Origin of the sequence: Gimesia benthica (genome assembly GCF_009720525.1) — a bacterium.
Taxonomy (GTDB): Bacteria; Planctomycetota; Planctomycetia; order Planctomycetales; family Planctomycetaceae; genus Gimesia; species Gimesia benthica.
The window spans coordinates 2,454,901-2,570,243 of sequence record NZ_CP043930.1; the positions used below are offsets into that span (position 1 = coordinate 2,454,901).

Annotated in this window: 86 protein-coding genes and 1 tRNA gene (2 of these 87 only partly in view); 42 read left to right on the forward strand and 45 right to left on the reverse strand. The window is 54.9% G+C overall.

Annotation, left to right across the window (positions count from 1 at the left end; translation table 11 throughout):
- Positions 1-886 carry the 5' portion of a Gfo/Idh/MocA family oxidoreductase gene (locus F1728_RS09235; protein ID WP_155363861.1) on the reverse strand. The gene continues 428 nt to the left of window position 1, outside the view, so only the first 886 of its 1,314 coding nucleotides appear in the window; its start codon is at positions 884-886; its stop codon lies beyond the left edge, outside the window.
- Between the two features lie 304 nt (positions 887-1,190).
- Between F1728_RS09235 and F1728_RS09240 the strand changes: the two genes are divergently transcribed.
- A complete protein-coding gene (locus tag F1728_RS09240; RefSeq protein WP_155363862.1) occupies positions 1,191-1,826 on the forward strand; it encodes a zinc ribbon domain-containing protein in 636 nt (211 codons plus the stop codon).
- Between the two features lie 11 nt (positions 1,827-1,837).
- On the opposite strand, the gene arsC is transcribed toward F1728_RS09240, so the two are convergent.
- The 5 genes from arsC to F1728_RS09265 form a co-directional block, all read right to left on the reverse strand.
- Positions 1,838-2,179, reverse strand: a complete 342-nt coding sequence (arsC, locus tag F1728_RS09245) for an arsenate reductase (glutaredoxin) (RefSeq protein WP_155363863.1) — start codon at positions 2,177-2,179, stop codon at positions 1,838-1,840.
- A complete protein-coding gene (locus F1728_RS09250) occupies positions 2,176-3,558 on the reverse strand; it encodes a sulfatase-like hydrolase/transferase (protein WP_194242748.1) in 1,383 nt (460 codons plus the stop codon). The genes arsC and F1728_RS09250 overlap by 4 nt, the downstream gene beginning before the upstream one ends.
- 17 nt (positions 3,559-3,575) lie before the next feature.
- On the reverse strand, positions 3,576-4,409 hold the full coding sequence (locus F1728_RS09255) for a sugar phosphate isomerase/epimerase family protein (protein ID WP_155363865.1): 834 nt from the start codon (positions 4,407-4,409) through the stop codon (positions 3,576-3,578).
- Positions 4,410-4,437: 28 nt separating this feature from the next.
- On the reverse strand, positions 4,438-5,976 hold the full coding sequence (locus F1728_RS09260) for a DUF1570 domain-containing protein (RefSeq protein ID WP_155363866.1): 1,539 nt from the start codon (positions 5,974-5,976) through the stop codon (positions 4,438-4,440).
- Between the two features lie 81 nt (positions 5,977-6,057).
- Positions 6,058-8,169 (reverse strand): FAD-dependent oxidoreductase, encoded by a 2,112-nt coding sequence (locus tag F1728_RS09265; RefSeq protein ID WP_155363867.1) that lies wholly within the window; start codon positions 8,167-8,169, stop codon positions 6,058-6,060.
- A 268-nt stretch (positions 8,170-8,437) separates the two neighbouring features.
- Between F1728_RS09265 and F1728_RS09270 the strand changes: the two genes are divergently transcribed.
- The 6 genes from F1728_RS09270 (at position 8,438) to F1728_RS09295 (ending at position 20,761) form a co-directional block, all read left to right on the forward strand.
- Positions 8,438-10,696, forward strand: a complete 2,259-nt coding sequence (locus tag F1728_RS09270; RefSeq protein WP_155363868.1) for a BatA domain-containing protein — start codon at positions 8,438-8,440, stop codon at positions 10,694-10,696.
- A 39-nt stretch (positions 10,697-10,735) separates the two neighbouring features.
- Positions 10,736-13,285, forward strand: a complete 2,550-nt coding sequence (locus F1728_RS09275) for a vWA domain-containing protein (RefSeq protein ID WP_155363869.1) — start codon at positions 10,736-10,738, stop codon at positions 13,283-13,285.
- A 174-nt stretch (positions 13,286-13,459) separates the two neighbouring features.
- On the forward strand, positions 13,460-17,509 hold the full coding sequence (locus tag F1728_RS09280) for a DUF4175 family protein (RefSeq protein ID WP_155363870.1): 4,050 nt from the start codon (positions 13,460-13,462) through the stop codon (positions 17,507-17,509).
- 34 nt (positions 17,510-17,543) lie between these two features.
- The gene (locus F1728_RS09285) at positions 17,544-18,584 is read left to right on the forward strand and encodes a prenyltransferase/squalene oxidase repeat-containing protein (RefSeq protein ID WP_145037231.1); all 1,041 of its coding nucleotides are present in this window, start codon (positions 17,544-17,546) and stop codon (positions 18,582-18,584) included.
- A gap of 228 nt (positions 18,585-18,812) precedes the next feature.
- Positions 18,813-20,129, forward strand: a complete 1,317-nt coding sequence (larC, locus tag F1728_RS09290) for a nickel pincer cofactor biosynthesis protein LarC (protein WP_155363871.1) — start codon at positions 18,813-18,815, stop codon at positions 20,127-20,129.
- Between the two features lie 95 nt (positions 20,130-20,224).
- Entirely contained in the window at positions 20,225-20,761 is a 537-nt protein-coding gene (locus F1728_RS09295; protein WP_155363872.1) for a hypothetical protein, read from the forward strand.
- Between the two features lie 42 nt (positions 20,762-20,803).
- On the opposite strand, the gene F1728_RS09300 is transcribed toward F1728_RS09295, so the two are convergent.
- The 8 genes from F1728_RS09300 to fae form a co-directional block, all read right to left on the reverse strand.
- Positions 20,804-21,931: a DUF1501 domain-containing protein gene (locus tag F1728_RS09300; RefSeq protein WP_228030581.1), complete on the reverse strand. Its 1,128-nt coding sequence runs from the start codon at positions 21,929-21,931 to the stop codon at positions 20,804-20,806.
- A 189-nt stretch (positions 21,932-22,120) separates the two neighbouring features.
- Positions 22,121-23,104 (reverse strand): beta-ribofuranosylaminobenzene 5'-phosphate synthase family protein, encoded by a 984-nt coding sequence (locus F1728_RS09305; protein ID WP_155363874.1) that lies wholly within the window; start codon positions 23,102-23,104, stop codon positions 22,121-22,123.
- 44 nt (positions 23,105-23,148) lie between these two features.
- The gene (locus tag F1728_RS09310; protein WP_228030583.1) at positions 23,149-23,763 is read right to left on the reverse strand and encodes a DUF447 domain-containing protein; all 615 of its coding nucleotides are present in this window, start codon (positions 23,761-23,763) and stop codon (positions 23,149-23,151) included.
- A 107-nt stretch (positions 23,764-23,870) separates the two neighbouring features.
- A complete protein-coding gene (locus F1728_RS09315; RefSeq protein WP_228030586.1) occupies positions 23,871-26,549 on the reverse strand; it encodes a BamA/OMP85 family outer membrane protein in 2,679 nt (892 codons plus the stop codon).
- Positions 26,550-26,951: 402 nt separating this feature from the next.
- A complete protein-coding gene (locus F1728_RS09320; protein WP_155363875.1) occupies positions 26,952-27,572 on the reverse strand; it encodes a hypothetical protein in 621 nt (206 codons plus the stop codon).
- Entirely contained in the window at positions 27,569-28,162 is a 594-nt protein-coding gene (locus tag F1728_RS09325) for an RNA polymerase sigma factor (RefSeq protein WP_155363876.1), read from the reverse strand. The genes F1728_RS09320 and F1728_RS09325 overlap by 4 nt, the downstream gene beginning before the upstream one ends.
- A gap of 145 nt (positions 28,163-28,307) precedes the next feature.
- On the reverse strand, positions 28,308-29,171 hold the full coding sequence (locus F1728_RS09330; RefSeq protein WP_155363877.1) for an NADP-dependent methylenetetrahydromethanopterin/methylenetetrahydrofolate dehydrogenase: 864 nt from the start codon (positions 29,169-29,171) through the stop codon (positions 28,308-28,310).
- A gap of 102 nt (positions 29,172-29,273) precedes the next feature.
- The gene (gene fae / locus F1728_RS09335; protein WP_155363878.1) at positions 29,274-29,771 is read right to left on the reverse strand and encodes a formaldehyde-activating enzyme; all 498 of its coding nucleotides are present in this window, start codon (positions 29,769-29,771) and stop codon (positions 29,274-29,276) included.
- Positions 29,772-29,987: 216 nt separating this feature from the next.
- Between fae and F1728_RS09340 the strand changes: the two genes are divergently transcribed.
- On the forward strand, positions 29,988-31,358 hold the full coding sequence (locus F1728_RS09340; protein ID WP_155363879.1) for an ATP-grasp domain-containing protein: 1,371 nt from the start codon (positions 29,988-29,990) through the stop codon (positions 31,356-31,358).
- A 198-nt stretch (positions 31,359-31,556) separates the two neighbouring features.
- Positions 31,557-32,909: an enolase C-terminal domain-like protein gene (locus F1728_RS09345; protein ID WP_155363880.1), complete on the forward strand. Its 1,353-nt coding sequence runs from the start codon at positions 31,557-31,559 to the stop codon at positions 32,907-32,909.
- Between the two features lie 24 nt (positions 32,910-32,933).
- Here F1728_RS09345 and F1728_RS09350 read toward each other — a convergent pair whose 3' ends face one another.
- Entirely contained in the window at positions 32,934-33,629 is a 696-nt protein-coding gene (locus F1728_RS09350; RefSeq protein ID WP_145181154.1) for a M50 family metallopeptidase, read from the reverse strand.
- Between the two features lie 768 nt (positions 33,630-34,397).
- On the opposite strand from F1728_RS09350, the gene F1728_RS09355 reads away from it, so the two are divergent.
- Positions 34,398-35,450 (forward strand): reverse transcriptase family protein, encoded by a 1,053-nt coding sequence (locus F1728_RS09355; RefSeq protein ID WP_155363881.1) that lies wholly within the window; start codon positions 34,398-34,400, stop codon positions 35,448-35,450.
- Between the two features lie 145 nt (positions 35,451-35,595).
- A complete protein-coding gene (locus F1728_RS09360; RefSeq protein WP_187782028.1) occupies positions 35,596-36,393 on the forward strand; it encodes a DNA topoisomerase I in 798 nt (265 codons plus the stop codon).
- A gap of 4 nt (positions 36,394-36,397) precedes the next feature.
- On the opposite strand, the gene topA is transcribed toward F1728_RS09360, so the two are convergent.
- Positions 36,398-39,124, reverse strand: coding sequence for a type I DNA topoisomerase (gene topA, locus F1728_RS09365; protein WP_228030588.1), 2,727 nt, complete (start codon positions 39,122-39,124; stop codon positions 36,398-36,400).
- A gap of 500 nt (positions 39,125-39,624) precedes the next feature.
- Here topA and F1728_RS09370 point away from each other — a divergent pair, with 500 nt between their 5' ends.
- The 9 genes from F1728_RS09370 (at position 39,625) to F1728_RS09410 (ending at position 53,607) form a co-directional block, all read left to right on the forward strand.
- Positions 39,625-42,129, forward strand: a complete 2,505-nt coding sequence (locus F1728_RS09370) for a SurA N-terminal domain-containing protein (RefSeq protein WP_155363882.1) — start codon at positions 39,625-39,627, stop codon at positions 42,127-42,129.
- A 398-nt stretch (positions 42,130-42,527) separates the two neighbouring features.
- Entirely contained in the window at positions 42,528-43,295 is a 768-nt protein-coding gene (locus tag F1728_RS09375) for an ABC transporter ATP-binding protein (RefSeq protein WP_145037201.1), read from the forward strand.
- A 59-nt stretch (positions 43,296-43,354) separates the two neighbouring features.
- On the forward strand, positions 43,355-45,997 hold the full coding sequence (locus tag F1728_RS09380; protein WP_155363883.1) for a Gldg family protein: 2,643 nt from the start codon (positions 43,355-43,357) through the stop codon (positions 45,995-45,997).
- 63 nt (positions 45,998-46,060) lie between these two features.
- On the forward strand, positions 46,061-47,947 hold the full coding sequence (locus F1728_RS09385; RefSeq protein WP_155363884.1) for a DUF4340 domain-containing protein: 1,887 nt from the start codon (positions 46,061-46,063) through the stop codon (positions 47,945-47,947).
- Positions 47,948-48,260: 313 nt separating this feature from the next.
- Positions 48,261-48,758 (forward strand): thioredoxin family protein, encoded by a 498-nt coding sequence (locus F1728_RS09390; protein ID WP_145181148.1) that lies wholly within the window; start codon positions 48,261-48,263, stop codon positions 48,756-48,758.
- A gap of 80 nt (positions 48,759-48,838) precedes the next feature.
- On the forward strand, positions 48,839-50,302 hold the full coding sequence (locus tag F1728_RS09395) for a hypothetical protein (protein WP_155363885.1): 1,464 nt from the start codon (positions 48,839-48,841) through the stop codon (positions 50,300-50,302).
- Positions 50,303-50,348: 46 nt separating this feature from the next.
- A complete protein-coding gene (panC, locus tag F1728_RS09400; RefSeq protein WP_155363886.1) occupies positions 50,349-51,206 on the forward strand; it encodes a pantoate--beta-alanine ligase in 858 nt (285 codons plus the stop codon).
- Between the two features lie 182 nt (positions 51,207-51,388).
- Positions 51,389-51,976: a sigma-70 family RNA polymerase sigma factor gene (locus F1728_RS09405; RefSeq protein WP_228030590.1), complete on the forward strand. Its 588-nt coding sequence runs from the start codon at positions 51,389-51,391 to the stop codon at positions 51,974-51,976.
- Complete coding sequence (locus F1728_RS09410) at positions 51,973-53,607, forward strand: anti-sigma factor (RefSeq protein ID WP_155363887.1); 1,635 nt, start codon at positions 51,973-51,975, stop codon at positions 53,605-53,607. The genes F1728_RS09405 and F1728_RS09410 overlap by 4 nt, the downstream gene beginning before the upstream one ends.
- Positions 53,608-53,664: 57 nt before the next feature.
- Here the strand turns inward: F1728_RS09410 and F1728_RS09415 are convergent, their stop codons facing one another.
- Positions 53,665-54,711 carry an SMP-30/gluconolactonase/LRE family protein gene (locus tag F1728_RS09415; RefSeq protein ID WP_155363888.1) on the reverse strand — a complete coding sequence of 349 codons (1,047 nt, stop codon included), beginning with the start codon at positions 54,709-54,711 and terminating at the stop codon, positions 53,665-53,667.
- Between the two features lie 245 nt (positions 54,712-54,956).
- Between F1728_RS09415 and F1728_RS09420 the strand changes: the two genes are divergently transcribed.
- A tRNA-His gene (locus tag F1728_RS09420) sits at positions 54,957-55,030 on the forward strand.
- A 120-nt stretch (positions 55,031-55,150) separates the two neighbouring features.
- Here the strand turns inward: F1728_RS09420 and F1728_RS09425 are convergent.
- Positions 55,151-56,290 carry an MraY family glycosyltransferase gene (locus F1728_RS09425; RefSeq protein WP_155363889.1) on the reverse strand — a complete coding sequence of 380 codons (1,140 nt, stop codon included), beginning with the start codon at positions 56,288-56,290 and terminating at the stop codon, positions 55,151-55,153.
- Between the two features lie 426 nt (positions 56,291-56,716).
- Here F1728_RS09425 and F1728_RS31215 point away from each other — a divergent pair, with 426 nt between their 5' ends.
- Together F1728_RS31215 and F1728_RS09435 are read left to right on the forward strand one after the other, a co-directional pair.
- Positions 56,717-57,391, forward strand: a complete 675-nt coding sequence (locus F1728_RS31215; protein WP_194242749.1) for a hypothetical protein — start codon at positions 56,717-56,719, stop codon at positions 57,389-57,391.
- Between the two features lie 192 nt (positions 57,392-57,583).
- Positions 57,584-58,477, forward strand: coding sequence for a DUF1559 domain-containing protein (locus F1728_RS09435; protein WP_155363890.1), 894 nt, complete (start codon positions 57,584-57,586; stop codon positions 58,475-58,477).
- A gap of 313 nt (positions 58,478-58,790) precedes the next feature.
- Here the strand turns inward: F1728_RS09435 and F1728_RS09440 are convergent, their stop codons facing one another.
- The 4 genes from F1728_RS09440 to F1728_RS09455 all read right to left on the reverse strand — a co-directional run bounded on the left by F1728_RS09440 (position 58,791) and on the right by F1728_RS09455 (position 61,971).
- A complete protein-coding gene (locus tag F1728_RS09440; protein ID WP_155363891.1) occupies positions 58,791-59,594 on the reverse strand; it encodes a class I SAM-dependent methyltransferase in 804 nt (267 codons plus the stop codon).
- Between the two features lie 30 nt (positions 59,595-59,624).
- Positions 59,625-59,864 carry a Trm112 family protein gene (locus tag F1728_RS09445; protein ID WP_155363892.1) on the reverse strand — a complete coding sequence of 80 codons (240 nt, stop codon included), beginning with the start codon at positions 59,862-59,864 and terminating at the stop codon, positions 59,625-59,627.
- A 107-nt stretch (positions 59,865-59,971) separates the two neighbouring features.
- The gene (locus F1728_RS09450; RefSeq protein ID WP_149341566.1) at positions 59,972-60,991 is read right to left on the reverse strand and encodes a sugar phosphate isomerase/epimerase family protein; all 1,020 of its coding nucleotides are present in this window, start codon (positions 60,989-60,991) and stop codon (positions 59,972-59,974) included.
- Positions 60,992-61,254: 263 nt separating this feature from the next.
- Complete coding sequence (locus F1728_RS09455; RefSeq protein WP_155363893.1) at positions 61,255-61,971, reverse strand: GntR family transcriptional regulator; 717 nt, start codon at positions 61,969-61,971, stop codon at positions 61,255-61,257.
- 261 nt (positions 61,972-62,232) lie between these two features.
- Between F1728_RS09455 and F1728_RS09460 the strand changes: the two genes are divergently transcribed.
- Together F1728_RS09460 and F1728_RS09465 are read left to right on the forward strand one after the other, a co-directional pair.
- On the forward strand, positions 62,233-63,513 hold the full coding sequence (locus F1728_RS09460) for a Gfo/Idh/MocA family protein (RefSeq protein WP_228030592.1): 1,281 nt from the start codon (positions 62,233-62,235) through the stop codon (positions 63,511-63,513).
- Between the two features lie 82 nt (positions 63,514-63,595).
- On the forward strand, positions 63,596-65,002 hold the full coding sequence (locus tag F1728_RS09465; protein WP_155363894.1) for an aspartate aminotransferase family protein: 1,407 nt from the start codon (positions 63,596-63,598) through the stop codon (positions 65,000-65,002).
- A gap of 254 nt (positions 65,003-65,256) precedes the next feature.
- On the opposite strand, the gene F1728_RS09470 is transcribed toward F1728_RS09465, so the two are convergent.
- The 3 genes from F1728_RS09470 to F1728_RS09480 all read right to left on the reverse strand — a co-directional run bounded on the left by F1728_RS09470 (position 65,257) and on the right by F1728_RS09480 (position 68,738).
- Positions 65,257-66,216 carry a tetratricopeptide repeat protein gene (locus F1728_RS09470; protein ID WP_155363895.1) on the reverse strand — a complete coding sequence of 320 codons (960 nt, stop codon included), beginning with the start codon at positions 66,214-66,216 and terminating at the stop codon, positions 65,257-65,259.
- Positions 66,217-66,425: 209 nt separating this feature from the next.
- Entirely contained in the window at positions 66,426-67,970 is a 1,545-nt protein-coding gene (locus tag F1728_RS09475; protein ID WP_155363896.1) for an ATPase, read from the reverse strand.
- Positions 67,971-68,042: 72 nt separating this feature from the next.
- Positions 68,043-68,738, reverse strand: a complete 696-nt coding sequence (locus tag F1728_RS09480; RefSeq protein ID WP_155363897.1) for a hypothetical protein — start codon at positions 68,736-68,738, stop codon at positions 68,043-68,045.
- A 552-nt stretch (positions 68,739-69,290) separates the two neighbouring features.
- Between F1728_RS09480 and F1728_RS09485 the strand changes: the two genes are divergently transcribed.
- A complete protein-coding gene (locus tag F1728_RS09485) occupies positions 69,291-71,753 on the forward strand; it encodes a Tex family protein (RefSeq protein WP_155363898.1) in 2,463 nt (820 codons plus the stop codon).
- A gap of 39 nt (positions 71,754-71,792) precedes the next feature.
- Positions 71,793-72,413: an RNA 2',3'-cyclic phosphodiesterase gene (thpR, locus tag F1728_RS09490; RefSeq protein WP_145181131.1), complete on the forward strand. Its 621-nt coding sequence runs from the start codon at positions 71,793-71,795 to the stop codon at positions 72,411-72,413.
- A 66-nt stretch (positions 72,414-72,479) separates the two neighbouring features.
- Here thpR and F1728_RS09495 read toward each other — a convergent pair whose 3' ends face one another.
- The 6 genes from F1728_RS09495 to aroE all read right to left on the reverse strand — a co-directional run bounded on the left by F1728_RS09495 (position 72,480) and on the right by aroE (position 78,325).
- Positions 72,480-73,373: a DMT family transporter gene (locus F1728_RS09495; RefSeq protein WP_194242750.1), complete on the reverse strand. Its 894-nt coding sequence runs from the start codon at positions 73,371-73,373 to the stop codon at positions 72,480-72,482.
- A 57-nt stretch (positions 73,374-73,430) separates the two neighbouring features.
- Positions 73,431-74,171, reverse strand: coding sequence for a 1-(5-phosphoribosyl)-5-[(5-phosphoribosylamino)methylideneamino]imidazole-4-carboxamide isomerase (hisA, locus tag F1728_RS09500; protein ID WP_145439248.1), 741 nt, complete (start codon positions 74,169-74,171; stop codon positions 73,431-73,433).
- A 50-nt stretch (positions 74,172-74,221) separates the two neighbouring features.
- The gene (gene hisH, locus F1728_RS09505) at positions 74,222-74,827 is read right to left on the reverse strand and encodes an imidazole glycerol phosphate synthase subunit HisH (protein WP_155363900.1); all 606 of its coding nucleotides are present in this window, start codon (positions 74,825-74,827) and stop codon (positions 74,222-74,224) included.
- Positions 74,828-74,986: 159 nt separating this feature from the next.
- Entirely contained in the window at positions 74,987-76,264 is a 1,278-nt protein-coding gene (locus F1728_RS09510; protein WP_155363901.1) for a prepilin peptidase, read from the reverse strand.
- Positions 76,265-76,288: 24 nt separating this feature from the next.
- Positions 76,289-76,816, reverse strand: coding sequence for a shikimate kinase (locus F1728_RS09515; RefSeq protein ID WP_155363902.1), 528 nt, complete (start codon positions 76,814-76,816; stop codon positions 76,289-76,291).
- A 12-nt stretch (positions 76,817-76,828) separates the two neighbouring features.
- On the reverse strand, positions 76,829-78,325 hold the full coding sequence (aroE, locus tag F1728_RS09520) for a shikimate dehydrogenase (protein ID WP_155367353.1): 1,497 nt from the start codon (positions 78,323-78,325) through the stop codon (positions 76,829-76,831).
- Positions 78,326-78,674: 349 nt separating this feature from the next.
- On the opposite strand from aroE, the gene F1728_RS09525 reads away from it, so the two are divergent.
- From F1728_RS09525 to F1728_RS09535, 3 genes are all read left to right on the forward strand, one after another.
- Entirely contained in the window at positions 78,675-79,187 is a 513-nt protein-coding gene (locus F1728_RS09525; protein WP_155363903.1) for a cupin domain-containing protein, read from the forward strand.
- A complete protein-coding gene (locus F1728_RS09530; RefSeq protein WP_194242751.1) occupies positions 79,147-79,719 on the forward strand; it encodes a TetR/AcrR family transcriptional regulator in 573 nt (190 codons plus the stop codon). The genes F1728_RS09525 and F1728_RS09530 overlap by 41 nt, the downstream gene beginning before the upstream one ends.
- 336 nt (positions 79,720-80,055) lie before the next feature.
- Positions 80,056-82,476, forward strand: a complete 2,421-nt coding sequence (locus F1728_RS09535) for a PAS domain-containing hybrid sensor histidine kinase/response regulator (RefSeq protein WP_155363905.1) — start codon at positions 80,056-80,058, stop codon at positions 82,474-82,476.
- Positions 82,477-82,850: 374 nt separating this feature from the next.
- On the opposite strand, the gene F1728_RS09540 is transcribed toward F1728_RS09535, so the two are convergent.
- The 6 genes from F1728_RS09540 to F1728_RS09565 all read right to left on the reverse strand — a co-directional run bounded on the left by F1728_RS09540 (position 82,851) and on the right by F1728_RS09565 (position 91,468).
- Positions 82,851-83,492, reverse strand: a complete 642-nt coding sequence (locus tag F1728_RS09540; RefSeq protein WP_155363906.1) for a hypothetical protein — start codon at positions 83,490-83,492, stop codon at positions 82,851-82,853.
- Positions 83,493-83,939: 447 nt separating this feature from the next.
- The gene (locus F1728_RS09545; protein ID WP_155363907.1) at positions 83,940-85,283 is read right to left on the reverse strand and encodes a DUF1501 domain-containing protein; all 1,344 of its coding nucleotides are present in this window, start codon (positions 85,281-85,283) and stop codon (positions 83,940-83,942) included.
- Between the two features lie 1,150 nt (positions 85,284-86,433).
- Positions 86,434-88,392, reverse strand: a complete 1,959-nt coding sequence (mutL, locus tag F1728_RS09550) for a DNA mismatch repair endonuclease MutL (RefSeq protein WP_155363908.1) — start codon at positions 88,390-88,392, stop codon at positions 86,434-86,436.
- 135 nt (positions 88,393-88,527) lie between these two features.
- A complete protein-coding gene (locus F1728_RS09555) occupies positions 88,528-89,214 on the reverse strand; it encodes a UbiX family flavin prenyltransferase (RefSeq protein WP_145439237.1) in 687 nt (228 codons plus the stop codon).
- Between the two features lie 30 nt (positions 89,215-89,244).
- On the reverse strand, positions 89,245-89,961 hold the full coding sequence (gene ubiE / locus F1728_RS09560; protein ID WP_145181116.1) for a bifunctional demethylmenaquinone methyltransferase/2-methoxy-6-polyprenyl-1,4-benzoquinol methylase UbiE: 717 nt from the start codon (positions 89,959-89,961) through the stop codon (positions 89,245-89,247).
- A gap of 25 nt (positions 89,962-89,986) precedes the next feature.
- A complete protein-coding gene (locus F1728_RS09565; RefSeq protein WP_155363909.1) occupies positions 89,987-91,468 on the reverse strand; it encodes a UbiD family decarboxylase in 1,482 nt (493 codons plus the stop codon).
- A gap of 130 nt (positions 91,469-91,598) precedes the next feature.
- On the opposite strand from F1728_RS09565, the gene F1728_RS09570 reads away from it, so the two are divergent.
- Entirely contained in the window at positions 91,599-92,567 is a 969-nt protein-coding gene (locus F1728_RS09570) for a bile acid:sodium symporter family protein (RefSeq protein ID WP_155363910.1), read from the forward strand.
- 10 nt (positions 92,568-92,577) lie between these two features.
- Here the strand turns inward: F1728_RS09570 and F1728_RS09575 are convergent, their stop codons facing one another.
- Positions 92,578-92,856, reverse strand: coding sequence for a transcriptional regulator (locus F1728_RS09575; protein WP_145037118.1), 279 nt, complete (start codon positions 92,854-92,856; stop codon positions 92,578-92,580).
- 504 nt (positions 92,857-93,360) lie between these two features.
- Here F1728_RS09575 and F1728_RS09580 point away from each other — a divergent pair.
- Positions 93,361-96,237 carry a hypothetical protein gene (locus tag F1728_RS09580; RefSeq protein ID WP_155363911.1) on the forward strand — a complete coding sequence of 959 codons (2,877 nt, stop codon included), beginning with the start codon at positions 93,361-93,363 and terminating at the stop codon, positions 96,235-96,237.
- 416 nt (positions 96,238-96,653) lie between these two features.
- A complete protein-coding gene (gene fbaA, locus F1728_RS09585) occupies positions 96,654-97,685 on the forward strand; it encodes a class II fructose-bisphosphate aldolase (RefSeq protein ID WP_145037114.1) in 1,032 nt (343 codons plus the stop codon).
- Positions 97,686-97,768: 83 nt separating this feature from the next.
- Here the strand turns inward: fbaA and F1728_RS09590 are convergent, their stop codons facing one another.
- Positions 97,769-98,653, reverse strand: a complete 885-nt coding sequence (locus F1728_RS09590) for a hypothetical protein (RefSeq protein WP_145037113.1) — start codon at positions 98,651-98,653, stop codon at positions 97,769-97,771.
- 330 nt (positions 98,654-98,983) lie between these two features.
- Here F1728_RS09590 and ispF point away from each other — a divergent pair, with 330 nt between their 5' ends.
- The 5 genes from ispF to F1728_RS09615 all read left to right on the forward strand — a co-directional run bounded on the left by ispF (position 98,984) and on the right by F1728_RS09615 (position 103,923).
- Positions 98,984-99,490, forward strand: a complete 507-nt coding sequence (gene ispF, locus F1728_RS09595) for a 2-C-methyl-D-erythritol 2,4-cyclodiphosphate synthase (protein WP_155363912.1) — start codon at positions 98,984-98,986, stop codon at positions 99,488-99,490.
- A 44-nt stretch (positions 99,491-99,534) separates the two neighbouring features.
- Positions 99,535-101,091, forward strand: coding sequence for a cysteine--tRNA ligase (cysS, locus tag F1728_RS09600; RefSeq protein WP_155363913.1), 1,557 nt, complete (start codon positions 99,535-99,537; stop codon positions 101,089-101,091).
- 42 nt (positions 101,092-101,133) lie between these two features.
- Entirely contained in the window at positions 101,134-101,664 is a 531-nt protein-coding gene (gene ruvC, locus F1728_RS09605) for a crossover junction endodeoxyribonuclease RuvC (RefSeq protein WP_228030596.1), read from the forward strand.
- Between the two features lie 35 nt (positions 101,665-101,699).
- Positions 101,700-102,320: a Holliday junction branch migration protein RuvA gene (ruvA, locus tag F1728_RS09610; protein ID WP_149341606.1), complete on the forward strand. Its 621-nt coding sequence runs from the start codon at positions 101,700-101,702 to the stop codon at positions 102,318-102,320.
- Positions 102,321-102,540: 220 nt separating this feature from the next.
- Positions 102,541-103,923: an HD-GYP domain-containing protein gene (locus F1728_RS09615; protein WP_155363914.1), complete on the forward strand. Its 1,383-nt coding sequence runs from the start codon at positions 102,541-102,543 to the stop codon at positions 103,921-103,923.
- A 5-nt stretch (positions 103,924-103,928) separates the two neighbouring features.
- On the opposite strand, the gene F1728_RS09620 is transcribed toward F1728_RS09615, so the two are convergent.
- The 6 genes from F1728_RS09620 to F1728_RS09645 all read right to left on the reverse strand — a co-directional run bounded on the left by F1728_RS09620 (position 103,929) and on the right by F1728_RS09645 (position 108,530).
- A complete protein-coding gene (locus F1728_RS09620; RefSeq protein WP_228030598.1) occupies positions 103,929-105,287 on the reverse strand; it encodes a glycerate kinase type-2 family protein in 1,359 nt (452 codons plus the stop codon).
- 44 nt (positions 105,288-105,331) lie between these two features.
- Positions 105,332-105,889, reverse strand: a complete 558-nt coding sequence (locus F1728_RS09625; protein ID WP_155363915.1) for a DUF4878 domain-containing protein — start codon at positions 105,887-105,889, stop codon at positions 105,332-105,334.
- Positions 105,889-106,107, reverse strand: a complete 219-nt coding sequence (locus tag F1728_RS09630; RefSeq protein WP_145037101.1) for a hypothetical protein — start codon at positions 106,105-106,107, stop codon at positions 105,889-105,891. The genes F1728_RS09625 and F1728_RS09630 overlap by 1 nt, the downstream gene beginning before the upstream one ends.
- A 342-nt stretch (positions 106,108-106,449) precedes the next feature.
- The gene (locus tag F1728_RS09635; protein WP_145037099.1) at positions 106,450-107,109 is read right to left on the reverse strand and encodes an HAD family hydrolase; all 660 of its coding nucleotides are present in this window, start codon (positions 107,107-107,109) and stop codon (positions 106,450-106,452) included.
- A 27-nt stretch (positions 107,110-107,136) separates the two neighbouring features.
- The gene (locus F1728_RS09640; protein WP_145037096.1) at positions 107,137-107,457 is read right to left on the reverse strand and encodes a Rieske (2Fe-2S) protein; all 321 of its coding nucleotides are present in this window, start codon (positions 107,455-107,457) and stop codon (positions 107,137-107,139) included.
- A 92-nt stretch (positions 107,458-107,549) separates the two neighbouring features.
- The gene (locus F1728_RS09645) at positions 107,550-108,530 is read right to left on the reverse strand and encodes a lysophospholipid acyltransferase family protein (RefSeq protein WP_155363916.1); all 981 of its coding nucleotides are present in this window, start codon (positions 108,528-108,530) and stop codon (positions 107,550-107,552) included.
- A 286-nt stretch (positions 108,531-108,816) separates the two neighbouring features.
- Here F1728_RS09645 and F1728_RS09650 point away from each other — a divergent pair, with 286 nt between their 5' ends.
- From F1728_RS09650 to F1728_RS09665, 4 genes are all read left to right on the forward strand, one after another.
- Positions 108,817-109,227 (forward strand): hypothetical protein, encoded by a 411-nt coding sequence (locus F1728_RS09650; RefSeq protein ID WP_155363917.1) that lies wholly within the window; start codon positions 108,817-108,819, stop codon positions 109,225-109,227.
- Positions 109,228-109,384: 157 nt separating this feature from the next.
- A complete protein-coding gene (locus tag F1728_RS09655; RefSeq protein WP_155363918.1) occupies positions 109,385-112,225 on the forward strand; it encodes a tetratricopeptide repeat protein in 2,841 nt (946 codons plus the stop codon).
- Between the two features lie 38 nt (positions 112,226-112,263).
- Complete coding sequence (locus F1728_RS09660; protein ID WP_155363919.1) at positions 112,264-114,183, forward strand: CRTAC1 family protein; 1,920 nt, start codon at positions 112,264-112,266, stop codon at positions 114,181-114,183.
- Positions 114,184-114,608: 425 nt separating this feature from the next.
- A protein-coding gene (locus F1728_RS09665; RefSeq protein ID WP_155363920.1) for a DUF1501 domain-containing protein crosses the window boundary here: on the forward strand, positions 114,609-115,343 show its 5' portion. It continues 564 nt past the right edge of the window; the window shows 735 of its 1,299 coding nt (coding positions 1-735); its start codon is at positions 114,609-114,611; its stop codon lies beyond the right edge, outside the window.

The window sequence follows — 115,343 nt, forward strand, 5'->3', positions numbered from 1 at the left end:
CTGGTGTTTCCTGATCGTCGTTGAAGAAGTACTTGCCGCCGGAAGATGAGATCCGTTCGGGTAAATCGACGCCGAGTCCCCAGCGGGCGATGTCCAGCATGTGGACACCCCAGTTACCCATTTCGCCAGTTCCGTAATCCCAGAACCAGTGCCAGTTATAATGGAAGCGGTTCGGATTGAACGGACGGCTGGCAGCGGGTCCCAGCCAGAGATCATAATTGACGCCCTGAGGTACCGCGATGTCTTTCTTCCGACCGATCGATTTGCGGCGATGAATAATCCAGGCTTTGGCCAGTCTGACGTCGCCCAGTTTTCCGCTCTGTACGAATTCGACCGCGGATTGAAAATGAGATCCGCTGCGCTGATGGATGCCGGACTGGACCACGCGTTGATGCTTGCGTGCCGCCTCGATAATTTTGAGGCCTTCGTTCAGATTGTGTGAGACCGGTTTTTCCACATAGACGTCTTTACCAGCCTGACAGGCCATGATCGCCATCATCGCGTGCCAGTGATCGGGAGTGGCAATCACGACGCCATCAATTTCGGGATCGTCGAGCACCTGACGAAAATCGCTGACAACTTCCGGGGGAGTCCCTTGCTCTTTTTCGATCGATTTCAGGGCAGCCGGAATGACGGCTTCATCCACATCACAAATCGTCTTGATGTGAACATCCGGAAAGGCAGCCATACTGGAGGTCAGAAATTTGCCCTGCCCCCGCATCCCGATCCCGGCGAGTAGGACGCGTTCATTGGGGGCGGAATCTGCCAGAGCCATATTGCTGGCCAGTCCCACGACGCCTGCAGCCATTCCGGCTGCATTACGCGCACTGCGATCCAGAAACTGTCGTCGGTTAACATCCCTTTTCAGAAATTCTTCTACATCCACTTCAAGGCCTCTTGTGTTAACTCTCCAAGAATTCAGAACTTCGCAATTTGTTCCAGATCATGGATTTATTCTGTACTCCGCTCTGTCTATGATTATAACAGAAGAATCAGCATTTAATATCCTCTACTGGGGAAGAGATACTGATTTTCCGCCATAAACTCCTGTTATATCGAACTTTACAGGCAGGGACACGCAGTCTGTAAAAGGGGATTGCAGAACTAAAGGGGCGACAGATCAGAGGCTGAAACTGCAATCTGACGATCGTTACCTGTTCTACGATATTGATACTGAAAAACATTTGAAGATGCCGATCAAATTTCGCTGCCAGCACTGTGATCAACTGATGGGGATTTCCCGCTCCAAAGCGGGTGATGTTGTAGACTGTCCGACCTGCGGAATGTCGGTACGCGTCCCCGGCCTGGATGGAGAAGTGGTCCCTTTACCCCAGCCCAAGCTGGATCTGCAGGATGCTGAACTGGCCAATGCCCTGGATGAGTTAGCCGCCCTGGGCAGTAATGTGACCTTGGAGAAAAAGCAGCACGAACTTCAGAGCCAGGCTAAAACATCCACTTCAAAGGAGCCAGTCTCCGTTCCTGAAGAGGCGTTTAAGGCGATCCCCGTTAAATCGGTGCAAACCTCCTCTACCCCCGAACCGGTTGAAGCACCTGCCTCGCACCCGACACCTGAGACTCCGATCACTCCGGTCAGCCAGCAGAATGTGGCTGTGACTGATGTGACGGACGTGAACCATGAAGCAGAGCTGTCTCATCTGGCCAGCCTCGCACAACAGCGGGCATCGAATGTACTGGCAGAAAAAAAGAAGGGAAAACTGAAACGGAGTGCCCGGTTTGAATTACCTACCGGCACCTGGTTCATTCTGCTGCTGACGTTTGGTGCATTGACCTTCGCGATTGGTCTACTCGTCGGCCGCAATCTGTAGAAAAAAATTTCCTACAGCAGTTCTTTCACATTTTCAGGGGGGCGTCCCAGGACCGCTTTGCGTCCCTGAACGACAATCGGTCGTTCGATCAACTTGGGATGCTCCAGCATGACAGCGATTGCTTCATCTCGGCTCAGTTCCCGCTCTGCCAGCTTGAGTTCTTTATAGATCGCTTCACCCTTCCGCATCAACTCTTGTGGTTCCAATTTGAGCTTCTTCAGGATGGCATCGAGTTCTTCAGCCGTGGGAGGAGTCTTGAGATACTCAATGACCTCAGGTTCAATACCCGCCTCTTCAATCAAGGCGAGTGTCTGGCGGCTCTTGCCACAGCGGGGATTATGATAGATCTTCATGATGTGCTTCCGGTCTGTTTTGAATTCAGCAGTTCTGCAAACGCAGCCACCGTCTCCGGGTGCTGTGAATGCTGCTCGTAGACGTCCCAGCGATCTGAAGGTTTCTGATAGAGCTGAACAGGTGCTGTCTCCGGGAGGGGATGCGTTTCGTGCTCTGCGTCAGATGGCTGTTGGTTTCGGCGCTGGAGATAATAAAATTCCGGGGTACGAATTGCAACCGCCTCATCGCTGGCAGCGTGAATGACCGGTTCCGCCATGTCATCCTGACCTGCAATCAGCGCCAGGAGGTCCGTTCCCCCTACCGTATTTTCTGCAGGTTCGAGGCTCCACCAGGCTGATAATGTGGTGGGAATATCTGCCGATTGTGAGAGGAACTGGCGTCGGTTCCCCTGCTGCTGATTCCCGGAGTCAAAAATCAACAGGGGGACGTGCGTGGTTTCTTCGAACAGTCCCCAGTCTTCCACGTCTCTTACGGGACCGAGCAGCGAACTACCACCGCGTGCCGCCGTGACGATCAATAAAATGGAGTGTTGTTCTGCGTACTCGAGCAGGGAATCCAGGAAGCGTCCCAGCCACTGATCGAGTAGTGTGACGTAGCCTGCGTAGACGGCCCGCGCCATCCGGCGTTCGTCATCATCCAGATCGCCCCATTCCTCCGGGCTCTGAAACAGGGCGACGACAGCACTAATCAGCTCTTCCCAGTCATCGTCCTCTTCAAGATCAAGGTCATCATCCAGCTCTTCCTCAGAAACATCCTCTTCTGCAGGCTCTAGCGGAAGTTCATCCGCGACGAATTCACTCTCTTCCTCTGTATCGTCTCCCTGATCGAGGACTTCATCCAGGTAGAGCGTGGCATAGAATTCCGGTGCCAGTGGCAGTAGAGGCACTCCTTCTGAACGAAGCCAGACCAGTTGATCATCGGGCGATGCCATCCAGTCGGGCAGGCGTTCGAGGGCAGTCTGAATCAGCTGCGCGAATGGGGAATCTGCTTCGCTGAGCTCATAACCGTTCTTTCCGGTTACCGTTGTTACATCATCGAATTGATTAAAGAACGGTTCCTGTTCACGCATCGATGAGGTGCGACCGACGTCAGTTTCCGTCTCGAGCAGCAACCTGGAAAGCACGCCTTGTGCTTTCAAGCGTGAGACGAAACAGGCGGTCTCACTTGCTGAAGAATTGTTTTGAGCGGGAACAGTCTGTCCCGTCCACCAGGGAAACGTGTTGCTCTGCGAGGTGAGATCGTTCGCAAAATGCTGATCGAACACTACGGACTGGGACGCCAGGCGATCGAAGTTGGGTGTTTCAATCCACTGATGCCCGTAACAGCCCAGCAAAAATGCGGGCAACTGTTCGAAACTGACGACAAAAGCTTTCTTCATTCCCATCTTTGAATCTGTCAGGAGTTGAGCGATTCCACCCACTCTTTACAGCGAGCCGCATAATTGCGGGCATCGTCGGCGGTGACAATACCTTCCGCCTGATGGATGGTGAAGCAGCCATCATAGTCCACCGCATTTAATCCTGCCAGCACTTCGCGAAAATTGATTCCACGGCCGCTCTCATCCCAGTAGGGAAGTAACTGAAAGGGACGGTCTCCCAGGCACCAGGTCTCCAGGTGATCGGGCCCGTCCTCGGTAATGACCAGATTCTGCACATACACGTTTTTCAGCCAGGGTAGAATCTGCCGCATGACGGATTCGCCATATGGCTGTCCACACATCAACAGGCTGGCTGGTTCATAGATCACGCCAAAATTGGGACGATCAATCTGCTTTAAGACTTCGATCGAGCGTTCCAGTTCCTCGAACAGACAGGCAGGATGAAACTGATGTACCAGCTGCACACCCCGTTCTGCCGCCAGATCACAGGCCCTCTGAGCGTGTGGGATATCGGACTCCTGTTTGAGGCAGACTCGCACCAGTGGGCTTCCCAGCATTTCAGCGACGTGCAGCGTCGGTTCGAAATCCTGCAATGCCTGGGGGGACTGATCATTATTCTGAGGAATATTCATGTCGGCGGTGATCATGGAGATCCCCAGACCGGCGGCATCGACGATCGATTTCACCTGTTGAAGTTCCGCATCGGAACTCTGTACCCCCACGACGCTGGCTCGCATACAGAGAGCCGCATACCCCAGATCTGCGGCCATCTGCGCCAGTTCCGCAAAGGGGATATTCAACCTGGTTTTGCAGGCCGCTTCCGCGATCCGCACCGAGAGGGAGAGTTTCATCGTTCGTCCTTTAACTTTACGAATGGGTTCAGTTACCAGATTGTATCTCAACGCGGCGCGACACAACAGGTACCGGCAGTCTTCCCGCAGCCCAGGCCTGCGCGGTCTCACTACCGGGATAGGCAGACTCGACTTCGACATGGTAAGTCTTCCACTGACCTCCCTGCCCGCCCCGCATCAACTGTCTGGCAATCTGCGGATTCAGCTTGACCTTGCGGCGGATTCCGACTTCGGGCAAGTACCATTCGGCGTAAGTGCCGGCATCCGTCTGCACCGTGACGTGAAACGTCATTGGTCGAAAGGGAGAGATGTTCTGCAGCCAGCCTTCAATCCGGGGTGGTGCGAGCCGGGAATAAGCGGTCGCCGTCACTTTAACGATGGCCATTTCCTGTTTGTGTTTTTCCAGATGGACTGTCCGGTCTTCGAGCGGCGGTAGTTTGATTTTCTGATTGAGGATTGCCTGAATCAGTTCCACTTTAAACCGCAGCTGTAGCGATTCGGGACGGACTTTCAGAATCTTGACAAAGTCGTCGTAGCGCTGCTTCGGCGAGGTCTCCTCGAAAGGTTCCTTAGTCGAAAGGTGCTGAACGTACTTGACATATTCATCGGGGTATTGCGTCACCAGCATCCAATGCAGTCCCCAGGCATGCACGTAAGCATCCCCGGAAAGGATACTTCCCTGAAAGACGCCATTGAGGGCCACGACTTCTCCCCAGTTGAGGAGCTTCGCGATACCAGACAAGAGAGCGTAATGCGTATTGATCCGTTCCGGGCTGACGTTGATTCGGTCGCCATCCCCTTCAAAGCCGGTTGCGATTCCTTCCATAAACCAGGTGGGAATCGGAGCCAGGCGTTTGACCACACCGCGATTGGTCGTCTGCAGGTGAATCGCTTCGTGTAGCGGTGTATCAAACGAACTGCACTCACTCATGCGGAGAATCAGGTTATTGGAGATCCCCGAATAGTAAGCAAGCACATTCGACGCGCCGTCACCCAGGCCAGTGGTTTCTTTCGCGAAGCTTTCGAAGTCGTCGTCCGACTCGAAAATCAGCATGGCCATCGGGAATTCATAATCCTGCAGTTCGATCCCCATCTTCCGCGAATAGGTTTCGAAGATGACGTCCACATTGTGCATGAAGCGTCCCGCTTTTTTCATGAACGACTGCACGCGGACTTCGGTTCGATCCGAACCATCCAGCGGTGCCGCCAGCACGATGCCGATGACGAATGGCTTTTCGATGTAATAGCGAAACGTTTTCGCGCCGAACTTCTTCTCCAGGTTTTTGGCCATTTGTTCGACGGTCAGGGGCTTGGGAGGTGCCTTCAGTTCGCGTTTCTGAATCTTGCCTTGTGGAACAAGAGTCAGTGATCCATCCGGCTTGAGCAGCGCGTGCAGCATTTCGCCCGCTTCTTTTCCGGAGCCGTATAATGTCGCTTCCTCCGTTACTACGGCTCCTTCTTCATTGATGTAGGTAAACAGATCCGCGTGAAGCTGCTGCGCGGTCAATAATGTCGTGAATATAATCAGGCAGGAAGAGAGAGAGAACCTGAAATAAAGCTGTCGCATGAGAAACCTTCCCGTTCGCAGTAATGCTGAATGAAAAACGCTGTGCCTGCTTTTTCATCGAGTGCCTGCTGTCGCTTCCTCCTATTTCGACTCGAGGGGAACCAGTTGCAGGGCATCTACAATGACATGCCCATCGGTCCCCTGGTTCGAAACGTTGAGAATTTCCTGTTTTCCTGATTTGAACAGGAATGTCCCGAGCACCTGATATTTACCCTGCTCGGGCTTTTTACGCTGGTTGACACGAACGGTCACTGGTCCCTCAGCAGTCCGCAGTTCATAAGGAACGTTAGTGGCGCGGTTGGATGAGGGAACGTAGTACACACGCACTTCGTAAATGCCATCCTGTGGAATCTCTGCTGTGAAGACAATTTTCCGATTTCCCTTGTCAGTGTCGCCATCATGCTGATAGCCCTGTCCGACATAGGGGGTGATGGATGAACTTTTTTTCCAGCCGAGTGAACTTCGGGCGTCTCGATCATCCACCACGATACCTGCCAGCGATTTAACGCGAATCGGTGGTTCCTTGCGGGGACCGGTCCAGATCAGAACCTGTTTGTCAGCCAGCAGTTGTTTGCGGAGTTGCGGGTAATCGATGTCCTGTACCGCGGAATCAGCATCAATGGCCTGACTGGCTGCAGTCGCTGCAGACTGTCCCAGGACCATAAATACAGGCTCCATACGAATGGACCCGTAGGCGATATGTGAAGCAGCCATCGCAACCGGCACCAGCAGGTTCTGACATTCGGACTTGCGGGGCCGGATGGAACGATAGGAAATCGGATAGGGGTTCGGAACGCCGACCTGCACATCTCCTTCATTGAGAGTCTTACCATCAATGGCATATCGCTGCTGATTGTGTGAGTCCATTGTGTATGCGGCCAGACCGATACTGTCTTCGGCGATTAGTTCCGACGTGCAATGTTTCTCGTTCATGACATATTCCGAAATCATGCGGCGGGCTTCACGCACGTAAAGCTGAAAGGGCCAGCCTGCAGTCTCCTGAAATTCGTCTTTCGTCGGTTTCCATTTTTGGAACTGTTTCTGCACCTCAGCAGGTACGCGGGGGCTGTTGGCCAGGGTCCACATCAATCCCTGCTGGTAAGTCAGATGCTCCTGGAAGATCTCATCGCGTTTCTCGTAATCCGCATCGGGGTATTCGTAGTTCATCCCGATGTTATCGGTCGAGATCGCAAAATTATTATTCGTGTCGGTCTTACGGTTCGGCATCAGAACCGGGTTCCAGGGAACACGGTGATCGCCGGCTTCAAAGTTGCGTAACAGCAGTTCGTATCGCTGGGGGTCGTAATTCTCCGGTTTCACCCATTCCCGCTGGTTCTCGGGGACATCCGTGGTACACATGCGGAAGCAGTAAGCCTGCACGCGGTGGTCGCCGTCTCCGTCTTTGCCGCCGGGTCCTTCCTGCTGCACCCCGGGGAGCAGGCCACTACTCTTGTCTCCGGGAACGACGTAGGGGTCGACGGGTTTGATGAACTGATGAAAGACGGCATTGCGGGTCTGAATCCCGTTTAAGGTTTCGCCGTAAGTGGCGTTTGACTCGCGACCGACATGATAGGAGACGCCGGCGACCGCCAGCAGATCACCTTCATAAGTCGCGTCGATAAAGACCTTGCCTTTGACAACCAGACCGCTTTCCATTTTGATCGCGGAGATGCGTCCCTCTGCTTTCTGAACGCCCTGTTTCAGATCGAGTCGCTGCTGTTTGAGCCAGGGAACCTGATCGGCGGTCAGCATCTGCTCAAAGGTCGCTTCCGCGACGTGAGGTTCGAAAGTCCACATTTCGGTTTCAGATGTATTTTTGCGGCGGCTCTTGTAGTCACTCTGTTTCTGATAAACCCAGGAATCATCCTGACTGTAATACGTACCCAGTCTTCCGTAGAATTCCCGGGCGATGCCGCCAATCGCAGCTTTGTTGCCGATGTCAGTCGCCCCCAGTCCGCCGGAAGAGAGACCGCCCAGATGTTTTCCCGGCTCGATCAGCAGTGCGGTTTTCCCCATGCGGTGTGCCTGAAGCGCGGCTGCAATGCCTCCGGATGTTCCCCCATAGACTACAACGTCATAAGCCGACTTCAGTTGATCGGGCTTAATTTCCTGTGCGGAAATCGCAGGGACGCTGCAAAACAGAGAAATCGTGACTAACAGAACGGGGAGAAGTTTCGTAGAACAGGACAGCATACTATCAGCCTCGTTGGTCTCTCAGGAGGGTCGAATCAGAATTAAATGGGGGCGGACATGTTTACAGAGGGCCGTTGAGTCCATCATAATCGTTGGACAGGGAATTCCCAACCGGTTCCATGCAAATCTGTACTTAAGTCTCCCTGAAAAAGGAAATCAGACAGGCGATACCATTTACAACGATTTCACCATATAATGCGGCTTGTCTCCCTTTTGAAACCATCCTCGTGCTCAATTCCAGTCCCATACCCGTTCTCAGCAGGCAGTCATGACATTTGATTTCCTAAATCCGATGATGCTTCTCGGCCTGCTGGGATTATCGCTGCCGATACTGGTGCATTTACTGAGCCGCAAGAAATATGACATTGTGCAGTGGGGAGCGATGCAGTTTCTGGAACTGGGCCGCCGCACGCGACGACGGATCCGCCTGGAAGGCTGGCTTCTGCTGGCAATCCGCATGCTGCTGGTCGCATTGATCACCTTCGCGCTGGCCCGCCCGTGGATTTCCGGTGGTTTTCTCTCCCAGTTCATTTCAACCCAGTCTCGAGACGTCGTCTTTGTCATCGACGGTTCCTACAGTATGGGCTGGGAAGGGGAAACAACCACGCCTCACTCCGCAGCCATTCAATGGGTGCATCGCTTTCTGGAAGAACTGAATCCCGGTGACACGATTTCAGTCATTGATGCCCGGCATCAACCGCGACTGGTAACCGAATCTCCCACCCATAATTTTGCGATGGTCCGCGAGAAGCTGAACGAGTTGCCGCCACCTGCAGGCGAATCGAATCTCGCGAATTCTGTCAGCAAAGCGATTCAGATCCTGGGGAAGACATCTAACCTCGAACGCGAGATCATCGTGCTGACCGACGACCAGGCGTTCGGCTGGACACCCCAGGACACACTGCTCTGGGATCAGGTTAATGATCTGATGCAGCAGTCTGCAGTTCCGATCGACCTCTGGGCGACCAATGTTGCCGGCGAAAAAAATGAAGGGTTGCAATCCAACCTGCGCGTGGACCAGCTCACCCTTTCGCGGGAAGTCTGCGTCAAAAATCTGCCTGTCCGCATTTCGACCACCATCCGCTATGACGGTCCGGAGCCGACGCTGATCTGCCCGGTCTATTTCGAAATCGACGGTCAGCGGATCAAAGAAAAAACGCAGTCGATCAAAATTGAAAATCACGGCGAAGCTGCTGTCGAGTTTCAGCATCGCTTCGACCAGGAAGGGACGCACGTCATTAGCGTCGTCCTTGATCCAGACAACCTGCCTGGCGATGACCGTTCGGATGCAGCATTGCAGGTCACCAGCGCACTGCCTGTGCTCCTGGTAGATGGCACGCCCAGTTTCGACCCGACCCGCAGTGAAGTCTTTTTCGCCAACCTGGCACTCACGGCACCCACGAACCGGACTCCCTGGATTCAGACCACGGTTATAGAAAAAGACCAGCTTACTGCAGACCTGTTGAAAAACCAGGCGGTGGTCATCCTGGCAAACGTCGATGCGCTGACTGACGTGCAGGCGGGAGCTCTGATCGATTTTGTCAATCAACAGGGGGGTGGCGTCATGCTGGCTCTGGGGGACCAGGTCGATCCGGAACAGTACCAGCGACAGTTATTCAAAGCTGAGGGATTGATCCCCGTTGAGCTGAAATCAAAGGAAGCCGCCCAGGGTCTTGAATTCGGTAACGTAATACAGATCGACTCCGACAGCCTGCAGACCCCCTGGCTGAAACGTTTTCGCGGTGAATATGCCAACGGCTTGACCGCGGCGCGGTTCAATCACTGGTGGGATCTTACACTACTGGATATCGAGGCTCTCCCTGCTGAGGAGCAAGGGGATGCGACCGACTCCAGTCCTTCGACAGCCCCCCAGTCCATCGCCAGGCTGTCCAATCAGAAACCATTACTGGTGATGATGAACCACGCACGAGGACGTGTGCTACTGATGACATCCTCGCTCGATGCGGACTGGAACAATCTACCCAGCAAGCCGGATTATGTTCCGTTCCTTCACGAGGCGGTGTTTGAGCTTTCCTCTGGACGCGTATTCCGCAACCTGCAACTCGATGAGCCGATTGTGGTTCCGGTGCCGGGCGGGACGACCATTGAACAGTTCACCTTTCTGGATCCCAACGGGAAACCGGCGGTTGGCACCATCGATCAGGCTGTCAATGGTGCGACCTTTCAGTGCACGAACACCGCTCTGCCCGGCGTCTATCAATTGAATCCGAAATCAGACCAGAACCAGGAACTGAGGTCTGATCGATTCGTCGTCAATTTTGATCGCAGCGAATCGAACCTGACGCCACTCTCGGAAGTCGAGCAGAAATCGCTGACAGACTCGTATCACTTTACTTTTTTCAAAACGCTGGACGAACTGAAACAGTTGATGTTCTCCGATGTGTCGGAGACCGAGTTCTGGCGTTTTCTATTATTGATCTTTTTACTACTGATGGTTGGGGAAATGTTCCTGACCCGGCGACTGGTGCAGGGAGGGCATGTGTCGCTCCCGGAAGAGAAACAATAATTCCCAGAGAAACCTGAATTAAAGAACGTTGTCCTACTGATGGAAAAGCATTTCCAGTTTAACAGCCTCGAATGGAGCGGGTGGACCATCGTCAGCGTCTGCGCGGTGCTGGTGGTGCTGGTCAGCATCATCCTGCTGTTCCGTTACGAGCGGCGACTGGTCTCGCACGGCATCGGCAACGCACTGATGGCGCTCCGCATCTCCGCTTTGATTCTAATTCTCCTCACCTTCCTCGAGCCAGTGCTTACCTGGTCATTCAATACCGAAAAAACAGGCCGTCTGATTGTTGCATTGGATGTTTCGGACAGTATGAATACGCAGGACCGCCACGCGAGCAAGCTGGAAAAGCTGCAACTGGCGCGGGCCCTGAAAATGATTGGCAACGATCAGATCGACGCACGACTCGATCGGTGGGAGGCAGCTTATGCAGCGGGTGAAGAGCCTGCGTGGGTCGAAGAGAGTGAGACAGCGAACCCGGATAAACGGACCCAACTGGCGGAGAGCCGCCGCGAGAATCTGGAAACGATTTTTGACGAAATCGACCAGATGTCCCGCAAAGAGATCGCCCAGAAGCTGCTGACCAATCCCGCGCATCCGATTCTGGACCAGTTGAAACAGCGCGGCGACATTGACCTGGTCCTGTTTGCCGGTGATGCGGTCCCCACCGAACAGACAACCCTGGAGAATTCACTGGCGGAAGTTCCCGACCAGGTACATATGGAACTTTCGAATCTGTCACAGGCGCTGAAAGCAGCGGGCAGCGGTTCGGAGTCCGGCAACTCACCGATTTCCGGTTACATCCTGCTGACCGACGGACGCGATAACAGCCAGTTAGATCCGGTCTCGACTGCAGAACAACTGGGGCAGATGAAGGTCCCCGTCTATCCAGTGCTGCTCGGATCGGCGAATCAGCCAAAAGACATCTCCGTATCTGCCCTCGATTACCCGCAGACTGCATTCAAAGACGACAAGCCTTTGCTCAAAGCCCGCATCGGCACGAGTGGTTTTGAGGGACAGGACGTCCGCGTGGCACTGATGCAGGGAGACCAGGAACTGGCGGTGAAACGCTTCAAGTCTTCCGGTGTGAGTCAGTTACTCGAATTTGAACTGGGATCCGATCAGCCGGGACGACAGGAGTACCGGCTGGAAACGGACATTCTTCCCGGAGAAACACGTGAAGATAATAACGAGAAAACCTTCGCGATCAATTTCGTCGATGACAAATCGCATGTGCTACTGGTGGAGGAGACCGCGCGATGGGAATTCCGTTTCCTGCACAACGCCCTGGAACGGGACAAACGCATCGATCTGCAGCAGGTGCTGTTCGAACAGCCTTACATGGGCCTGTTGCCGCAGCCCTTCTTTCCGAATCAGCTGTTGATCAACGCCCCGCAGCCAAACCAGGTGGCTGAAAATAATGCAGAACAGCCAAAGCCGTTTGCCGACAAAGATCTGATCATTATCGGCGATGTCTCGCCCGAACATGTCCAGGAAGAACACTGGAAACAGATTCAAGCGTTTGTCGGCGATCAGGGAGGGACCCTGGTACTGCTGGCAGGCAAAAAATATCTACCGCTGCAACACCGTTCGCAAACATTGAGCGAACTGCTGCCCGTGAAAGATCTGAGTATCGTCGACTGGAACCAGGCAAATTTCAAAGTCCCCCCCAATGAACGAGGCATGCATCTGGCCCTGACCCCCGAGGGAGAGCTGGAGCCCCTGTTCCAGTTTGATGCCACTCCGGATGTGAATCGGGATATCTGGAAAAATCTTCCGGGCCACCTCTGGTTTCTGCAGGGGACACTCAAACCGGGGGCAACGGTCCTCGCCTATGGTCTGTCTCCCTTTAACGCGCCGTTGAACGAAGAGCGGGATGGCGTGATTGTGGTCAGGCAATATGGCGCGGGACAGGTCATCTGGATTGGGATCGACAGTACCTGGCGCTGGCGGTTCCGCATGGGAGATCGCTACCATCATCGTTTCTGGGGCCAGATGGCCCGTTGGGCCGCACGTAACAAAGCCTCGGCAGGGAATGAGTTCGTCAAATTCAGTCTGAATAAAACCGATGTCGACGCCGGCGAAATCGCGACCGCGACCGCGCGATGGACTCAGGAGTATCTGAAAGAACACCCGAATATAAAATCAACCGTCGAAATCGTCCGGGCAGCGGAGCCGGATCAGATCGTTGCTTCATTCGAACTGCAGACCCAGAAAAACAATCCCCAGTTGCAGGAGGCGAACCTCCCCGAGCTGGATCCGGGAGAATACGAACTGAGGCTGAAACCGTCGACTCAGCAGCCGGGCGACAAGGAAATTGTCACGCCCCTGTTTGTGCATGAAGTCAAGACAATCGAGCTAGGCAATCTTGCCTCCAACCCGCAACTGCTCACCGAAATGGCTGAGTCGAGTGGAGGGAAACTGCTGACCCCGGGAACGATTGACGAGTTGCTGGAGCTGATCCCCAATCTGAACCAGGAAATCTCCAACCAGGACGAAGTTTCGCTCTGGGATCACTGGCTGATTCTGGTACTGATCATGGGAATCCTGACTGTCGAATGGGCTCTGCGTAAGCTGAACGGCCTGCCTTAAAAGTTTTTAGGGTTCCCACCCTTTTTTCATCCCTATTTCACGGAATTTCCTGTTACAATATCAGGAGTTCCGTTCCGGCTCCCGATCCGGCCTGCAACCCGGATGTTCGATTCCCGGACGGTTCTGATCGCTCGCAAACCCTGACCAGATCACTACTTCTCTCAGAGAACGACTATGGATGGACAGTTAGATCAATTCGTCAATGAACTCAAACGGCAATTAGGCCAGTTGGATCGACGCATCCGCTCACTGGCTCTGCTGCGGGGACTGGGGTTTGTGATCCTGGTTCTGATCTGCCTGGTGACGGTGCAGATCAGTCTCGATTTTGTGTTCTCACTGAATAACACGGCCCGGATTGCACTGACCTCATTTTCACTAACAGTCCTGGTAGCCTGTCTCTGGTTTGGAATGTTCCGGCGGGTCCTTCATAAACGGACCCCCATCGAACTGGCGGCGATTGTCGAGGAATCGCAGTCGTCTCTCAACGAACGACTGACGTCTGTCCTGGAACTCTCCGTCGCCCACGACGACACGAGTTCCTCCGTGATGCGCGAACGCCTGGCGCGGGAGACCATCGCTTCGCTGACAAACTTCAATATTACCGACTCGGTCCCCTCCGATCGCGCGATGCGTTTCGTGATGAGTGCCGGGATTGCCATTATCATCTTCCTGACGCCGCTGCTGTTCTGGCCCGACGCTTATCAGTTGCTGATTTCGCGCAGTATTGTTCCCTGGGGGAATTTCGCGACGGTCAGTTCGCTCTATTTCGAAGTTGAACCGGGAGATGGAACAGTGGCCCGCGGCGAGGACCTGCAGATCATCGCCACTCCTCACTGGCACACCAAGCAGCCGGGAACCATTGATGAAGTCTGGATTGCCTGGGAAGACGCGGAAGGACAACCTTTCTCACGCCGGATGGATCTCGATCAGGCAGCCGGTCATTACACAACTCAGTTTTCGCGACTGTTGAGCGGATTTACCTATTCAATCTCCAGCGGATCGAGCCGCACGAAGCAGTATACCATCCAGGTGGCTGAGCCCCCCTCGATCACCGATACGCGAGTGGTCATCACGCCGCCCCGTTATACCGGACAGGCAGCGGAAGAGTTGACGGTGCTTCCCAGCGAAATCCGCGTGATGGAACAGAGCCAGATCGCCCTGCAGCTGACGTTCGATCGACCGATCAGTCAGGCCACACTCTTTTATCAGTACTACGCATCTGGTGCAGAGAACAACGAACGTCCGCCGGTCGAAGAGCAACCTTTGAACATCGGTCAGGATCAGCTGACTGCACAACTGGATCTGCCCGTTGGCAACCAGAGCTTCATCTTTCATATCGAGTTTCACAGTAAAGAGGGCGGATTGAAAAACCAGACTTCTGAGCATCTGGTCAAGATCACTCAGGACCGCGCACCGGAAATCGAACTGTCGCTCTACAATCAGCCGGAGTTCTATAAACCTGGTGAAACATTCTCGGTTCCTGTCAAAGTTCTGGACGACTATGCCGTGAATGAACTGGAACTGGAGATTCAGAAACTGGACGAGAAAGCGACCGTGGTCAAAGTTCCCGCCGACAAGCTGGGAACTTCCACGGTGGACCATGAATTCAAAATCGATCTCAAAGAACTCAAGGCTGATCAGGCGGATATTTTTACCTATCGCATCAAGGCTGCAGACAATCGCGAAGTTCCGGGGCCGAATGTGGTCTGGTCGACGCCGCGTGTCTTCGGCATTGATAAGAATGCAGAGCAACAGCTTTCGGCAGGTGTCGTAGCCCGGCAGCAGAAACTGCGGGATGAGTTAAAGAAGATTCAGCAGGAATTCAAGACACATCAAGAACAGGTCAAGCAAGAGATTGCCGACCTGAAAGATCAGAAAAAGCAGGAATCGCTCTCCCCCGAGGATGAACAGTCTTTGCAAGAGCTGACCAAACAGGAACGTAAGCTGGCTCAGCAGCTGGAAACCGTGGCGAATGAATTTCTGGAACTGCCCCTCTATCAGAAATTAGCAGAGCAGACACAGAACCTCGCCCGGAACGACTTCGTCAAAAACCACGATACACTGAAATCCGCGTCAGCAGCTGACAATCGACAACAGGCGCAGCAGGAACTCAAACCGGTACCTGCCGCCATGCAACAGACAGAAAAGAAGATCGATGACCTGGTACGCCAGTATGAAAAACTGGTCGAACTGGAAAACGATCTACACAATCTGGATCGTCTGGCGGAAGAGACCGATCACCTGGCGAACGACATGCTGGCGTTCAACGACAAGGTAGAGTCGGTCAAACAGCAGATGCAAAAACCAGAGGAGGAGCAGCAGGCGGATAACAAGACGCCTGAGAAACAGAATGATCCGCATCAGCAGTTAAAACTGACACCGGAAATGAAGCAGGAGCTGTCGAACGAACAGGCCGAACTCAAACACCGTCAGTCCCGTCTGACGAAAGACCTGGATGACCTGCTGGAGCGTCGACCGGAACTGGTAGATGCTGCCCGCAACTTTCAATTAAAACAGCTTGATTCGCTGGTCACCCAGGCATCGCAACTGGTCGAGCCACAACAGCAACTCGCTGATGCGATGCAGCAGCAGGCCCCGGTATCTGCTGGACGCCCCCTGCCCCGCGATGCGAAAGCGCCTGAACCGGCGGCCCCACAGGGTGCTGCACCTCAAGGCAACGATACAGCGACACCTCCGGTTCAACCCGCGGCCCCGGCAAATGGCGATGCTCCGCAAAACGCCGCTACTACGGCTGCTAACAACGAGCCGTCTACGAACAGTCAGCCTGCCGAAACCAACATGAGCAACGAGCCCGCCCGGGCTCAAGCACAATCTACGACTCAGGAAAAGATGCGTGCCCTGCAACAGGAGCAACGAAATCTGGCGGATGCCGCAGCGAACTTCCTGCTGGAGACAGCCCAGAAGTTTGGCGCCGAATCGGAGTCGACACAAAAGGCGGCTCAGATGGCGCGCGAAGCGATCCAGGCAGAACAGCAGGCCAATGTGGGGCAGTTCCACGAAGCAAGCCAGGCTGCCAATCGGGCTGCTCAGATTGCGGACGAAATCAAGGAAGCCCAACAGGCACGCAAAGAACAGCAGCAGAATACCGAACGGGATGCGTTCCTCGAAGAAGCAGAACGCATGGCACAACTGCAGGGTGAAGTCGCCAACAAGCTGGCAGAAGCCTCCAATTCGGAAGAGGCACGGAAGGCAGCGATCCAGAATTCTCAACAGACGCTGGCTCAGCAGACCCAGGAATTAACGCGACAGTTCTCTGAGGCTTCGCAGAAGCTGGAAAACGATCCGATTAAACTGAATAAAGAGAGCCGCCAGGCAGATCAGAGTCGCAAGCAGACTGAACAGGCTGGTCAGTCAATGCAACAGGCGGTCGATAATCTGCAACAGGAAGACCTGGCACAGGCTGCGAAACAGGCTCAGCAGGCGGCCCAGGCATTACAGGCTGCCGCCCAACAGGCACAGCAGTCTCGCAAGCAGCAAGCCAATGATTCGCCGGTTCCCGAAAAGGTCGGCAACCAGGTCACCGATGCTGCTCAGCAGCTCCGCCAGGCACAGCAACAGATGGAGCAGAACCCCGAATTCAAAAGTGCCCTGGATCAACTGATGGCTCAAAACGAACAGCAGCAGTCCGTTCCCCGCGATGCCGAGTCACAGCCGGACTCGTCGAATCCAGCCGACCAGAAACAGGAAGCAACCGAATCGGGCGAGCAGCAGCAGGCTCAGGGTGATTCCCAATCGGGTCAGAATGGGAAATCCTCCGAAAGTCAACAAGGCCAGCAGGGGAAAAACCAGAGTCAACAGTCGGCAGAATCGGGTCAGGCTGGAAAACAGTCTGCCCAGCAGCAGGCAGCGGAATCGCTCAAACAGGCAGCGGAATCCCTTTCGCAGGCAGCGACGGAATTGAAGTCGAAAGCCCAGCAGGGTTCCGATCCCGGTAAGGGTCAGCAGTCCCAGACCGCTTCCCGCAATATGGCCCCCGGTAAAGGTCAGGGAGAAAGCGAAGGGGGCGGTGCCCGCACGAATGTAGACTTCAGCAAACTGGAAATGAAGCTGAAAGCCATGTCCAATCGCAACTGGGGCGAGCTGCCCGGCGAACTGGATACCGAGATTCTGCAAGGTTCGCAAAGCAGAACCGATCCCGAATACGCCCGCTTGATCAAACATTATTTTGAAGCCATCGCCAAATCGAAATCCGACAGCAAATAAGCGACCGGTTCGATTTCAATCACAGGATAATTCAATGTTACTCAGGCTGATCGCTTACCCGCTGGGACTGCTGATGCTGCTCTCCCCTGCCCTCTGCCGGGCACAGGAGCTGGACGCACAGAAAAAGAAAACTGACGAGAGTATCCAGCGGGCAATTCAGTTTCTATCAAAAACTCAACAGCCTTCCGGAGCCTGGTCGTTTAATTCTTACGGTGAATCGACGGCCGCGACCTCCCTGGCGATCATGGCATTCATGGCTGCCGGGTATGTGCCCGAAGAGGGACCTTATGGTGACCAGATCAACAGAGGCATCGACTGGGTCCTCGCACACCAGGCAGATAACGGGCTGGTGGTGCACCACAAGAGTCACGGGCCGATGTACAGCCATGGGATCAGTACGCTGATGCTGGCCGAAGTGGCCGGGATGCTGACAGGTGAACGGGAGAAAAAGTGTCGTCAGGTGCTGGAGCGGGCGGTGAAACTGATTGTCGCAGCCCAGAATGTTCCCAAAGACAAACGGAACGCCGGAGGCTGGCGGTATAACCAGACGAGTAAAGACAGCGATCTGAGTGTGACCGGCTGGCAGCTGCTGGCCCTTCGTGCCGCAAAGAACATCGGCTGTGATATCTCTGCAGATCAGATCGATAAAGCGGTCGCGTATGTCCGCCACTGTCGGGGACGGAACAACATGGGCTTTGCCTATCAACCCGGCGGTGCTCCCAGTGCAACGCGAACGGGAACCGGAATCCTGGCGCTGGAAATCTGCGGACAGCATCACACCAAGGATGCCCTTGAAGCCGGCGACTATCTCGTACAGCGTCCCCTGCACCCGGATGAATTCTATTATTTCTACGGGGCTTATTACTGCAGTGTCGGGATGTTCCAGATGGGGGGCGAGTACTGGAAAAAAACCCGGGATACGATCATGCCCCAACTGCTGGAGATGCAGAAGCATGACGGCAGCTGGCTGGCAACCAAGGGGAGCGAAAAAGAAGCCGGCAAGGTCTATGCGACCTCACTGGCAGTCCTCGCTCTGGCGGTCGAATACCAATACCTGCCCATCTATCAGCGTTGAAGGCCCGTCCTGTCACGGCGCATTTTTCTTCCTCACAGCACGAAACCCGCGATATTCCTGCGTTTTCCCCACTTGGTTGGAGATGCCGCTGCTTGATATCCTGCTGTGAGATATAAACTTACCCCGTTTCTCCAGCGGTGCCTGACAGCGAATTGATCTTGGAGATCCTGCCCGTTATCTTTAGAATTCGCTTCCTGTTTTTAACCCTTTTTCCCTGGATACCTGACTGTGCGGATTGCTTACTTAGACTGTTCTACTGGAATCAGCGGCGACATGACCCTCGGCGCCCTCGTGGATGCGGGTGTGGACCCGGATCAGATTTGTGCCGGCATCGATTCCCTGGGACTGCCCGGCGTGAAACTGACGTTCTCCTCAACAATCAAGGGGGGCTTTCACGCGACCTATGTCACCATCGAACATCCCGAGCAGCATGCACACCGGCATTTGGGTGATATCGTCACGATATTGAAGCAGTCGGATAAGCTTACGCCCCGCCAGTACGAACTGGCCCTCTCGCTGTTTTCGGCGATTGCAGGCGCGGAGGCCAAGGTGCACGGTTCATCAATCGACAAGGTCCACTTTCATGAAGTGGGAGCCATCGATTCGATCGTGGACATCGTCGGCGTCGCGATCGGCTTTGATCTGCTGGGAGTTGACCAGGTTCTCTGCAGCCCGGTTCCTACCGGCTTTGGACAGATCAAGATCGATCATGGAATCTGCACGGTTCCTGCACCGGGAACCGCTGAGCTGCTGAAAGGGATTCCGCTGGCGGACATTCCAATTCAGGCTGAGTTGACCACGCCGACCGGCGCTGCGATTGTTTCCACGCTCGTCGATCGTTTCTGCATGCTTCCGCCGATGACGATCGAAGAGATCGGCTATGGCGCGGGAACCAAAAACTTCCCGGAGCGAGCTAACCTGTTAAGGCTGTTTGTCGGCGAAGTCGCGACACCCGCTCATACAGATTATGTCACCCTGCTGGAAACCAATCTGGATGACATCTCCGGAGAGATCATCGGTCATACCAAACAGAAGCTGCTGGCAGCGGGAGCCCTCGATGTTTACAGTACGTCAATCCAGATGAAGAAGGATCGCCCTGCGGTGATGCTGAGTGTGATCTGCAAACCGGAGTCGGCCGAGAAGCTGGAAGGAATTCTGTTTGAAGAAACCGAGACCCTCGGCATCCGCAGACATCAGTTACAGCGTGCGATCCGCGCCCGTAAACCACATCAGGTCAAAACCGCCTGGGGAGAAGTCGCCGGGAAACTTTCTCTGGGGCCGAACTACCAGTCGATTTTTACTCCCGAATATGAAGCGTGTGCCGAGTTAGCCGCCACCCACCAGATTTCGTTGCGAACCGTGTATCGGGCGGCTGAAGCGGCGTTTCTGCTGGAAGGCGTTGCAGAAACCGCATTTGATTCGGGTGCACATGCGCCCCACGACCACGACCACGACCACGACCACGACCACGACCACGACCACGACCACGACCACGACCACGACCACGACCACGATCAAGATCACGATCACGATCACGATCATTAATCGACGCGGCCCCCTGATCAGGAAGATCACGGTCCACGAATACAGAATGCGTTCCTCACTGGTATTGTCTGGAAGTAAAGGATGACTTTCCAAACATGTTTGATCTGAATAATACCAATACAATTCTGACGGGCGTGCTGATCCTGGTAATTGCCTGGTCGCTTCGCAGAAACTTTCGCGCACAGCACAAATCGAAAAACCGGGATCCACTGGAAGAGGCCCGCAGCGAACTCACCAGTATGGAACAGAACCAGATGAACCGGCTGAATCAGCTGGAGGTCAAACTATACGATTACGGTCGCGAGGTGGAGGCCCGTAGTGAAGATCGACTGCGGGTGCTGGACGAACTGCTGCAGGAAGCGGATCAGGAAATCAATCGTCTACGGACGCAACTGGCGCTGGCACAACAGGGGCTGTCGGCTGATCAATCTGCTGCAGGCCCAGATATTCTGATGTATGAGCAGGAGCGGAGGCGGCTCTCCGCGAGTGCAGAGCAACGGCTGATGATGATCTATTTAAGCCAGGCAGGCTTTTCCGCGCAGGAAATCAGCAACTGTTTTCAGTGCAGTCCACAGGAAGTCGAAAAGGTACTTGCGGAAGACCTGCCACGTCCCGATTCCGAGACCGCCTGAATGCGGATCAACTACAGGACCTCAAACTGAGAGAGTCGCAGCTTACCCCTGGAACAGTTCACCAATCGGTGCTGCATCTACCAGGCTGATCTGCTGATCGTCCTGACGTGCCAGACAGCTCTGAGGATTGAGGCCCAGATGCTGATAAATGCTCGCCGTCAGTTCGGATGCATGGACGGGCCGCTCAACGGGACTGCTGGCCCGCGAATCGCTGGCGCCAATTACCCGACCACCGGGAGTCGCACCGCCGGCTACGAGGGCCGACCAGACATGCGGCCAGTGATCGCGTCCGCCGGAAGCGTTGATCTGTGGTGTGCGACCAAACTCACCCGTGGCTACGACGAGCGTATCCTGGAGCAAACCACGTGAGGCCAGATCGTCGAGCAGCGTGGAGAGGGCTTTGTCAAAAGCAGGGCCCAGTGAATCGCGGTATTCGTAAACTTTTCCTGCGGTCCCGGCGCCGGTGCCGTGACAGTCCCAGGTCAGTTGCTCATGCAGATCATCAAACAGATTAACGACGACACACCGCGTACCCCGCTCAACGAGTTGCCGTGCCTGGAGCAGCAGCTTGCCGAAACGATGCTTGCCGTACTGCTGCTGGATGGCTGGAGACTCGCCGGCGACTTCGATTTCATATTCGGTAGAAGCTGACTTCATTCCAATCGTGGTGGCGGGAGCGAACTCTTCCCCCAGGAAGGTTGCCTGCTGGCCTCGGTAGGTGTTGACTCCCAGGGAGTGTACCAGACGAGGCAGTACAACGAACGGTGGCGCATCGCCCCGCGGTCCCCACTGGCGGGCGACAACCGAACCAAAGCAGGGATAGTTCAGCGAACCGCGTGAGACGCGACCGGTCTGGATTAACTGGTGACCGGTTTCATGAATCGGGGCGGCATCGTGATAGAGAGAACGAATCAGTGAGAACTGCCCGGTACGTTGTGCGAGTTGCGGAAAGGCTTCACTCACCTGCAGACCAGGCACTGTCGTGGAGATCGCTTTCAAAGGCCCCCGGATCTCGGCAGGTGCATCGGGTTTGGGATCAAAGGTTTCCAGCTGGCTGGCGCCGCCGGTCATCATGATCAGGATGCAGTTTTTCTCCGAGCGATCACTGCGTGTCGCTGCGAGGGCGGCCCGCTCGGCCATGGAGAGGCCGACAAAGCTTAAACTGCCCACCCGGAGAAAATCCCGCCGCGATACTTCCGATTGTTTTTGCCTGGAGTTCATACGTCTTTTACTCGATTGAATACAGTCTCAAAGGTATACGCTGTGGGTGAAATATTATACCAGCCCTCGACTATAGTCGAAGAAATCCTCACAGAGAATTCAACCTGTTTCTGAAACTTCACAATCAAAATCCAAAGTTCAGACCGATTTCCGGTGTTCGAGTGTGGCGCCCTGATTCAACGGTTTGACGATACGAGTCAGAGATTCTTCGCCGTAACCTGCTGACTTAATTAGACTTGAGAGACTCTCTGCTTCTGCCTCAGCAGGACAGATTACAGATAATGTCGGCCCCCAGGAGGTCTGGGCGATGCCCTCAACTCCTTGTGAGAGCAGTAGTTGCTCCAGTTCCCGCATCCGGGGATGAGCCAGAACGCCCCCCTGGACCGGTGCAAAGAATTCACCGACTAAATGTCCGAATTCTGTCAGGCTACTGGCGAACTCTGAAATATTCTGTTCCAGGACCGCTGGTGCCAGCTGCATCAGCGCCAGACGACAGAGCTTTTCCGTCAACGTGTCTGGCATCGGCCCCAGCTGCTGAATGGCATCGGCTTCGACGGCTCCCGAGATGCCAGCCTGGTCCTGCGGGGTGATTAAGAGGATCCGCCACTGTTCCGGAAAGCGAGCCTGAAACACGAGGGGACTGATATCAGCGGAGTCCCGTTTTCCCGCTTCGATGAGAAATCCCCCCTTGTCGAAACCATAAACCCCCAGGGCAGACCGTGCACCACGATCGACAAGTTGAGCCAGTTCGACCGATGAAAGTTCGTCTTGGTCCATGAGTGCTGCCAGTCCACGGGCCACTGCGAGACTGAGCTGTGTCCCGGAGCCGAAACCGGAGTGCTGGGGGATTTCAGACTGGAGCGTGATCTCAAAACAGTGATCGCCGAACCAGTCTGGAGAACTGGTTCGGAGCACCTGCAGCGCGGTCTGAATTTTCGCAGCGTTGCCAGTACTACCCGAAATCTGATCTTTCTGCGAGGAAGCAGATCTCACGGAGAGCACCAGCCTGGGTTCTTCCACCATCAGACCCAGCCCACCAAATTCGCGCCCGGTGCGGGGGGCGAGCGAAAGCAGTCCCCAGTGCAGACGGCTTCCGGTGGTAACGATCACTTCAGGTGACATGGCGAATCTGATTTCCGAGCTGGCGTGAGTGTGGATAAGACGATTTAAGACTGCAACTCAGCATACGCTCTGGTGACATATTCTTCCAGTAAACGGAAGGCTTCTGTTTCTGTAGGACCGGCGGTTTTACACACGATTTCGGCGAGTGACTCATACTGCTGTAATAACTCGGCCTGTGGGATCAGATGCGTACGCGTGGCCAGGATGGCGGCCTCGAGGACGGCGTGCTTTGCCCGATTGAGACCGAAGAAGTCACGAATGCGGCCCTGGTGCACAACCCGGGCCTGCATGACGGTCCGCAGGTCAGAATCATCAATCGATTCGATCTCGAATTCATACCAGCGACAGGCGGATTGGAGTACGGCTCCTTCGATCCGTTCTGCGGGAAATGTTTCCGGCATTGACTCCAATCGACCGATGGCGGCTTTTGTGAGGAGCAGCACATCATCGACAACGTGAAAGACACCACAACGGGTCTCTTTCAGATTCTGGTATGTCCGTGAAGTCTGGAAGGGACGCAAGACGAGTTGGGTCATTTCCTGATCAACCAGCGGCCCCATCGGCGCGAGATTATACTCGCCCTCCTGATTGCGACTGGTGACCATGCCTTCCAGAATCATTTTCAATGTGCCTTCTGCCGGGATCCGATGTTTTTTCACAGACCCTATCATAGTTCAGAAAGCGACGGAGGGGAAACCAGTGGCTGCACCAATTGCGTGAGATCGACGGGAACAGCGCTGTCAGACCTGCGTGGGAAACATTCGACTTAGCGAGTGAATCCGACGTAGAAGCTGAAGACCTGTGTCTGGTCGAATGTTTCTTTGGCAAGAGGCACAGAGAAGTCCAGTGCGACTGGAACCGGGCCCATGGCGGGCACCGTGAGTCGCAGACCGGCACCGACAGAGACACGGAACTGATCCAGTGAAACATCTTCTTCCACTGTACCGAAGTCACTGAAGAAGACCATCTGAATCATTTCGTCTGCGGTAATCGGCATCATGTACTGTGCACTACCCAGGAAGCTCCAGCGACCACCGATGGCGATGCCGTTTTCGCGGGGAGTCACACCACGGAATTCGAAGCCGCGGAAGGTCTGGAAACCACCGGCATAGTAACGTTCGAAGACCGGGGTATCAGTATCGGTCCAGCCGAGCTGTGCACTCAGCGAGAGGATGTGACGTCCGCCGCCATCCGGTCGCTTATACAACGTGAAGTACTGGCTGCCGTTGGCTTCGAGGCGACTGTAAGTGTAATCGCCCACTGCCTGTTCAGCCGCCCATTCCAGCAGGTGACCTTCGGCTGGCAGGAACGCGGCGTCACGCGTGTCGTGGTTCAGCGAGATGCGGAAAGTATTCAGCAGGTTGTCCCCCACAGACGCCTGCACGATGGCGGGGGTGGGAGTACGTGGGTTATACAGTTTGACGTCTTCCAGACGGTACTGGGTGTTGATCGACCATTCCTGAGTCAACTGACGGCCCAGAGAGAAACGACCGCCAACACGTTGTTCGTCCCAGTCGGTATAGTAACGGGTGAAGTAGAAACCGCTGACACCCAGACTGAAGTTGGTATCCAGAAAGTAGGGATCGGTCCAGTTAACGAGGTAACGGCTGACCTGGTCACCGGGAACCGCTTCAGCACGGAACCGCTGTCCGCCACCACGCCAGGCAGTACCATCGAGAATATCTTCCATACTGCGCGGAGGACGGAGAATATCAAAGTTTTCTTCCTGCAGGACGATCGAACCGACCACACCGGCGTTACTGTTCACACCCACGCCGAACATCAGACGTCCGGTACGGCTTTCAGAAGCATAGACATCCAGGTCGACCCAGCCAGGTTGCTGCTGAGGAAACTCGGTACCCATCGGATCGCCGAGGGGGCTTTCCCCAAACAGCGGGTTCAGTGGTTCCGGAATACCGTTATCATAGTTCTGCCCGCGGAAGATCTGTCCTGTCCGCTGAGGCGACTGATAAGAAACGGGCTCGGTTTTGATACCTTCAAACAGATCCTGATTCTGCTGAGGAGCAGGTTGCTTGTAAGTCTGGCTGCGATACTTGAGATTAGGATAACGTAATTTCTGGACCTGCTGCTCATCTGCATTCTGTCCCCGCAGAACATCGTTTTCGCGGCTGGCCAGCATTTCCCGCTCTGGATTGACGCGTGTCACATTGATGCGTGGTCCATCCTGAGGTCCTTTCTGGAAGACCTGGTTACCTTCAATGCGGCGCTTACTCTTGGCAATCAGACGCTGATTGGCCAGATCGCCGGGTGCTACCATCATCGGGTTCAAGAGAACTGAACTTTTTGTACGGGGGTTATCGCCGGAAATATGGGCGGTAATTTTACGGATGCGATAAGGTTTGTCTTCATTGATGCTGTAAACCAGATCGACTTCACCGGGGGCTTCGAGGAAACGGGGCTGCGGTGTCACCTTGGCAAACAGGTGTCCCAGTTCGCCGTAGCGTTCCGAAAGTTTTTCCACGTCGGTGGCCAGGGTGCGGCTGTTGAAGTATTCGCCTGCAGCGAGTTTGATATCTTCGCGGATCTCTTCTTCCGAGAAGATGCGATTGCCTTCAATCATGATATCGCGAATTTTGTAACGTTTGCCTTCGTTGATCGTGTATTCGACCTGCACGCGGGATTTATCTTTGTTGTAACCGACTTTCTCATCGATTTTGACATCAAAGAATCCCAGGCCATTGTAGTACTGTTTGAGAGAAATCAGGTCGTCCTGAATCGTGGCAGGATCATACTTACCGCCGAAGAAGCTCATTCCCAGCGGTGCTTTTTTCGTCTGCAGCTTGGTCTTCAGCACGCCGTCGCTGACGAACTTATTGCCGCGGAACTTAATACCGGAAACGACGACCTTGGGGCCTTCTTTGATTTCAAAGATGACTTCGCGGTCATTGGGGTCTCCCCCTTTGAGCAGTTTTACTTCAGCGAACCGGTAACCCCGTTCGACGTAGAGCTGCTTGATACGGTTAACGGATTCCTGGTTGGCAGCGATATCGAAAGGCGAACCCACCTTCAAACCGGTGGTTGCCTGCAGGCGTTTGATTTTGATTTTTTTATAGCCGCGGAATTCTACCTTTTCCACGATGGGACGTTCTTTGACTTTATATACGAGCACCAGTCCCTGTTCGGTCTGACGATACACGGGAACCACACTGGCGAACCAGCGCGTGGCAAACAGCAGGCGGACGTCTTCAAGAACCATGTCGCGTGTGGCGGGACGGCCACGTTGAATTTTCGTTTTCTGGAGAATGGCGAGTGCAGGAATTGATTCGTTGCCTTCGACGCGGACATCAAAGATTGACTGATTCAGATCGATAGAACGCTTCTGTGGTTCCTGCGCGCTAACAGAATCAATCAGCGGAATGATTCCGTTGATGCAGTCTCCGAAGATTATTATCTGTACCAGGATCAGGCTTAGAGCCAATCGCAATGCGTTGCCGCATCTGGTGTCAGACGAGACACCTCTTATCATGTCAGATCCAATTGTAAATATTGCGAGAAAAGATATGAGGTTCACATTCTTGTGACAGGTTGGAAATCACTTTTTCATTGTCCCGGTGACTCAGAGAGGATTTGAGAAACGGGACTGAAAGACAGGAAAGTTACCCTCTAATTCGAAGTGGGTTGCGTACAAATAACGGAAAACGAAAACAGCCGCAAGACGAGTTTCCCGGCGTCATTCAGATTTGACGGGTTCGTAGAGAAAAAATTACGCAGGCAGAGTTTGAAGCGTGTAAGAGTTACAAAACCACGCGGAATATCCGCAGCGCAGAAGGGTTTTCGACCACTATTTCAGGAATCTGGAGAAGCTGGTCAAAGCGAAGAGTTCGAGCTAGTCGGCAGAAGACTGCAGGTGGCAGGCAACACAGGAGAGGACGACGCTGTGGGCCGATGCTTTCGTGCTGCGGGTCGACTTCTGCTGCTCACTGTTGATGTTCTGATCCCGCTGGGCGATCCAGAGGCAGGGCTCCTGAGCAGGCAGGCTGGCTGCTGCTCCCACGGGCATCTTCTCGGAAGGAACATCCATGGAAATTCCCCAGCCCAGAACGAAACCGACGAACAGCACCAGGGCGGCCTGCAGCATTCGTTTGCGCTGGATGATTGCCGGTGAGACTTCGGTACTCGGCTGGCTGAGTCCAACTTCAGCGCTCAACCGGGTTGCCGCCTGTTCAGCAATCCGTACGGCCTCCGGCGAGAGGAACGGTTTTCCACCAGACGTAAAGCCGGTGTCATTTTGAGAATCACTCTGGTGTGTAAAATGGGCGTCGAACAAGGCCAGCTCTTCTTCAGAGAGATCATTCCTGTCTGAGAGTTTCTGGAACGACGTCAGCGCGGGCGCGAGCGTTTCCTGCATCTGCCGACAACGGGGACACATCTGCAGGTGCCACTGCAGTTCGTCACAGTTATAGTCCGCAGGATGAGTCATTAATTCAAAAGCTTCGTCACAATTCATGAGACTTCTCCTTCTGAAGGGGTCTCTTCAGAAAAACGCTGAGCGAGTTGAAGCAATCCATTTTTCACACGTATTTTTGCAGCCGAAAGACTGCATTCCATCGTCAGAGCGATTTCAGAGAATTTCAGCCCTCCAAAAAACCGCAGACGGAGTGCATCCGCCTGGACTTCCGGCAGATCAGCCAGGTAAGCCACCAGCAGTTCAAACTGCTCGGTTCTGAGAGCGGTCTGCAGGGGTGTTTCGGTCGAACTGGGCTCGGGAATCCTGATTTCTTCACTGGTTCCCAATGCAGACCGCACGACTTCGCGGGGTTGCTTCATTTCCCGCTTGTAATGCCGACGACAGAGGTTCAGGAAAATCGTCCAGAGCCAGGTTGAAAAGGCAAAGGCAGGATTGTAAGTTTCCCTGGCCGCATAGGCAGCCAGGAATGCTTCCTGCACGAGGTCCTCCGCAGCACATTGGTTCCCGTATTTGCTCCAGGCGAAGCGTAACAGACGCTGACTATAGCGCAACACGAGTTCGTCGAACAGGAGATATTCTCCTGCACAGACGCGCTTCATGATGGCAGCATCGTCCAGTTTCTGATTCATGGCTTACCAGGTTACCGAAGTAAAACGGCCGAAAAGGGAGGAATGACCTGTGCGGAAATCCACACAGCTCCGTTCCTGATTTTAGCGGCAAGAGTCACTACGATGCAACCGGAACTCTCGAATCTGGAGTGAAAATGAACTGGAGTCAAGACTGCAGTTCGACGCCGATCTGATAGATCTCTTCGGTATCGAGAATGAGATCATTGGCTTCGAAGAGTTTACGGATGGCGGCCTTGTGAATTTTCATCTTAGTCCCGCCGACCCCGATAGCACCGTAACAGATTTTCCCGTCCCGCTCAGTGGCCTTGTCCATGACGTCGACGTCTTCGATGCCGGCAGGTGGAACTGCGTTTAAGTCGATGACAACCTTGAGATTCTTCAGTGGTTTCCAGCAGGCTGCGGGGAGCAGTTTTACGCCGGCTGCTCCGGCAGCGATGATCAGGCTGGTCCCCTGGTTGACGGCTTCCAGTTGTTTGTGGTCTTTAAGAGACAGTGGTTGCACCCGGGCGTCTTCGACGAGTCCGGCAATCGCATCACAGGCAGCCTGGGCTCGTTCTTCCGAGCGGGAGGCGAGGACCACTTCAGCGCCACGACGGGCCAGCAGTTGTGCCGCGCGGAGACCGACGGGGCCAGTGCCGCCGAGCACCAGCGCTTTGGTTTCGGAGAAATCGAGATGCTTGCCTGCTGCGAGCACGGCTGCAGCCGCGGTGGTATTGCAGCCATTGGAATCCATCATGACCGAAACCCGCACGGGTCCAAAAAATGTTTCCTGAACTTTTCGCAGCAGGTTTTCACCCGAATGGGTATCACTGCCGCCGATGAAGAGTGCGGTATTTTTGAGATCTTCCGGTCCGCGGGTAAACATGGCACCATGCACGAGTGCTTCGACGTTGACGGGAGTCACTTCGTGATAGCTCATCAATTCATCCACGCCGGCATCAATGGCGACGACGCGATCAAACGTGCTGGCATGCTGACTGGAATCCAGTTGAATCAGTATTTTTTTCATGAGAGTTCTGCAACCTGATCAATGCGAAACTGACAAATGGAAAAACCCCTGTTCGATGCGAACAGGGGTCTGAATTCGATCTATCCACTTTGAGCGGAATGATCAGCCGGCGTAGAAGGGGTGAGATGCTTCACTCTTCTTGGCGATCATTTCATCAACAGAAGGCTCATTCTTCATGGCCCGTGCGATGGCTTCTTTGGTGGCTTCGTAGTTGTAATCGAAGATCTTCTTGTCGTCGTCAGCTTCCCAGTGGATGAAGACGCCACAGACGATGACCAGGTCTTCGCATTGATCTTTGGGGATCACGCCAGCTTCAACGCTGTCTGCAACAGCTTTGGCAACAGCGTACTGAGCAGGACCAAACATCTGAACGGCCTGCTTGGCACCTTTGATGGTTACTTTGGTAACCATGACGGTGGCGGGCTTAACGGCCAGGTTGGGTGTCAGAACAGCCAGCAGGTTGCTGTGACCCATTTTCTGGCTGGACAGGGCGTTTGCAAAGGCAGCCCCGACAGGGCCGTTTTTGTCACCAATCAACAGATCGATATGAGCAACTTCATTACCTTCACCGACAAGTGACTCACCGACAAACATAGACATTCTTCGTTCTCCATTTCATATGAGGTTTGCTTCGATATGCTTTCAGCACAATTTGAAAACGGATCACGAATACCGCAGTCCTGAACGGACGGCGAAACAAACTGAGAAAGTCAGGTTCGCCTTGGATCATTCGTAGCCTGTATCAAGTAATAACAATTTAAGAACGGGATTGCCAGTAAACGGCTGACATTCAGTTTAAATCCTCATAAAATTATCATGTCCCCAGGCCCCGATCCCACACTCATGAATATCCAATTTACACATTCCGAAACCGACGCAGCAAAACTGCTGATTGTAGGTGCCAGTACGCGCGCAGCTGCGGCCTCTGCGCTTCGTGCGGGCATGCGTCCCGTGTGTGTCGATCAGTTCGGAGACCAGGATTTGCATACCCTGGCCCGTGTGATTCCCCGGACATCTGCACCAAATGACTGGCTGCACGAACTGGCTGCCCTGGAACCAATGGAATGGATCTTTACGGGTGCTGTGGAGAACCAAAGCGAACTGATCGCGCAGATCAGCGCGCAGCACACTCTAAGAGGTTGCGATCCTGACTGTCTGAGTCGGGTACGAGATCCGTTTTTTTTACAGACGTTGCTGTCCGATAATTCGATCCGCATGTCCTCCTGTCTGCCTGTGGAAGCGAAACCTGCCGATGTGGAAAACTGGCTCCTGAAGCCACTCGAGAGTGCTGCCGGCCAGGGGATTCATTTCATGGATGAAGTACTTGTAGAAAGCGAACCTGCTGGCGACTGTTATCTGCAGCGGTATCAAGCGGGGGCCCCCTTGTCGGCGCTGTTTATCGCCTTTCCGGAAGCAGTCGTTCTGGTCGGAGTGTCGCTACAGTTGTGTGGAAACCCGTCACTGGGGGCTGCTGCATTTCAGTTCTGTGGCGGCGTGACTATCTCGCCGGTCCCCGATGGTGTGCGTTCCGATCTCGAAGAACTGGGCACCACCGTCGCCCGGGGTTGTGGGATTCAGGGGCTGTTTGGTTGTGACCTGATCGGGAACCCGGAGGACGGGGAACCGCTCTGGCTGACCGAGGTCAACCCGAGGTATACCGGGCTGACGGAACTGTTTGAGCTGCAGTACCGGATTCCGCTATTAGGCTGGCATATAAAAGCCTGTCGCTCGTTTGCAGATCCTGCAGCAGAGCCGGATGCCGCTGGTGAGTTAGAGACAGAACTCGAACGGGCCTTCCGAGAGCCATTTCAGCAAATCGCAAAAGGAATTCTGTATGCCCAGCGGGACCGGACGGCTCCTGAGATTCGTTTCTCGGGCCTTCCGGACGATTGTTATGCGATCCCCGAAAGCGCCGATCTTCCCTATCCCGGTACTTTCATCCCTCAAGGAACGCCGTTCTGTTCGGTGTATGGGACGGGCAAGAATCCCCGGGAAAGCCTGCAGGTCCTGGCGAGGCGGGTCAACAAATATCAGCAGTTACTGGCATCAGGGGAATTGCCGGAAGAGGCAGGTGACAATCCGCATACCAGCCCGGGAACAGTAAAGGAACCGGAAAATCTGTTTTTTTCACGTTTTTTCTCAAGCGTCCCGGGAGGACTTTCGTTTCTTGAAGAATCTCCCGATTGACTATAAAATCAATTTCAATCGCGTTCCGCGTTTCGGATTGAGTTTGCAAGGTCTTCCGGGCCGGGTATAGTCGATACTTGCGTGTCTGGTTTTCTCTGAAACGACTCCAGTCTCAGCGTTCAAACAGACGACATAATATTTCACAGATGATCGACCGTTCCGGTTCATCAAGCAGCATGAAGGAAAAAGTCAGGACCGATGGCCAAGTCAACAGACATCAAAATTGTTGAGGCAAAATTTTCAACGGAACAAGTTCCCTTTCGCACGCCCCTGAAATTTGGTGGTCGGGTGATGGACAGCAGCGTGCTGCTGAACGTGGAAGTGATCGTTGAAACACGCTCAGGAAAACAGGGCATCGGAATCGGCAGTATGCCGGCCGGGAATATCTGGGCCTGGCCTTCCAGCGTGGTCAGTCCTGAAGATGCACTGAAAGCGATGATCGAGTTTCTGGAAGAAGCGGTGGAAATCGCCAACATCTGCCCGGAAATCGCTCATCCCATCGACCTGATGTATCACATTTCCGCTGAATATCACTTCATGGCCAAGAAAATTGCCAAGAAGCTGGGACTGGCGGAAGAGATTCCGGAACTGGCGCAACTGGTCGCATCCAGCCCCCTGGACGCCGCCATTCACGATGGTTTCGGTCGGGCAAATCATATTAACAGCTACAACGGTCTGTCTGCTGAGTACATGGCGCATGACCTGACCGAATACCTGGACGATCAGTTTGCCGGCGAATACCTGGACCAGTACACGCTCCGCGATCCTAAACCGACACTGCCTCTTTACCACCTGGTAGGAGCCCTCGATCCAATTACCGAAGCTGACGTCTCCGAGCGGATCGACGATGGCCTGCCGGAAACCCTGGGCGAATGGATCAAGGCCGACGGTTTGACGCACCTCAAGATCAAGCTGTCGGGGGACAATCTGGACTGGGACATCAGTCGTGTGATCGCGGTCGAAAATGAAGCCGCCAAGGCCCAGGCCGAACGGGGTCAGGATACCTGGTGCTACTCGCTCGACTTCAACGAAAAGTGTGAGAACGTCGATTACGTACTGGACTTTCTGAACAAAGTTCGGGAGCAGTCCCCGGCTGCCTTTGATCGGGTGCAATACATCGAACAGCCGACCAATCGGGATCTCAAAGCCAATCCTGAGAATAAAATGCACGAAGCCGCCAAGATCAAACCGGTGGTGATCGATGAATCGCTGGTCGACTACGAATCGCTGCTCTTGAGCCGCGATCTGGGTTATTCCGGCGTGGCACTCAAAGCCTGCAAGGGGCAGACTGAATCGCTGTTCCTCGGGGCTGCTGCTCAGAAGTTCGATATGTTCCTCTGCGTGCAGGACCTGACCTGCTGCGGTTATTCGTTCCTGCACTCCGCAAGCCTGGCCGCCCGTATTCCCACGGTTGCAGCGATTGAAGGCAACGGACGGCAGTACTGTCCGGGACCGAACAAGAAATGGACCCGCTCCTATCCCGGGATGTTCAAACTCACCGATGGTACAGTAAAGACCGGTGAGCTGAACGGAGACGGACTGGGCTTCTAAGCTACTCTCAGCGTAACTCTCGTCTTACCAGGACCGGTTGCGCTGCTGGTACATCTGGAAGTTGAATACGCCGAACAGTGCAAACATGATTCCCGCGTAACGCATATGCTGTGAAAAAAAATAAACGGCAAGACCGCCGGCAACGACCATCGAGATCTGCAGCGCCAGGATATCGCCCCGGTAACGTTTGACCGACTTGCAGATATCCTCGCAGATGTGTCCGCCATCCAGAGGGAGTACCGGTGCCAGATTGATCAACCCCCAGTAGAGGTTGATAAAGATCAGATCATAAAAGGCGAGGCCTATATACCCTCGCGCCTGTGGGCTGAATCCGTCCCAGAGGCCGAAGCGGATCGAGTAATAGCGGAAGACCCACACGATGCCGAACAGGATGAACCCGGCCATCGGGCCAGCGGCGGAAATGATGATCGAGCGTTGTGTGGTGAGCCCCGAATATGGCTGATAGACGGCCAGCCCGCCAAAATGGTAGAGGATAATCTGTGGCGGCCAGCCGAATATTTTCGCCATGATGGCGTGTCCCAGTTCGTGAACCAGGATGGAGACGAATACGCAGGCGATCCAGATCCAGGTAAATTTCAGATCATCCGGATTCCAGCCCATGAAGGCGGCCACAACCCAGAACAGTGGATGCACGCGGATCGGAATGCCAAATATGGAAAAACGTAAATCAAATTCTGTGGGAGCAACATTTCCCAGCATCAGCTTCACTTTCTATTGTTGTATTGATTCCGGAATGGAAGTTTCAATCCGGTTTAGAGGACAGCATATCGACTGGTCAACAGAAATGCACTCCTGCATGGTCCGGACCGGCGGCGGCACTGTAGTCAGGTCCTGAAAACAGGGCAATTGCAGTTTGGAAGTCCAAAATCGGACAAATTGACTGTATTTGACCCGGTCGACATAGTTTAGGGTACAGATTTCCTGCACGAAAAATCAGGGTGAGACCTGAATTCAACGGACTTAACATTGACGCATCTCACGAAAAGGATACGATTTGCAGTCAGATGGGCAGTGGGTCGCACAAGCTCTGACTCTGAATGAATCCTGACCGATTTCTCAGAGCACTGCGGGGATACCCCGCGGGAGAAGAATTGACCAGACTACGACAGGTGAAGTGTCGCAACGAAAGACCGTTTTCGTTGCAACACTTCGTCACAGGATGGGTTGTGCGGCCCGCTGGCCATTGTTTTGCGCTGACCCGCTTTTGATCCGCATAGCATTGAACTGACTCCAGGTTATTCGAATGGGCTTATTTGATTTTATTCGCCAGCTCTTCGGGTCCCCTCCCGACCGCTCCGGTCAGGCAGCGGCTCCCGATCCTGTCCCTGAGCCGGCCCCCACGAACCACCTCAGAAGCGACGCCCCGTCCGTCTGCATCCGCTCCGCTATCCCAAGAGACGACCACGGACTGAGTATAATATTGAAGAGGTCCCTGCGCCCCCCTACGAGCTGGCCCGCTACGGTGCCATGACCGGTCATTATTTTGACATGACCCAGGACACGGATGCAGCGCAGCTGAGTCGCCATGAACTGCCTCAGTTCGCGACGCCATTGGAACTGGCACAGTGGCTGGAAATTCCACTGGGGAAACTCGCCTGGCTGACACATCGTTACAATCACAGCGACGGTCCGGAAGATGTAAAGGAGTCGCATTACACTTATCACTGGTTGCCCAAACGGAACGGGTTTCGGCTGATTGAAGCGCCGCGACCGTTCATCAAAATGGCGCAGCAGCAGATCCAGCAGGAAATCTTAAGCCGGATCCCCATGCACCATAGTGCCCACGGTTTTGTCTCGGGGCATTCGCCCGTGACCAATGCCCGACCGCATGCAGGCAAACGGGTCGTGTTGAAATTCGATCTGGAAAACTTCTATGCGAACGTGAAGTTCTCGCGCGTGGTTTCGATTTTTCGCAGTCTGGGTTACTGCCGGGAAGCCGCCCTCTGGCTGGCACGTCTGACGACTTCAGCGATCCCGGCGAACCTGCCCTTTCCCGATGGGACACTGCGACCGCTGCTCCCCTATCTGCCACGTCACCTGCCACAGGGCGCACCAACGTCCCCTGCTCTGGCGAATCTGTCAGCCTACTCTCTGGACGTACGACTGTCGGGACTGGCACGATCCTTTGGAGCGGATTACACACGCTATGCAGACGATTTGACCTTCTCAGGGTCGGAAGCATTTTTGCGTTCGCTGAAGGTGTTTATCCCGCTGGTCCAGCAGGTGATCCGTTCGGAACGCTTTCAGGTTAATTTATCGAAACGGCGGGTGATCAGAAATAATCAGCGGCAGACCGTCACGGGCGTTGTTGTGAACGAACACACGAATGTCTCCCGCAAGGAATTTGACCGTCTGAAAGCGATTCTCACAAATTGCATCCGCCAGGGTCCGGAAACACAAAACCGGGAACAACATCCTGATTTTGCTAATCATCTGCGGGGCAAAATCGCTCACGTGCAGCAGCTCAACCCGAATCGTGGTCAGCGGTTACTGCATCTCTACGAACAGATTCGCTGGTAAGCGCAACACGCGAATCTGCCTTGTCTCAGTGACGCTTTTTGCGACATAATAGAGGCCCGGTCTCAGTTGCCAATCCGGTTTTTCGAGGCCTTTTTTTGATCCCTGCTGAGGATTCGTTCGTTCTGATCAGCAGGGAGACGAATTCATGCTGACGCCTTTCGACCAGATTGGATTTGCTGTGGGTGGATTGATAAGAATCCTGTTCAAAAGCATCAGCCCCTATATGAAAGACCTGCTGAAGCCGGTTACCCGCTTCCTTGTAGGGCTGATTGCTATTCCTATCTTCCACCTATTCATGCATAAAGTGGCTCGGGTTCAGGAAATTGATGAAGAACTCGAGAAAGACCTGGAACAGTGGTTCCGTGGCTCCCTGCTCCTCTTAGCGGCCACAGCAAACATGGAAGCAGCGCTGTTCGGCTGGGTTCCAATGAGTCTACAGGGAACTGAGGGCTGGGTATTGATGGGATTCCGCATCATGCTGGCCATTGGTGTGATCGAAGCGATGCCTGATCAGGAGCTGTTCTCGATTATTCACCCCGGACCACCGAAGCTGAAACTCTCGAAAGAATACGGAATCCTGCGTGAACTCAAAGAGAAATGGGCAGCGATCCTCAAAGGGATCCTCTGCCAGCATATCAACCGTTCTTCGCCTGTGTTCGCAATTCTCGCGGCGATCGCCCCGGGGAACGTAGGCTGGGTCTGCTACGGGATGGCAATCACGCAATACCTGATTATCGGCCTGGTGACCTCAAGGGATCGTGCGTTGGATGTGCTCTCGGAATTTGACCGTCAGGTCAACCAGCGGCGACGCGAACTGATAGAAGAATTCGACCTGGATGAATCCGAGGTTGAAGCAGCCGACCGTAAAAACTGCGCTGAGAAACTCGACAGCGAGACCACGCCTGCCGAGGCGGACACCGATCAGTCGAAGGCGTCCGCCTGAGCGACTATTCGTCGTCCTCTTTTTTCTCAGCAGCTTTCTTCTTAGTCGCCTTTTTAGCGGCTTTTTTCTTGGTCGTCTTTTTCTTGGTCGTCTTTTTCTTGGCAGCTGCTTTTTTCGTAGTCTTCTTTGCGGCTGATTTTTTGGTCGCCGTTTTCTTCTTGGTGGCTTTCGTCGTATTTTTCTTGACGCCCTTCTTAGCCGCTTTGGCTTCCAGCCATTCGACAGCCTGCTCCAGCGTTACGTTTTCGACCTCGTATTCCTTGGGAATCGTGGCATTGATCTTTCCGTGTTTTACGTAAGGTCCGTAACGACCATCGAAGATGGCGACCTGTTCTTCGTCCTCGGGATGTTTGCCCAGTTCGCGAATCGGAGTCGGGGCACTGCGCCGGCGGGCCTGCTTGAGCAGTTCTACCGCACGATCCAGTTCGATGGTCAGCACGTCGTCATCTTTGGTAAGTGATTTATAAACCTTGTCGTGCAGGACGTAGGGACCGAAGCGTCCGATGCCTGCGTTGACTTTCTTGCCGGTCTCGGGATGCTCTCCCAGGAAACGAGGCAGGCTCAGGTATTTCAGAGCCAGATCGAGGTCGACGTCATCCGGGTCCATGGTTTTCGGAATACTGACCCGTTTCGGCTTGGGACCGTCTTCGGTCACATCGCCCAGCTGCAGGTACGGTCCAAAGGGGCCGTGCAACTTGTAAATGGGTGAATTTTCTTCGGGGTGCATCCCCAGTGCCTTGGGACCTTCGCTCTTCTGGCGAATCAGTTTCTGAGCCAGTTCGTTGGTCAGGTCAGCCGGGGCGATGTTTTCGGGAATTGAAGCTGAAACGGGTTCTTCCACGTTTTCATCGGTAACGTATGGTCCGTAACGGCCGACACGCACTGCAGACTCGATGCCATCCAGGTCCAGCGTACAGATTTCGCGAGCATCGATGGTCTCTTCCTTGGTTTTGACCTGCTCGTCGAGCCCTTCCTTACCTCGATAGAAGTGATTCAGATAAGGCAGACGATCCCCTTCGCCGACAGCGATATCGTCCAGTTCCTGTTCCATGGCAGCGGTAAACTGCAGGTCGACCAGGTTCGGGAAAAACTTTTCCAGCAGTCGCGTGACCGCCAGTGCTGTGAAGGTTGGAACGAGCTGACTGCCTGATTTATTGACGTAGCCCCGGTCCTGAATGGTGCCGATGATGGAGGCGTAGGTACTCGGACGGCCGACCCCTTCACTTTCCAGCTTGCGGACAATCGTGGCTTCTGTGTACCGCGCGGGGGGTTTGGTTTCGTGCTTGAGTGGTTCGACCTGGCTGGGATCCAGCTTCTGATTTTCTTCGAGTGGCGGCAGCATGGATTCACTGTCGTCCAGTGCAGCTTCAGGATCGTCGACCCCTTCCACGTAGGCACGGAAGAAACCGGGGAACTCGACATGGCGGCCGGTAGCCCGGAACTCAGCGTCGTCTGCTGTAATCGTAACGGTCTGGAAGCGGAGACGGGCTTCTTCCATCTGGGTGGCCATCGTCCGTTTCCAGATCATGGCGTACAGTTTGGCCTGTTGTCCTTTGAGATTCAGTTCCTCAGCGGTTTTCATCAGTTTACCGGCAGGACGGATCGCTTCGTGTGCTTCCTGTGCCCCTTTGGAACTGGTCTCGAAGCGGCGGATGTCCTGACTGAGGTAATCCTGGCCGTAGAGATCTTCAATCCGCTGACGGGCACTCGTGATCGCTTCGTTGGAGAGGTTCACACTGTCAGTACGCATGTAAGTAATGTGACCGTCTTCGTAGAGCCGCTGGGCGACCTGCATGGTTTCCCGGGCCGACATGTTCAGCTTACGGTTACCCTCCTGTTGCAGGGTACTGGTGGTGAACGGTGCGGGAGGTTTGCGTGACTGCATCCGCTGTTCGACAGAGGTGACGGTCCAGTCCGATTTTTGAACGCGTTCCAGGAGTTCTTCGGTCTGTTGTTCGTTGAGCAGCAGGACATCGGCGCCCTCTTTGAGTTTCCCGGTGGATTCGTCGAAGTCTTTACCACTGGCGACTTTCTTTCCGCCGACGGTCATCAGCATCGATTCGAATTCAGCCCCTTCGTCGGTTTTGAGCAGGGCTTTCAGGTCCCAGTAGGTACCGCTGCGAAACGCGAGTCGTTCCAGTTCCCGCTGAACCAGGATACGAACCGCGACAGACTGCACGCGACCGGCGGAAAGTCCGCGGGAAACTTTTTTCCACAGCAGGGGACTCAGTGTAAACCCATACAGACGGTCCAGGACCCGGCGGGTTTCTTGAGCCGAAACCAGGTTCAGGTCGAGTTCACGTGGGTTTTCGATGGCTTCCTTGATGGCTTCTTCGGTGATTTCCGAGAAAACCATACGTTTTACAGGCACTTTCGGTTTAAGCAGCTCGGTGAGATGCCAGCCGATGCTTTCTCCTTCGCGGTCTTCGTCGGTCGCGAGAATCAGCTCTTCAGCGTCCTTTAAAGCATCTTTGAGTTCTTTGACCGTCTTCTTTTTTTCCTTGGGAACCAGGTAATACGGTTCGAATTCCGATTCAACATTGACCCCGAGGGTGGCCCATTTGTGTTTCTTCTTGAATTCGGAAGGAACATCGGAGGCTTTGGCAGGCAGGTCGCGCACGTGGCCCATACTGGCCAGTACCTTATAATCACTGCCTAAATAGCTGCCGATTTTCTTCGCCTTGGCAGGTGATTCCACGATCACCAAAGCTTTCAGCTTTTTCTTTGCCACCAGATCTATCCTTCCTGGAAAACCGACGTCAACCTTGTCACCAGAGCTCTCCCGGCTACAATACGCGGCTCAATGTACTTCTGACAGAGACTATTCTGAATCGTTGCTGCGGATTCATTTGATCAATTTCATCCGGCAATCCATAACCGCGATAAAAGTCCCTGTCAAGCCTGTAATTATTTTTTCACAGCGGATCGTGATCCCCAAACGGGCTATTTTCGGCGTAAGATCAGGTGGGAAACCGCAGGATTCTTTCAGAGAAGACTTTCACGAATTGCCGGAATAAATTACAACACATGGATTAAACGGAAAACTCTTTTCCGAACGGGAGATACGAATCCCGCCGGAGGGCACCGGGGTAACCCTGTTCTTCCGGAAACTGACGACAGGAAATCGATTTCGTTCGACTTGCAGACTCAAGAAGGAAACAGCATGGCCTCGCCACTGGAATTGTTTCGTAAAAATCAAAAAGTATTAATGGTCCCCTGACCATTCTGGCCATGTTCGCATTTATCGTGCTGGGCCAGATGAATGCAGACCAGGTACCGCCGATCCTGGGCATGCTCTTTGTGGGACCGTTATTCTGGTTCCTGGGAAAAGACCGTGGTAAAGGCAAAGAATTTGCCGCCGTCGGAGTCGTGGTCGGCTTTCTGCTGGGCTACATGTACATGCCCCGGATGGGAACCGCGAATGTCGTCACCTCCACCGCAGGAGAAATCGACCAGCAGCAGTACCAGATCATGCTGCAGAACCGGCAGATCGCCAATCAGTTCGTCGCCCAGTCGTATTTCGCTTCACTTACTGAAGAGGAAATGCAGAGCGCACGGGTGCCCCAGGGTGCCTTATTTGGTTTTCCCTTTGTGCAGAGCACCGAAGACGACATGATCCTGGAATTCCTGCTCCGTAAAGAAGCAGACCAGATGCAACTGGTGGTCTCTGACGATGCAGTTTCCAATTACATCTCACGCTACACCAACAACAAACTGAGCCAGGACGCCTTCAAACGGGTCTGCCAGCAACTGGGTGTCACCCAGGGACGGATTTATGAAATCCTGCGAGACCAGCTCAAGGCCCGTCTCGCTTTCCAGCTGAAGAGCCCCGAAGTCTCACTGACCCCGGATCAGTACTGGAACTTCTATCAGAAATTCAACGTCCGCGAAGAACTGGAAGTGGCAGCCTTGCCGGTCGAAGATTTCAAGAAAGAGATCGCCGATCCGACCGAAGCTGAGATGAAGGCATTCTACGAAAATTACAAAGCAGTCATGCCCAACGAAAAAGGTCCGGGAGCACCGGGTCTGCTGCAGCCTCCTAAAGTGAAAGTCGAATACCTGCTGGCCGATTACGAAGAGACCGAAAAGCAGGTAAAGGCTGTTACAGAGGAAGAGATCAAAGCGTTCTACGAAGAGAACAAGGAAACGCTTTACAAAAATAATCCCATTCCCAACGATCCGAACATGAACTTCCCGGGAGCTCCTGTCGCTCCGCAGGGAGATCAACCGGTCGAAGCTCCTAAGCCTGCCGCTCCGAAACCAGCTGCTGAAGAGAAAGCACCTGCGAAGCCAGAGGCTCCCAAGGCTGATTCAGCAGAGAAGCCCAAAACACCGGCTCCCAAAGCTGAGGAAAAACCCAGGCCCGAAGCGAAACCGGAAGCAGAGAAAGCCAAAACAGAATCGAAAGACAAAACGAGTGCCCTCGATTCCAATCAGACGACTTTCGTAGCACTGCTGGATGAAAAGCAGCCCGCTAAACCAGAGCCTGCCAAGAAAGAGTCTGCAGCCAAGGAACCTGCGAAAAAAGAAACAGCTCCCGCTGCAGATACGAAGCCGGCTGACAAGCCTGCCAAACCAGCTGCGAAGCCCGAAAGCAAACCAGCACAGCCAGCTGAGAAACCGGCAGACACTCAACCGGAAAGTGCAACGACGGCTGCACCACCGCTGGAACCATACCGTCCGCTCAACGATGAGTTGAAAAGTGAAATTCGCGATCAGCTGCTGCGGGAACGCACTCTGGAACTGATGCAGCAGAAGATCAACGCAGCCGCGACCTTCATGAATGACTTGAGCTACAAGATCAACAGTCCTGCTACTGGTGAGAATCCTCCGACACCGAAGGAGATCACCGAGCAGCTCAAGAGCTATGCAGCCAAGAACAAGCTCGTGTATAACATCACCCCCATGATGACCGCCCGGGAACTCATGGAGTCTGAGAAATACCCGCTGGGAACCGCACGTGAGCCCACCCTGAATGAATTCACGGCGCAGCCGCGAACCGTGCTCGAACAGCTGTTCGGAACACCTATGGATCAGCTTTACACGACTTTCGAAGCGGAAGATTCCTTCTCCAGTGCTTTGATTTCTTACTGGAAAGTCGCTCATACCGATACGATGGTGCCTAAGTTCGACGATCCCGAAATCAAGCAGGAGATCATCGCCCAGATCAAAACTGAAAAAGCCCGTCCGCTGGCTCAGAAACGGGCAGAAGAACTCAAGGCTTTGATCACCAAAGCGAAAGACGAAGACATGCAGACTGCTCTGAAGGGACAGACCATCACTGGCAATAAAGAGGGAACGGAACTGTTAACGCAGACCACCGAATCCTTCAGCTGGATGCGGACCTCGACAGCCGGTGCAAGCAACCCGTTCGCTTTCCCCCGGCCTGAACTCTCGACGATCTCTGCCATCGATGGAGCCGGCAACGACTTCATGGAACAGGTCTTCGACAACATGCAGGAAGGGGATGTGGGCGTTGCCATGAATGCCGACAAGTCAATCTGCTATGTGGTGAAAGTCATCAACCGAATTCCGTCCACACCGGGCGGACAGACCGCCATGTACCAGGAATTCCTGAAAACGGACCTGTTCTTCTTCTTCTCACCTTACCTGCCAATGGCTCAGCAGGAGCAGGTGCAGACAATCCAGAACTGGGGCAAAGATCTGCTGGCGAAGTACAACGTCCAGAAGCACTTTGAAGCCATGGACCAGGAAGTCGAAGTCGTTCAGGAGTAATCCTCGAACAGGATCACAGACACAAATCGGTTGTATCGGCAGACGGTACAACCGATTTTTTTATTCCCTCACAGCAGACCATTTTTTCGTAAAACCGGCTGGACAAGCGAAAAAAAGGCGTTTATTTCTATAGAGGTGCCATCGGATCTGACTCCGTTTTTCCGTTTCCACAGAAGGACACCGGTGAGAACGAGCCAGCCACGAAGATCCAGGTAACTCAAAAGGTACTCACCACCTACGTTGTATTTTCAACACTTACCAGTTAAAAATGGACAAATCTTCCAGCTGTCTGCCGGCTGGGACCGTATCAATAAACGAGGCGGTCCGGCGGACGGACCGAACTGGAACATCCATACTGTTGAATCAACCACGAGATAATCATCGGGAGAATTATTCTAATGTCGGAACAGGTTCAGCAAGCTCCTGCCGGGTCAGCGACGGGCACGGCTTCCGAAAACATGATCGAGGCGATCGGGCTGAGTAAGTTCTATGGCCAGTTCGCTGCAACCCGCGATGTGACATTTTCCGTACCCCGCGGCCAGGTCGCAGCATTCCTGGGACCCAACGGTGCAGGCAAATCGACTACGATGAAACTGCTGACCGGCTTTCTATCCCCCAGCGAAGGGCAGGCCCGCGTCGGTGGGTTTGATGTCAGCACACACCGGATTGAAGCCAGTCAGAAACTGGGTTATCTGCCAGAAAACGGGCCGCTCTACGAAGAAATGACGCCGCTGGGCTTTCTGAAATACGTGGGTGGCGTGCGGGGCATGTCGAGTGCCGAACTCAGCAACCGGCTCGAGTTCGTGATGGATAAGTGCGACTTGAGCACCGTCTGGAAAAAACCGATTCGCAAACTCTCCCGCGGTTTTCGGCAACGTGTGGGCATGGCCCAGGCCCTGCTGCACGATCCGGACATCCTGATTCTGGATGAACCGACCAGCGGTCTCGACCCTAATCAGAACCAGTCCGTGCGTGACCTGATTCGCAGCCTGGGGAAAACCAAGACCATTCTGCTTTCGACTCACATTCTGCAGGAAGTCAAAGCCGTCTGCAGCCGCGTGATCCTGATTAACCAGGGTTCGGTTGTATTCGATGGCCCTGTCGATGAGCTGGGTAACAGTCAGGAAGACATGGAAGAACGCTTCCACAAACTGACCCACGCATAAGTTCAATTTCACCGACCAATTTCGTTACCTCATAAAGCTGACGTAAGGACCCTTCTGTTATGTTGCGGAACAACGTTGTATTGGCCGTCTTCAAGCGAAACGTACAGAGCTACTTCTCGGGAGTGCTCGGCTATCTGTTTATTGTCGTGTTCGTGGTCGCCGGTGCCTTCGCTGCCTTCAACCAGCAGTTCTTTGCCAACAACCAGGCGAACCTGGATCAGTTGAGCCTGTGGTATCCCCTGCTGCTGCTGTTCATCATCCCGGCGATTACGATGGGCGTCTGGGCCGATGAGAAAAAACTGGGGACCGACGAACTGCTGTTTACCCTGCCCGCTTCGGACCTGGAAGTCCTGCTGGGCAAATTCCTGGCGGTACTGGCGGTCTATACGATCGCCCTGCTGTTCTCGGTCACGCATATATTTGTACTCAACAGCATCGGCAATCCGGATATGGGGCTGATGTTTACGACTTACTTTGGATACTGGCTCGCGGGTGCGTCCCTGCTTTCTGCGGGTATGTTCGCTTCCGCGTTGACGAGCAGCACCACGGTCGCGTTTGTGCTGGGAACCGTGATCTGCGCGATCCCGGTCTTCATCGGACAGGTGGCTCCTTCCAGTAATCTGGTTCAGAGCCTGAGCCTGGTCGAACAGTTCCAGGATTTCAATACCGGAGTTCTGCCGCTGGCCTCGGTGCTGTACTTCATTTCGCTGGCGATCATGATGCTGTACCTGAACCGCGTGCTCATCACCCGCCGACACTGGAGTTCCCATGAACAGAATTCAATGGGACTGCAGTACCTGGTGCGAACCATTTCGCTGGCAGTGATCCTGATCAGCGTGAATGCGATCGTCTCCTACGGCAGCAGCCGCATCGATATGACCAGCGAAAGAGTTTACAGCCTGTCACAGACGACAAAAGACCTGATCTCCAAAATCGACGATAAAAACCCCGTCACCATTGAAGCTTTCATCAGCCCGGAAGTCTCGCGGGAATACGTGCCGATTCGCAAACGGCTGATCGGCCTGCTGCGGGAATATGACCAGCTGGGCGGCAAACGCCTGCAGGTGCGGTTCGTCGACGTTGAGCCGTTCAGCAAGGAAGAAGAGGAAGCCCGGCTGCTGGACATCTCTCCCCAACGGGTACAGACCGAACGGGGTGGACGGGCTTACGTGGAAACCATCTTCATGGGTGCCGTCGTGAAGAGTGCGACCGATGAAGTGGTGATTCCGTTCTTCAATGTCGGAACTCCCATCGAATACGAGCTGACCCGCTCCATCCGTACGGTCTCCAAAGATGATCGTCTGACTGTCGGCATTCTGAATACCGATGCCAGCATTTTTGGTGGTCTGGACATGAGCATGGGCGGCAACCAGCCTCCGTGGCTGATTGTGAGTGAACTCAAGAAACAGTACCGGGTCGAGCAGGTCTCACCCGATTCGCCGATCAGCGATACCGATTACGATGTTCTGCTGGCGGTACTCCCCTCATCATTGACCGAACCCCAACTCAAGAATCTGGTGGACTACGTCAAGAAAGGGAAACCGACGCTGGTCTGTGATGACCCGCTGCCCGTCTTCGGTGGAGGACGCGGCATTCAGATGGCACCCCGCATGCCCAAACCGAGTCCGGGAGGCATGATGGGAATGCGTCAACCGCCGCCAACTCCCAAAGCTTACGAAGGCCGATTGACGCCGCTGATGAACCTGCTGGAGATTGCCTGGGATAACGGGGAAGTGGTATTCGACTACTTCAATCCACATCCGGAGTTTGCCGAAGTTGTGCGTCCTGAGCTGATCTTCATCAGCCCCAAGAGCGGAACGAAAAGCGCCTTCAGCCTCGACAGCAATATCACCAGTGGTCTGCAGGAAATGCTGACCTTCTTCCCGGGCAGTATCCGTCCGCGGAAAGATCGAGATCTGAATTTCGAACCGCTGCTGCGTACCGGTCCCAACTCCGGTCTGCTGGCGTGGGGTGAGATCACCAGCCCGTTCTTCAATTCGGTCCGCATCGTGCAGGATCCGATCCGCGTGATCGACGAACACGCCCACGTCCTAGCGGCTCATATCACTTCAACGCCGAAATCAAAAGTGAAAGATCTGAATGTGATTTTCGTCGCCGATGCCGACCTGATCTCGGATGAGCTGTTCAACATCCGTGAGCGTCAGGCCTTTGGTCTGAAGATCGACAACGTGACCTTCCTGTTGAACTGTGTCGACCAGCTGGCCGGTGACGATTCCTATATCTCACTCCGCAAACGGCGTCAGAAGCATCGCACGCTGACACTGGTCGAACGCGAAACTTCGGTCTTCATCAAAGAGCGGAATGCGGAGCGGGAAAAGGCCAACGAGGTCGCTGAAGCCAAGCTGGAGGAAGCCCGTGACCGTCTCAAAGAACAACGGGAAAAGATCGAAAAAGATCCTTCCATGGACAGCCGGGAAAAACAGATCCGTTTACGAATGGCTGAAGAAAACGAAAGTCGTCGGCTGGAAGTCGATGAAGCCAAGATCGAACGGGAAAAACAGCAACAGGTCGAAAAGATCAAAGCTCAGACCGAGCGACAGATTCGGGAAATCGAAAACCGGATTCGCTGGTATGCGATTCTGGTACCCCCCTTCCCGGCGATCCTGTTGGGAATCTGTTTCCTGTTCTTCCGTTTAAAGCACGAGAACCAGAATATTGCTCCGGACCGGAGACTGAAATAAACGCAGCCCCCGCGGCCAGTTTCAATCCATCTTAAACCACTTGTTTTAAGTAAAACGTTTGCCATGAATGAAACGACGAGAACATTGACCTTTGTGGGAATCGCCGTGGTTGCCTTAATTGCGGCGTTCGTAACCGATCGCGCCTCGCAACCGGTCGAGCTGACGGGTTATGAAAAGGTAGGCGAAGAATTCTATCCGGACTTCACGGATCCGACCCAGGCGCGAGCGCTGCGGGTGGTGAGCTACGATGAAGATTCCGCCACGCTGAAAGTCTTCAACGTGGACTATAAAAACGGTGCCTGGCGGATTCCGTCGCACCATGACTACCCGGCTGACGCCGAAGACGAACTGGCGGAAACCGCCACTTCCCTGGTAGGAGTAGTTCGCGGTGCCCTGGAAAGCCGGCGGAAAAGCGACCATGAACGTTTTGGCGTCATCGATCCACTGGACGAATCGAACACCAACCTGCAGGGCCGCGGTCAGCGTCTGACACTGTCCAAAGAGGGTGGTGCGCCGCTGGTCGACTTTATTATCGGTAAGCAGGTACCGGAACAACCCAATGAATATTATGTGCGGAAAGTCGACGAAGATTCGGTCTACCGGACTAAGCTCAACGTGGATCTCTCCTCTGATTTCTCGGACTGGATCGAACCGGATCTGCTGAAGGTCGACCGGGATCGACTGGTGGAAATCATCGTGAATAAATACTCGATCGATGAAACCAATCGGCGCCTGGTGGACGAGGAACTTTCGACGCTGAAACGCAAAAACTCCAGCTCTCCCTGGGAACTGGAAGGCCTGAATACCGAAACCGAGAAACTGAATACCGCCGATGTCAACCAGATGATCAACACGCTGGTCGACCTCAAGATTCAGGGAATCCGTCCCAAGCCGGCCGCCATCGCTGCGGAGCTCAAGAAATCGGGACAGCTGCAGCTGAAAAATGCACTCGACTTTGTCGATCTGCAAAGCAAAGGTTTCATCGTGGCCCAGACAGCTTCGGGCGGTCAGCAGCTGGTATCCAACGAAGGGGAAGTGATCGTAGTCACCAACCAGGGTGTGGTCTACTCGCTCTACTTTGGTGAAATCTTTACCGGCAGCACGCTGGATATCGAAGTCGGTAACGGCAGTAAAGAGAAGAGTGAGAAAGCCCCGGCGAAAGATGCTGAAAAAGCGGATTCCAAAGAGAAGAAACCTGCCGACAAAACTGAAGAGTCGGTAGAGAAGCCGGGCAAAACCGATGACAATGATGCCATGAAGACCAGCCGTTACCTGTTCGTGACGGTGACCTTCGATCCGTCCTTTATCGGCGATCCACCACAGAAGCCGACCAAACCGGAAAAGCCGGCAGAGACGAAAGAAAAAGCGGACAGCGATAAACCAGCCGATGCGAAAGCAGCTGACAAGAAGGATGAGAAAACCGACGAGAAGAAGCCGGATCCGGAAGCAGAATATGCAGCCGCGATGAAGAAGTATGAGTCGGCTCTCAAAACCTACGAGAAACAGCTGAAGGAGTACGACGAGAAGGTCATCAAGGGCCAGGAACGCGTGCAGGAGCTGAATCAGCGGTTCGCGGACTGGTACTACGTGATTTCCGCCAACAGCTTCGAGAAGCTGCGGATGTCGCGGAAAGCCCTGGTCGAGCCGGCTGACAAACCCGAAGAGGGTGCCGCTAAACCGGGAGCGGGTAATCCCGCTCTGGGAATTCCGGGCCTGAACCTTCCCGGCATGAAGGCTCCCGCTCAGCCAGGTGGGGAGCCTGCAGCGCCGAAACCGGCTCCGTCCGCGAAACCTGCTCCAGCGAAATCCGACAGCGAGAGTAAACCGGCGCCCGCCAAAACAGAGGCAAAACCTAAGCCTGCTGCGGAAAAAGCCTCCCCCAAGCAGCCGGAAGCTGAGAAAAAGTCTACGGATTCCAAGCCTCCCGAGAAGGCAGCTGGTTCTGAGTAATCGGCGGAACAACAGTCCATTCAGCCAAGCCTGAGGCGGTCGGTAATCGTGCCGAACCCGCTTCAGGATTGGCTTTTTTTCGTGGCAGAGCCCAATTCTGTTCCGGTTAGGTAGACTTTACGGGCCATGTGCCCAACAAACCGGTAATTCCGATCGAATCATTCATAGAAGTTCCTCATCTGATACCGATAAAGCACAGTGAACGATTTATAACGATTTTGTAAGTTGCTCACATAAAACGGGTCTATCAGTTATCAGTCACATAAGTATAGATACCGAATCAGGTTACCTTACTTATGAAGGAGTCTACGAAATGAAACGACTTCCCCAGAAGCTCCAGTGGGCCGTTGTTGGCTTTTCACTTGTCGTCGTGGTTGGCATCTGTATCGAGCTCTTGAAATCCGATTCAAAAGCCTCAAACGCGGAATCAGTCGCGGAGGAGATCAAGTGGCACCAGGACCTGGAAACGGCTCACCAGGCCGCGATGAAAAGTAACAAACCGGTATTCATCGTATTTGATGCCAGCTGGTGTACTTACTGCCGGAAACTGGAGAAAGATACCCTCTCCGATCCACGAATGGCCCGCTACCTGAATCAGGCATTCGAGCCTGTACACCTCGATTTCGACAAAGATCGGGAAATTGCCGACACCCTGAAGGTGAAATCGATTCCATGTACAGTCGTTCTGAGTGCAGAAGCAGACCTGCTGGCGCGTCAGGTGGGATATTCCAAAGTTCCCCGCTATCACGCGATGTTGGAAAAAGCCCGCAAATTGCAGGCTGTGATTCGCCACATCGAGTACTCAAAATAAGTCTGAATTCTGCTGATATCACTGATTCGCACATGGCGCAAATCTTGTAAAAGCAATAAAGAACGTGTATTTTGCGCTGTATGAATAAAAGCAAAGAGCCTTTTGGCAAGAATCCGTCGGGCGAAGGAGACTCCTGGGAGTCCCTCGCAGGTGACCTGTTTGGAATTGATTTTGACCAGCAGGTCAAACCCGAGCCCGTCGATTTTGATGAAGATGATCTGCCCGAAGACGACGAGGCAGACGTTGAGGCTACCTCTGAGGAACCGGAAACCCCGGCCCCTGCAGAGCCGTCGGCTGCTGCCGTCTCCCGTGTTCAGGATGAGACGGATGAAGATGACGACGATGATAGTGGATTCGGTTCCGCCATCTTCGAAGATGACGACGACGATGAGCCTGAAGTACTCGTCTCTGATGAAGATGACGAGGAAGAAGCCGACGATGAAGAAGAGGACGACGACGAAGATGAAGTGATCGCGTCCTTCGATGATGACGAAGAGGACGAGGAAGACGAAATCGAAGAAGATTTCGAACCCGCCGCTCAAGTCGCAGCCGAGTCTTCCGTTGACGATGACGACGAAGAAGACACCTACTGGGATGCTCTGGACGGCTGGGACTGGGACGAAGACGATTCCAAGTCAGCGAAGAGCCCCGCCGCCTCTGATGATGATGAGGAGGATGACGAAGACGACGAGGACGAGGACGATGTCTTCGCTGAAGCCGATGAAGAAGAAGACGAAGAGGATGAGGAAGCGGTTGCTGAAGCTGAGGAAGTAGTCCAGGAGAAACCGGCCCGCTCCCGTCGTTCGCGTAGTCGCAAAAAGAAAACCGCAGAAAATCCCCCTGCCACCGCTCGAACAGACGAACGTCTGGACGACGACGATTCCTTCGGCTTCGGTCTGATTTCGGAAGAAGTTTCCTTCGAAGTTGAGGAAGAAGACGAAGAGGATCTGGAGGACGAAGCCGTCGCCGAAGAAGAAGAGACGGTTGTAGCAGAAGAAGACTCCGAGGAAGAAGAAGCGGAAGAACCGAAGAAGCCCCGTCGTCGTCGACGCCGGAGACGTTCACGTTCGCGTAAGAAAGAAGAAACTTCTGAAACCGCTGAGGATGAGGAAGAGACGGAAGACGAAGCTGAGGAACTGGAAGTCGACGATGAAGCCTCTGATGAAGAGGACGAAGAGGAGTCCGAACAGAAGCCAAAACGCTCGCGCCGCTCTCGTCGTCGCAAAAAGCCTGCTGCTGCAGAGTCTGAGTCTGACTCTGACGATGAAACAGACAGCTCCGAAGCACCGCGTCCCCGCAAGAAAGAGATCGAAAACAAATATCCCAACGTACCAAGTTGGGAAGAAGCCATCTCTTATCTGCTGAACCCCAAGCTGGTGAGCGGCAAGTCCTCCACCCAGGACAAAGCCAAAGAGGGAGACAGCAAGAAATCGGATCCGGAAGCAGCTGACGATCAGAGCCGCCGACGTCCGAAACGCTCTTCGCGTCGTTCATCCGGAAAACGGGGTGGTGGAAACCGGAAGCCATCTCCGAAAAAATCCTAGTCGCCTGACAGGACGAGATCTTAACCATAGATCGGAGTAAGCGCGCATGGATACGGTTGCTGAAATCCCGGAACTGCGACAGCGAGTACGTGCTGCCCGCCAGGGAGGTGCCGTCATCGGTTTTGTGCCGACCATGGGTGCCCTGCATCAGGGACATGCCAGCCTCGTGGAAGCCGCACGAAAAGAGTGCGATTTCGTCGTGGTTTCGATCTTCGTGAATCCGACACAGTTCGGTCCCAATGAAGATTTCGACAAGTACCCGCGAACGCTGGCTGCAGACCTGGAGAAATGCCAGGCTGCGGGGGCGGACCTGGTCTGGACGCCAACCAAAGACATGATGTATCCGGCCCACTTCTCAACGCATGTGGATGTGGAAACACTGACGGAGACACTGGAGGGCGCGACCCGTCCGCATCACTTCCGCGGCGTCACGACCGTAGTCACCAAACTCCTGCTCAGCTGTCTGCCCGACAAAGCATATTTCGGGGCGAAAGATTATCAGCAGCAGGCCATCGTGCGGCGGATGTGTCTCGATCTGAATCTTCCGGTGGAAATTGTCACGTGCCCTATTATCCGGGACGCCGATGGTCTGGCACTGAGCAGCCGCAATGCTTATCTCTCAGCGGAAGAAAGGGCATCGGGCTTGTCCCTTTCTCGAGCGCTGGCACTGGCCGAGGAGCGAATCGCCTCGGGTGAGACGGATCTTGAGCGCATCAAAACAGAAATGCGGGAGCTGCTGTCGAAAACGCCGCTGATCAAACTCGATTACGCGACGATTGCTGATCCAGATACCCTGGAAGAGCTCTCAACCGCGCAAAGCCGGATGGTCGCGTTGATCGCCGCCTGGTCCGGTTCCACACGATTGATCGATAATCGTGAGCTGACGACTGATTCGCAGGTTTGAATTACGTCGATCTCACGAATTGATATTGACGTAAGCTGCTGAAAAGTAAGAAGATACCATCTCAGCGTTGATCGAATTTGTGCAAAACTGCGGTTTTCTGTGAACCGTGGGAACTTCTTTGAGCCTGGTTTCGTCTCTCTATTACTGTGACCAACAATGATCAATACCTGATTCAAGAGTGTTTGGCAGGTCGTACTGAGGCGTTTGATCAGCTGGTTCTAAAATATCAGGACCGTCTGTATCGAACACTGGTGCGGATTCTGGGCTCCAGCGACGATGCGCGCGACGCAGCCCAGGAAGGCTTTACCCAGGCATTTTTCAAGTTGAACACATTCCGGGGAACAGCCGCCTTTTACTCCTGGCTGTTCCGCATCGCTTTTAATGCAGCGATTACCCAGAAACGAAAACAGAAACGATCCGCCACCCCCATTGATCCGCAGGAAAACCAGTCAGGTCAATGGCTGGAAGATCCTCACCCCGACCAACACCCTCCCGACGTGGCAGAACGCACCGAGCGCAAACAGATCGTCCACCAGGCGTTGAATGAATTACAGGAAGAATACCGGACCCCGCTGATTCTGCGGGAGCTGGAAGGTTTGTCATACGGAGAAATCGCAGAGCTCACGGATGTTCCACTGGGAACGGTCCGCAGCCGCATTTTTAGAGGAAGGAATGAACTGAAACAGAAACTGAACGCGTTGTTCCAGGAGGCACCCCTGGCCCGTGTTTCCGAGTCTGACCACGAGTCATCTATAAGTGAATCAAAATGAGTAGTCCATCATCTAACGAAAACCTGTCCGCCTACTTCGACCGGGAGTCCTCTGACGAGGAAAGCCGGGAGTTGGAGTCGCTGCTGGAAGAGTCAGCGGCAGCGCGACAGGAACTGCACGAGTTCGGTGAGATCTCCCGGCTGATCCAGGAGACAGCGACGGAATCTGCGCCCCCCGAACTGGCGCCCTCGATCCGTAAACGGATCGAACAGGAAACCCTGTTGAATTCCACTCCAGCAACACCCGCGACGGCTCCGGCCCCGTCGGGTCCTTCGATGCTGCGTTACCGGATTGCGGTCGCTATCAGTACCTGTTCTTCTCTGGCAGCCTTGGTCTTATTTATTTTACTGCTGAATATTCCAGAGCCGAACGCAGGTACCAACTGGCAGATGACCTCTTCCGATCAACAGCCAACACTAATGAGTCATGCCGAACCCGCTCCCGAATCAGAGGGCGCGCTGCGGGAAGGTGAGCAGATGGACGCGTATCATGACAGTTTCAGTTACCAGGGTAAACCGGTCGCAGACCTGAAAATGAAAGCGGCGGCAGCTCCCCCTGAGAATGCGCCTTCTGTCTCCCTGCGGATGTCAGCCCCTGCCGCTGCGAAAAGCGAGCTGGTGAAAGGACAACCAGGGGTGGGCAGGGCTGGTCTGGCCCGTAAAGAGACGGCAGACTTTGCGATTAAAAACACGTTTGCAGAGCAGAAAGCCATGCAACGCATGGCGGAAGTCCAAGCCCGGAATCGTCTCACGTTTCCGGTAATTCCTCCGATGACAGGTCTGCCCTCACATATCCCCATGGATGCGATTCGTATTGGCGACGTCTTGCCTTACTTCCAGGATATCAATGGCAAGGTTGCAGTGATTGAAGTGCGAGTGGTCGATGTGAAACAGGCACTGGGCACCATGGAACTGCTGTTGAGCAAGAATAACATTCCGGTCAATCAGAAAAAACAGTCCGAAGTGGAACGTCAGCTGAACCGCCTGAATTCCCAGAACGGTAACGGCGCCGGTGAAAAGAAGACGGAATCGGCTCAAGAGGATGAACTGTTCGCGGTCTTCGTGGAAGCCTCCGATACCCAGGTGGCCTCGGCGCTGAATGATCTGCAGAAAGATCTGAATCAGAGTCAGTTGCTGGGCCTGTCCCTGCAGCCGGCCATCGATGAATCTTCACTGACGGAAAGCGTCAAAGACCTGCCACGTCTGCTGGCAGAGAACACCGAAGTCAAAGCTGACACCCCCTTCGAAGTGGGCGGCAATCAAAAGCAGGATATCAAAGCCAGCGACGATGCTTCTGCTAACGATGGTCTGGCGCGTTCGAACGATAACACAGGTTACCAGACCCGCTATCGGATGCAGGTGCCTGCCGAACAGCTCACGCGACGCGCAAGAGAGTACAAACGAGCGACGCCACTCCCGACATTGAGCCAGGCCAGGTCTGCTTCACCCGAGGCGCCCCTGGTTGCCTCCAAGCCGAACCAGGGGCTGCTGCCATACGCTGCTGATCAGAAACTGACAACGAGCCAGCGATCCGCAGGCGGGGATAAACCCCCGGTCAGAGTGCTGTTTGTGTTTAAGAACAGTCAGAGCCAGACACCAGTTGTACCTCCCGCTCCCCCGGCGTCCCGCTGAGGGGAACACCGGGAGGGAGGTGATTTAGATCTAAGACCGTCTGATGGGACGACCGTCTTATTTGGCCTTCTGTGGTCCGACGTGTCCCCTGGTCCTGGTCTGAATGCGAACCAGGTAAGTATCTGCGGTGAGGTAGAGGACTGAACCGTCATTCCCCCAGGCACAGTTGGCGGTCCGTTCGCCGGTGCTGATGCGTCCCAGCAAATCTCCTTCGGGACTGAAGATATAACAGCCCCCTGGTCCGGTGGCGAAGACGTTCCCTTTGAGGTCGGTCTTCAGACCATCGGGAAGTCCGGGGAGCTTGCCGACATTTTCGGTGACATCACAGAAGACCTTGCTCTGCCCCAGTGTCCCATCCTTATTGACGGGGAATGCTTTCCAGAGTGCGGCTTCAGGATCGGACTGAGCGACGTACAGTGTTTTTTCATCCGGTGAGAAGGCGATGCCGTTGGGGCGGGTCATTTCTTTCGTAAGCAGAGTCAGGGTTCCGTCAGTCGCCAGACGGTAGACGCCACAGAAGTCGAGTTCGCGACGGGGATCGTTATAACGATCGGGCAGACCGTACGGGGGATCGGTGAAGTAGAAATCCCCGTTGGATTTGAATGTACCATCGTTGGGGCTGTTGAGACGTTTGCCCATGTAGTTGTCGACCATCGTCCGCTTGCCCCCATCTTTGGTGAGGACGGAAATCCGCCGGTCGCCATGCTCACAGGAGACCAGCCGTCCCTGAGGATCCAGGATCAGACCATTGCAGCCAGGCTCGCCTCCGTAGGGAGCGACTCCGGTGTATCCCGAGGGTTTCATGAACAGAGACGCACCAGTTCCCTCTTTCCATTTCATGACCGAGTTGCGGGGAATATCGGAAAAGAGCAGATAACCGTCTTTCGCATCTCCAACCCAGACAGGACCTTCGGACCAATCGAAGCCGGAGGAGAGAACCTCGATCTTCGCATCCTTGTCTATCAGTTGATCGAGACGTGGATCAATGCGAATGACTTCGCCCAGTGTGGGGTAATTGGTCGAGTCCTGCGCGTGCCCTTGGGAGGGGGCGAGACAGAGGAGACTTGTGACCAGCAGCAGACAGGAGAGTGGAATGGTTTTCATGCGCTTTTTCCCTGTTTTGTAAGTCTATGAGATCAAGTGAATTCATCGGGGAATATTGAAGTATCAATTCTACAGATTGTGTGCAGGAGATGCACGTATCGAGGAAATATTCTTGAATCAGGGGCTTGGAATACTTGCATCCCGAAAGGTGCTTCGATAACGTAGGCTCTGAACCGATTCGGGTCCCTGAAGACTTTTCAGCAGCCTGAAAACCGATTAAAATCAGTCTGAACAAGACACATATGGTGGGTATAGCTCAGTTGGTTAGAGCGCCGGATTGTGATTCCGGAGGTCGCGGGTTCGAACCCCGTTACTCACCCTTTTTTCTCTTTTGAGGCCCCTTCAGCGACGTGATCAGACAGTCGCGGCTCCGCCTCTTCTGTTCCTTGCAGATGGAACAGCTCTCCCGTGATGTTGCGATCACAGCCAGCACCTCGATTCAGATCTTGAGAGGCAGCTCTTTCCGCAGCGTTGAGGGGGAGACATTCCCTTCGGCAGGCAACGGAATATTTCCAGGCTTACCTGCACCATAGCATGCGGCGAGTGCCACCAGCGGCGTCCAGGCGATCATCACCAGAGGCAGGCCCCAGGCAGGCCAGAACAGGGCCATTGTCGCCAGCGGTAAGAGCCAGCAGACATTCAGAGCCAGAGCGACGAGAGTAACTCTGCGATGTGCGGCTTTGCGGGTCAGGTTTTTCCCTTCCGGTTCAACCAGGTAGCGGGAAACGCGTTGATAGGTATGGCTCTGATGTGCCTGGTACCAGCGATCTCCCCGCAGCATGCGCCGCAGTAATGTAAACGTGGCATCCACCCAGAAGACGCCAGGCAGAATGAGCCAGACCCAGAGGTTCAACGCACCGGAATACACGGTGGTTGCCGCCAGCATTCCCAGCGTATACCCCAGAAAGGTACTGCCGACATCGCCCATAAAGATTTTCGCGGGAGCCCAGTTGACCAGGATGAAGCCCGCCAGGCTGGCAGTCAGGATCAGCATGGGAAGCAGAACCAGCGACGATGCAGCTCCCTGTTGATAATACATCAGGCCGCCGGCGGTGGTCAGAATGCAAGTGGCTTCCATCCCCGCCAGTCCGTCGATGCCGTCCATGAAATTAAACAGGTTCAGCCACCAGACCAGAGCCAGGGCCGTGATCCCCCAGCAGATGACATCAGACTGCAGCCGGATTCCCCAGAGTTCAATCACGGGAGCCGGCAGGAGTGTATAAACGGAAGCCGCGATAATCAGAATCTGCGCTCCGAGGCGTTTTTTAATCGAAAGCTGATACAGGTCGTCACAGAACCCGATCGCCGCAATCAGCGCACCGCCGCAGAGCAGTACGGTCAACAGCGATCCGGAGCTGACTTCATTCCAGAGGCAGACCGTGGTCGCCAGCAGGCTGATCACAACAAAGGAGAGACCGCCGCCGCGGGGCGTCGGTTGAATGTGGGAACAGCGATTGGTGGGCTTCTGCACCAATCCGAGAGTGGGGGCCAGCCGGATGATCAGCAGCGCACCGACCAGAGTCGCTACGGAGACGCCGATAAGCATCACAGTTGATGTGATTACACTGTCAAACACCATTACTTCACGCTAGCCCTTATCTGGCCCTGAATGAATTGCGCTTCCAATTCAGGTCAGACTGTTGATCACTTTTTTGTGGAAGTCCGGTTTCCCTAAACAGGATCCGATCTTCCCCGCTTCCAGGTTGCCTCCCCCCTGAAATTCACACAGCAAACCGCTGAATTCCTGAAGAGAGGGGAGCAAGTCGGGGCGAAGTATACTATTAAGCGAAAAATGGGTCAATCCGTTATGAAACCCCTGTTTTCAGCTGGAAAATCTGCTTTTTGACGGTCATTGATATGAGAAAAGTCCCTCGCTCAACAAACCCTACCTGAACATATAAAACCTCACCTGAAGAGACCGTCTACTGCCATTTTGTGAAGAACTCTCATCAGAATTGGAGCGGTGATTGATTTTGGGGGAGCTGAGAATTATCGTCAAACTGTAATGAAACAAGGTCTGCGTTACTTTTCCTGGATCATCGGTGTCCTGGGAGTGCTGGGAGTTCTGCTCCAGTCACTCCAGGTACAGATTGAGCATACCCACTCCGGCGGAGAGAGTGCGCACCAGCACTCCCACTCTGCGGGACACAGTCATTCGCATGGGCATGGCCATTCCCACAGCCACGGGCATCCCCACAGCCACGGGCATGGTCACTCTCACAGCCATTCGCATGCAGGTCACAGCCATGGGCACGACCATGCACACGGGCATGGACACTCTCATATCGATCAGGAAGAGCCTGCCACCAAGGTGGTCCAGTCCCCTCACAAGCATATGCATATCAGGTTGCTCTGGTGGGAATTCACAGTCCAACTGCCTGCATCCTCCTCAGAGCCAGCAGCCACTGAGGTCGCTGTCGCCCCTGCAACTTCGGAGACCAGTGTCCAGGAAACAGGCAGTCTCCCCGATGGTCTGCGATTCTCGGCGATTCCCTGGGAGCGGCTGATTTCGGAACTGGTTTCATCCTGGATGTGCGTCGCGCCTCCCGAGCGTGGCCGCGTACCTTTGCGCGCAGACTGTTTTGCGAATCTCAACTCAGCGGAAGCCTGCTATCAACGCCTCCGCGACACGCCCCCCGTCCCCCCGCCACAACGTTTGCTTTCTGCTTCATTCTCGTAATTCCCCTGACGCGATCATTGTCGATCTGCCTCAGGGAACGTGCGAGTGCTGCGCCTATCGTGAGGGAAAACCACTTTCCCACGCTTTGACAGGTTCGGTTTGCGCACCTTGTTCCAGAATGTCTTTCTTGCACTGCCGGTCCGCGCAGAAACTGTCGGTACCGCTGCGCACATTCTTTCAGAAAGTAAAACGATGAAAGTCCAAACGCATCGCCCCAGAGGGTTCACACTGATTGAACTCCTGGTGGTCATTGCCATTATTGCGATTCTGATCGCCCTGCTCCTGCCTGCCGTTCAGCAGGCGCGGGAAGCAGCGCGCAGAACGTCCTGTAAAAATAACCTGAAGCAGCTGGGCCTGGGGCTGCATAACTACCATGATACGCATGGCTGTTATCCTCCCGGCTACATTTACCGGCCCGGCGCTTCGGGAAATCAACTGGGATTCGGCTGGGTTGCGATGATCCTGCCGATGCTCGATCAGGCCAACTTATATAATGAGTTTAACTTCAACCTGCCGATCTTCGACGCCGCCAACCTGACGGCGCGGGAAAAACAGATCCCGGGCCTGCTCTGTCCCTCAGATCCCGTTTCCGAGAATAATTTCGTGGAGATGGGAAGCTCCGCGGAACGTTACGCGATGGGCTGCTATGTCGCCAGTTTCGGTCCGCCGGACCTGGATGCGACCCAGGAGAAACGAGCGGGGATGTTCAGCCGCAACAGTTCCACCCGCGCTCGTGACATCATTGATGGCATGTCGAATACGCTCTGCGTGGGAGAACGCCAGAACGGTGCCTTCCGTAATGGGGCGTCGCACGGGAACCATTTCGAGTACGAAACGACCTGGGCTGGTGCCGTGCGTGATATCTCTGATCCGACGGACGACCATGGTCACATGGTACTCTTCCAGTCGGGGCATGTGCCCAATTCACCGCAGAGTGATGACCGGGATGTCTCGGCACCGCACATCGGTTTTGCCCAGTTCCTGCTGGGTGACGGTTCCGTGCGGCTCATTGGTTCCAGCATCGACTTTGGTGTTTATACAGGGCTGAGTACGATCTCAGGAGGCGAAGTGATCGGCGAGTATTAAATTACGCTGATGGCTTGAATGAATGTTGCCTGCTCACAGCTTGTGTTGTGAGCAGGTTTTTTTGTTGATTTGAAATGAGAATGAACTCAATACTGCGGGCAACCACGCAGGGTTGCCCCTACCTGAAAATTGGTTGGTAAGTCTAATGAAGCTCGCTCGATTTCCTGCGACCTCCTGCTCGCTGCGCTCGGCCCGAATTACATTCGGGCCCATCCGGTTCAGGGGGTGTTATTCTGGATCCAGTGGAAGAGTGATTCTGAATCGTACATCGCCAGGCGGGCGGACACATGTATCCACCCCTACAACTCGACATTTATTCGTCAGCCGTCTTTTCAAAGACGAGGATATGCTGGCGGGGGAGGATGCCGATGGTCTCTTTCCACTTGAGATTCAGTTCGGGGCGGGAGACCTCTTTTTTCGCCTGGGCTTCGGACATCTTGTGAACCAGCTTGATGGGGACGGTCGGATCTTCCTTACGGTATTCGACCAGTACGACGCGGCCCTTGGGTTTAAGTGCCTTGGAGATCTCCCGCATCATCTCATAGGGAAACTCGAACTCGTGGTAGACGTCAACCATGATCGCCAGGTCGATGGACTCCGGTTTGAGACCGGGTGATTTCTGTGTTCCCAGGACAGGCACCACGTTATCGACGCCCATTTTGTCCAGTTTTTTCTTGAGCAGGTCGAGCATCTCCTGCTGCACATCGACGGCGTAGATTTTTCCTCCCGGAGTGACGTGTTCGGCGAGGATCACCGAGATTACGCCGCTGCCTGCGCCGATGTCGGCAATGTCCATACCGGGTTGCAGTTTGAGTGCTTTGGGGAGCAACGACAGGCGTTCTTCCCGTTCGCGGGTGGTGCGTTCCAGCCAGGGGGCGCCCTGGTAACCCATCACGCGGGCGATTTCACGTCCCAGGTAGAATTTGCCAATGCCGTTGGGATCGTGTTCGTCGAGACGATAAGAATAGCGGTCGTCCTGCGTGTCGGGCTTCTGTTTTGTGGCAGCAGGCTCGGCGGCAGATGCGGAGTTGGCCAGACCGACGAGGACCAGGAGAGCCAGTGTGTAGCACCGGAAGCAGAACGTATCGGATCGGAAAAGCTTCGACGTGGGTTTCATCAGATCTCCTTAAACCGTGTTAACGGAAAATCAGAAGACCGCTTCTCCTGTTTCCGGATTTCGTTCATGTCGCTGCATGATGGCCGCCCATTCTTCCGGGGACACTTCCTCTGCCTCGTCCACGAGCATCACCGGGATTCCGTCGCGAATGGGATACTTGAGTCGCGTCGCCGGATCGACGGAGACCAGAAAGTCACCGTCGCAGACCAGCCTGGCTTTGGTTTTGGGGCAGGCAATGATGTCCTGTAAACGTTGTGGATCAAAGGCCATTGATAATTACTCTTGAACGACTGTCTCTGAATTGTAACAGAAGGGGGCGGAGATCAACAGTTTTCTCTGAAATCCGCCCCACTTCAATCTTTTAAGTGCGACTCTGATTAGAAGCCACGCAGTTCCTGAATGTCTTTGAAACCGCGGAGTTCATAATCGATGCCGACATAATCGAGAACGGAGCAAAGCGCCCGCACTGCGACGCCGATTCCATCGGGACCACTGAATCCGCCGAACTGTCCGCCCCCTTTGAGGTGCGGCTCGACTTCCAGGAAGACGCCGGGCACGCCCAGTTTTTTCATCTTCTTGTCCATCTTGGGGAGCATGTCGCGGAGTTCCCGCAGGATGAACTCATGACCGGCATCACCCACGTTGGCGGGAACGAAGTTTTTCAGACGTTCTTCGTCAACCACACCCGTCCATTCCAGATCGGGATCGACGGCGTAATCTTTGATGTGCAGCCAACCCATGGATTTGCTCATGTCGTGGAACTCGCTCAGACACTGCATCGCGTCTTTGTTCTGAGCGGCGATGTTTCCGCCATCATAAATGGTGACCATGTTGGGGCGTTTGACTTTGCGGGCCAGTTCGGCCAGCAGCGGTCCGGTTTCCCCGATCAGGTTAGGCTCGATTTCGAGGCCGTACACGAGACCTTCCTTGGCACACAGATCGACGATTTCCCCGATCTGATCAACGGCCTGGTTCATGTAAGGCTTGGGATCTTCACCCTTAGGCGGGTAGAAGGAGAAACCACGGATCAGCTTGGTACCGAGGGTGGTCGCTGCGTTGATTGTGTTGGCAACTTCTTTCTTAAGGTATTCCTTGAAGGGCACGAAGACGTTGTGTGAACCATCTTCTTTGTCGACCAGTTTGATCTTACCAACGCGGGCACCGATGCTGGTGACATTCATGCCGTACTCATCGTGCAGCTTGAGCAACTGCTTGTATTCGGCTTTGTTCAGATCGACGACATGCTTGACGTTCCCATCCCCGTTCACATCGATAAAGCGGGGGCTGTAGTATTTCAATCCCAGCGCGGAGAGTGCCACCATCTGTTCAACAGCGGTTTTATGATTGGCGGCTTCATCAGCAAAGGCACTTAAAATGACACTTGGATTATCTGACATGACGGAGATTAACCTTTTTTGTTTCTAAATCTAAAGCGGATAAACGTGGAGCAATCAGCACTACTATCGGGGCGGAGACTATTCCACTTTGAAAGTAACCGGCCAGCGCTGCAGAAATTTCGCGTGATTTCCCAGTAAAACAGGACCGCGAAAACAGACCAGTTCCCGGTCATTTTGACAGGTTGGAGCCAAGTTTCAAGAGCTACGCGAAGTTCCCCCCTGCTTTTTCAGAGGCTCGTTAAGAATTCCCTCGCGAACCGTAATCAGACAATCAAACGATCAGGTCGCATGCGGGAGGCATTACGTAAATGCATGGTCATCGCGGCAGATGCGGTCTCGGCATCCTGCTGTTTCAGTGAATCGAGGAGCACCAGGTGATCGTAGAGCCCCCGCGTCATGATTTCGGGTGTTTCCCCGGCGGCAGAGTAGGATACCCGTTTATAGCTCCAGCATTTGTGAATGGCTTCACAGATCGGAAGATTACCACAATGGTCGGCGATGCTCAGATGCAGTGCGTAGTCAAAGTTACGGGAAGCGGCGCCCCATTTCTGAACCTGTTCCACAGACTGATCGCCGTCTTCGTACTCCTGCTGACAGGCTTTGACTCCGGCAGCCAGTTCCTGCAGACGCTGAATTTCTGCAGCGCTGATCCGTCCGGCGGCCATCCCGGCGGCAGATGGTTCGAGCAACAGGCGGAGTTCGTGAATTTCCACAAGCCAGTTCTCGGCCCCTTCCCGGACGACGGCCCGGTGATTTTTCTGCTGAATCACGATCCCGTCGGCCTGCAGGCGTGCCAGGGCCTGAACGACCGGGGTCCGGCTGACGCCGATCTCACGGGCGAGTTGTGTGCTCTTCAGTTCTGTTCCGCCGGGCAGTTCACAGCGAATGATCCGCAGCAGCAGTTTCTGGTACACCTCATCTACCAGGGAGAGATTCTCGTCTTCCTGAAGTGAGTGCAATTCCGTGGATTCGGTCAGCAAACTTGTCTCTTTATTCACAGGGATCTCAGTTTCTCAAGAAATACCGGGGCTGGACTCTGCTACCGGGGCGGGAAAAGCTCGAAATCTTTTCCTCTGCCGCGCATCTGCGGGCTTGACAAAACGGTCAACCCGCCATAAAGTGAATTCACTTTCAGGCTGTTCGAGGGGGTTCACCAAGCACTACACCCCTGATTATAGCAGGGAACCGCGAATTTACACCTTCGAAAACCACATATTTTGAATTCACTTAGGGATTAACTAATGAGTCCAGCAGGAACACTCCCCAAACTGAAAGCCGGCATGGTTGGCTTCGGTATGATCGTCGATGAAACCTATCGTCCCTTCTTCGAAACGGTTTACAAACAGGACCTCTACCAGCGGTCTACCGGCCCGGTGGAAGTTTCGCTGGATGCAGTGGTCACCCGCACCGGATCCCGGGCCGAGAAGTACCTGGCAGAGCGCGGCGACAAAGTCGGCGGCTTCCAGAGCTTCGTCGGTGATAACGCCATCGAAGAGATGATCGAAGCGGGTGTGAACTTCGCCTGTGTCGCGTCTCCCGATGACCGTCACTTCGATGCCTGCAAGAAGCTGCTGGGTGCAGGCGTGCATGTAATCGTGGAAAAGCCCTCTGTTCTGTCTCTGCAGGAGCTGGACGAACTGGTGGCTCTGGCTGAGAAAAATAATGTGACTGCCAAAGTGGTCTATCACAAGCTGTTCGATCCGGATCACAAGCGGATGCGTTCGCTGGTTTATGATGGCGTACTGCAGCATGTGAATAACGGCTACTGCTCGCTGCTGGAACCCAAGGCAATTTCAGGTCAGCAGTTTGCACAGTGGATTACCGGTCGTAACCCTGGAACCTATGTCGCCGTGCATTACATCAAACTGATCGACTTCTCGTTCGGTGGAAAATTGAAGACCATCACCGCCGCCGGCCAGCGCGGTCTGGTAGGCGACAAAGATGGCCCGACCTGGGACAGCTGCCAGATGAAGATGGTTTACGAATACGAATCGGGCCGCGAAGCCGCCTTCGATATTCAGACTTCGTGGGTCACCCCGGATAACTTCCCCGGCTATGTCGAACAGGAAGTTCAGTTCCGCTTCGACAATGGTCTGTGGAACGGTCACTCCCGTAAACGTGGTGTGGAATGCACCGTGGAAGACAAAACGCCGAACGAGATCAAGAACTCTTTGAACAACCACTTCAACGCTCCATTTGTAGAACCCTGGAACGAACGTTCGCAGCGGGGTTATGGAATTGAAGTGATCGAACAGTTTGCGAAAGAAGTTGCCCAGGTGGAATTCGGCGGTCCCGAATCGGAACGGGCAGAACGCCTGGCGCAGATTCGATCGCTGGACTACAACGACCTGTCGGCGGATCGTCAGACCGTGGCCGCCGTCCAGGCACTCGAAGCCATTCTGGAAAAACGGGCTGCAGGCGAACCGGATTGCGTCGTGCGTGTAAACGACGAGAACGGTGGCCTGGTGCTCTATCGTCCTGGTTCGAGCGAATTCGAAGTGCTCTACGAAGGCACCGTTTAACCCTGCTTGCAGATTCGTGCCCCGGTGCCGGATCAACATTCATTAACCATTGTCATTTACCTGTTATGTAAAAGAGATCATCATGACAACTGCCATTCACTTTGATAACGAAAATCAGTCTAACGCGGTGCGGGACGAACTGTTCCAGACCGAACCTCTGGCCCTGCGAACCTTCACCCCCAGCCAGGCGGTACTGGCCAAATCCGCCGGCTGCTACCACTGGACTCCGGAAGGTCGTCGTCTGTACGACTTCACCTCGGGCGTGCTGGTGGCGAACCTGGGTCACAATCCCCGCAGCTGGATGAAGCGGTTCAGCGAATACATGGGCTGGAAGCCGGAACATGTGACCGGCGAAGGGGAAGGCGAATACTTCGAAGCGGTCACCCTGACTGCTTACAATGCCGTCACCCCGATTGAAACTGAAGCCAGCAAGCGACTGATTGCCAACATTCAGTCTTTTACAGGGGGCAACCGCTGCGACAAAGTCATGTGGGCGGCTTCCGGTTCAGAAGCAGTTCAGAAGGCACTCTGGGCCTGTCTGCACCGCGATCCCGCACGGGACATCATCCTCGCAACCCGCTATGGATTTCATGGTAAAAAGGGTCTGGCGGGTGCCGTCACCGGTTCGGAAACCGATGCTGATCGCGATCCGCGCGTGAAGTTCATCAGCTTCCCGCGTACCGAATGCGACGACATGAGCAAGAAGGACGATGTACTGGATACCGCTGCCTACCAGAAAGAACTGGAAGACATGTGGACCGAGTACGGCTCACGGATTAACTGTCTGATCACCGAGCCTTACCTGGGCGGTGGGGGCAGTTACCATCCGCAGGTGGCTTACCACAAAGTGCTGCAGGACTTCTGCCGGGCACACGACATCATGCTGATCTTAGATGAAGTGCAGGCCAACTTCGGCCGCACCGGTTGCATGTACGCTTTCGAAAAATACCAGGTTGAGCCCGATTTCGTTGTACTGGGTAAAGGCCTCGGAAACGGCGTGCCTGTGGCTGCAGCCGTGGGTCGCAGCGATGTCATTGCCAGCCTGAAATACGGCGAAGCCTCTGACACCTGGAGTGCCAACCCGCTCTCTTCCGCATCCGTACTGGCGACACTGGACGAGTTCGAATCGACGGACGTGATGGAGAACACACAGAAGCTGTCTGCTCTCTACACTGAAGGTCTGCTGAGCCTGAAAGAGACTGGCGTCATCGCCAAGGTCCGCGGCGAAGGCATGGTCTTCGGAATCGAATGTGCCGAACTGGGTGGCAAGACCAGTCAGGAAGTCGCGATTGATCTGGTCAAGACCTGCTACCTCGGTGAAGAGGGTGGCGACGGCATTCACCTGCTGGGTGCCCTGGCCGGTAACGTGCTTCGCGTCAGTCCACCAATGACAATGACCGAAGCGGAAGCGAAAGAATCGATCGCCCTGTTGAAGCGGCTCTGCGAACAGTTGGCTGCTCAACTGCAGGAAGCTCCTGCCTCCGCTTAAGTGGAGAAGCGATGCATTGAAAATGAAACAGGCCCCGTGTGATGCGGGGCCTGTTTTTTTGTGTGTCAATTGGTATCGATATCGTGTTTCGCTTTGACAATCGAACACAATCAGAGCAGACAGATGAGCAAAGCACTGACTCTCATTCAGGAACGCAACACAGTCAGTTTCCTGCTCGCTGCGCTCGGCCCGAATTCCATTCGGGCCCACCCTTCATTTTTTCTCTTTTAATTGATGCGAAGATCAGATTCAGATCAGAGCTGACGCTGGTTGCGCCACTGTTCCATCTGTTCTGCGTTCATGCCGGGCGGTGGCTGTTGGGTGTTGTCTGTCGGAGCGGAGATGCATCGAGGTGACTGAGGAATTCCGGCGGGTGTCATTCCCTGGGAAACGGCATTCTGTACGGTTTTCGCCGGCGGCTTCGCTTTGGTGTAAGCGGCCTGTTTGGCAGTTCCCTTCGCACCGGCACTGGAAGAGACGCCAGCCAGCATGAGCCGGTTCTCTTTTTCGCGGCGGATTTCATCCAGCCAGTATTGGGCTTCGTTGAACTCGGGCTTCAACAGGACGGCCTGTAGAAACTGCTGCTCGCTGGCCTGCAGTTCGCCACGATCTTTCAGGATGTAACCGATGTTGTAATGTGCTTCCGCTTCGCCGACGGCGCGGATCAGGTGTGGCATTGCACCCTGGTAATCTCCTGAAGAGGCCATCGCGATTCCCAGCTGATAGCGGATGTTCTTGTCCGCGGGAGCGGCTTTGATTGCTTCGCTCAACAGGGGAATGGCTTTATCCCATTTCTGTTCGGCGGCATAGAATTGACCAATGCTGGCGCGAACCTGGGGATTCTCGGGTTCCATCTCGAGTGCTTTCTGGAACCCCTTCTCTGCCTCGATTTTGCGACCGGCAACCTGGTCCAGGCGTGAGAGTCCGAGTACGGCATCGATCGATTTGGGATTTTCTCCCAGGGCCACCTGATAGGAGGTGCGGGCAGAATCAAGATCGCCCATCTTTTCCTGCAGCTGGCCGTGTGTCACGTAAAACTTGTCGGGGTGCTTCAGCCTCTTTTTCGCGACGGAAATCTTTTCTTCCAGCGTGTCCGGCGGCTGATCATTTTTCTTGACGATCTGATCTTTCATGGAAGAACAACCGCTGCAAATCAATAACGCACAGGCGATTCCAGCGAGCCAGGTCTGTTTTGTAAAACGTGTTACGGGCATGTGATCCCCTCCATGAGATACAGCAGCGAAACTTTTTTGATTTTCTCAGTCGGTACTCCGAAAATCAGACCTTCTGACGGGTACGGCGTTACTGCTGAGGCTTGGCAGAACGTTTCAGTAACCGATACAGAACAGAATGATCATGAGTCAATCGAGGTGTCTGACAGATCTTCGTAACTTCCGATCTGACAGGATGTTTGGGATAGGATTTATAACTGACAGAAGAAGCGTTGTGCTGCCTCTGCGATAACTTGAGTGGAAAGAATGGGTTCCTGTCCTTTAAATCGACAAATTGACTGAAGAATCTCCAGTAAATCTCTCGGGTCGCTCGAGCGCGGGGACTGACCCTGGTTGTAATAAGTGTCATACAGGTAATCTACAAAGACTGGGTCGTACTGCAGATTTCGCTGGTGGCAGCAGAGCTGCGCGATTTCGGTAAACAGTTCCCGTGTGGGGGGACCGATGTGAATCTTGTGACGAATCCGGCGGAGGAAGGCTTCATCGACCAGGTCTTTGGGATCCAGGTTGGTGGAAAAGACGATCAACTGTTCAAAGGGAACCGCGAACTTCTTACCGGTTGCCAGCGTGAGATAATCGGTCCGGTCTTCCAGCGGCATAATCCACCGGTTGAGCAGGTCCTTGGGGCTGACCAGTTGCCGGCCGAAGTCGTCAATCAGAAACACGCCGCCATTGGCTTTGATGTGTAGTGGGGCGGTGTAGAAGTTGCTGGTTTTATTGTAGCGTAAATCCAGCATCTCCAGATTCAGTTCCCCGCCCGTGATGACGACCGGACGCCTGATCCGTCGCCAGCGCAAATCAGTTTCCGGTTTACTCCAGTCTTCCATGTCAGGTAGAGAGGTTGCCGTGTGTCGCTGGATGGATGACGCATCCAGGAATTCATGGTCGTCTGTCGTCTCATGAATGGTCGGATCGAAGAGGGTGATGATGCTGTTTTCCATCTGCAAAGCATAGGGCACATGGATCTCGCCGCCCTGCCGATTCAGGAAGCGTCCCAGTCCTTTGGCGATCAGTGTCTTGCCATTACCCGGTGGGCCGTAGATGAAAATAGACCGTCCACTGCAGACGGCGGGACCGAGTTCTTCCAGCAGGCCTTCACGAATGATGAAATCGGAAAAGGAATCTTCGAGCCGTTCCGGAGTACAGTCGATGCCGACCACGGTCTGTAATTGACACTGGCGGACATAGGCATCCAGCGGGACCGGCGCCGGCCCGACATAGCGGCACTGTTCGAACGCTTCCCGGGCGCGGACCCGCCCGAGTTCTGTTAAATGGAATCGATAGGAAGACCGCCCGATGACATTGCCGGACGTGACTTCGATGCACTTCTCTTCTTTCAGAAAGATCAGAGCCGTATCGATAATGCTGAACGGCAGATGCGCACTGCGGGAAATTTCGAGCCCGAGGGCACTTCCCTGCAGATACAGCTGTTTGAGTACCAGCCCCGACAACTGCACCAGCGACAGGCCGGTCTCTTCGAGAGTTTTGGGGGCCGGGATCGCTGCGCCGGGAGAACGCTTGCGCATGCCCGCTGTGCCTGTGATCCGCTGTGCGGAACGGGGCGCGGTCTCTGCAGGTTTCGGCTGGTCATTTTGCGGAAACAGATCGCTGTACAGATCAGCCACATCCTGTTTGGGGCCAGCGGTGCGGGGCTCATCTGTTGGGGCATCAGGTTGCGCGCGAAATGCTGCCTCGGCAGCATCCCGCGTTTCATCATCACCAGGTCGATCAATCATGCAACAGCGATACGTTCAAATTAAACGGAGCAGGAAAAAAGATTTAGAATCAGACGACAGGCGGCACTCGGTTCAGTTGCCGCCGTTCGATGCTGTTCCCCCGCCGGGCGTATACAGAATCCGAGGTGGCAAAATCGAACCGATGTAAGCCCGGTATTTCATGTCCTCTTCGCGTGCGGGGCGTCCGTAAGTCGGTGCGAGACGCAGCATCGTGGGAGGCAGGTTGTCATCGCCGGCCATCTGAGAAGCAGCGTACTGCACATTGGCCAGACGTTCCTGGCTTTCAATGGATTCATTGGCCGACTGAACAAAGACGGTACGACGGCTTTCGGGTGCGTGTGTGAGAATCCATCGGAGATGCATTAAACCGGCTTCGGTTAACTTGTTACTGTCTTTCTCGAAGTGGTACGCATACAACGTGGTCTGGTCGGCCCAGCCATTGTGCATCTGTCTGTCCATGACATCACGTACGTAAGCCCGGTCTTCACACTGATAAGGGTAAGGCCAGTAGTGGGCGTGATGGTAGCGGTTCCAGAAGTGCTGCTTGGGTCCGGTCGGCCGGGGATAGGGAGGCCAGAGTTCTCCGAACTTGTATTTCTGTCGCGAGCCAACGGGTCGTGCTGCGCGCTCGGCCCATTTTGCTTCTTTTTCAGCCTCTTTGCAGGTATCGCAGGACCAGGGCCAACCGGCCTGGGCTTCGTGCCCCTGTGTCAGGCTAAATGCAAAAATCGCAAGTAGATACGTACTCCATCTGACGGCAGTCGTCATGCCATCTCCCCCCTGTGTTAGTCAGATTTGGTGTGTCTCCCTCAATCCGCAATCATCATTCGCGTCAGCCCGACCGCGCATGAATGGAGACAGTCAGTACTGGAGTTATCGGCAGCGAAGAGGTCCGGTCCTGACGGGAAAAACGATTCTGCCGACAGAATGAGTGAGATAATTTCCCGCTGATGCTGTGCGAAAAGCCTGCTGCGCGACACGCCAAACTGGTTCCCCTGGTGACTCTCTTTTTTTGACAGAGGCAGTTCCCCCGCGCAGCTTTGTTTAGAAACCACCTCTTCAAAATTTCTTCATAGAACAGGCACTGATGAGGAGCGGATTTCTGTTCTGTGAGCCTGTTAAACTCGTGGTACGCTCACTACACTTTCGTGTATCGCAAAACTGTTCGGCGCCCGACAGACGGCGGTCACCTGGAATGACCATTTCTATTTTCTCTGAAAACAGTTATTCTACACACAAGAGACAGAGAAGATCCTGTAATTGATCAGAGCTCTGATCGCAAGTTTTCGTAACCATAGGTCGAAACGAATCGAGATCGAGATGGATGCGGTTGAGATACCAGAGAATCAATCCGGCTCACAGTTCTCAGAACGTGACGCAGCGCAAATCGCTGAGGAATTGAAACTCACATCACAACAGATTCAGAATGTGATCGCGTTGCTTGATGAAGGCAACACGGTTCCTTTCATTACGCGTTACCGTAAAGAACGTACCGGCAACCTGGACGAAGTTCAGATCCGCGATATTCAGAAACGGGTACAGCTGAAGCGTCAATTGCGCGAGCGGGCCACTACCATTCTGCGTCTGATCGAAGCTCAACAGCAGCTCACTCCGGAACTCAAAGCGGAAATCGAAAAGGCCGATACGCTCAAACGCCTGGAAGACCTTTACCGCCCTTACCGTCCCAAGCGAACGTCCCGCGCTGCGGCCGCCCGTAAGCATGGCTTCGAACCACTGGCGAATGCGATCTGGGCCGGCGATGCAGCGCTGACAGATTTAAACGTCGCCGCGGAACAATACATCAAAGACGAAGAAGGCGCACAGACGACCGAAGATGTTCTCAAAGGGGTCGCTGACATCCTGGTGGAAAAGATCGGCGAAGATCCCGATGTGCGCGACATCTCCCGTCGGATTGCCTGGCGTTCCGGAAAACTGACCGTCAACGCGACCAAAAAAGCAGAAGAGCTGGGCCAGGAATATCGCGATTATTTCAACTACTCCGAACGGGCTGTGAAGGTTCCCCATCATCGGACCATGGCACTCAACCGCGGAGAAAAATCGGGAGCGCTGCGGGTTCGATTTGAGTGGGAAGAAGATTCGGCGCGACATTCCATTGCGAGTCACCTCAAGCTGGAAGGTCATCGTTTCAGTGAGTTTCTGACCGAAGTGGTTACCGATGCCCTGCAGCGTCTGATCCTGCCGAGCCTGGAACGGGAAATCCGTCGCGAACTGACCGAGAAAGCCGAAAAGCATGCGGTCTCTGTCTTCGCCCAGAACCTGAAAAACCTGCTGCTGCAGCCTCCCCTGCAGGGCGAACGGATCCTGGCAATCGATCCGGGATTGCGCACGGGCTGTAAACTGGCGGTACTCGATGAACTCGGTTACTGCGTGGCGACTGACCTGGTGTATGTAACCGGTTCTGCTGAGAAGAAAGATTTCGCGCGGAACAAACTGGCCGACATGATGACCGAGCACAACTGTAAGCTGGTCGCGATTGGTAACGGCACCGCGTGCAGGGAAACGGAAGAGATCATCACCGAGATGATCGAACAGAATCTCCCCGAAGCACGCTACCTGATTGTGAACGAAGCGGGAGCGAGTATTTACTCTGCCAGCCCGGTCGCCCGTGAAGAATTTCCAGACTTGGACGCAACGATTCGTGGCACCATTTCGATTGGCCGCCGCTTACAGGATCCATTGAGTGAGCTGGTAAAGATCGATCCCCAGCACCTCGGCGTGGGCATGTATCAGCACGATGTGAACTCCAAGCGACTGAAAGAATCGCTGGATGAAGTGATCGAATCGTGCGTGAACTACGTGGGCGTGAACCTGAATACGGCGAGTGCTTCTTTACTGCGGCACGTCTCGGGGCTCAACCAGTTGATCGCGCGACGGATTACCGAATGGCGCGACCAGCACGGTTCGTTCCTCAGTCGGAAACAACTGCTCGATGTGGCGGGGATCGGCGAAGCGACCTTCACCCAGGCCGCCGGCTTTTTGAAAATTGATCGGGGCGAAGAGCCGCTGGACTCCACCTGGATACATCCGGAAAGTTACGAGTCGGCGCATAAGGTGCTGGAACAGCTGGAGCTGCCTCCCGACAGTCTGAAAACATCGGCCCAGGAACGGGCTTCGATTCTGGAGAAGGTTTCCCAGATCGACAAGCAGGCGCTGAGTGGAAGTCTCAAAATCGGTCTGCCGACACTGGAAGACATCCTGGAAGCAATTGCCCGACCGCCACGCGATCCGCGTTCCGATCTGCCGGGGCCCATCTTCAAACAGGGTGTGCTCAAGCTGGAACAGCTGACCGAGGGCATGGAACTGCAGGGCACCGTTTTGAACGTGGTGGACTTCGGTGCGTTCGTGGATGTGGGCCTGAAAGACAGCGCCCTGATTCACGTCAGCGAGATGGCGAATCATTTCATTGAAAGTCCTTATCAGTTCGTCTCGGTCGGTGATGTGATTACCGCCTGGGTGCTGGGAGTCGACCTGGAACGCCGCCGCGTCTCTCTGACATTGATCAAACCGGGAACAGTACGACCGCCGCGAAAATCTCAACGCGGACCGTCGAAACCCGACGAGCAGAAAAAGCCGGATAAGGCAAAACAGGACCAGGGCGATTCCGCTGCGAACCGCAAGCGGAAACCCGGCAAAAAGAAACGGAACAAGCCTGGTAAAAAAGAGGCCCCCCTGCCCAAACTGACCAAGGAAATGAAAACCGGAGATCAGCCACTCCAGGGTTTCGATCAACTCAAGGCGCTCTGGAATCAGAAAAAGAAATAACACGACCTGCGAGTCTCGCAGAATTGCTGAAGAAATACGATGCAGAAGAATCAACGCGCACGCACATTTATCGCCGTCCCCGTTCAACCAACACGAGGACTCCGTAAAGTTCTGGAAAAGCTGAATCAGATGGGGTCGGCGGTGAAACCGATCCCCGAAGATCAGATGCATATCACGCTCAAATTCCTGGGGCCGACAGAGCTCGAAGACATCATGCCCGTCAGTCGCGCTTTGAAAGAGATGCGGAATCGCTTCAAATGCGTCCGGCTGGCTTTCAAAGGTCTGGGTGCGTTTCCCCGCGAAGATCGACCGAATGTGGTCTGGGCGGGAATCAAAGACGAATCCCTGCTCGCAGAGATGGCAGAGTACCTCGAAGCCGAGACCGAAAAACTGGGCTACCCACGGGAACGCAAAGGCTTCCATGCTCATCTGACACTGGCCCGTATCAAAGCCAAGCCGCCGGAAGAACTGTTCCAGCTGTTGGCTGATCGGCGGGATGCGGAGTGGGGTGAAGCGACGCTGGACACGCTCAAGTTCTTTCGCAGCGAACTGAAACCGCAGCGGGCCCAGTATCATGAGATGCAGACAGTACGGCTGCCCCCGGCACCTAAAAAGAAAAACCAGGCAAAGTCCCTGGATTCAAACGAATCTCAATCGTGATGCCCAACCGGGCCTCACGCCCTTGACTCTCAGGGCGTACAGACGGGGAAGTTTTCTCTGATACTCTTATTGTGACTCTTGCGGGAGCACCTGTCGCGGGCGAAAGAGGATGAAGCGAACCAGCAGTCCAGCGACGATCAGTGCACAGCCGACAAACGTCGAGACCGTTACCGTTTCTCCCCAGAAGAGCCAGACCCAGATCGGGTTCAGGATCGGTTCGGTGAGCACCAGCAGGGCTGCTTCCTGCGAGTTGACTGTTTTGACTGCGTGTGAGAACACAACGTAAGGCGTCCCCAGTTGGATGACTCCCAGCAGTGCCAGCAGGAAGAACTGCTGTCCGGTCAGCGTGATATCGAGACTCCAGACCCAGGGCGCGACGATGGCCGCGGAGGTCAACAGGCAGAGCGCGACCAACCAGGCTGGATGTTCGTCGCGGAGGACTCGGAAGAAAATCACCACCAGTGCGTAACAGACGCCGCTGGTGAGGGCGATCAGATTACCGTCATAGTTTTCCCCGGCCCAGTCGCCGGCCACGATGCAGAGGATGCCGGCCAGGACAATCAGAATGGACAGGACCGAGCCGCGTTCGATGCGTTCCTGCAGGAGAAAATAACCGAAGAGCATCGCCCAGACAACGCTGGTGTTCTGCAGGAAGATGGCAGCGGCAGCGGACGTGCGGGTCATGGCGGTGACGAACAACAGGTTCATCGTGGCGAAGGCGACCAGCAGTGGAATCAGAGCGGGACGCCACCGCATGTGCCGAAAGCGGACCAGAGGGAGCAGGAACAGGCCGGCAAACAGGGCCCGATAGCAGGCCAGGATCAAGCCGCGATCCTCAGCCGGGATCGACTGGAACGGCGGCGACTTGATGAACAGACCGCTCAGGCTCCAGAGCACCGAGGCGAGGAGCACCAGTAGCCGTGCCCGGTACAGTTTTCCACGATCGACGTCGTCGGTCATTTGCAGTGATTCCTGTCCGCCGGGCCCCGGCATTCCCACTCAAGCGGTCGCGGCATATTAAGGAGTCGCGGCAGCGATGGCATCGGGAACCGCGATCGTCCCTTCGTAAAGGGCACGGCCGATGATTGCACCGACCAGCCTGGGTTGTGTGCGGCTGACTTCGGCCAGGCGGGTGACATCGTCGAGGGTTGTCACACCGCCGGAAGCGATCACTGGGAGACCAAGTTCGGCCAGCGCGATCATGTCCTGGATGGTCCCTTCATCGACGCCCTGCATCATGCCGTCGTTGGCGATGTTGGTGTAGATCACTGCGGCCAGTTCCACGCCCACGTATTCTTTGGCCAGGTCGATGGCCGAGGTTTCGGAGACATCGAGCCAGCCTTCGGTGGCGACTTTGGAGTCGCGGGCGTCGAGACCGAGTGCCAGCCGCCCCGGATAGCGGGTTGCCATTTCTTTGAACCACTGAGGATCTTTGAGAGCCTGGGTGCCGACGATGACGCGGTCGATGCCGACGTCGTCCAGCATCAGCTTAATTGAGGCTTCGTCGCGAATGCCGCCCCCCATCTGGCAGGGAACGGAAACGGCGTCGACAATCTTACGGACAACTTCGTGATTCACAGGCTGACCGGCTTTAGCGCCGTCGAGGTCGACCAGGTGCAGACGCTGTGCGCCTCCGTCAGCCCAGCGGCGGGCCATTTCGGTGGGATCGTCGCCGAAGACGGTTTCCTGTCCGTAATCGCCTTGTCGCAGACGCACACATTTGCCTCCCCGGATATCGATGGCGGGCAGAATTTCCATAGCTGAGCTGACTTTCTATTTTTCTGATACTTATTTCGGATGGTGTCGAATTAAAATGCAGCAAAGTTCTGCAGCAGTTTCAGGCCGGCGTTCTGGCTCTTCTCGGGGTGAAACTGGCAGGCGACCAGATTGTCGCGGGCGACCATCGAGGCGAAGCGACAGCCGTATTCCGTCCAGGCGGCGACGTCGTCGTCATTATCGGGGGCCACATAGTAGCTGTGAACGAAGTAAAAGTGTTCGTGTTCGGGAATGCCGGCCAGCAGGGGATGCGGTCGGGTGGCGTCGATCTGGTTCCAGCCCATGTGGGGGATCTTCAGACCGGGTTGATCCTGAAAGCGGACCACCTTGCCGGGAATGATGCCCAGCCCCTCGTATTCGCCGTCTTCGTAACTCACATCGAACAGGAGCTGCAGCCCGAGGCAGATGCCGAGAAAGGGTTTGCCCGAGTTGGCGTGTTCCAGAATCGGTTCCACCAGGTTCTGATCCTTGAGGGCCTGGATTGCATCGCGAAAAGCGCCTACGCCGGGCAGAATCAGTTTGGAGGCTTTCGCGATTTCCTCGGGGTTTGTGCAGATCTGTGCTTCCGCGCCCACCTTTTCAAAGGCCTTCTGGACGCTCCGCAGATTTCCCATTCCGTAGTCGACAATTGTAATCATAGGTATTTCTAATTTCAGATCTCAAATTTCATGTCAGCAGTTGGCGAGCCACTAAGATTGGACACGCACGGCGGTGACAAGTTCAGCTTCTTCAGCCGATTCTAGTCTCTCGAGTTGATTTTGTGAATGATATGGGTCCCGGACTGGAAAAAGCCCTGATTACCGGCCGTTTTTCCACTGGTGGTAGTGTTGCGTTCCCCGTCCGGCCCGGGTGTGGTTGTTTGTGTTGAGATCCCAGCGGCCCTGGGTTTCGTTGACATTCTCACCCGACTGGTAGGTCAACTGGTCGGCAGACGTCCATTCCTCGACCCATTCGTCCTGCCAGTAGAGGGGGATGCCCAGGCTCCATTTGATGAACTGGGTAAATAACAGGCAAACCGTCAGCAGGACCATCATCAATAGCGCCAGAATGGGTAACAGCGGTCCCAGATGGCAGATACGTTCGGCGAGGGGCCAGATTTTCGGCCAGCCGAGCAGGACGAGCAACGCTCCCAGGCTGAGGTAAGGTCCAAAGGGAATCTCGCGCGAGAGCTTGAAGAAGATGGAGACGGCCACCACCAGGAGGGCACACAGGGGAGAAATCACAAACACGGTGACCGTTGCCTGCCAACCCAGGAAGCTGCCGATGACGGCCATCAGAATGACGTCGCCGAAGCCCATCGCTTCCTGGCGTAACGTCCACTGACCGATGACGCGGACGGCCCAGACGACACCGCCGCCCACCACGAGCCCTACCAGACTGACGGCCAGACCATGCAGGTGCGGATAGGTGACGACCCACTGCGGAATCTTTTCGACAATGAAGTGGTGCCGGTAATCTTCCGGGAAATAAACTCCGAACAGGCGGACCACCGAAGGCTCCTGAAACCAGACAGGCACCAGGTAGAGTACCCCGAAGACAAACGCGCCGACCACCCCGACAAACAGGGCGGGCATGGTACAACCATCGGGGATGATTTTGTGATCGAAGTCGATAAAGGTAGCGATCATCAGGGATTCGATCAGCACCAGGTGATAGAAGTAACGCAGGTTGAGCAGTCCCGCGGGGGAGAGCCAGGAATCGACGGTCACCAGGTCGGGTGCGTAAGCGGAGAAGAGGCCACTGTCCTGCAGCAGTGCACCGGCTCCCAGGGGAACTTCAGCGCAGTAGAGCAGTACGAAAATTACGCCGTTCAACAGTTCCACGAGTGCTTCGCGGTGCGAGCGGCGGTAGGAATAAGTCGAGTTTTTCGACCGCGTGAGATAAACCCCGATGAGGGGCAGATGATAGCGGGAGCCGAGGTGCCGCATGCGACGAAAGACCCGTTTCCAGGCCGCCCCCACTTTTTCCTCGCGGGGAATTTCCTCGATACAGAGGTTAATGATCCGCCCCAGTGCGGTTCCCAGCAGGAACAGCATGGTCAGCATCAGGTAAGGATTGATACCAAAGGGGGTCATGATCGGAAATGCTTTCGTTGTGGATTAAGAATCGGCATCCAGGGCGGCGATAATTTCAGCGACGATTTCTGTGACCGTTTTGCCGCCGGTCTCGATGGTGAGGGTGGCGGCATCGCGATAGAGGGGATCGCGCTGTGCGAGCAGGGTCTCGACTTCTTCGAGCTGAGAGTTGCTGGCGGTGAGCGCCGGACGCCGACTGCCGGTTGTGCTGTCGCCGTCGATTCGCTGGATGAGGTCGGCAGCGTCTGCCTTGAGCCAGATCACCGGGCCGGCCTGTTTCATTTCCGCTCGGGTCTGGTCATTCAGAATCGCACCGCCTCCCGCAGCGATCACGCGTTGATCTCCAGAGAGCAGTTGCTGCATGACTGACCGTTCGATCTGGCGAAAGTGGGGTTCGCCTCCCTCGGCAAAGATCTCGGCGATGGTTTTGCCGGCGACGCGTTCGATTTCATCGTCGGCGTCGATCCAGTCATAACCGCGTTGTTCGGCCAGGGGGGCGGCGACGCTGCTCTTGCCGCTGCCTCGGTAGCCAATCAGGGTGATCAGGGACATGCCAGCCGTTCCTTAGAGTTTCGCGACCGCGGAAATCCCCTTGCGAAGCGTGTTCCGCATCACATCCAGGGGGGCTTCCTTACCGGTAAACAGTTTGTATTGCGCTGCGGCCTGGCGTACGAACATTTCGATTCCGGAAACGGTTTTGCAGCCCCGCTCGCGTGCCTGTTTGAGCAGCAGCGTGTTTTCGGGATTGTAAACCGTGTCGAATACCAGCATGTCATCGAGCAGGAAGTTCTGAGCGAACGGCGTTTCATTGACATTCGGATGCATGCCGACCGAAGTGCCGTTGACCAGGATGTCAAAGTGGCCGCTGCCCCGGTTTTCCCAGGTAGTGTGGGCACAACCGAGATCCTGGGCCAGCTTTTCGCCGCGGACCCGACTGCGGTTGGTGACCGTTAACGCACCGCCGGCATTGATGATCCCGGCGCCAATCGCACGCGAGACACCGCCTGCACCGAGGAGCAGCACCTGTTTGCCGTCGATGGGATCTTCGGAGGCGGAGCCTTCCGGATCGAGTCCGAGCCGGATACTGTCGAGGGCGGCATCGTAATCGGTATTGCGGGCCTGCCAGACGTTCTGATCGTCTTTAAAGAGGGTGTTGGCGACTCCCATTGTTTTGGAAGCTTCATCCGCGTCACCGGCGAGCTTGAGGGCGCCTTCTTTGTGCGGAATGGTCACGCTGTACCCCTGGACGTTGAGGAACTCGAATTCCTTGAGCGTCTCTTCCAGGCGGTCTTTCGGAACGCGGAACGGCAGATAGACGGCGTCCAGTTTATCGTGCCGGAAGGCGATGTTGTGAATCAGCGGGCTCAGGCTGTGGGCGATGGGATCGCCGATCACACCGTAGACGGGGGTTTCGGGACCGATCTGATCGTAGCGGTAGATCTGAGTCATTTCAGAAAAGGCGAGCTGCCCCGGTGCCATTTCCCGTTCCCGACTGAAGGTCGCATACGTAAAAGGAGAGCCGTACTTGCCGCAGAGAATTCGACTGATTACGCCGTACTCACCCATGCAGAATCCAACGGTGGGAACCTTGGCACTGGCCACCAGCTTGAGCATGCGAATCGAATCGCCGGGGGAATTGGCCATCGTGACCAGCTTGACGATATCCGGGTCTTTCTTGCAGAGCGACTCGTGAATCTCTTCGAGGTTATCGGGGGTCTCATCGAAGTTGTGATGACTGATGATGCGTTTGGTTTTGCCGTAGCGGGGAATCTTGTCGGCGATGTCATCTTCAATGTCGACGTACTCGACTTCGGAGACGATGGCGGTTCGCAGCAGGGCCTGCCGCTGTTCCTCGGAGCCCTTCCAGCGACCTTTATCTTCAGGGCGTCGACAGGTGATGACGACCGGGGTGGGCCGGTCTTTGATCAGTTTTGTGACGTCCGGCGTGCGGGCAATCCAGTCCAGCCTTAATTCAACGAGTTCGGCCCCCTTCTCTGAGAGGGAGCGATGTTCCATCATCATCATTTTGTGCCGGGTTCGACCGATGCTGACACAAATCATGGGACTGTTTCGACTTTCTGTATGGGATCTGAACGATTCCATGCACGGTTCCGGACGTACCTTCCCCTAAACCTGGAATCAGTAAGCGACATTAAAGTGTTCCCCAGTGTAACCAATCTCCTGAAGCGACTCAAACAAGAGTCTGACCGGAAGTCAGGTTTATTACCCGGTTTCAGGCTTCGTGATGGAACTCTGCGGAGGGCCAACAGACATTTCCCCTTACTCCGGCGACGACTGGTGGGGTTAGAGGGATTATACCATTGCTCGAAACCGGGTTGACCAAATATAACGAACGTTATATAACGATCGTTATATTTACAACTTCAATTACTTTCACCAGGAGAAAATCATGATTCAGGCGACAGATCAGAGCGTGCATGGAGACGGCTACGACTGCTTTGAAGCGGGCCCGCTGGAGAGCTGGACGCGGTTCAAGCTCACACCGCCGGACGCGCCCATGCCGGTTCGCGGGAAATATTTTCTACGGAAGCTGCTGAACTCAGACGGGCTGGAGATGTCGGTCAATGTGCTGCCTGCGGGCCGCGAGATGCCTTTTGTCCATCGCCACCAGGCGAACGACGAGATTTACTTCGTGATCCAGGGCCGGGGACAGTTTCAGGCGGGGGAGGAGCTGTTTGAGGTTTCGGACGGATTCTTTATTCGACTTTCGCCCGAAGTGCCGCGCGTCTGGCGAAACCACAGCGAAGAGCCGTTATACTATCTGGTGATCCAGTACCGCGCGGACAGCAGTGTCACCGGCGGCACTCTGGATGGCGAACGCCTGGAACAACACCCGATTGTCTGGAAAGAGAGTCCTGCAGATGAACCAGCCCACGGATCGGAAACAACGCTCCCGGAATAAGATTCTGGACGCCGCCCTGCGTACGTTCAAACAACAGGGGTACGTCGGCAGTGGCGTGGATGGAATCATGGAAGCCGCCGGCATGACTTCCGGCGCGTTTTATGGTCATTTCAGTTCGAAGTCTGATGTGCTGGGCGAGGCCTTTGTGCATTCTTTCATCGAGGACCAGGCGGCGATGAACGGCGCCCTCAGTGAATGTGAGACGCCGGAGCAACTGATCGAGATCATGCAGAAGTACCTGTCGAGTAAGCATTGCGAGCAGGTAGAGGAGGGATGTTCGATCCCTCCTCTGCTGTCCGACCTGTGTCGCGCGGATGCAGAGACGAAGGCCCGGTTCGAAGAGGTCATCCAGTGGATGGTCGCGCAGTTTCAGGAGCGCTCGGACAACGAATTCAGCCGCCAGGAAATTCTCGCGACGCTGGCCCTCTGTTTTGGCGGCCTGTCGCTGGCGCGCGCAGTCAACTCCCCTGCCCTGTCCCGACAGATTCTCTCTGCCTGTCGAAAGCAGTTGCCGATTCAGAAGTGCGACTAAATGTCGCATCTCGATTCGTTATCATCGTGCATTTCGGCGAAATCTGTTGCGCCAGAGTTTCCGGTGCTCTGTAATCTAAACCCGGACTGTTTCCGGCCTTTCATATTTTCCACACCGGGTTAGAATAGACTTCAATATCCAGATCTATTCAGGTTCCTGTGTTGTTATGCTGACGCCTCCCCTGGTACAGGCGTAACTGATTCCCAGGAGCAACCTGCCCGTATTGATACAACCAAGACGACATCCTGTAGTGGTCCACCGATCTCTTACGCTCACAGGAGTCAGCCTGGAAACAACGCCAGAAGTCCCCCTGGTTCAACAGAAAAGGCTGCAGAGATGGGTGAGTTTTTCACCAAACTATTTGACACATCAGATTATCCCCCCCGCTGGGATTGCGGAAACTGGAGTGACGGTGAAGGCTGGCTGCATATCCTTTCGGACATCGGCACCTGGTCGGCTTATACCGCGATTCCGATTGTGCTGCTGTACTTTGCCGCCAAGCGAAAAGATTTTCCGTTCACGAAACTGTTTGGTCTGTTCGCAGCATTCATTCTGCTGTGCGGCACCGTGCACCTGGTGGAAGCAATTATCTTCTGGTATCCGATTTATCGGATCTCGGGACTGCTCAAGCTGGCGACCGCCATCGTTTCCTGGATCGCAGTGATCATATTAATCCGCTATGCACCGCGGATCCTGCATCTACCATCCATGATGGCGACCAACAAACAGCTGGTCGATGAGATTGAACAACGCAAGCAGGTGGAACGCGATCTCCGCTGGCTGCAGGCCCGGTATGAAGCTTTTTTAAGCGGCACCAGTAGTATTATCTGGACGACGGATGCGCAGGGGAATTTTATCGTGCCCCAGACCTCCTGGCAGCGATTCACGGGGCAACCCTGGACTGAGCACAAAGACAACGGCTGGTTGAATGCCGTGCTGCCGGAAGACCGTTCTGAAATCACGGCGCTCTGGAGTTCGTCAACGAAAGACCGGTCCAGCCGCCAGATCCAGGGGCACATCTGGCATGCGGAGAGCCAGAGCTATCGCCCGGTGATTACCGAAGCGGTTCCCGTGATCGATCAGTCTGGTCAGGTCCGGGAATGGGTGGGCACGGTGAGTGACATTCATGAACAGCGACGGGCGGAAGAGAGCCTGAGTGCCGCCGAGGCGCGGGCCAGCCAGCGACTGAAGGAGCTGGAACTGATCTACGAAACCGCCCCGGTTGGAATGAGTTTAATCGATCAGCAGTATCGCTGTCTGCGCATCAACGAGCGGCACGCACAGATGAACGGGATCTCCCGTCATCAGCAACTGGGCCGGCAGGTGGAAGAACTGATGCCCGGCCTTGCCGATCAGATTCAGCCCCTGTATCAGACCGTGTTTGAAAGTGGCAAGGCGGTTGAAAACTATGAAGTTTACGCCCAGACTCCCGGCGATGACGAGCGTCACTGCTGGCTGATGAATTTTCATCCCCTCGTGGATGAAACGGAAGAAGTCTGGGCCGTCAGCTGTATCATCCAGGACATCACGGAACGTAAGCAGCTGGAAGAGACGTTGCGCAAAAGTGAGCAGGCGGCCCTGCAGGCGAATCTGGCGAAAAGTGAATTCCTGGCCAACATGAGCCATGAAATCCGGACGCCGATGGCTGCGATCGCGGGCTACGCCGACATGCTGCTGGAACGTCTGCAGGAGCCTGACGACCGGCAGTGTGTGATCGTCATGAAGCGGAACGGCGAATACCTGCTCGAACTGATTAACGATATTCTCGACCTGTCGCGGATCGAAGCCGGGAAACTGGAGGTCGAACTCGAACCGGTATCTCTGCCGGTGCTGATCGGCGAGATCCAGTCGCTGATGCATGTGCGGGCACAAGAGAAAGAGCTGGATCTGACCGTCAAGTTCGTGGGCAAGGTGCCCGAGACGATCCAGACGGATTCGATACGACTCAGGCAAGTGCTGATCAACCTGCTGGGCAATGCCATCAAATTCACCGACGAGGGAGAAGTCCGACTGGGCGTGCGGCTCATTTCTGATTCCGAGCCGCCCGAGATTGAATTTGCGGTGCAGGACACGGGCATCGGCATCCCTGAAGAGCAGCAGAAAAAACTTTTCAAGCCGTTCTCGCAGGGGGACACTTCGGTGACCCGCGCTTATGGCGGCAGTGGGTTGGGGCTGGCGATCAGCAAACGACTGGTAAGCATGCTGAAAGGCTCGATCTGGGTGACCAGCGAGGTCGGAGAGGGTTCGGTGTTCCACGTGCGGCTGCCTCTGGATTCACTGGAAGGAGTGCCGCTGATCGAACCGGACCTGACAACGCTGTCAGCAGAAGAGACCACTGCGCAGTCAGACGTGCTGCCCGTGCTCAACTGCCGGGTGCTGGTGGTGGACGACCGCCGCGAGATCCGCCACATCTGTCAGCACTTCCTGGAAAAAGCGGGTGCGACGGTTCAGCTGGCGCAAGACGGCCAGGCCGGCGTCGATACCATTCTGGCGGCCCGGGAGAGCGACGCGGCGTATGATGTCATCCTGATGGATATGCAGATGCCTCGTCTGGGTGGGCTGGAGGCCACCACAGTTTTACGTGCCCAGGGGGTCGAGACGCCGATCATCGCGTTGACCGCGGATGCGATGAAAGGGGACCGGGAACAGTGTCTGCAGGCCGGGTGCAACGACTACCTCTCCAAGCCGATCGATCATGCTCAGCTGGTGGAGATCGTGTGGAAGTATTCCCGCGGGGATCAGCGAGAGGCTGAGTAGGGCTGATCTGTTATTTGTGAATTGACGTGGCACCCGGCAAGAGGACACCCAGATCCTCCCCTACAATTTTGGATTTGAATTCTGTGGCTGGATTGAACGCCTGATCTGACAATTTCCTGCTCGCTGCGCTCGGCCCGAATTGCATTCGGGCCCACCCGTCGTTTTTCTAAATTCGAACGTTCCTTATCAAAGTCGTTTCAACCGGGTCTAACGCCCTGCGGCTAATGGCGAACTCTGAAAAATTCGCTGGTAACGTTCAGATGGCCCCCGATGATGTGAGCGGAATGGAGCCCGTCGCCGGTCCTGGTGGTCAACGACAACCGTGATTACCGGCGGCTAGCGCCTTGCCGCTCACTGGGAGGAATGTGTGACGGTTAATCGTCGAGGTTCCAGACGGCCATGTCGTCGAGCAGGAGTGTGTCGCCTTTGAGGACGAAGCGGTAGCCTGTCTTCTGGCTGTCGAGCGAGGCGTGCTGGCCGGCGACTTTCAAACCGTTATCCAGTTGGGCGACGACCTGATCGCCCTGCATTTCGAGCTGCAGCGTGTACCACTGGTTGGGATCGAGTTTGCCCTGGGCTTTTGCCAGCGTGATCGGTTTTGATTTCGGGTCTTTCTTGTCTTTGTCGGTGCGGAGAATCATGCCATTCTTGTCGATCATCACGCGGAACAGATGCCCTTTGGGATGATTTAGACTCAGGTGAAAGAACTTTGCATCCTTGAGCTGAAACGAACAGCGGAGCATGGAGTTGCGGTGCGGCAGTTTCCAGGTCAGCACGGCTGCATGTTTGTCGGCGGGCAGTTCTTTACCGACGAGCAGGTCTTCCGAGACAGTCCATTCCCCTTTGTTGACGGCCCATTGCTTGCCGAGTTTTTTCTGGTCGAATGATTCACTCTGAGTGGGCTGGCCGGTTTTGACCAGAGCCGGTTTGAGTGTGGCGTTCTTTTCCGCCTGTAAGGATGCGGGAGCCAGAACCATCACAGCCAGACAGAAGCAGAAGGTTGATTTGAGCATCACGGTCACTTTCCTGAAATGGGAATCAAAGGACGAGAAATGGCGGATGGCCTATTGTAAACATGTGCGTTTCGTGAGGGCTATCAAAAATTGTGATTTATTGTGGGGAGGGACCACGAAAGGAAATGTGTGGTTTGGGAAGGTGATTGCTGTGAGATTGTTAAGATGCATCTGGTTTGAAACCGATGGCTGGCGCCATTCCGCTCAGGGTGGGAGGATCTCCCTGGTTCCCTTATGATTTGGATGTAGATTGAACATCGCGAGGCGGGAGGACACGTGGGTCCTCCCCTACTTTTCGGGAGATGCATCCGGATACCGATTCGAAAGTTTTCTCTGTCAGTTTCCTGCTCGCTGCGCTCGGCCCGAATTGCATTCGGGCCCACCCTTTTCTTTCGTGCTTTTCGTGTTTTTCGTGGTAGAAAATATTTCAAGCAATTCGTGGTCGCACCATCAGATCAGTTCGGCGATGGGTTCGCGGAGATCGAGCGTGTATTGTGGTCGGCCGGCGTGGTCGGGGATCGTCGTGGTGGCGGGGTCGATTCCCAGCTGGCGGTACAGGGTGGCGAAGACGTTCTGGTAGTGCAGCGGTCGATCGAGGGGAACTTCGCCCAGGCGGTTGGTGGAGCCGATGACCTGGCCCGTTCGCATGCCGCCCCCGGCGAGGAGCGCACAGGAGGCCTGCGGCCAGTGGTCGCGGCCGGCGTTTTCGTTGATGCGGGGCGTGCGTCCGAATTCGCCCCAGGCGATGACGCTGACGTCATCCTGCAGGCCGCGGTTGTGGATGTCTTCCACGAGGGCGGTAATGCCCTGATCGAGTTTCGCGAGTTGCAGTGGCAGACGGGCAAAGTTCGAATGGTGGCGGTCCCAGCTGCCGAAGGAGAGCGTGACACAACGGACGCCTGCTTCGACCAGGCGGCGGGCCATCAGGAACTGATCCATCCAGTGCGGGCCGGCGTCTTCGCCGAACGCGGGTGAATCGTCGCCCCGTCCGTAACGGTCGCGGAGCGCGGGTTCTTCTTTCTCAAGGTCCATGGCTTCGACCAGTTTGCTGGAGGTAAGCACATCGAAGGCCCGCTGGGAATAGGCGTCGAGACCGTCGTAGGCCTGATCTGCAGAATGGCGGAAGGCATCGAAGCCGGCGAGTAAGGCCTGACGGTCCCGGAGGCGATCGAGGGTGATACTCTGCAGACGCATGTTGTCCATGCCTTCGCCGGTCGGCTGCAGCGGGGCATGCGCTTTGCCCAGGAAACCGGGAAAGCCGGGATTGCCGTACGGTTCGTGGCGGCTCTTGATGCTCAGTCCGACGAAGGGGGGCACTGCTTTGTCGACCGGCCCCTGGACTTTAGAAAGGACCGCGCCGAGTGAGGGGTGTCCCGACTGCCGCTCTCCGCCGCCGATGGGCCAGCCGCTCATGCAGAGATCGGAGGCATGCTGATCGGGGCAGCCGTGCAGGGAGCGAATGATGGCGAACTTGTCCATCATCGCGGCCAGGCGGGGCATGTGTTCGCAGATCTGGATGCCGGGGACATTGGTGTCGATGGGGCGGAATTCACCGCGAATTTCCGAGGGGGCGTCCATCTTCAGATCGTACATGTCCTGGTGGGAGGGACCGCCGGAGAGGAAGATCATGATGATGGCTTTGTGCCCCAGCTTGCCGGCGGGAGTGCCGGCCTGGTCTTGTGCCGCGAGAATCTGCGGAAGCGAGAGTCCACCCAGTGCCAGTCCGCCGATCTTGAGGAACTGCCGGCGCGAGCCGTTACACTGTCGCTGTGATGAGCCGGGGATCGAGAGCATCGCGGGGGTTCTCCAAACGGGCGGGACTCGGTAGTGAGCTGGCGGGTGGTTGCCGGTTCGGTTCTGACCAGCCAGGGTGAGCAGGGAATATTGTACCGGTCGGAAAACGGGTCGGGAAGAGAAGTTGGCGGTGGTTCTGGATTACTAAAGGATGTTTAGTTTGTGGGGTTTGACTACCACGAAAGGTGCGAAGGGCTTACGACCACGAAAAGCACGAAAGACACGCAAAGATCTATCAGTTGTGATGGAGAGAAGATGGATGAAACCGGTCCTGGATTGTTTGAGTGAGCTGTGACCTCCTGCTCGCGATGCTCGCCCCGGATTGCATCCGGGGTTACCCGAGATGTATTTCCTGGTGCCATTGGAATTGGAAGCAAATTGTCTGTCGTTAGGCGGGCGACCACACAGGGTCGCCCCTACGCGCGGATTTTGGTTTGTGAAGCACTCCGGGGGAGGTCCCAAATTTTTGACTTGCCGCGGAGAGGCGATGGCTATTTCAAAGTGCTGCTTCCTATTCAGTAGTGGTCGGTGTGCCGTGGATGGTCTTCGTCTTTTCTTGCTGGTGCCGATTTGTAGGATTGGTTGTTTCTGTTTTTTGAGCGTGTGGGTAGAGGAGGTTGGCTGCCGGGGAGGGAGGGTTGACGCTCCCTGTTTTACCGGTGGCTAGTGCCATGCCGCTCAGGGGGAATTGTTTATGGATGTCCATTGGAAGTTGTTTCGAGTGGAAGGTCGCCAGGCGGGCAGGCACACAGGCGCTGCCCCTACATCCTGTTTTGATCACGGGTCTGATTCTGTCGAAAGGCACCGGGAGGTCAAGACAAAATTTTGTCCCGATGTGGCCGGATTTTGTCCTGGTGTGGCCTGGATTTTGTCCCTGTCTGGCCGGAGTGTGTCCTGGTCTGCCCTGAACATGGGAGGGAGCACAATGCGAATGTATGCGACAGATTCCGGTGATCCGAGAGTGAACAGCGACGTTGATTCAGGTGTGAATGTGACACCGGTTCCGGCTGTTCCGGTGCACGCGAACCCGCCTCGCGCGCGAGCCAGAGGGGGAATAACATACGGATCGGGAGGGGCGGATCAAGTTCAATTTGTGCAGCGAGAACGGGAACCGACACTGTGCACCATCGACGAAATTAGCGTGCGGTGTTTAACCCATGCGTCCGAACTGACGGTCGAGCTCGGCGTGGCTGAGCACCAGTGCGGAAGGCCGACCGTGGGGACAGTGGTGGGCATCGTCGATGAGGTGCCTCTGTTCGAGCAGGCTGTAGATTTCATCCTGAGTCAGGCGCTGTCCCGCTTTGATGGCAGCTTTACAGGACATCATCGTGATCAGTTCATCCAGCAGATCGCGGCGGGAGGGTTGTTTGGCGTTGTCCAGGTTGTCGGCGATGTCACGGACGAGCTGTTCGAGGTTCGCCTTTTTCAACATCACGGGATAGCTGGTGACCAGCAGTGTGTTGCCGCCAAACTCTTCGATACCGAGTCCAAAGCTGGCGAGCATCTCGGCGTGGTCGAGGATGAGGGCCGTCTCCTTGGCACTCATTTCGATGGTCAGCGGGACGAGCAGTTTCTGGGCTTCGACGGTCTGGGCGAGCACGCGTTTGCGGAAGTACTCGTACATGATCCGTTCGTGCAGGGCGTGTTGATCGATGATGGTCAGCGCGCCTTTGACTTCGACGACGATGTAGCAGTTGAGGACCTGGATCGGTCTGAGATCGGCGGTAGCGGCTTCCGCGAACTGATCTGCGGGGCGATCGATGTCGGGAATGAAGGGCGCCGCAGGTTCTGCTGGTTGGGGGGATACGCTCTCCCCTGCTCCAGCCGGTTCCTGTTCGCGCTTTTGCTGGAAGTGCGAGAGCGGAATCGCGTCGGCGGCGGTAAAGGGAGCCGCCAGATCGGAGGGGGGCGAAATCATGCGGGCTTCGCCGCTGATTTTCTGACCGGGGAGATCGTCGGCGACCTGTTTGAGCTGTTCCCTGGCCCAGGTCGTCAGTTCGAGCTGGGTCTGTTTCTGTTCGGGTGTCGGAACCGCGGGTTGCGACGGCTCGGGGAGGTCACCCTTTTTCGAGAGCGACATCTGCGACTGGAGATCCATGCCGAGGAACTGGCTGCGGAGCGTGGAGAGCAGCTGTCGGTACAGCGACTGGCTGTCGCGGAAGCGGACTTCCGATTTCGTGGGATGCACGTTGACGTCGACCATGGACGGGGGCATGTCGAGGTAGAGGAACGAGATCGGCTGGCGGCCGACCATGAGCAGTCCGCGATAGGCTTCGGTCAACGCGTGCTGCAGGGTGCGATCCTGAATCCAGCGTCCGTTGAGGAAGAGGTACTGTCCTTTGCGGGTCGATTTGTTTTCGCTGGGATGCGAGACATAGCCCCAGATGCGGACGTCTTCCAATTGCGATTCGACCCAGATCAGGTGGTCGGACAGTTTCTTGCCGTAGAACAGGCGGAGCCGATCGATGAGGTTATCGGACGGCGGGAGATCGAAGATGACTTTGTTATTGTGTCTGAGAACCATGTAGAGCCGGGGATGCGCGAGAGCGGCCCGGGTGAACTGTTCGCTGATGTGTCCGAATTCGGTCTTGGTCGTTTTGAGGAACTTGCGGCGAACCGGCGTGTTGGCGAACAGCTGTCGAACTTCGATCGAGGTGCCCAAAGGACAGCCGCAGGGCTGCGGTTTTCCGGGAGTGCCTGTGTTGACTTCGAACTCGAGTCCCTGTGTCTGGTCGGCGGTGCGGGTACGGATGCGGAAGCGGCTGACTTCGGAAATGGACGCGAGGGCCTCGCCCCGGAACCCCATGGTCTGGACACTGAAGAGGTCGTCCGCGTTGGAAATTTTACTGGTGGCGTGACTGGAGACGGCGAGCAGCAGGTCGTCGGGGTGGATGCCTTCGCCGTTATCGACGACGCGAATCAGATCGGCGCCGCCATTCATGATGTCGACTTCGATACGGGTCGCGAGAGCATCGATGCTGTTATCGAGCAGTTCTTTCACCGCACTGGCCGGCCGCTCGATCACCTCGCCGGCGGCGATTTTATTAATCACGCTGGTATCGAGTTGGTGAATGCGGGAGAGCGATTGCACGGCGGCGGTCCGTTCCATGAGTTTGATCAGTCCGATTGAGAAGAAATTGTGCCAGTTCCAGTTCTGTTTTTAACCGGAACGAGGCGGAATCGCAATGAAGGAGTTCAGCGATGATGAACAGAGTTAAACCAGTTTCACCCGGGAAGCGGGGCGTTATTTTCCCCAGCGCTGGTGAATCTCATGCCTGATTTCGAGATGATCGCAGATGCGGCCCGAGATGAAATCGACCAGGTCGTGAATGGTGACCGGGTTGTGATAAAAGCCGGGTGCTGCGGGCAGGATGGTGGCGCCTGCCTGGGTGAGGCGGACCATGTTTTCCAGCGGGATCAACCCGAGCGGTGTTTCGCGGGCGACGATTATCAGTTTGCGACGTTCCTTGAGGTGCACGTCGGCGGCTCGATGAATCAGGTTACTGCCGGAACCGGCGGCGATGGTGCCGAGGGTGCCCATGGAACAGGGGCAGATCACCATGCCTTCGGTCAGGAACGATCCACTGGCGATGCCTGCGGAGAAATCCTGGTAGTGGTGGTAGATCAGGTCTCCCTGTTTGAATTCGGCCTCGCCCAGTACGGAGCTGAGCGCGAAGCTTTCGCTGCTCGTGGGTTTCATTTTGCTGAGCACGCTGTCGCTGGGCTGATTATCGGGATCGGGGAGCAACTGTTTGGGATCGAAGTTTTCCAGGTCGATTTTCAGACCGAGTTCGTGGCGCAAGACATGTGCGGCGGCGGCACTGATGGTGAGATGCACGGTGCGGCCGGCGGCCATCAGAACTTCGACCAGGCGGACGGCATAGATGGCACCACTGGCGCCGGTGACTGCGACTACAACATTGTTGGACATGAGCGAGTACCTCGCGGTTGGATCATAAACTTAAGAAGCGGGGGCAGCGGGTTTCACGCCGGTATAGAGGGTGGCGATCCCAAACGTGAGCGGATACCAGCGGGTTCCTTCCAGACCGCACTCATCCATGATGTCGGCGAGTGCTTTACCGTAGGGGAACTCCGAGACCGATTCGGGCAGATAGTTATAGGCGGACTGCTGGTTGCGGGCCAGCAGCTGTCCCATGCGGGGCAGAATATGTTTGAAATAAAACTGGTAGCAGGCGCGGAACAGCGGATTGGTGGGAATCGAAAATTCGAGCACCGCGACCTGTCCGCCGGGCTGGCAGACACGAATCATCTCTTTGAGCCCGCGACGGGTATCAGAGACGTTCCGGAGTCCGAAAGCGACCGAGACGATCTGAAACTGATTATCGCTGAAGGGGAGTTCCTGCGTATCGGCTTCGAGGAAAGTCAGTGCATCGCTGTCGTTTTTGGTGAGCGCGAGCTGGAGCATTTCATGTGTGAAGTCAGCCCCCACAACGCGGTTTTTGCCGCGGGTCTTCTTGAGATACGAGAGGGCCAGGTCGCCTGTGCCGGTACAGACATCGAGAATAGGTGCTTCGCCGGCAGGGGCGACTTTCCGTACGGTCCTCCAGCGCCAGTAATAATCGACGCCGCCCGAGAGGAAATGATTCATAAAATCATAACGGGGCGCGATCTCACCAAACATCTGTTGTACGCGGGAACCGGTTTTATCTACATTCATAACGTTTCAATCAATTCTTCTGTAATCAGGCCAGGCCGAGTTCATCCAGGCGGCTCTGAACCTGCTCTTGTAGTTCTGCAGGCATGCTCAGGGAGGCGGGCCAGGGACGCGGGTGCCCTTCCGCTGCGGATTTGCGGGTGGCATCCAGACCGAGCTTATGCCCGATCCCCTGCACCGGCATGCTGTGATCGTCGTCGTCGCCGGGGCCTTCGGAAAAAATCAGGTCCCGCCCCGGATTCACGTTGGTGCAGACACGCGACCAGACGAGTTGTTCGTCCTGGACGTCGGTGTCGCTGTCGACCACCACGATCATCTTTAATGATAGTAACCGTTCCAGACTCCACAATGCATTTACCACGCGACGGGCCTGATGCGGGTAAGATTTTCGGATGCTCACAAATAACAGGTAGCGTCCCATGCCTGCGGCGGGGAAATGGACGTCGACGATTTCAGGGACCAGCAGTTTGAGCAGCGGCAGAAAGAGCCGCGCGGTCACCTGGGCGAACAGACCTGACTCGGAAGGTGGAGCAGCGGGAATCAAAGCGGGCCAGATCGGATTGGAGCGATGTGTGACCGCGGACAACTGTAAAGGGAATACTTCTGTGGGCGAACTGTAAAAACCAGTGGGATTAGCAACGGGTCCCACGGTGAGTGGATCTGCTGTTGTATCGATGAAGCCTTCCATTACGATTTCGGCCTGGGCGGGGACATCGAGATCGACGGAACGACAGCGAACGAGTTCCAGTGCCTGGTTGCGGAGGAAACCGCTGAAGGCGTATGGATCGGTAATTGAAGGGAGTGGCGCATGAGCGGCGTAGAGACAGGTCGGATCGGCACCCAGGACGATGGCGACGGGCATCTGCTGTTGTCGGGCCTGGAATTGCTGCAGAAGCTGATAGCCGGCGTCGTGCTGGCTCCAGCGGATGGCGAGCTGCTGATCGGAGACGACCTGAATCGGACGTGCGTTGACGAAGCGGTTCTTGAGTTCGGGATCCTGTGTGACGATCTGGCCGGCGGTGATTGTGGAAAACGCTTCTTCGGGCCAGTTCCTGAGCAGGGGAAACTCGCTCAGATTGACATCGCGGCCGAGTTTGACGACCTGCTGACAGGAGGCGGTTTTGACGGTACGGGGTTTGATGTTGAGCAGCTGCGAGAACTGGGGAATGATTTTCAAAGAGTCGAACCAGCCTTCAGGGAGATCCGGTGCGACGAGCCCCGCGATGCGGTCGGCGACGGCGTCGAGGCTGTCGCTGCGGAGAATCTGGAGCATACGGGGAAGGCTGCCATACAGATTGGTGAGCACGGGAACCTTGTGGCCGCGGACCTGGTCGAACAGGAGTGCGGGGGGCGGATCAGTCGAGGCGGTTTTGAGAACCTGCTCGGTGATGGCGGCGATTTCGAGTTCCGACTCGACGGGAGCAGAGACGCGGACGAGTTGTCCATGTTCTTCAAAGTCGGCGACAAAATCAGCCAGCTGGTCCGCGTTCATCATTCTGGTGCTGTTCATAGTAATTCAGGGAGGCTTTGTTTACAGTCAGGAATCATAACCGATTGCGGACTGTCAACAAATGATGGTGACTGTGAACCTTATAGATTATTCCGATCCTGAAACAACCATCTTTTCGGAAATGTGAACCATGCTGCAACGATTTCTGCTGCTCTGGCTGATCCTGCTCTCAGGTGTCGCTGTCATCTGGGATGACGTCGTCCCGGGAGATTTTCACCCCTTTCACGATTCACAGCCGTACCTGGGATATCTGTTTACCGCGACCATGTTCGTGATTGGATCGCTGCTGCCGCGGGAGGAAGTTCGTGAGGTCTTCCGACGCTGGCATACCGTATTGAGTGGCACATTTGTGCAATACACGCTGATGCCGGGCCTGGGTTACCTGATGAGCCTGTTCTTTCTGGACCAGCCTGAATTGCGGATCGGAATTATCCTGGTGGGATGTGTGCCGGGCGCGATGGCTTCGAACGTGCTCACGCTGACGGCGCGGGGTAACGTGAGTTATTCGGTCTGCCTGACAACCTCGGCAACGCTGCTTTCGCCACTCGTAGTGCCTCTGTTTCTGTACCTGGCGGTTTCGGGAACGGAAATCGATGCTGTTCAACTGGCGAAGAACAGTTTTGTCAATCTGCTGACCCAGGTGGTGTTACCCGTGATTACGGGACATCTGTTGTCGCTGCTGGTCGATTCGTTTCAGCGGGTGATGCAGCGCTACGGGGCGACGTTTGCAAACTTCTCGATCCTGTGGATCATCGCCACGATTATCAGCCTGAACGCGGCGCGGCTGCAGCAGGTATTTTTCTCACTGGCGCTGGTGCTGCTGGTGATCAATCTGCTGGGATATCTGGGTGGGTACCTGTCGGGAGTGGCATTCGAGCTGGACGAAGCGAAGCGACGGGCACTGACACTGGAGGTCGGCATGCAGAACGCGGGACTTGGAGCGGTGCTGGCGGGGCAGTTGTTTCCTGACCAGGAGTTGATTGCGCTGCCACCCGCACTCTATATGTTTGGCTGTATGTTGACGGGAACGATTCTGGCACAGATCTGGTCGCGAAGAACGGCGTCCCAGGCAAAACAGGTAGAAGGGTCAAACGAGTAAATGGTGTTGCTTAGGTTTCTTCCAGCCGTGCTTTGAGTTCATCACGTTCTTTTTTCGTAATATCGAGGTCGAACATGAGGTATTTCACATCGAGGCGAAGTTGTGCGAGTGCTTCCTGGATCAGTCCCAGAATACGTCGGCGGCGTTTCACGGACTCGACCACACGGGAGTAGGAAACTTCCAGGTGCACCTGATGCTCACGAGGCAATTCAGCAATTTTCTTGCCCAGGTCAATGACTTCGCGAGGGAGGCTGGCACTATCGGAATCGTCTGTCAGTCGCATATTCATCAGTTTCTATTTCTCAGTTGAGACCTTCGATTGCTGCTCAATCCATATTTCGGATGGAAAACTCACGGTACCAATAGAACAGATTTCATGCCGAATATGAATCTTTAATTAGACAATCACAGTAAATCATGATTTCACAGAGACTTATCAAACACAGCATTAAAAGCGTCTGTTCAGACAGTTTCGCAAAAAAGCGAGGCTTCGTATTGGCCCAGATTGCAATTTCTTCTAAAATCACTGAGGTTTATCGCTCGATTCAGGCGATTTACCGAAGGGTTGTATTTTAACAACGTGGCTGTTGCCGATGTGCAACAAAAATCGGACAGGACTCAACATTTCGTAAAGAATGCTGAACGGTGATCTGTCTGCTGAAGCTGGGAAAAGTATGACTCCAGTTTGGTTTAAGATCGCAAGAGATCAAGACCTGCAGACTGATCAAAACCGGACTGACCGGTACAGTTTCAAGATCTTTTTATCCCAGGATGGGGCTGAGAACAGGCATTGATGCCAGGAAAAATCGGTGAACTGATTTCAAGAACGTGGGTTCTGCTGCTCGTTCTCCCGCTGGTTTTATCAGTACCGCTCTCGTTGCGCGCCGAGTCTTTTGAAGCCGGCTTCGATGACACATCCCGTGTCAGCTGGCAGGTCCGTATCGATCCCAACATGGCCCGGAAGAACTGGCATGTCCGTAATACGACGGCTCAACATGCGGGCGCTGCCTGCGAACATCTGCAGGTCTCCACGGGAAATCTGGGATCGCTGATCGAGTTATCGCATGCACTTCCGGCCAGTCGGATTATTAATGAACTTACGGTCTCACTCTGGCTGAAATCGAACCGCCGGGGCACACGGATTGGACTGGAAGCGGTGCTGCCCCACCAGGTAGACCCGGAAACCGGCGCTGCAGCACGCATTTACCTGATTGGTGACACCTACACCGACGAAGGACAGTGGCAGAAACTGAAGTGCACGACTTCGGAGCCTCTGGTGAATCAGTCGCTGGGACTGTTACGCGGCCGCAGTAAACTGCGCCAACTGGATACACGTGAGATGTACGTGGAACGGGTGCTGGTCGTCACCCGATCCTCTTCGGATAAAGTGGAATTCCTGATGGATGACCTGAAGCTCTCGCCGATTGTCCATCCGAATGAGACGGTACTGCAGACCGCTGCCGCTTATCAGAAAGAACAGGTCAAGCCGATTGTCGAGTTTCTGCTGGACCGGGTTCAACTGCAGGGGAAACCGATGTTTCCGCGGATGTCCCGCTATCATGGAGAGAACCTGGCCACGATGAAACAGGCGGGCCTGAACGTGATCTGGGCCTCCCAGTTCGACGACTACAATTTTCTGGGACAACTTCGCAGCCAGGGTCTGTGGGCGATGGCCACCCCGCCCCGCCCCCAGGACTCGCAGGGATCGTTTCTCCCCTCTCGGGATGCGACGCTGATCCCCTTTGATGAGCAGACCGCGCCAATCATCTTCTGGAACCTGGGGACTCGAATCCCCGGTCATCAGTGGAACGAAATCCGCAGCCGCGTCGGTCAGATTCAGAGTGCAGATCAGCAGTTCAAGCGTCCCATCATGGCGGACGTGCAGGGCAAAGAACGACAGATCTCACGTGAAGTCTCGATGATCGGTTCCAGTCCGCGGATTCTCAACAGCGATATCAGCCTGCTGGACTATCGGCAAACACTGATTGAAAAAACACAGGTTGCACCAGGTCGTTTTCTGTGGACCTGGATCCAGACGGAACCGACGGCAGCCAACAGTCAATGGCGGGAGACTGCGAATAAACTTCCGATCGTAGTGGAACCCGAACAGATTCGCCTGCAGACCTATAGCGCACTTTCCGCAGGTTGCAGGGGGGCCGGCTACTGGACCACCAGCAGACTTGATGAGACCTCTGCAACAGGTGCTCTGGAACGAAAACTGGCGATCGAACAGTTGAACCTGGAGATCGACCTGATCGAGCCCTGGCTGGCAGCGGGAACCGTGATTTCACACGTTCCCTTTAGTTTGAAACAGCGTGAAACGCCCCAAATCGGTCAGCTGGGAGCTGACTTCAAGACCGCCGGCAAAGATCGCCTGATCCGTGACGAGCGCCTTGCGGAGCGGGAAATGCAGCTGCTCAGGGAAAAACAGACGGCGGAGGAACTGCAGGCCGCCGTGATTCAATCCGAATTCGGCACCCTGATTCTCCCGGTCTGGTATCGTCACGATGCCCAGTTTGTTCCGGACCAGATGGCGGGGAACGACGCGACCATCGTCATTCCAGGAGGAAACGTTTCTGCTTCTGTCTGGGAAGTGAGCACGACCGAAATTCGTAACCTGGACCGTAAACGGGTCAACGGTGGAGTGCAGATCCGCATTCCCAAATTTGACATGACCTCGATCATCATCATGACGTCGGATCAGGGCTTGATCGAAAATCTGCGACGGAAAATAGCCGGGATCAGTGCTCAATCCGCAGAGGCCTGCGTGCAGATGAGCAGTGCCAAGCTGAAACGCTGCGAACAGACGAATGCGTTACTGGTGAATATGGGAGTCAGCCAGATAGCCCGCCTGGATGGGCCAGCGATTCTGGAACGTTCCCGCAAACTGTCTGCCCAGGCAGAACAGTCTCTGGCGAGCAAAGATTATCACCGCGCGCGACTTCAGGCCCGCGATGCGATGCAACTGCTGCGAATTCTGCAGAGAAGTCAGTGGCGGGAAGCGACCCACAATTTTGATTCCGCAGTCACCAGCCCTTACACGATTGCTTACAGTACCCTGCCTGACCACTGGCGGATGATCGAACAGATCGGCCGCAGTTCCGGTAAGATTCAGTCGAACCTGCTGCGTTCCGGTGATTTCGAAGACATCGACACCATGACAGCGGAAGGCTGGAAGCATAAACAGAATCCGATCACCGGAACTCAGGCGATCGCGGAGCTGTATCCCCGCGACCGGAAATCCGGAAACTTCAGCCTGCGACTGCTGGCCGCTCCGATCAACCGGGGTGAAGTGCCGGCGTATATCGAAGATCCGCTGGTCAAAGTAACCACGCCTCCCCTGGAGGTCCGCAGCGGTCAGATCGTGCACATCACGGGATGGGTGAAGGTGAGCTCCCCGATCATAGGTCACACCGAGGGGGCCACGCTGGAAGACAGCATTATGGGTCCGGGAGGGGCGTTGCACTGGAATGCGCAGAGCAGCTGGCAGAAGATCGACGTCATCCGGGAAGTCCCCCGGAGCGAAACCTTCACGCTCTCGATGTACCTGTATGGGCTGGGGGCAATCCTGTTTGATGACCTGCGCGTCATTGCCTATACACCCGAACCCAGGCTCTACCAGCAGACCAGCGGGAGTGAATCTCCTTCGAATTCCCCTCTGAGTCCCTGAGGGGCGGGCTGCATTTAGTGAAGAAAGTTCTGAAACTAACTTCTTTCACTGTCAGATGATAGACAGACTATGCGGGAGACCGTACGAACATCCACAGACAATCGTGTCTGAGGCAGCGCGGGACACTTGAAGGTGCGGGCAGAACTTGATAATAAACAGTATAGAAACAGAGTGAAAAGCTGTCTCAATGTTTGAATACTCTGGGTAACACGTTCTGAATGGCCGGAAGCCTGATTCCATTCTCTCTAAACTCCTTCCGGTACTCTGCTGCTCGTCTGACGTGATGGAAACAACCTCTCGCTAATTCCGGGAGAGCGTTACAGACTGATCAGGGTCAAGCTGAGGGCGACTTCGGCCTGACTGGATGCATTCAGAATTATCATATTTTCAACTTTTTACTGAACAGGAACAAACCAATGCCGATTGCCACCCCAGCTCAATACGCCGCGATGCTGGATGCCGCTCAAGAGGGCAGCTATGCCTATCCCGCGATGAACGTGACTTCACTGCCGACCATCAACGGAGCCCTCAAAGCATTTGCCGATAAAAAATCAGACGGAATTATTCAGGTCTCCACCGGTGGTGGCCAGTTCGCTTCCGGTCTGGATCCGAAGGATGCGGTTCTGGGTGCAATCATTCTGGCAGAAGCCACACATCGTCTGGCAGAAAAATACGATGTGCTGATCGCATTGCACACCGACCACTGTCAGCCCGGCAAGGTCGATTCCTTCCTGAAGCCGCTGATCGCTGAAACCGCCCGTCGCCGGGAAGCTGGCCTGCCGAACCTGTTCCAGTCTCACATGCTGGACGCTTCAGAACTGCCCTTAAAAGAAAACCTGGAACTGTCAGTCGACCTGCTGAAACTGTGTGCCGAGAATGAAATCATTCTGGAAGTGGAAGCGGGTGTTGTTGGTGGTGAAGAAGACGGCGTCGATAACTCCGATCAGCCCGCCGACAAGCTCTACACGACTCCTGAAGACATGGTCGCCGTATACGAAGCTCTGAACGGTCTGGGCCGTTACATGTTCGCTGCCACCTTTGGTAACGTACACGGCAGCTACAAACCGGGTGCTGTTAAACTGCGTCCGGAAATTCTGAAAGCCGGCCAGGAAGCTGTCATGGCGAAGTACGGCAAAGAAGCCGAATTCGACCTGGTCTTCCACGGCGGTTCAGGAACTCCCGAAGACCAGCTGCGTGAAACCCTGGAATACGGTGTTGTGAAAATGAACATCGACACCGACACCCAGTACGCCTTCACCCGTCCTGTCGTTGATCACATCATGAAGAACTACGATGGTGTGCTGAAGATCGATGGAGAAGTCGGTAACAAGAAAGTCTACGATCCACGTAGCTACCTGAAAGCTGCCGAAATGGGTGTTGTCGAGCGTATGGGCGAAGCCTGCGACGACCTCTACTCTTCAGGCAAAACGATCTTCGGTAAGGTCTAATCCTACAAGCCGAAAGCGTAAAATGCTGACATCAGGTGAGCTGTCTCCAGGCGAGGCAGCTCACTTTTTTATTGCCTCAGAAGTTATTTAGAGCGGGTCACATCCATTTTGGACATGTTGGCCAGGCGGACTACCAGGATTTTCTGGATGTCTTCCTTTGATCCTTCGCCACGGAAGAAGAGTCGGCCGGCTGAGTTGGCGGGAACATCGTCGGTGGCAGTAATGATGGCCATTTCGCCGACATTCAGTGTGACCTCGAACTTCTGGTTGTAGAGCGGGCTGGTATTCTGACGGTTCTCCAGCTGCCAGCCGATATTGGTAGCGGTGCGTCTGAGCTGTTGCGCACCGTAGTGGACCTCGGGTGTAAACTCCAACCGGGCCCAGCCATCCTGCATTTTATGTGCTTTGACGCGGAAGACACAGCGGGCCTGTTCGAAGTCTTTGACCTCAAGGGGCTCTTCATCGTCGTCTGTGATCAGATTCAGCGTGCACTTGTCAAACAGCTCGCTGGTCTGAATATCAGTGGGTACCCCGGATCGCAGCATCAGCCGTCTGCCGGAGAGCAGCAGCGATTCTTCTTCCTTCTTGATACCGCCGAAATGTGATTTCAATCCCAGCAACGTCTGTAGTGCCATCGGAGGCACCGAGCTCACATGGCCAACCCGCAAACCGTTCTGGTTCAGTTTTTCCTGGTCAGTCAGCTGAATCGCACCGATTTCATCGACTTCGTTCCAGAGGGCAGACCCGAGCAGCGGATCGGTCACCGGACGTTCGACGAACACAATTTCCACCTGCATCGCGTCCTGTGAGACGGGTATAGATGGGAGCTTGTTGACGGTGTTCGTTTCCGTATACTTACCCAATCCCAGTACGGCCCCTTCACGCATCAGCGCGCAGCCGGTAATCAACAGAGCCAGCCAGGCCAGTGTGAGAAACAGTAAACAGAATTTGAGGGATACTAACTTCATGGAAAAGGTCAGAGATCTGGTTGAGAGCGAAGAACGCAGAGATGCTGTTGTCCGAAGGACGGGAAGGGATGGGGAGTCTATTACTATTCAGGATTTATGTCAATTTGAAATTACGGATTGCCGTCTGTGGCTGCTCAGATGACGAAAAACGGTTTTTTCCCGGAGACAATGCAGCAGGAAGTCTTTCTCAGCACCGGCTCATATTGCCTTGTTTGACAGCTCCAGCTATGATCTGCGTGCTTTCACGCCTCGAACCGAAAATGATATTCAACCGAACAGTTTATTTGGTGAAACCGGTTCGATTTCTAACCAGAACTGCGAACAAAACTCATGGCTACTCAATCTCTTAAGGAACAGCTGCCCGACCTGCGTGTCGGTTATGGCCAGGACTGTCATCGTCTGCAGGCGGAATATCCGCTGATCCTGGGAGGGGTGGAAATTGATTTTGAACTGGGTCTGGTTGGACACAGTGATGCGGATGTTCTACTGCATGCAATCACCGATGCCCTGTTGGGAGCAGCCGGTCTGGGGGATATCGGAGAGATGTTCCCCAATACCGATCCCCAGTGGAAAGGCGCCGATTCCCGGAAACTGCTGCAGGCTGCCTTTGCAGAAGTTCAGCAGGCCGGCTGGCATATCATAAACCTGGATTGCACAATTTCGGCGGAACGTCCTAAACTAGCCAGCTATAAGCCACAAATACGACAGTCGGTTGCAGAGACCCTGCAGCTCGACGCACAACAGGTCAACATTAAAGCCAAAACGGGAGAACGGGTCGGACCGGTCGGAAGACAGGAAGCGATGACCGCCGATGCTGTCGTTCTGCTGCGACGTTAGAACTCGTTTTTTGAGAACAGGAAGAAATTCAGGTATCCAGGAACATGACGCTAAGAATTTACAACACACTGAGTCGCAAAAAAGAAGATTTCCAGACGATCAAACCAGGGAAAGTCGGCATTTATCTCTGCGGCCCCACGGTTTACAAGCATTCGCACATCGGTCACATGGTCGGCCCGGTGATCATCGACACCATCGCCCGTTACCTGAAGTACAACGGTTATGAAGTCAAGTTCGTCAACAACATCACGGACATTGATGACAAGCTGATCAATCGGGCAGCCGAAAAGAACATTTCGGTTGAAAAGCTGGCGGCCGAGATGACCCAGGATTACTTCGATAACCTGGAAACGATGGGCATTGATACCATCACCGATTTCCCCAAAGCGACCGACTATATCGACGCGATGCTGGAAATCATCCAGACACTGATCGACCAGGGGAATGCTTACCCGCTGGACGGCGATGTCTACTTCTCTGCGGAGTCAGACAACAACTACGGCTGCCTGAGTGGTCGGAAGATCGAAGAAATGATCGCCGGTACCCGCGTGGAAGCCAACGACAAGAAAAAGAATCCGGCTGACTTCGCTCTGTGGAAAAAATCGCGTCCGGGTGAACCGGCGTGGGACAGCCCCTGGGGTCCCGGTCGCCCGGGCTGGCACATCGAATGTTCCGCGATGAGCCGCAAACTACTGGGCGATTCCTTCGACATTCATGGCGGGGGTCTGGACCTGATGTTTCCGCATCATGAAAACGAGCGAGCCCAGTCCGAATGCTGCACCGGTAAGACGTACGTGCGTTACTGGGTGCACAATGGTCTGATGCAGGCCAGCGACGCTGCCGGCAAGGTGGGCGGTCAGCATGATCGTCATGGAGACGTGGTCGTCGATCAGCAGGCTCAGGAAGCCGATAAGCTCTCCGGTTCCAAGGGAGCCGCTTCCGTGAAAGAACTGTTTGCGGTGCACCCTCCCGAAATCGTGCGGCTGTTCCTGCTCTCTACGCATTACCGCAGCCCGATTGCCTTCAGCGATGAAAACATCAGTGAAACTGGCAAGGGCATGGAAGGCTTTTACCGCTTCTTTGAAACATTTGAGCGAATCACAGGCGAAAGCTTCTACGACCTGACAACTGCCCAGAAGCGGGACGAATCGGTCACGCTGGAAGGGGAACCGGGTGAATACTTCCAGCAGTTGGCTGAACTCCGCCAGCGGTTCTGGGAAGCGATGGACGACGATTTCAATACCAGCGGTGCAATCGGCGTCCTGTTTGAACTGCGTTCCGCATTAAACGCGTTGATCCACGAACAGAAACTGGATGGTCCCGGCAAAGACAACGAGCAGATGGTTTCCGCTCTCAAAACAGGTGCCTGCCTGCTCAAAGAGCTCTCCAATCTGCTAGGCGTCTTCCGCAAAGCCCCCGTGAAAGAACAGGGAGCCGACGATGGTCTGGTCAACCAGTTGATGGAGCTGATCATCGATATCCGCAAGGATGCCCGCACCAACAAGAACTGGGACATTGCCGACAAAATCCGCGATGGACTGGCTGCCTGCCAGATCACCGTGGAAGACCGTCCCGAAGGCAGTTTGTGGCGGCGGGGGTAATTCCGCCGCGCACCTGTTTCGAGCGGAGTCGTTTGAGCACATATGAAGGCAAACTCGACAATGGATGATGAAGAGTTGACACCTGCCACACGGTACCTGGGAATTGACCCGGGCCTGAACCGCACGGGTTACGCCTTGCTGGAACAGTCGGCCCGGGGGCCGGTGCTGTGCGAGGGAGGCATCATCCGTTCGAACCAGGAGATGAACCTCGCGGCGCGGGTGCACGAAATTGCCTCGGGAATCCGGGAAGTGATTGCCGAGTATCGCCCTGACGTGATGGCCATCGAACAGGTATTTACGACTCCCAAGTTTCCCAAGAGTTCGATCATCATGGCGCATGCACGCGGCGCGATTCTGTTCGCCGCCCATGACGCCGGCGTCCCCGTGGTGCATTACACTCCCACGCAGATCAAACGCCTGATTACGGGCAGCGGCCGTGCATCGAAAGAACAGATGCAGCATGCGATCAAAAACGAACTCGGATTAAAAACCATCCTGGAACCGAACGACGTCGCCGATGCCTTCGCAGCAGCACTGTGTCACTACCATACGATTCGTGTGGCCTGCTTCTGAATTAAACACTCTTATCCCCTGAGAACAGCATTCCCATGATTACAAATATCCGTGGCCAATTGAGCGAACTGAGTCTGACCGAGGCGATCATCTCGGTGGGGGCCTTTGACTATGAAGTGTTTATCCCCGAGTTTGTCCGCCGCCAGCTGCAACCTCTGATCGGTAAAGAGGTCAGTCTCAAAACCATCGAATACATCGAAGGGAACCCGCAGAAAGGGCGACTGACTCCGCGGATGATCGGTTTCATGAGCCATGCAGAGCGGGAGTTCTTCGAACTGGTCTGCTCGGTGGATGGCGTGGGCGTCAAGAAAACACTGCGGGCCATGGTGCGTCCTGTGAAAGAGGTCGCCACCGCGATTGAAGAAAAAGACATCAAGCAACTCACGACACTCCCCGGCATCGGACCTGCGGTGGCAGAACGGATCGTCGCCAAGCTCCGCCGCAAAATGGCCAAGTTTGCCCTGATTGTCGCCAAGGAATTCCCCGCTGACGAAGCACAGACCGATGTCTTCGGCGAAGCCTACGAGGCGCTGCTCAGTCTGGGCTATTCCGCCAACGAAGCCCGCGACAAGGTAGAGACCATGGCCGCGGATGGCCAGAAGTTCAAGAGCATCGAGGAGTTCCTCACCGCACTCTACCAGCAGGAACGCAACTGAAATCCGGCCATCTGTGTCGTTCCAACACCGCTGATCAATCGTTGCAACTGCTACAGTCCTCATCTTTGACGCCGAACTGCCTGCATCTGGTACCTGTTCGCATCTTACCGTTTGTCCTTCGCTGCGCCTGACATAGCTTTGAAGAAGCTAGCGACCCTACGGGGAGGAATGCGCAGACAGCCATTCCGCATGCCACGACTGTGATCGTGGCGCCCCAGATATGAATGCATCAGAACAGCGTCTCAATCCTATGGTTTCAAAAGCTGCTGACAAGAAAAACAGTCCTTACACCGCGCTGGATATCGACCGCCTGCGTATCGGGGTTACCCTGCAGGCTCCCATTTTTGAGGCGGAAGCCGAAAAAAACATACTGCTGCTGGCCCGCGGCAAGAAAATCACTCAGGCTTATATTGAAAGCCTGAAAAAGCGTGGCATCCGCAGCGTGCGTGTCCACGAGCGGGACCTGTTCAACCTGATGCTTCCCGATGGGGAAAGTCAGCAGTCAGAACCGGGGTCAGCAAGGAGACTCAAGCGCAGACGGACCCAACTGCGCACCAGTGCTTCCAGCAGAAAACGGCAGGTACCGGAAACCAGACAGGCGGGATCACCCTGGCAGATTCAGACCAGTTCCTTCCTGCACCAGGTCAGTCCAGTTCAAACCACGGACTACGTCCCTGCGCTGCAATCGAAATACCACGAACAGTTCCGAGTTCTGACCAAAGCGACCGGGGAGATCTACAAACAGCTGCTGATCACAACCAGTGTCAGCATGTCACAGCTCAATAACATGACTGATGTTTCTCTCGCACAACTGTCTGATGATCTGGACCTGTTTGTACTGGAAGGGACGGCTCCTGTGGAGGATGGAAATCTCTGCAGACACGGCTTGCAGATGTCGAGTCTGGCCCTGGCGATGGGCACGCAACTGGGACTGGACCGCGATACATTATCGCAGCTCTCTATCGGCTGCCTGTTACATGACGTGGGGATGCAGAAAATCACAGCCTGTACTTCAAAGAGCCACGAGCCTGCCAGTCAGCTCGAACGACTGGAAGTGAAAAAACATCCGATTCTTACCTATGACCTGCTCAATCAGCTGCATGAAATTCCGATGGTCTCCCGGATGGTGGCCTACCAGATTCATGAACGCTGCGATGGCTCGGGTTACCCGCGGGGGCAGCAGGGGAATCAGATTCATCCTCTGTCAAAAATCGCCGCCGTTGCCGATGAATACATCAACCTCGTTTCGGACCATGCACTGTCTCCAGGGTTACTGCCCTACCAGGCCGCGGAAAAGCTGATTTTCGACGCCGCCCACGGCAAACTTGACGTACAGACGGTTCGCGCTTTACTGCAGTCCATTTCACTCTATCCGGTCGGATCACTGGTCGAATTGAATAACGGTCAACGGGCCCAGGTGATACGTACCAATCGATTGCACTACGGAACGCCGATCGTCAAGCTGCTGGATGGTAGCGACCACGAGACGATCCTCAACCTGCTGGCACACGATGATCTCACCGTCGTGCGTGCCCTCTCCCGGAATGATCTGCAGCCTGCTGCAGAAACTTCTGAGGCAGGTATCATTTGCCAGCCGGTGTAACATCCTCAATCGATGAGTGCGACCCGTAAATCCATGACGTTGGTCTGTGTCGCTCCGGTCTTGATCAGGCCCTCGATTTGCGACAGGCAGGGATAGGCATTGTGCGTCTGCAGATAGTCGCCGACATTAATCCCTAGCTCGTGCGCCTTCTTTTGGATCTGGGCATCAATGATTCCACCGGCCGCATCGGTAGGACCATCTTCACCATCGGTGCCCCCTGAAAGCAGACAGACGTCTGTCAGATCTTCTTCCCAGAGCCTTTGAAGTGCAGCCAGAACGACTTCCTGATTACGGCCCCCTTTACCGGGACGCGGAGTGGAGGAAAGATCGACCACCGGCTCACCGCCACTCAAAATACAGGCAGGCCGCGAGACCGGTCCCTGACCACTGTGGATCTTCAGACAGAGTTCGGCCAGATCGACACCCACTTCTGATGCAACCCCTTCATTCGTCGAACCGAGTGAGTAGACTTCATAACCCAGACTGCGGGCCGCGTTCTCAGCAGCCGACAGGGCAGTCGCATTACTGCCGATGATTTCGTTGATTACGGTCTTCTGTGGTTCCATCGTGACGCTGCCCTGCCCTGTCTGCTTCCCATCGAGGATCGTCCAGACGGACTCAGGAATTCGGTCTCGATCGGGTATCAGTCGCTGTAGCACCGCGACCGCATCCGCGGGGGTCGACTGATCCTGAACCGTCGGTCCTGAGGCAATGATATCCAGCGGATCTCCCACGACATCAGAGATAATCAGTGCGATCACCGTCCCGGAGGTGGCGGCCTGCGCCAGACGGCCCCCCTTCACCTGTGAGATCTGTTTGCGAACACAGTTGAGTTCCTGGATCGTGGCTCCAGACGACATCAGCAGCCGCGTGACGGCCTGCTTGTCTTCCAGCGTCACCGGCGGAAGTGGAGCGGGCAACAATGCACTGCCGCCCCCCGAGATTAATACCAGGCAGAGATCATCCGGTTGAAGCTGAGAGATCATTTTCAGAATCTGCCGCGATCCATAGACGCCTTCCGGCGTAGGCTCATTCAGACTGGCAGGGCGTGCGGGATAGAGATTGATTTTGCCGAGCGTTCTGACACAGTCAGCGGGAACATTCACCCACCCGCGACAACGTTCCAGCAGAGGAGAACCGGCCAGAGCTGCTTCGACTCCGGCCGCCATCCCGGACCCCGCTTTACCGGCTCCCACGACAACCAGATTTTCGTGTCCTGCGAGTGGAAAGCTATGACCACAGATCGAGAGTTCCTGACCCGAAACCTGGATCGCCTGGCGGACCAGGGACTGGGAATCAACGGCCCGGACACCGCTCTTCCAGATCTGCAGAGCACGTTTGGCGAGAGAGGTCATCTCAGACATGGCTACCTCATCAGGGTAAACAGGCGGGCAAGCTTATTGTATTTTCAGGGAGTGACCGCGTCTTGAGCAGGGTCTTCCACACTCGTATCCAGGGAACGAGCCAGTTCCTTTGCCAGCACGCGTCCTTGAACTTCCTGAGGCGGAAGCCCCTCTTTGATCAGTTCCTCCCGGTACTTCCGGTCTTCCTGATCATACCAGAGCGGGTCCACTTTTGCCTGCGAGATGGAGGCGACTTTCCAGACTCCGGTCTGACTTTTTAAAAGATGAATGTCGGGTTTGATGGCATAGCCCTCTTTTTGAATCTGAATGCGAACCTGGGCTGCACCACCCTCAATTTTCACATCCAGTACCCGACAATCCAGCGGGGCCGTGCTGTCCTGAGATTCCTGTTTGAGCTGGGCGGCCAGATCGGCTTTCTCAGGGGTCAGCAGAGCGCGAATTCGTGCCTGGTTGCCTGTCTCCAGGGCGGACACAAACTCAAGCGCAATCTGCCTTACCTGATAATGCTCATAAAAACGCTGGGCTCCCAGAATGATCAGATAGAGTCCTGAGACCACCAGCGCACTGATCAGAAACTTTTGGGAAAGAGGTCGGGAGACCATCAGGCGCCCGGACGGAGATGACTGTATGCAGTCAGAATTGCATAGAGATCTGCGGGAATTTTCACTTCGTCTTCTGAGAAATCAGAGACCCAGGTGCGGCGGTAATACACTGCCTCAGCCAGAGCGTCAGCAATTTCACCAAAGCGAACATTCACCAGGCTTTCTGCCTGATCGAGAGTATCTTCTTCACCTGTGAATATACGAAGCCGATGTTGCATGGCGGATCCTTCCTATTTCGAACTCGCTGATGAATTGACCGACAGACTCCGCTCTCGGGCAGGGGAAACACCCCGCAGACAATCATCAAAACCATTGAGCTGAACAAACAAGAGACCGGGTTTGACCCGACCTCATAGTATTTATCGGCTTCAGCAATTTGGCTTCTTGAAAGAAAAAGTTCAGTTTTTTCTGAAAATAGCGGCTGTAAGATCTCTCCAGTTTCTCTAATCTCAAATCGGCAATGTAAGAATTACCAGACAATCGGCGATTTTCGCGCATTGAGAACGCTCAGAGAAAATTGAAACAGCAAAGATTGCCGAGCGAAAATCTATGCCCGGCGTTCAGTTGCCGGAAAGTGGGGCAGAAAACCCAAGCAACTCCGGCAGTTCCTGCATGGATCGGAAGGTTTGCGCTCCCAATGCTTCGAGTTCGGCAGGTGAACTATGGTCGGCATAACCCAGTACCGGGATGCCCGCCGCGACTGCTGCCTGGACTCCCAGGTGACTGTCTTCAATGACCACGCAGTCTTCCGGACGGACGCCCATCTGGGAAGCTGCATACAGGTAAAGGTCCGGTTCGGGCTTCCAGACTCCCACCGTATAAGCCGAATAGATCCGGCCTTCAAAGAAGCGGGCCAGGTCGGTGATTTTGAGCGTCAGTGCCATTTTTTCTTCAGGACCGTTCGAAGCGACGCACTTCTGTACGGGAATCGCTTCCAACGCTTCACGGACTCCCAGGATCGGCTGGAGTTCAGACTGAAACACCACCGCCATTTGTGCCCGTACCTGAGTGGCAAAATCTGCCGGTAGCTTCTGTCCCATTTGTGCTTCGACCACCGCCAGGCAATCCGCGAGCTTGCCCCCCTTGAATTGCTGAACCGCATCTTCGGGAGAGAGCGGAAAACCGATGTCGGTAATCATCTCCGCCAGGACACGGTTTCCCAGGGTTTCGCTGTCGACCAGCACGCCGTCGCAATCAAATATAACCGCTTGATACTTCATATCGCTGTTTCGAGACTCAATAAATAATCAGGGATTTGCGTCTGGCAGCTCGACGTAAATTCCGTCTGCTTCGACAGTCACGGGATAAGTCGGATGGCAGAGCCGTTCATTCAGGCAATGCTGGCCGGTAGTCACATCGAATTGCCAGCCATGCCAGGGACAGGTCACCACCGTTCCCGTCAAAGCGCCCTCCCCCAGTGGTCCCCCTGCGTGGGGACAGACACCGTCCATTGCATAATATTGATCATCAACGTGGAACAGGGCGATAATGCGATCTTCCGCCACAAACTCGGCAGCGGTCCCTTCCGGAACCTGATCTACATCGGCGATCCGCACTTTGTTTCCCATTCATCACTCCAGACTGATATTCGCATTTCCGGGTTCACTGACGCCGGCTCTTCCTCAATCAGGTTGTAGTGGAGACGCGGGCGGGAATCAATTCAGGCGGCTCTTTTTTCCGCAATCGGCTCTGCCTGGCGTTTCTTTTTCTCACGCACACGTGGCTGACTCTTCCAGCGGCGATGGACCCAGAAATACTGTTCGGGTGATTTGCGGATTGCCTTTTCCAGCGACGAGGTAAACTGTTGAGTAAGTTCGCCAACCGGGTCTTTGGAGACACATTTGGTAGCGTCGATCAACTCTTCACAACCCATCTCGAATTTGATCCACTGGTTCTGTTCGAAGTCATCGGGGAGACGGCGGGCATAACCCACACAGATATAGGCCCGGTACTCGAGTGCCAGCAGGGCAATCGATTTGAATGTCGAAGCCGGTTTGCCAAAGAAGTTCACAAACAGTCCCCGCTTGCCGGCATCCTGATCGCCCAGCAGCGCCAAATGGCCCCGGCGTTCAATGGTGGCGACCATGTCATCATAACCGCCGCTTTTCGCCATCGCCCGGTGGCCGGTGTGCTGACGGAACTGCGCGAACCATTTATTCAGGTAAGGATTATCCAGTTCCCGCGCCACAACACCCATGGGAAAGCCAAACAGACCGAATACCGAGACCGCAATCTCCCAGTTACCATAATGACCGCTGAGCAGAATCACCGGCCGTCCGGAACAGAGGGCGGTAATCAGTTCGGGGGGATAATCGAAGTCGAGTACATCAAAGATATTACCCCGGTGCAGTTTGCGAGGTAGTTGAATAATCTCGACGATCATGCGAAACAGATGCGTCCACATCTGGTAGATCGTCTCGTCGATTTCTCTATCTGAAAGTTCTTCACCAAAGGCAGTCCGCAGGTTTTCAGCAGCGACATGATACCGGGTCATCTTACGCGGCAGACAGCGGTGGATGACAAACGCCAGGCCTTTAGCCAGTTTCACCGACTCCCTGAGCGGTAATGATCGAACCACACAGACCAGGGTCTGAAATACCAGATATTCCAGTCGGTATCGCATCATGCGCCAATTAATCATGTCCGTATCCCTTTTCGCTTCCTGCTTCTTTGGCCAGACTGAGCCCCCACTCGGGCACAAAGCGGGGAAAGTGTCTTCGGAATACAAAAATTCGTCAACCCCCAATTGAGGGCCCAGGGCCTGAACAGACATACGGGAGCAGCAAAAAACCGGCTCGATTCCCATAACTTCTCCGATTTTTACTCGGATTTAAGTGAATGCTGCAGTAATATGTAAGGAGTAAGCTCTGTATTGGGGCTCAGGTTCTACTTGTAAGTATCGCTTCACCGTACATTTCGTGTGTGACATGTCTGATCGATTTCACTGGCAATCCGTTTTGCGTTACCTGCTGACAGCAGGGGCGGTCTACGTATTGACGCTGACATCGCTCTCGTCTGCCCACGCGACCTGCGGCGATTATCTGCATCATGCAGGCTCCCCGGAACCTGCGAAAGCAGATACCGATCAGCTGACGCATGCCCTGCCTGTGCCGGCCCAGCAGCCCTGCTCTGGTCCCAAGTGCCAGAACCATCTGCCCGACCCTGCTCCTGAATCACCTGTCATCGTGTTGACAGTCTCAAAGCCCGCCTGTGCCTTCGCCCGGGTTGAGCTTAAATCAGGTTCGCCGCTGACAGCTGCCATCTTGGGACAGAATCGGCACTACACGAATGCCTGCCGCACGCGCGTTGATCGTCCTCCCCGCACTTCTGCTGTCTGAAACGCGATCGTCACAGGGACAATGTCTCTCTTGTGTTTCAGGGAATCTGCCTGCGCTGTTCCGCGTCTGATACAACAGACCCGCGACTGCGCGTTGCTGGAATTCTAATCTCAGCCGATTCCCCTCACAGACAGTTTGTGCAGGATTTCTTTTAATCATGGCTACCACTGATACGTCCGTGAATGAATCACGGCCCCGTCGCATCGTCCGTCGTGCCGTCGGACCAAAGTTGCGCAAAGTTTTATATCTGTTATTTTTCCTGGTTGCCCTGTTAGGGGCGAACTCGATCTACCTGGTCAGTATCACTACCTATGACTGGCTGAGTGGCGAGACTCTGGAAAACTGGTTCTATCAGTACATGTTTCTGGCGCACCTGATTCTGGGACTGCTGCTCCTGGCGCCATTCATTCTGTTCGGCATTGTTCACATTTATAACACAAAAAATCGGCTCAACCGCCGCGCAGTTCGCGTGGGGTACGGCCTGTTTATTATCTCCTGCCTGGTACTGATTTCCGGACTGCTGCTGCTACGTATCGGTTCCTTTGATTTAAAGAATCCCACTGCCCGATCCATCACGTATTGGTGCCACGTGATCGCTCCCATATTTGCGCTCTGGCTCTACTGGTTACACCGGCTGGTAGGTCCCAAGATTCGTTGGAAAGCCGGATTGTCTTATATGGGAGTGATTACGGCCATGGTGATCGGCATGCTGATGTTCCATTCCTCCGACCCCCGTAAGTGGAATGTCGTCGGGCCGGAATCGGGAGAGAAATACTTCTTCCCCTCCCTGGCTCGCACCTCGACGGGTGACTTCATCCCCTCCAAAGCACTGATGATGGATGACTACTGTAAGAAGTGTCATCCCGATACTCACAAAGACTGGTCCAAGAGCGTCCACCGTTTCAGTTCATTTAATAACCCGACCTATCTGGCCTCGGTACGCGAAACGCGGAAAGTCTCTTTCGAACGTGACGGCAACCTGCAGGCCTCCCGCTTCTGTGCGGGCTGCCACGATCCGGTTCCGTTCTTCAGTGGCGCCTTTGATGATCCAAACTTTGACGACATCAACCACATCACCGCCCAGGCGGGCATCACCTGCACCACCTGTCATGCGATTACGCACGTTAACAGTGTCCGCGGCAACAGTGACTACACGATCGAAGAACCGATTCACTACCCCTTCGCCTATAGCGACAATCCCTTCCTGCAATGGGTCAACAATCAGCTGGTCAAAGCAAAGCCTGAGTTCCATAAGAAGACCTTCCTGAAAGACTTCCATAAATCGACCGAATTCTGTGGTACCTGTCACAAGGTGCATCTGCCCGAGGAACTCAATCAGTACAAATTCCTGCGCGGACAGAATCATTATGACTCCTTCCTGCTGAGTGGAGTCTCCGGCCATGGAGCGCGGAGTTTCTATTATCCCCCCAAAGCACAGGAAAACTGCAATAAGTGCCACATGCCCGCGAAAGAATCGAACGACTTCGGTGCCCGTCACTTCTACGGCGCGAAGGAACTCAGCGTGCACAACCACCTGTTCCCCGCCGCGAACACTGGTATCGCCGCCCTGCGGGGTGATCAGGAAACAGTGGCCGTCCATCAGGAATTCCTGAAAGACAACCTCCGCGTCGACTTCTTCGGAATCCGCGAGGACGGCAGTATCGAAGGCAAGCTGACCGCTCCACTGCGACCGGAAGTACCCACATTGAAACCGGGGCACAAGTATCTCCTGGAAACGGTACTCCGCACGTTAAAAGTGGGCCACCACTTCACTCAGGGAACAGCCGATTCCAACGAAATCTGGCTGGATGTCACCGTCAAAAGTGGCGACCGGATTATCGGCCGCAGCGGTTCCCGGGAAGCGGATGGCACCGTGGATCCCTGGTCGCATTTCGTGAATGCGTTTGTGATTGACCGTGAAGGCAATCGCATCGACCGCCGTAATGCCCAGGACATCTTTGTAGCCCTGTATAACAACCAGATGCCCCCCGGTGCCGGTCAGACCGTGCATTACGAACTCAATCTGCCCGACGACCTGAACGAACCGGTAACCGTCGAAGCGAAACTGCAGTATCGCAAATTCGATACGCATTACATGCAGTACGTCGCCTCTTCCCTGGAGGAGAAAGGACAGAAGCTCTCCTGGAAGGAACCGGGAGTACCTTATGTGAATACGCTGCCCATCACTACGATCGCTTCCGACACGATTACCTTCCCCGTGGAGGGCGTGGAGGCGAAAATTGAGAACAAAAAAGTGGAGATCCCGGAATGGCAGCGCTGGAACGATTATGGCATCGGGCTGTTCCTCAAAGGAAAAGCCGAACTGCGTCAGGCCGCCGAGGCGTTCAGCCAGGTTGATCAACTGGGCCGCTATGATGGTACTCTGAACCTGGCGCGGGTCTACTTCCGCGAAGGACGTCTGCAGGACGCCGTCGAGGCCCTGCAAAAATCCTCGACCTTCACCGATCCCCCCGCCCCGCCGTGGACGCTCGCCTGGTTGAGCGGCAAGGTGAACCAGCAACAGGGACACCTGGAAGAAGCCGAGAAGAACTACCGCAGTGTCCTGGAAGACCAGACCGAAGAACGCACCAGTCGTGGCTTTGATTTCAGCAAAGATTACGTGGTGATCAACGACCTGGGACAAAACCTGTTCGATCAGGCCAAACGGTTCCGTACCGAAGCCAATCGGGATCAACGGGACCAGTTACTCAATCAGGCGGTGGAACAGTTCCAGAAGACGCTGGTACTGGATCCGGAAAACGTGACAGCGCACTACAACCTGTCGCTGATTTACGATCAGTTGGGAAAACAGGAACTGTCCGAGGAGCATCGTAAGCTGCACCTGAAGTATAAAGTGGACGATACCGCACGCGGTTTTGCCGAACGCAAGGCCCGTGAGAAATACCCTGCAGCCAACCATGCTGCAGAACAACCTGTGATTTACTCGTTACATCGTAAGACTGAAACCAAACCGAATGCGACCGCCCTCAAGGACTGACGCCTGCGGTGACTGATAAACAACCCAAGGATTTTCCCATGACAGATCAGAACAACACCGATCTGGAACTTGATCCGAATCTCGAAGAAGAGACCGAACAGAACGACGAGTCGATCGGCCGCGCCTTCTGGTATTCACTCTCCGTGATGCTGGTCCTGGCGGTCATCGGCGGTACCGTCTTTCTGGTGAACCAGCTCAACGAACCGGAAACCGTGGTCAAGGAGACGCCACTGTCTCTGCCTGAAAAACGGGAAGTGGAAGAAATTATCCTTCCCAAGATTCCGTTTAAAGACATTACCGAGGAAGCAGGCATCGCTTTTGTCCACAACAATGGTGCTGCCGGCGAAAAACTGCTGCCGGAAACCATGGGGGGCGGTGCGGCCTTCTTCGACTATGACAGCGACGGCGATCAGGATTTACTGCTCGTTGGTTCTACCGACTGGCCTTGGACCGACTCTTCGAGGAAAGTAAAACCAGATGCGTCATCGCTGGCACTGTACCAGAATGATGGCACAGGTAAATTCAAAGATGTCACAGAAGACATGGGTCTGGATGTTTCGATGTATGGCATGGGCGTCGCCTGCGGAGACTATAACAACGATGGCCTGGTGGATCTGTTCGTTTCCTGCCTGGAATCCAACTATCTGTTTAAAAATGAAGGCAACCGATTTGTCGATGTGACGAGTCAGGCAGGTGTCGGCGGTCCCGATAAACTGTGGAGCACCAGTTGTGGCTGGTTTGACTATGACCGGGATGGCGACCTCGACCTGCTGGTCTGCAACTACGTTGACTGGACCCCCGCCTACGACCGCGCACAGAACTTTACCCTGAAAGGGGGAATCCGCGCCTATGGTCGTCCCCAGAACTTTAACGGCGTAAACCCCCTGCTCTACGAAAACCTGGGGAACGGCACCTTTCAGGAGCGAAGCGAACAGGCGGGGTTGAAAATCATTTCTCCCGGCACCGGAGTCCCACTGGCCAAATCGCTGGGACTGCATTTCTATGATTTTGATCAGGACGGTTACCTGGATGTATTCATCACGAACGACACCGTCCAGAACCTGCTGTTTCACAATCAACAGGATGGCACCTTTAAAGAAGTCGCCGCACTCTCGGGTGTCGCCTTTGATATGGACGGCAATGCCCGTGGTGCCATGGGCGTCGATATCGCAGCCTTCCGCAATGATGAAACCCTGGGCATCGCCATCGGGAACTTCGCCAACGAGATGACGGCCCTCTACACTTCACCCGGAAAAGAGATGCAGTTCATTGACGAAGCGGTCTCGAACGGTCTGGGACCACAAACCCGCATGGCACTTACCTTTGGCGTCTTCTTCTTCGATGCCGATCTGGATGGCAGGCTCGATCTGTTCTCGGCCAACGGTCACCTGGAGGAAGACATCAACATCGTCCAGGAACGCCAGCATTATGAACAGTCACCACAGCTGTTCTGGAACTGCGGAGCACAACACGCCACGGAATTCCTGCCGCTGGGAGAAGCGCTCGTCGGTTCCGATTTTGTAAAACCGCTGGTCGGTCGCGGTGCGACCTTTGCCGACATCGATGCAGACGGCGACCTGGATCTGCTCATTATGACTACTGGAAATAAGCCACGCCTGCTCCGTAATGAGCAGGCAACGGGCAATCACTGGGTTCGCTTCCGGCTGTCCAGTACGCCCGCTGGAGACCAGAAACCGAACCAGCGTGCCTCCAATCATGATGCTCTGGGAGCCGAAGTCAGGATTAAAACGAAGACAGGTACTCAGAGCCGCCTGCTGATGCCCACCCGGAGTTATATCTCACAAACGGAGCTGCCCGTTACGTTTGGGCTCGGCACGGAAACAGAAATTCAGTCCGTGAACATCCAATGGCCGTCTGGAAAAGTGACGACTCTGGAAAATCTCAAAGCGGACAAATTATACCAGATTTCTGAACAGGATGGTCTTGTTGACAAATAGCAACAAAGGTCTCTGATCCGTTCTCCTATTTTTCTGGACTTAGCGGATTTCAAATGGAAATCCTTGACATCTTCGCATCAACTTTGTTTGATATATAGGGTATCAAGGTGTGCACAAGCAGGTGTGAATTTGAAATTGTCCTTGAATTACTGAGACCGAATTTGGCATAATACGCGTTCGGGTGATTAAAAAGTTTCCTTCCCCCACTGGCGGATGCATGACAAGAAGCATGCTTTGTCGGAATCGCCTGTTATTAAACTCTGTTTCGTTCCGTGACGATCAGAGCCATCCGCCAGGTTAAACTGGCTATATTCCAACCTGATAAGAATTAAGTGCTCATACCCTGTTGCAAGCGTTTAGCCTCTGGCCCCGTGAGCCAATAACCGGACACAAATTATCCCCCCATCGGAAATGGAGATGACCCAATGAGCTTCAAACGATCACGTCGTGACTTTTTACACGTTGGTTTTGCGGGTGGAATCGGGCTGACTCTACCTGAATTTCTGCGTATTAAAAGCGCTCAGGCAGAACAAAAGTATTATGAGACCAAGGAAGGCACAGCCAAATCTGTGATCTTCATTTATCTACCAGGTGGTGCAGCACACCAGGAAACCTGGGATCCCAAACCTTACGCTCCCGTCGAATACCGTGGACCGATGGGTTCCATCGAAACCAACGTCGCAGGCGTTCGTTTCAATGAGAAACTGGCCAAGACCGCCAAAATCATGGATAAGCTGACCGTCTGCCGTTCCATGTCACACGGCGAAGCGGCTCACGAGCGCGGAACGCATAATATGTTCACCGGCTATCGTCCCAGCCCGGCTCTGCAGTTCCCCAGCATGGGAAGTGTCGTCACCCACGAGTTCGGTCCCCGGAACAGCATGCCTCAGTATGTCTGTATCCCGAATCAGCCGAACGAATTCGCCGGAACCGGATACCTCAGCTCTTCCTTCGCTCCTTTCAGCGTCGGAGCTGACCCTGCCTCCAATGGTTTCAAAGTTCGTGACCTGAACCTGCCCGGTGGTGTCGACGACAAGCGGTTCACCCGCCGTCGCTCTCTGCTGGACGCTGTCAACGATCACTTTGTTAGCAAAGAAAAAGCAGACTCTCTGGATGCCGTCGATACCTTCTACAAGCAGGCCTACGACATGGTCTCATCG

Excerpts from the sequence above, each read along its gene's own strand:
- F1728_RS09240 (WP_155363862.1), top strand. The coding sequence starts at position 1,191 with ATGCCGATCAAATTTCGCTGCCAGCACTGTGATCAACTGATGGGGATT.
- arsC (WP_155363863.1), bottom strand. The coding sequence starts at position 2,179 with ATGAAGATCTATCATAATCCCCGCTGTGGCAAGAGCCGCCAGACACTC.
- F1728_RS09250 (WP_194242748.1), bottom strand. The coding sequence starts at position 3,558 with ATGAAGAAAGCTTTTGTCGTCAGTTTCGAACAGTTGCCCGCATTTTTG.
- F1728_RS09255 (WP_155363865.1), bottom strand. The coding sequence starts at position 4,409 with ATGAAACTCTCCCTCTCGGTGCGGATCGCGGAAGCGGCCTGCAAAACC.
- F1728_RS09260 (WP_155363866.1), bottom strand. The coding sequence starts at position 5,976 with ATGCGACAGCTTTATTTCAGGTTCTCTCTCTCTTCCTGCCTGATTATA.
- F1728_RS09265 (WP_155363867.1), bottom strand. The coding sequence starts at position 8,169 with ATGCTGTCCTGTTCTACGAAACTTCTCCCCGTTCTGTTAGTCACGATT.
- F1728_RS09270 (WP_155363868.1), top strand. The coding sequence starts at position 8,438 with ATGACATTTGATTTCCTAAATCCGATGATGCTTCTCGGCCTGCTGGGA.
- F1728_RS09275 (WP_155363869.1), top strand. The coding sequence starts at position 10,736 with ATGGAAAAGCATTTCCAGTTTAACAGCCTCGAATGGAGCGGGTGGACC.
- F1728_RS09280 (WP_155363870.1), top strand. The coding sequence starts at position 13,460 with ATGGATGGACAGTTAGATCAATTCGTCAATGAACTCAAACGGCAATTA.
- F1728_RS09285 (WP_145037231.1), top strand. The coding sequence starts at position 17,544 with ATGTTACTCAGGCTGATCGCTTACCCGCTGGGACTGCTGATGCTGCTC.
- F1728_RS09295 (WP_155363872.1), top strand. The coding sequence starts at position 20,225 with ATGTTTGATCTGAATAATACCAATACAATTCTGACGGGCGTGCTGATC.
- F1728_RS09305 (WP_155363874.1), bottom strand. The coding sequence starts at position 23,104 with ATGTCACCTGAAGTGATCGTTACCACCGGAAGCCGTCTGCACTGGGGA.
- F1728_RS09320 (WP_155363875.1), bottom strand. The coding sequence starts at position 27,572 with ATGAATTGTGACGAAGCTTTTGAATTAATGACTCATCCTGCGGACTAT.
- F1728_RS09325 (WP_155363876.1), bottom strand. The coding sequence starts at position 28,162 with ATGAATCAGAAACTGGACGATGCTGCCATCATGAAGCGCGTCTGTGCA.
- F1728_RS09330 (WP_155363877.1), bottom strand. The coding sequence starts at position 29,171 with ATGAAAAAAATACTGATTCAACTGGATTCCAGTCAGCATGCCAGCACG.
- fae (WP_155363878.1), bottom strand. The coding sequence starts at position 29,771 with ATGTCTATGTTTGTCGGTGAGTCACTTGTCGGTGAAGGTAATGAAGTT.
- F1728_RS09340 (WP_155363879.1), top strand. The coding sequence starts at position 29,988 with ATGTCCCCAGGCCCCGATCCCACACTCATGAATATCCAATTTACACAT.
- F1728_RS09345 (WP_155363880.1), top strand. The coding sequence starts at position 31,557 with ATGGCCAAGTCAACAGACATCAAAATTGTTGAGGCAAAATTTTCAACG.
- F1728_RS09350 (WP_145181154.1), bottom strand. The coding sequence starts at position 33,629 with ATGCTGGGAAATGTTGCTCCCACAGAATTTGATTTACGTTTTTCCATA.
- F1728_RS09355 (WP_155363881.1), top strand. The coding sequence starts at position 34,398 with ATGACCGGTCATTATTTTGACATGACCCAGGACACGGATGCAGCGCAG.
- F1728_RS09360 (WP_187782028.1), top strand. The coding sequence starts at position 35,596 with ATGCTGACGCCTTTCGACCAGATTGGATTTGCTGTGGGTGGATTGATA.
- F1728_RS09370 (WP_155363882.1), top strand. The coding sequence starts at position 39,625 with ATGTTCGCATTTATCGTGCTGGGCCAGATGAATGCAGACCAGGTACCG.
- F1728_RS09375 (WP_145037201.1), top strand. The coding sequence starts at position 42,528 with ATGTCGGAACAGGTTCAGCAAGCTCCTGCCGGGTCAGCGACGGGCACG.
- F1728_RS09380 (WP_155363883.1), top strand. The coding sequence starts at position 43,355 with ATGTTGCGGAACAACGTTGTATTGGCCGTCTTCAAGCGAAACGTACAG.
- F1728_RS09385 (WP_155363884.1), top strand. The coding sequence starts at position 46,061 with ATGAATGAAACGACGAGAACATTGACCTTTGTGGGAATCGCCGTGGTT.
- F1728_RS09390 (WP_145181148.1), top strand. The coding sequence starts at position 48,261 with ATGAAACGACTTCCCCAGAAGCTCCAGTGGGCCGTTGTTGGCTTTTCA.
- F1728_RS09395 (WP_155363885.1), top strand. The coding sequence starts at position 48,839 with ATGAATAAAAGCAAAGAGCCTTTTGGCAAGAATCCGTCGGGCGAAGGA.
- panC (WP_155363886.1), top strand. The coding sequence starts at position 50,349 with ATGGATACGGTTGCTGAAATCCCGGAACTGCGACAGCGAGTACGTGCT.
- F1728_RS09410 (WP_155363887.1), top strand. The coding sequence starts at position 51,973 with ATGAGTAGTCCATCATCTAACGAAAACCTGTCCGCCTACTTCGACCGG.
- F1728_RS09415 (WP_155363888.1), bottom strand. The coding sequence starts at position 54,711 with ATGAAAACCATTCCACTCTCCTGTCTGCTGCTGGTCACAAGTCTCCTC.
- F1728_RS09425 (WP_155363889.1), bottom strand. The coding sequence starts at position 56,290 with ATGGTGTTTGACAGTGTAATCACATCAACTGTGATGCTTATCGGCGTC.
- F1728_RS31215 (WP_194242749.1), top strand. The coding sequence starts at position 56,717 with ATGAAACAAGGTCTGCGTTACTTTTCCTGGATCATCGGTGTCCTGGGA.
- F1728_RS09435 (WP_155363890.1), top strand. The coding sequence starts at position 57,584 with ATGAAAGTCCAAACGCATCGCCCCAGAGGGTTCACACTGATTGAACTC.
- F1728_RS09440 (WP_155363891.1), bottom strand. The coding sequence starts at position 59,594 with ATGAAACCCACGTCGAAGCTTTTCCGATCCGATACGTTCTGCTTCCGG.
- F1728_RS09445 (WP_155363892.1), bottom strand. The coding sequence starts at position 59,864 with ATGGCCTTTGATCCACAACGTTTACAGGACATCATTGCCTGCCCCAAA.
- F1728_RS09450 (WP_149341566.1), bottom strand. The coding sequence starts at position 60,991 with ATGTCAGATAATCCAAGTGTCATTTTAAGTGCCTTTGCTGATGAAGCC.
- F1728_RS09460 (WP_228030592.1), top strand. The coding sequence starts at position 62,233 with ATGAGTCCAGCAGGAACACTCCCCAAACTGAAAGCCGGCATGGTTGGC.
- F1728_RS09465 (WP_155363894.1), top strand. The coding sequence starts at position 63,596 with ATGACAACTGCCATTCACTTTGATAACGAAAATCAGTCTAACGCGGTG.
- F1728_RS09470 (WP_155363895.1), bottom strand. The coding sequence starts at position 66,216 with ATGCCCGTAACACGTTTTACAAAACAGACCTGGCTCGCTGGAATCGCC.
- F1728_RS09475 (WP_155363896.1), bottom strand. The coding sequence starts at position 67,970 with ATGATTGATCGACCTGGTGATGATGAAACGCGGGATGCTGCCGAGGCA.
- F1728_RS09480 (WP_155363897.1), bottom strand. The coding sequence starts at position 68,738 with ATGACGACTGCCGTCAGATGGAGTACGTATCTACTTGCGATTTTTGCA.
- F1728_RS09485 (WP_155363898.1), top strand. The coding sequence starts at position 69,291 with ATGGATGCGGTTGAGATACCAGAGAATCAATCCGGCTCACAGTTCTCA.
- thpR (WP_145181131.1), top strand. The coding sequence starts at position 71,793 with ATGCAGAAGAATCAACGCGCACGCACATTTATCGCCGTCCCCGTTCAA.
- F1728_RS09495 (WP_194242750.1), bottom strand. The coding sequence starts at position 73,373 with ATGACCGACGACGTCGATCGTGGAAAACTGTACCGGGCACGGCTACTG.
- hisA (WP_145439248.1), bottom strand. The coding sequence starts at position 74,171 with ATGGAAATTCTGCCCGCCATCGATATCCGGGGAGGCAAATGTGTGCGT.
- hisH (WP_155363900.1), bottom strand. The coding sequence starts at position 74,827 with ATGATTACAATTGTCGACTACGGAATGGGAAATCTGCGGAGCGTCCAG.
- F1728_RS09510 (WP_155363901.1), bottom strand. The coding sequence starts at position 76,264 with ATGACCCCCTTTGGTATCAATCCTTACCTGATGCTGACCATGCTGTTC.
- F1728_RS09515 (WP_155363902.1), bottom strand. The coding sequence starts at position 76,816 with ATGTCCCTGATCACCCTGATTGGCTACCGAGGCAGCGGCAAGAGCAGC.
- aroE (WP_155367353.1), bottom strand. The coding sequence starts at position 78,325 with ATGATTTGTGTCAGCATCGGTCGAACCCGGCACAAAATGATGATGATG.
- F1728_RS09525 (WP_155363903.1), top strand. The coding sequence starts at position 78,675 with ATGATTCAGGCGACAGATCAGAGCGTGCATGGAGACGGCTACGACTGC.
- F1728_RS09530 (WP_194242751.1), top strand. The coding sequence starts at position 79,147 with ATGAACCAGCCCACGGATCGGAAACAACGCTCCCGGAATAAGATTCTG.
- F1728_RS09535 (WP_155363905.1), top strand. The coding sequence starts at position 80,056 with ATGGGTGAGTTTTTCACCAAACTATTTGACACATCAGATTATCCCCCC.
- F1728_RS09545 (WP_155363907.1), bottom strand. The coding sequence starts at position 85,283 with ATGCTCTCGATCCCCGGCTCATCACAGCGACAGTGTAACGGCTCGCGC.
- mutL (WP_155363908.1), bottom strand. The coding sequence starts at position 88,392 with ATGGAACGGACCGCCGCCGTGCAATCGCTCTCCCGCATTCACCAACTC.
- F1728_RS09555 (WP_145439237.1), bottom strand. The coding sequence starts at position 89,214 with ATGTCCAACAATGTTGTAGTCGCAGTCACCGGCGCCAGTGGTGCCATC.
- ubiE (WP_145181116.1), bottom strand. The coding sequence starts at position 89,961 with ATGAATGTAGATAAAACCGGTTCCCGCGTACAACAGATGTTTGGTGAG.
- F1728_RS09565 (WP_155363909.1), bottom strand. The coding sequence starts at position 91,468 with ATGAACAGCACCAGAATGATGAACGCGGACCAGCTGGCTGATTTTGTC.
- F1728_RS09570 (WP_155363910.1), top strand. The coding sequence starts at position 91,599 with ATGCTGCAACGATTTCTGCTGCTCTGGCTGATCCTGCTCTCAGGTGTC.
- F1728_RS09575 (WP_145037118.1), bottom strand. The coding sequence starts at position 92,856 with ATGAATATGCGACTGACAGACGATTCCGATAGTGCCAGCCTCCCTCGC.
- F1728_RS09580 (WP_155363911.1), top strand. The coding sequence starts at position 93,361 with ATGCCAGGAAAAATCGGTGAACTGATTTCAAGAACGTGGGTTCTGCTG.
- fbaA (WP_145037114.1), top strand. The coding sequence starts at position 96,654 with ATGCCGATTGCCACCCCAGCTCAATACGCCGCGATGCTGGATGCCGCT.
- F1728_RS09590 (WP_145037113.1), bottom strand. The coding sequence starts at position 98,653 with ATGAAGTTAGTATCCCTCAAATTCTGTTTACTGTTTCTCACACTGGCC.
- ispF (WP_155363912.1), top strand. The coding sequence starts at position 98,984 with ATGGCTACTCAATCTCTTAAGGAACAGCTGCCCGACCTGCGTGTCGGT.
- cysS (WP_155363913.1), top strand. The coding sequence starts at position 99,535 with ATGACGCTAAGAATTTACAACACACTGAGTCGCAAAAAAGAAGATTTC.
- ruvC (WP_228030596.1), top strand. The coding sequence starts at position 101,134 with ATGAAGGCAAACTCGACAATGGATGATGAAGAGTTGACACCTGCCACA.
- ruvA (WP_149341606.1), top strand. The coding sequence starts at position 101,700 with ATGATTACAAATATCCGTGGCCAATTGAGCGAACTGAGTCTGACCGAG.
- F1728_RS09615 (WP_155363914.1), top strand. The coding sequence starts at position 102,541 with ATGAATGCATCAGAACAGCGTCTCAATCCTATGGTTTCAAAAGCTGCT.
- F1728_RS09620 (WP_228030598.1), bottom strand. The coding sequence starts at position 105,287 with ATGTCTGAGATGACCTCTCTCGCCAAACGTGCTCTGCAGATCTGGAAG.
- F1728_RS09625 (WP_155363915.1), bottom strand. The coding sequence starts at position 105,889 with ATGGTCTCCCGACCTCTTTCCCAAAAGTTTCTGATCAGTGCGCTGGTG.
- F1728_RS09630 (WP_145037101.1), bottom strand. The coding sequence starts at position 106,107 with ATGCAACATCGGCTTCGTATATTCACAGGTGAAGAAGATACTCTCGAT.
- F1728_RS09635 (WP_145037099.1), bottom strand. The coding sequence starts at position 107,109 with ATGAAGTATCAAGCGGTTATATTTGATTGCGACGGCGTGCTGGTCGAC.
- F1728_RS09640 (WP_145037096.1), bottom strand. The coding sequence starts at position 107,457 with ATGGGAAACAAAGTGCGGATCGCCGATGTAGATCAGGTTCCGGAAGGG.
- F1728_RS09645 (WP_155363916.1), bottom strand. The coding sequence starts at position 108,530 with ATGATTAATTGGCGCATGATGCGATACCGACTGGAATATCTGGTATTT.
- F1728_RS09650 (WP_155363917.1), top strand. The coding sequence starts at position 108,817 with ATGTCTGATCGATTTCACTGGCAATCCGTTTTGCGTTACCTGCTGACA.
- F1728_RS09655 (WP_155363918.1), top strand. The coding sequence starts at position 109,385 with ATGGCTACCACTGATACGTCCGTGAATGAATCACGGCCCCGTCGCATC.
- F1728_RS09660 (WP_155363919.1), top strand. The coding sequence starts at position 112,264 with ATGACAGATCAGAACAACACCGATCTGGAACTTGATCCGAATCTCGAA.